Annotated in this window: 110 protein-coding genes, 1 rRNA gene, 1 other RNA gene and 1 pseudogene (1 of these 113 running past the window's edge); 57 read left to right on the forward strand and 56 right to left on the reverse strand. The window is 52.4% G+C overall.

Features of this window, described 5'->3' with window-relative positions:
* The first annotated feature begins 24 nt into the window (after positions 1-24).
* Positions 25-140 (forward strand): 5S ribosomal RNA (gene rrf / locus EDI29_RS08675).
* Between the two features lie 276 nt (positions 141-416).
* Here rrf and EDI29_RS08680 read toward each other — a convergent pair.
* From EDI29_RS08680 to EDI29_RS08705, 6 genes are all read right to left on the reverse strand, one after another.
* Complete coding sequence (locus tag EDI29_RS08680) at positions 417-1,178, reverse strand: amino acid ABC transporter ATP-binding protein (protein WP_137740583.1); 762 nt, start codon at positions 1,176-1,178, stop codon at positions 417-419.
* An 8-nt stretch (positions 1,179-1,186) separates the two neighbouring features.
* Positions 1,187-2,281, reverse strand: a complete 1,095-nt coding sequence (locus EDI29_RS08685) for an amino acid ABC transporter permease (protein ID WP_137740584.1) — start codon at positions 2,279-2,281, stop codon at positions 1,187-1,189.
* 9 nt (positions 2,282-2,290) lie between these two features.
* Positions 2,291-3,469, reverse strand: a complete 1,179-nt coding sequence (locus EDI29_RS08690; protein WP_137740710.1) for an amino acid ABC transporter permease — start codon at positions 3,467-3,469, stop codon at positions 2,291-2,293.
* Between the two features lie 65 nt (positions 3,470-3,534).
* Entirely contained in the window at positions 3,535-4,560 is a 1,026-nt protein-coding gene (locus tag EDI29_RS08695; protein ID WP_029368234.1) for an amino acid ABC transporter substrate-binding protein, read from the reverse strand.
* A 366-nt stretch (positions 4,561-4,926) separates the two neighbouring features.
* A complete protein-coding gene (locus tag EDI29_RS08700) occupies positions 4,927-5,592 on the reverse strand; it encodes an amino acid ABC transporter permease (protein WP_137740585.1) in 666 nt (221 codons plus the stop codon).
* A gap of 213 nt (positions 5,593-5,805) precedes the next feature.
* The gene (locus tag EDI29_RS08705) at positions 5,806-6,573 is read right to left on the reverse strand and encodes an amino acid ABC transporter substrate-binding protein (protein WP_010300242.1); all 768 of its coding nucleotides are present in this window, start codon (positions 6,571-6,573) and stop codon (positions 5,806-5,808) included.
* Positions 6,574-6,859: 286 nt separating this feature from the next.
* Here EDI29_RS08705 and EDI29_RS08710 point away from each other — a divergent pair, with 286 nt between their 5' ends.
* Positions 6,860-8,005, forward strand: coding sequence for an endonuclease/exonuclease/phosphatase family protein (locus EDI29_RS08710; RefSeq protein WP_137740586.1), 1,146 nt, complete (start codon positions 6,860-6,862; stop codon positions 8,003-8,005).
* A 68-nt stretch (positions 8,006-8,073) separates the two neighbouring features.
* Positions 8,074-8,475 (forward strand): ASCH domain-containing protein, encoded by a 402-nt coding sequence (locus EDI29_RS08715; protein WP_137740711.1) that lies wholly within the window; start codon positions 8,074-8,076, stop codon positions 8,473-8,475.
* 254 nt (positions 8,476-8,729) lie between these two features.
* Here the strand turns inward: EDI29_RS08715 and EDI29_RS08720 are convergent, their stop codons facing one another.
* Together EDI29_RS08720 and EDI29_RS08725 are read right to left on the reverse strand one after the other, a co-directional pair.
* Positions 8,730-9,497, reverse strand: a complete 768-nt coding sequence (locus EDI29_RS08720) for an RES family NAD+ phosphorylase (protein ID WP_137740587.1) — start codon at positions 9,495-9,497, stop codon at positions 8,730-8,732.
* A 329-nt stretch (positions 9,498-9,826) separates the two neighbouring features.
* Complete coding sequence (locus EDI29_RS08725) at positions 9,827-10,012, reverse strand: YlcI/YnfO family protein (protein WP_137740588.1); 186 nt, start codon at positions 10,010-10,012, stop codon at positions 9,827-9,829.
* A gap of 188 nt (positions 10,013-10,200) precedes the next feature.
* On the opposite strand from EDI29_RS08725, the gene EDI29_RS08730 reads away from it, so the two are divergent.
* Positions 10,201-10,389: a host cell division inhibitor Icd-like protein gene (locus EDI29_RS08730; RefSeq protein WP_137740589.1), complete on the forward strand. Its 189-nt coding sequence runs from the start codon at positions 10,201-10,203 to the stop codon at positions 10,387-10,389.
* Positions 10,382-10,573 (forward strand): hypothetical protein, encoded by a 192-nt coding sequence (locus EDI29_RS08735; protein ID WP_024104211.1) that lies wholly within the window; start codon positions 10,382-10,384, stop codon positions 10,571-10,573. Before EDI29_RS08730 ends, EDI29_RS08735 begins: the two co-directional genes overlap by 8 nt.
* 137 nt (positions 10,574-10,710) lie before the next feature.
* Here the strand turns inward: EDI29_RS08735 and fis are convergent, their stop codons facing one another.
* The 6 genes from fis to EDI29_RS08765 form a co-directional block, all read right to left on the reverse strand.
* Positions 10,711-11,007 (reverse strand): DNA-binding transcriptional regulator Fis, encoded by a 297-nt coding sequence (gene fis, locus EDI29_RS08740; protein WP_005975342.1) that lies wholly within the window; start codon positions 11,005-11,007, stop codon positions 10,711-10,713.
* 23 nt (positions 11,008-11,030) lie between these two features.
* Positions 11,031-11,996 (reverse strand): tRNA dihydrouridine synthase DusB, encoded by a 966-nt coding sequence (gene dusB / locus EDI29_RS08745; RefSeq protein ID WP_010300275.1) that lies wholly within the window; start codon positions 11,994-11,996, stop codon positions 11,031-11,033.
* A gap of 357 nt (positions 11,997-12,353) precedes the next feature.
* Positions 12,354-13,088: a carbonic anhydrase gene (locus EDI29_RS08750; protein WP_137740590.1), complete on the reverse strand. Its 735-nt coding sequence runs from the start codon at positions 13,086-13,088 to the stop codon at positions 12,354-12,356.
* Positions 13,089-13,263: 175 nt separating this feature from the next.
* Positions 13,264-14,151, reverse strand: coding sequence for a 50S ribosomal protein L11 methyltransferase (gene prmA / locus EDI29_RS08755; protein WP_137740591.1), 888 nt, complete (start codon positions 14,149-14,151; stop codon positions 13,264-13,266).
* Between the two features lie 17 nt (positions 14,152-14,168).
* Positions 14,169-15,620, reverse strand: a complete 1,452-nt coding sequence (gene panF, locus EDI29_RS08760) for a sodium/pantothenate symporter (RefSeq protein ID WP_039507251.1) — start codon at positions 15,618-15,620, stop codon at positions 14,169-14,171.
* On the reverse strand, positions 15,610-15,852 hold the full coding sequence (locus EDI29_RS08765; protein WP_010681541.1) for a YhdT family protein: 243 nt from the start codon (positions 15,850-15,852) through the stop codon (positions 15,610-15,612). Before EDI29_RS08765 ends, panF begins: the two co-directional genes overlap by 11 nt.
* Before the next feature lie 575 nt (positions 15,853-16,427).
* Here EDI29_RS08765 and EDI29_RS08770 point away from each other — a divergent pair.
* From EDI29_RS08770 to EDI29_RS08800, 7 genes are all read left to right on the forward strand, one after another.
* Complete coding sequence (locus tag EDI29_RS08770) at positions 16,428-16,856, forward strand: TOBE domain-containing protein (protein WP_137740592.1); 429 nt, start codon at positions 16,428-16,430, stop codon at positions 16,854-16,856.
* A gap of 260 nt (positions 16,857-17,116) precedes the next feature.
* Entirely contained in the window at positions 17,117-18,154 is a 1,038-nt protein-coding gene (locus EDI29_RS08775; RefSeq protein WP_137740593.1) for an ABC transporter substrate-binding protein, read from the forward strand.
* Positions 18,151-19,146: a FecCD family ABC transporter permease gene (locus EDI29_RS08780; protein ID WP_137740594.1), complete on the forward strand. Its 996-nt coding sequence runs from the start codon at positions 18,151-18,153 to the stop codon at positions 19,144-19,146. The genes EDI29_RS08775 and EDI29_RS08780 overlap by 4 nt, the downstream gene beginning before the upstream one ends.
* A complete protein-coding gene (locus EDI29_RS08785; RefSeq protein ID WP_137740595.1) occupies positions 19,143-19,901 on the forward strand; it encodes an ABC transporter ATP-binding protein in 759 nt (252 codons plus the stop codon). The genes EDI29_RS08780 and EDI29_RS08785 overlap by 4 nt, the downstream gene beginning before the upstream one ends.
* Before the next feature lie 47 nt (positions 19,902-19,948).
* A complete protein-coding gene (locus tag EDI29_RS08790; protein WP_137740596.1) occupies positions 19,949-20,770 on the forward strand; it encodes a class I SAM-dependent methyltransferase in 822 nt (273 codons plus the stop codon).
* Positions 20,767-21,615 (forward strand): ModD protein, encoded by an 849-nt coding sequence (gene modD, locus EDI29_RS08795; RefSeq protein WP_137740597.1) that lies wholly within the window; start codon positions 20,767-20,769, stop codon positions 21,613-21,615. The genes EDI29_RS08790 and modD overlap by 4 nt, the downstream gene beginning before the upstream one ends.
* Before the next feature lie 97 nt (positions 21,616-21,712).
* The gene (locus EDI29_RS08800; RefSeq protein WP_137740598.1) at positions 21,713-23,704 is read left to right on the forward strand and encodes a TonB-dependent receptor plug domain-containing protein; all 1,992 of its coding nucleotides are present in this window, start codon (positions 21,713-21,715) and stop codon (positions 23,702-23,704) included.
* Between the two features lie 64 nt (positions 23,705-23,768).
* Here EDI29_RS08800 and accC read toward each other — a convergent pair whose 3' ends face one another.
* The 6 genes from accC to acuI form a co-directional block, all read right to left on the reverse strand.
* Complete coding sequence (gene accC, locus EDI29_RS08805; RefSeq protein ID WP_103861671.1) at positions 23,769-25,112, reverse strand: acetyl-CoA carboxylase biotin carboxylase subunit; 1,344 nt, start codon at positions 25,110-25,112, stop codon at positions 23,769-23,771.
* An 11-nt stretch (positions 25,113-25,123) separates the two neighbouring features.
* On the reverse strand, positions 25,124-25,591 hold the full coding sequence (gene accB / locus EDI29_RS08810; protein ID WP_137740599.1) for an acetyl-CoA carboxylase biotin carboxyl carrier protein: 468 nt from the start codon (positions 25,589-25,591) through the stop codon (positions 25,124-25,126).
* A gap of 24 nt (positions 25,592-25,615) precedes the next feature.
* Positions 25,616-26,068 carry a type II 3-dehydroquinate dehydratase gene (gene aroQ, locus EDI29_RS08815; RefSeq protein ID WP_137740600.1) on the reverse strand — a complete coding sequence of 151 codons (453 nt, stop codon included), beginning with the start codon at positions 26,066-26,068 and terminating at the stop codon, positions 25,616-25,618.
* Between the two features lie 254 nt (positions 26,069-26,322).
* Positions 26,323-26,922 (reverse strand): protein-methionine-sulfoxide reductase heme-binding subunit MsrQ, encoded by a 600-nt coding sequence (gene msrQ, locus EDI29_RS08820; protein WP_137740601.1) that lies wholly within the window; start codon positions 26,920-26,922, stop codon positions 26,323-26,325.
* 78 nt (positions 26,923-27,000) lie between these two features.
* Positions 27,001-28,002 (reverse strand): protein-methionine-sulfoxide reductase catalytic subunit MsrP, encoded by a 1,002-nt coding sequence (gene msrP / locus EDI29_RS08825; protein ID WP_137740602.1) that lies wholly within the window; start codon positions 28,000-28,002, stop codon positions 27,001-27,003.
* A gap of 171 nt (positions 28,003-28,173) precedes the next feature.
* Entirely contained in the window at positions 28,174-29,151 is a 978-nt protein-coding gene (acuI, locus tag EDI29_RS08830; RefSeq protein WP_137740603.1) for an acrylyl-CoA reductase (NADPH), read from the reverse strand.
* Positions 29,152-29,444: 293 nt separating this feature from the next.
* On the opposite strand from acuI, the gene csrD reads away from it, so the two are divergent.
* The 8 genes from csrD to tldD all read left to right on the forward strand — a co-directional run bounded on the left by csrD (position 29,445) and on the right by tldD (position 41,809).
* Entirely contained in the window at positions 29,445-31,382 is a 1,938-nt protein-coding gene (gene csrD, locus EDI29_RS08835) for an RNase E specificity factor CsrD (protein WP_137740604.1), read from the forward strand.
* 316 nt (positions 31,383-31,698) lie between these two features.
* Complete coding sequence (gene mreB / locus EDI29_RS08840; RefSeq protein WP_107170717.1) at positions 31,699-32,742, forward strand: rod shape-determining protein MreB; 1,044 nt, start codon at positions 31,699-31,701, stop codon at positions 32,740-32,742.
* A 163-nt stretch (positions 32,743-32,905) separates the two neighbouring features.
* Entirely contained in the window at positions 32,906-33,889 is a 984-nt protein-coding gene (gene mreC, locus EDI29_RS08845) for a rod shape-determining protein MreC (RefSeq protein ID WP_137740605.1), read from the forward strand.
* Positions 33,886-34,374, forward strand: coding sequence for a rod shape-determining protein MreD (mreD, locus tag EDI29_RS08850; RefSeq protein ID WP_137740606.1), 489 nt, complete (start codon positions 33,886-33,888; stop codon positions 34,372-34,374). The genes mreC and mreD overlap by 4 nt, the downstream gene beginning before the upstream one ends.
* Positions 34,375-34,382: 8 nt before the next feature.
* Complete coding sequence (locus tag EDI29_RS08855) at positions 34,383-34,976, forward strand: Maf family protein (RefSeq protein ID WP_137740607.1); 594 nt, start codon at positions 34,383-34,385, stop codon at positions 34,974-34,976.
* Entirely contained in the window at positions 34,966-36,435 is a 1,470-nt protein-coding gene (gene rng, locus EDI29_RS08860) for a ribonuclease G (protein WP_005975412.1), read from the forward strand. The genes EDI29_RS08855 and rng overlap by 11 nt, the downstream gene beginning before the upstream one ends.
* Before the next feature lie 41 nt (positions 36,436-36,476).
* Entirely contained in the window at positions 36,477-40,307 is a 3,831-nt protein-coding gene (yhdP, locus tag EDI29_RS08865; RefSeq protein WP_137740608.1) for an AsmA2 domain-containing protein YhdP, read from the forward strand.
* A 56-nt stretch (positions 40,308-40,363) separates the two neighbouring features.
* On the forward strand, positions 40,364-41,809 hold the full coding sequence (gene tldD, locus EDI29_RS08870) for a metalloprotease TldD (RefSeq protein ID WP_137740609.1): 1,446 nt from the start codon (positions 40,364-40,366) through the stop codon (positions 41,807-41,809).
* Between the two features lie 37 nt (positions 41,810-41,846).
* Here the strand turns inward: tldD and aaeR are convergent, their stop codons facing one another.
* Entirely contained in the window at positions 41,847-42,791 is a 945-nt protein-coding gene (gene aaeR, locus EDI29_RS08875; RefSeq protein ID WP_137740610.1) for an HTH-type transcriptional activator AaeR, read from the reverse strand.
* Positions 42,792-43,124: 333 nt separating this feature from the next.
* Between aaeR and aaeX the strand changes: the two genes are divergently transcribed.
* The 3 genes from aaeX to aaeB are packed head-to-tail and all read left to right on the forward strand — an operon-like array spanning position 43,125 to position 46,301.
* The gene (aaeX, locus tag EDI29_RS08880) at positions 43,125-43,328 is read left to right on the forward strand and encodes a p-hydroxybenzoic acid efflux pump operon protein AaeX (protein ID WP_005975424.1); all 204 of its coding nucleotides are present in this window, start codon (positions 43,125-43,127) and stop codon (positions 43,326-43,328) included.
* A 7-nt stretch (positions 43,329-43,335) separates the two neighbouring features.
* Positions 43,336-44,301 carry a p-hydroxybenzoic acid efflux pump subunit AaeA gene (gene aaeA / locus EDI29_RS08885; protein ID WP_137740611.1) on the forward strand — a complete coding sequence of 322 codons (966 nt, stop codon included), beginning with the start codon at positions 43,336-43,338 and terminating at the stop codon, positions 44,299-44,301.
* 11 nt (positions 44,302-44,312) lie between these two features.
* The gene (aaeB, locus tag EDI29_RS08890) at positions 44,313-46,301 is read left to right on the forward strand and encodes a p-hydroxybenzoic acid efflux pump subunit AaeB (RefSeq protein WP_137740712.1); all 1,989 of its coding nucleotides are present in this window, start codon (positions 44,313-44,315) and stop codon (positions 46,299-46,301) included.
* Between the two features lie 52 nt (positions 46,302-46,353).
* Here aaeB and yjgA read toward each other — a convergent pair whose 3' ends face one another.
* Entirely contained in the window at positions 46,354-46,905 is a 552-nt protein-coding gene (gene yjgA / locus EDI29_RS08895) for a ribosome biogenesis factor YjgA (protein WP_137740612.1), read from the reverse strand.
* Between the two features lie 283 nt (positions 46,906-47,188).
* Between yjgA and pmbA the strand changes: the two genes are divergently transcribed.
* Positions 47,189-48,529 carry a metalloprotease PmbA gene (gene pmbA, locus EDI29_RS08900; RefSeq protein WP_107170731.1) on the forward strand — a complete coding sequence of 447 codons (1,341 nt, stop codon included), beginning with the start codon at positions 47,189-47,191 and terminating at the stop codon, positions 48,527-48,529.
* 64 nt (positions 48,530-48,593) lie between these two features.
* On the opposite strand, the gene rnk is transcribed toward pmbA, so the two are convergent.
* The 12 genes from rnk to EDI29_RS08960 all read right to left on the reverse strand — a co-directional run bounded on the left by rnk (position 48,594) and on the right by EDI29_RS08960 (position 57,350).
* Complete coding sequence (gene rnk, locus EDI29_RS08905; RefSeq protein ID WP_039507264.1) at positions 48,594-49,004, reverse strand: nucleoside diphosphate kinase regulator; 411 nt, start codon at positions 49,002-49,004, stop codon at positions 48,594-48,596.
* A 155-nt stretch (positions 49,005-49,159) separates the two neighbouring features.
* The gene (gene npr, locus EDI29_RS08910; protein ID WP_039547824.1) at positions 49,160-49,432 is read right to left on the reverse strand and encodes a PTS phosphocarrier protein NPr; all 273 of its coding nucleotides are present in this window, start codon (positions 49,430-49,432) and stop codon (positions 49,160-49,162) included.
* Between the two features lie 31 nt (positions 49,433-49,463).
* Positions 49,464-50,321, reverse strand: coding sequence for an RNase adapter RapZ (gene rapZ, locus EDI29_RS08915; RefSeq protein WP_012822088.1), 858 nt, complete (start codon positions 50,319-50,321; stop codon positions 49,464-49,466).
* Between the two features lie 154 nt (positions 50,322-50,475).
* Entirely contained in the window at positions 50,476-50,949 is a 474-nt protein-coding gene (gene ptsN / locus EDI29_RS08920; RefSeq protein WP_107170762.1) for a PTS IIA-like nitrogen regulatory protein PtsN, read from the reverse strand.
* Positions 50,950-51,045: 96 nt separating this feature from the next.
* The gene (hpf, locus tag EDI29_RS08925) at positions 51,046-51,333 is read right to left on the reverse strand and encodes a ribosome hibernation promoting factor (RefSeq protein ID WP_005975449.1); all 288 of its coding nucleotides are present in this window, start codon (positions 51,331-51,333) and stop codon (positions 51,046-51,048) included.
* 23 nt (positions 51,334-51,356) lie between these two features.
* A complete protein-coding gene (gene rpoN, locus EDI29_RS08930; protein ID WP_137740613.1) occupies positions 51,357-52,790 on the reverse strand; it encodes an RNA polymerase factor sigma-54 in 1,434 nt (477 codons plus the stop codon).
* A 49-nt stretch (positions 52,791-52,839) separates the two neighbouring features.
* A complete protein-coding gene (lptB, locus tag EDI29_RS08935) occupies positions 52,840-53,565 on the reverse strand; it encodes an LPS export ABC transporter ATP-binding protein (protein ID WP_010296638.1) in 726 nt (241 codons plus the stop codon).
* Between the two features lie 3 nt (positions 53,566-53,568).
* Positions 53,569-54,141, reverse strand: coding sequence for a lipopolysaccharide ABC transporter substrate-binding protein LptA (gene lptA / locus EDI29_RS08940; RefSeq protein ID WP_039535302.1), 573 nt, complete (start codon positions 54,139-54,141; stop codon positions 53,569-53,571).
* Positions 54,122-54,688, reverse strand: a complete 567-nt coding sequence (lptC, locus tag EDI29_RS08945) for an LPS export ABC transporter periplasmic protein LptC (protein WP_137740614.1) — start codon at positions 54,686-54,688, stop codon at positions 54,122-54,124. The genes lptA and lptC overlap by 20 nt, the downstream gene beginning before the upstream one ends.
* Positions 54,685-55,251, reverse strand: a complete 567-nt coding sequence (gene kdsC, locus EDI29_RS08950; protein WP_107170738.1) for a 3-deoxy-manno-octulosonate-8-phosphatase KdsC — start codon at positions 55,249-55,251, stop codon at positions 54,685-54,687. The genes lptC and kdsC overlap by 4 nt, the downstream gene beginning before the upstream one ends.
* 19 nt (positions 55,252-55,270) lie before the next feature.
* Positions 55,271-56,344, reverse strand: coding sequence for an arabinose-5-phosphate isomerase KdsD (gene kdsD, locus EDI29_RS08955; protein ID WP_137740615.1), 1,074 nt, complete (start codon positions 56,342-56,344; stop codon positions 55,271-55,273).
* 40 nt (positions 56,345-56,384) lie between these two features.
* Positions 56,385-57,350 (reverse strand): calcium/sodium antiporter, encoded by a 966-nt coding sequence (locus tag EDI29_RS08960; protein WP_137740616.1) that lies wholly within the window; start codon positions 57,348-57,350, stop codon positions 56,385-56,387.
* A 289-nt stretch (positions 57,351-57,639) separates the two neighbouring features.
* Here EDI29_RS08960 and mlaF point away from each other — a divergent pair, with 289 nt between their 5' ends.
* The 7 genes from mlaF (at position 57,640) to murA (ending at position 62,491) form a co-directional block, all read left to right on the forward strand.
* On the forward strand, positions 57,640-58,452 hold the full coding sequence (gene mlaF / locus EDI29_RS08965) for a phospholipid ABC transporter ATP-binding protein MlaF (RefSeq protein WP_137740617.1): 813 nt from the start codon (positions 57,640-57,642) through the stop codon (positions 58,450-58,452).
* A gap of 7 nt (positions 58,453-58,459) precedes the next feature.
* Entirely contained in the window at positions 58,460-59,242 is a 783-nt protein-coding gene (gene mlaE, locus EDI29_RS08970; RefSeq protein ID WP_137740618.1) for a lipid asymmetry maintenance ABC transporter permease subunit MlaE, read from the forward strand.
* Positions 59,243-59,246: 4 nt separating this feature from the next.
* Complete coding sequence (gene mlaD, locus EDI29_RS08975; protein ID WP_137740619.1) at positions 59,247-59,813, forward strand: outer membrane lipid asymmetry maintenance protein MlaD; 567 nt, start codon at positions 59,247-59,249, stop codon at positions 59,811-59,813.
* 12 nt (positions 59,814-59,825) lie between these two features.
* Positions 59,826-60,455 carry a phospholipid-binding protein MlaC gene (mlaC, locus tag EDI29_RS08980; protein ID WP_137740620.1) on the forward strand — a complete coding sequence of 210 codons (630 nt, stop codon included), beginning with the start codon at positions 59,826-59,828 and terminating at the stop codon, positions 60,453-60,455.
* 13 nt (positions 60,456-60,468) lie between these two features.
* Positions 60,469-60,759, forward strand: a complete 291-nt coding sequence (gene mlaB / locus EDI29_RS08985; RefSeq protein ID WP_137740621.1) for a lipid asymmetry maintenance protein MlaB — start codon at positions 60,469-60,471, stop codon at positions 60,757-60,759.
* A gap of 134 nt (positions 60,760-60,893) precedes the next feature.
* Entirely contained in the window at positions 60,894-61,148 is a 255-nt protein-coding gene (ibaG, locus tag EDI29_RS08990) for a BolA family iron metabolism protein IbaG (protein WP_039304057.1), read from the forward strand.
* Positions 61,149-61,228: 80 nt separating this feature from the next.
* Positions 61,229-62,491, forward strand: a complete 1,263-nt coding sequence (gene murA, locus EDI29_RS08995; RefSeq protein WP_137740622.1) for a UDP-N-acetylglucosamine 1-carboxyvinyltransferase — start codon at positions 61,229-61,231, stop codon at positions 62,489-62,491.
* Positions 62,492-62,597: 106 nt separating this feature from the next.
* Here murA and degS read toward each other — a convergent pair whose 3' ends face one another.
* The 3 genes from degS to zapG all read right to left on the reverse strand — a co-directional run bounded on the left by degS (position 62,598) and on the right by zapG (position 66,143).
* Complete coding sequence (degS, locus tag EDI29_RS09000) at positions 62,598-63,695, reverse strand: outer membrane-stress sensor serine endopeptidase DegS (protein ID WP_137740623.1); 1,098 nt, start codon at positions 63,693-63,695, stop codon at positions 62,598-62,600.
* Positions 63,696-63,907: 212 nt separating this feature from the next.
* Complete coding sequence (gene degQ, locus EDI29_RS09005) at positions 63,908-65,278, reverse strand: serine endoprotease DegQ (protein WP_137740624.1); 1,371 nt, start codon at positions 65,276-65,278, stop codon at positions 63,908-63,910.
* Between the two features lie 460 nt (positions 65,279-65,738).
* On the reverse strand, positions 65,739-66,143 hold the full coding sequence (gene zapG, locus EDI29_RS09015) for a Z-ring associated protein ZapG (RefSeq protein WP_005975485.1): 405 nt from the start codon (positions 66,141-66,143) through the stop codon (positions 65,739-65,741).
* Positions 66,144-66,358: 215 nt separating this feature from the next.
* On the opposite strand from zapG, the gene zapE reads away from it, so the two are divergent.
* From zapE to sspB, 5 genes are all read left to right on the forward strand, one after another.
* Entirely contained in the window at positions 66,359-67,510 is a 1,152-nt protein-coding gene (gene zapE, locus EDI29_RS09020; protein WP_137740626.1) for a cell division protein ZapE, read from the forward strand.
* Between the two features lie 236 nt (positions 67,511-67,746).
* A complete protein-coding gene (rplM, locus tag EDI29_RS09025; protein WP_005975488.1) occupies positions 67,747-68,175 on the forward strand; it encodes a 50S ribosomal protein L13 in 429 nt (142 codons plus the stop codon).
* Between the two features lie 15 nt (positions 68,176-68,190).
* Positions 68,191-68,583, forward strand: coding sequence for a 30S ribosomal protein S9 (gene rpsI / locus EDI29_RS09030; RefSeq protein WP_107170748.1), 393 nt, complete (start codon positions 68,191-68,193; stop codon positions 68,581-68,583).
* Between the two features lie 327 nt (positions 68,584-68,910).
* A complete protein-coding gene (gene sspA, locus EDI29_RS09035; RefSeq protein WP_005975503.1) occupies positions 68,911-69,552 on the forward strand; it encodes a stringent starvation protein SspA in 642 nt (213 codons plus the stop codon).
* 5 nt (positions 69,553-69,557) lie between these two features.
* A complete protein-coding gene (gene sspB / locus EDI29_RS09040; RefSeq protein WP_137740627.1) occupies positions 69,558-70,061 on the forward strand; it encodes a ClpXP protease specificity-enhancing factor in 504 nt (167 codons plus the stop codon).
* Between the two features lie 74 nt (positions 70,062-70,135).
* On the opposite strand, the gene EDI29_RS09045 is transcribed toward sspB, so the two are convergent.
* The 3 genes from EDI29_RS09045 to gltB all read right to left on the reverse strand — a co-directional run bounded on the left by EDI29_RS09045 (position 70,136) and on the right by gltB (position 77,059).
* Positions 70,136-70,909 (reverse strand): (S)-acetoin forming diacetyl reductase, encoded by a 774-nt coding sequence (locus EDI29_RS09045; RefSeq protein WP_012822108.1) that lies wholly within the window; start codon positions 70,907-70,909, stop codon positions 70,136-70,138.
* 261 nt (positions 70,910-71,170) lie between these two features.
* The gene (locus EDI29_RS09050) at positions 71,171-72,589 is read right to left on the reverse strand and encodes a glutamate synthase small subunit (protein WP_137740628.1); all 1,419 of its coding nucleotides are present in this window, start codon (positions 72,587-72,589) and stop codon (positions 71,171-71,173) included.
* Positions 72,590-72,598: 9 nt separating this feature from the next.
* Positions 72,599-77,059, reverse strand: coding sequence for a glutamate synthase large subunit (gltB, locus tag EDI29_RS09055; RefSeq protein ID WP_137740629.1), 4,461 nt, complete (start codon positions 77,057-77,059; stop codon positions 72,599-72,601).
* Between the two features lie 651 nt (positions 77,060-77,710).
* On the opposite strand from gltB, the gene mnmL reads away from it, so the two are divergent.
* From mnmL to EDI29_RS09080, 5 genes are all read left to right on the forward strand, one after another.
* Positions 77,711-78,640, forward strand: coding sequence for a tRNA modification radical SAM protein MnmL/YtqA (gene mnmL, locus EDI29_RS09060; protein WP_012822111.1), 930 nt, complete (start codon positions 77,711-77,713; stop codon positions 78,638-78,640).
* 119 nt (positions 78,641-78,759) lie between these two features.
* Positions 78,760-81,129, forward strand: a complete 2,370-nt coding sequence (arcB, locus tag EDI29_RS09065; RefSeq protein ID WP_137740630.1) for an aerobic respiration two-component sensor histidine kinase ArcB — start codon at positions 78,760-78,762, stop codon at positions 81,127-81,129.
* Positions 81,130-81,623: 494 nt separating this feature from the next.
* On the forward strand, positions 81,624-82,277 hold the full coding sequence (elbB, locus tag EDI29_RS09070; protein ID WP_137740713.1) for an isoprenoid biosynthesis glyoxalase ElbB: 654 nt from the start codon (positions 81,624-81,626) through the stop codon (positions 82,275-82,277).
* Positions 82,274-83,008 carry a monofunctional biosynthetic peptidoglycan transglycosylase gene (gene mtgA, locus EDI29_RS09075; RefSeq protein ID WP_137740631.1) on the forward strand — a complete coding sequence of 245 codons (735 nt, stop codon included), beginning with the start codon at positions 82,274-82,276 and terminating at the stop codon, positions 83,006-83,008. The genes elbB and mtgA overlap by 4 nt, the downstream gene beginning before the upstream one ends.
* Positions 83,009-83,080: 72 nt before the next feature.
* Positions 83,081-84,376, forward strand: a complete 1,296-nt coding sequence (locus EDI29_RS09080) for an alginate lyase family protein (RefSeq protein ID WP_137740632.1) — start codon at positions 83,081-83,083, stop codon at positions 84,374-84,376.
* A gap of 104 nt (positions 84,377-84,480) precedes the next feature.
* Here the strand turns inward: EDI29_RS09080 and dolP are convergent, their stop codons facing one another.
* Genes dolP through EDI29_RS09100 form a run of 4 tightly spaced genes read right to left on the reverse strand, consistent with a single transcriptional unit; the run spans position 84,481 to position 88,068 of the window.
* Positions 84,481-85,053: a division/outer membrane stress-associated lipid-binding lipoprotein gene (gene dolP / locus EDI29_RS09085; RefSeq protein WP_137740633.1), complete on the reverse strand. Its 573-nt coding sequence runs from the start codon at positions 85,051-85,053 to the stop codon at positions 84,481-84,483.
* A gap of 11 nt (positions 85,054-85,064) precedes the next feature.
* Positions 85,065-85,655, reverse strand: coding sequence for a DnaA initiator-associating protein DiaA (gene diaA, locus EDI29_RS09090; RefSeq protein ID WP_005975525.1), 591 nt, complete (start codon positions 85,653-85,655; stop codon positions 85,065-85,067).
* Positions 85,656-85,696: 41 nt separating this feature from the next.
* Positions 85,697-86,053, reverse strand: coding sequence for a YraN family protein (locus tag EDI29_RS09095; RefSeq protein ID WP_193555653.1), 357 nt, complete (start codon positions 86,051-86,053; stop codon positions 85,697-85,699).
* The gene (locus tag EDI29_RS09100) at positions 86,050-88,068 is read right to left on the reverse strand and encodes a penicillin-binding protein activator (RefSeq protein WP_137740634.1); all 2,019 of its coding nucleotides are present in this window, start codon (positions 88,066-88,068) and stop codon (positions 86,050-86,052) included. Before EDI29_RS09100 ends, EDI29_RS09095 begins: the two co-directional genes overlap by 4 nt.
* Positions 88,069-88,129: 61 nt before the next feature.
* Between EDI29_RS09100 and rsmI the strand changes: the two genes are divergently transcribed.
* The 5 genes from rsmI (at position 88,130) to ygiD (ending at position 91,118) form a co-directional block, all read left to right on the forward strand.
* Positions 88,130-89,017 carry a 16S rRNA (cytidine(1402)-2'-O)-methyltransferase gene (rsmI, locus tag EDI29_RS09105; RefSeq protein WP_137740635.1) on the forward strand — a complete coding sequence of 296 codons (888 nt, stop codon included), beginning with the start codon at positions 88,130-88,132 and terminating at the stop codon, positions 89,015-89,017.
* A gap of 25 nt (positions 89,018-89,042) precedes the next feature.
* Positions 89,043-89,421, forward strand: an RNA gene (rnpB, locus tag EDI29_RS09110) — RNase P RNA component class A.
* Positions 89,422-89,624: 203 nt separating this feature from the next.
* Complete coding sequence (locus EDI29_RS09115) at positions 89,625-89,879, forward strand: type II toxin-antitoxin system Phd/YefM family antitoxin (RefSeq protein ID WP_137740636.1); 255 nt, start codon at positions 89,625-89,627, stop codon at positions 89,877-89,879.
* Positions 89,869-90,156 (forward strand): type II toxin-antitoxin system RelE family toxin, encoded by a 288-nt coding sequence (locus tag EDI29_RS09120; protein WP_137740637.1) that lies wholly within the window; start codon positions 89,869-89,871, stop codon positions 90,154-90,156. The genes EDI29_RS09115 and EDI29_RS09120 overlap by 11 nt, the downstream gene beginning before the upstream one ends.
* Positions 90,157-90,332: 176 nt before the next feature.
* Positions 90,333-91,118 carry a 4,5-DOPA-extradiol-dioxygenase gene (ygiD, locus tag EDI29_RS09125; protein ID WP_137740638.1) on the forward strand — a complete coding sequence of 262 codons (786 nt, stop codon included), beginning with the start codon at positions 90,333-90,335 and terminating at the stop codon, positions 91,116-91,118.
* A gap of 55 nt (positions 91,119-91,173) precedes the next feature.
* On the opposite strand, the gene EDI29_RS09130 is transcribed toward ygiD, so the two are convergent.
* From EDI29_RS09130 to tolC, 4 genes are all read right to left on the reverse strand, one after another.
* Entirely contained in the window at positions 91,174-91,737 is a 564-nt protein-coding gene (locus EDI29_RS09130) for a tetratricopeptide repeat protein (protein WP_137740639.1), read from the reverse strand.
* Between the two features lie 152 nt (positions 91,738-91,889).
* A complete protein-coding gene (locus EDI29_RS09135; RefSeq protein WP_137740640.1) occupies positions 91,890-93,050 on the reverse strand; it encodes a glutathionylspermidine synthase family protein in 1,161 nt (386 codons plus the stop codon).
* An 11-nt stretch (positions 93,051-93,061) separates the two neighbouring features.
* Positions 93,062-93,730, reverse strand: a complete 669-nt coding sequence (locus tag EDI29_RS09140) for a DUF1190 family protein (RefSeq protein ID WP_137740641.1) — start codon at positions 93,728-93,730, stop codon at positions 93,062-93,064.
* Positions 93,731-94,013: 283 nt separating this feature from the next.
* Positions 94,014-95,408 carry an outer membrane channel protein TolC gene (gene tolC / locus EDI29_RS09145; RefSeq protein ID WP_137740642.1) on the reverse strand — a complete coding sequence of 465 codons (1,395 nt, stop codon included), beginning with the start codon at positions 95,406-95,408 and terminating at the stop codon, positions 94,014-94,016.
* A 338-nt stretch (positions 95,409-95,746) separates the two neighbouring features.
* Between tolC and nudF the strand changes: the two genes are divergently transcribed.
* The 6 genes from nudF (at position 95,747) to EDI29_RS09175 (ending at position 101,250) form a co-directional block, all read left to right on the forward strand.
* Entirely contained in the window at positions 95,747-96,379 is a 633-nt protein-coding gene (gene nudF, locus EDI29_RS09150) for an ADP-ribose diphosphatase (RefSeq protein ID WP_137740643.1), read from the forward strand.
* A 1-nt stretch (position 96,380) separates the two neighbouring features.
* On the forward strand, positions 96,381-96,815 hold the full coding sequence (locus tag EDI29_RS09155; RefSeq protein ID WP_069704158.1) for a DUF1249 family protein: 435 nt from the start codon (positions 96,381-96,383) through the stop codon (positions 96,813-96,815).
* Between the two features lie 107 nt (positions 96,816-96,922).
* Positions 96,923-97,750 carry a 3',5'-cyclic-AMP phosphodiesterase gene (gene cpdA / locus EDI29_RS09160; RefSeq protein WP_137740644.1) on the forward strand — a complete coding sequence of 276 codons (828 nt, stop codon included), beginning with the start codon at positions 96,923-96,925 and terminating at the stop codon, positions 97,748-97,750.
* Positions 97,750-98,331 (forward strand): esterase YqiA, encoded by a 582-nt coding sequence (gene yqiA, locus EDI29_RS09165; RefSeq protein ID WP_010297435.1) that lies wholly within the window; start codon positions 97,750-97,752, stop codon positions 98,329-98,331. The genes cpdA and yqiA overlap by 1 nt, the downstream gene beginning before the upstream one ends.
* Positions 98,332-98,415: 84 nt before the next feature.
* Complete coding sequence (gene parE, locus EDI29_RS09170; protein ID WP_137740645.1) at positions 98,416-100,311, forward strand: DNA topoisomerase IV subunit B; 1,896 nt, start codon at positions 98,416-98,418, stop codon at positions 100,309-100,311.
* Between the two features lie 42 nt (positions 100,312-100,353).
* Entirely contained in the window at positions 100,354-101,250 is an 897-nt protein-coding gene (locus tag EDI29_RS09175) for a LysR family transcriptional regulator (RefSeq protein ID WP_137740646.1), read from the forward strand.
* Between the two features lie 40 nt (positions 101,251-101,290).
* On the opposite strand, the gene EDI29_RS09180 is transcribed toward EDI29_RS09175, so the two are convergent.
* From EDI29_RS09180 to EDI29_RS09215, 8 genes and pseudogenes are all read right to left on the reverse strand, one after another.
* On the reverse strand, positions 101,291-101,872 hold the full coding sequence (locus EDI29_RS09180; RefSeq protein WP_137740647.1) for an NAD(P)H-dependent oxidoreductase: 582 nt from the start codon (positions 101,870-101,872) through the stop codon (positions 101,291-101,293).
* A gap of 202 nt (positions 101,873-102,074) precedes the next feature.
* Positions 102,075-102,938 carry a ketose-bisphosphate aldolase gene (locus EDI29_RS09185; RefSeq protein WP_137740648.1) on the reverse strand — a complete coding sequence of 288 codons (864 nt, stop codon included), beginning with the start codon at positions 102,936-102,938 and terminating at the stop codon, positions 102,075-102,077.
* A gap of 88 nt (positions 102,939-103,026) precedes the next feature.
* Complete coding sequence (locus EDI29_RS09190) at positions 103,027-103,878, reverse strand: class II fructose-bisphosphate aldolase (RefSeq protein ID WP_137740649.1); 852 nt, start codon at positions 103,876-103,878, stop codon at positions 103,027-103,029.
* Positions 103,879-103,889: 11 nt separating this feature from the next.
* The gene (locus tag EDI29_RS09195) at positions 103,890-104,981 is read right to left on the reverse strand and encodes a PTS fructose transporter subunit IIC (RefSeq protein WP_010280227.1); all 1,092 of its coding nucleotides are present in this window, start codon (positions 104,979-104,981) and stop codon (positions 103,890-103,892) included.
* A gap of 25 nt (positions 104,982-105,006) precedes the next feature.
* Positions 105,007-105,321 carry a PTS fructose transporter subunit IIB gene (locus tag EDI29_RS09200; RefSeq protein WP_010297459.1) on the reverse strand — a complete coding sequence of 105 codons (315 nt, stop codon included), beginning with the start codon at positions 105,319-105,321 and terminating at the stop codon, positions 105,007-105,009.
* A 13-nt stretch (positions 105,322-105,334) separates the two neighbouring features.
* Positions 105,335-105,814 (reverse strand): PTS sugar transporter subunit IIA, encoded by a 480-nt coding sequence (locus tag EDI29_RS09205; RefSeq protein WP_137740650.1) that lies wholly within the window; start codon positions 105,812-105,814, stop codon positions 105,335-105,337.
* 47 nt (positions 105,815-105,861) lie between these two features.
* Positions 105,862-107,409 (reverse strand): annotated as a pseudogene (locus EDI29_RS09210) (BglG family transcription antiterminator).
* 436 nt (positions 107,410-107,845) lie between these two features.
* Positions 107,846-110,248 (reverse strand): TonB-dependent receptor domain-containing protein, encoded by a 2,403-nt coding sequence (locus EDI29_RS09215; RefSeq protein WP_137740651.1) that lies wholly within the window; start codon positions 110,246-110,248, stop codon positions 107,846-107,848.
* A 251-nt stretch (positions 110,249-110,499) separates the two neighbouring features.
* Here EDI29_RS09215 and EDI29_RS09220 point away from each other — a divergent pair, with 251 nt between their 5' ends.
* The 5 genes from EDI29_RS09220 to EDI29_RS09240 all read left to right on the forward strand — a co-directional run.
* A complete protein-coding gene (locus EDI29_RS09220) occupies positions 110,500-110,835 on the forward strand; it encodes a DUF2314 domain-containing protein (protein WP_137740652.1) in 336 nt (111 codons plus the stop codon).
* Positions 110,836-110,884: 49 nt separating this feature from the next.
* Complete coding sequence (locus EDI29_RS09225) at positions 110,885-111,535, forward strand: hypothetical protein (protein ID WP_137740653.1); 651 nt, start codon at positions 110,885-110,887, stop codon at positions 111,533-111,535.
* A 33-nt stretch (positions 111,536-111,568) separates the two neighbouring features.
* Complete coding sequence (locus tag EDI29_RS09230; protein ID WP_137740654.1) at positions 111,569-112,072, forward strand: SUKH-3 domain-containing protein; 504 nt, start codon at positions 111,569-111,571, stop codon at positions 112,070-112,072.
* A gap of 189 nt (positions 112,073-112,261) precedes the next feature.
* Positions 112,262-114,532: a DNA topoisomerase IV subunit A gene (parC, locus tag EDI29_RS09235; protein WP_137740655.1), complete on the forward strand. Its 2,271-nt coding sequence runs from the start codon at positions 112,262-112,264 to the stop codon at positions 114,530-114,532.
* A 148-nt stretch (positions 114,533-114,680) separates the two neighbouring features.
* Positions 114,681-115,343: the 5' portion of a 1-acylglycerol-3-phosphate O-acyltransferase gene (locus EDI29_RS09240; protein ID WP_137740656.1), read on the forward strand. Its footprint extends 75 nt past the window's final position; only the first 663 of its 738 coding nucleotides appear in the window; it begins with the start codon at positions 114,681-114,683; the stop codon falls past the right edge of the window.

A 115,343-nucleotide genomic window follows, 5' to 3' on the forward strand; every position in this document is an offset into this window, starting at 1 on the left:
ACGGTTGGAATGAAACAGAATTTGCCTGGCGGCGATAGCGCGGTGGTCCCACCTGACCCCATGCCGAACTCAGAAGTGAAACGCCGTAGCGCCGATGGTAGTGTGGGGCTTCCCCATGTGAGAGTAGGGAACTGCCAGGCATCAAATAAGTGGAAAGCCTCTGTCGCAAGACAGGGGCTTTTTGCTATGGGACATTTTTGTTTTTATCTGCAATAGATTTTCGGGCTGTGTATTTATTTAGGTGTATTAGGTAGATAGCCGTAGCAAATACGGGATAGAGGGGCAGTTTTAGTGTGCAGAAACCTTTCTACCTTATGCTGCTCGCGTTAGTTATGAATTAACGCGAGCAGTGAGATCCCTCATCATGGTGATGATGAGGGAAAGCCTGCATAAGCACGCAGGCAGGATGCTTAGGATTAGTGCAGGATTTGTGAAAGGAATGCCTGCGTGCGCTCTGAACGAGGGCTTGAGAAGAAGATGTCCGGCGGGGCTTGTTCCACGATCTCTCCTTGATCCATAAAGATCACCCGGTCAGCGACGGTTTTCGCGAACCCCATTTCGTGCGTTACACACAGCATCGTCATCCCATCCTGAGCCAGCCCCAGCATAGTATCTAACACTTCTTTCACCATCTCAGGGTCCAGAGCGGACGTCGGTTCGTCGAACAGCATAATCTTGGGCTTCATGCACAGCGAACGCGCGATGGCCACGCGCTGTTGCTGACCTCCAGATAGCTGTCCTGGAAATTTATGCGCATGTGCGGCAATACGCACACGTTCCAGATAGTGCATTGCCAGCTCTTCCGCTTCTTTTTTCGGTGTGTGGCGCACCCAGCATGGTGCCAGCGTGCAGTTCTGCAATACGGTTAAGTGCGGGAACAAATTGAAGTGCTGAAAAACCATGCCGACTTCAGTACGAATTTTTTCGATGTTGCGCAAATCATTATTTAATTCAATCCCATCAACAACAATTCGCCCTTGCTGATGCTCTTCGAGATGATTAATACAGCGTATGGTGGTTGATTTTCCTGAACCGGAAGGGCCGCACAGCACAATGCGCTCGCCTTGCCTGACCTGTAAATTGATGTCTTTGAGCACGTGAAATTGCCCGTACCACTTATTCACATTTTCTAAGGTAATCATGTGATCGGTTGATGGAGTGAATGCAGTCTGATTCATGGATGGCCTCAGTGTGACTTGTGTCCGGTGTTAAAACGATTTTCCAGATGTTGGCTATAGCGCGACATGCTGAAACAGAAAATCCAATAAACCATGGCGGCAAAAACATAACCTTCTGTCGACATACCCAGCCAGGTGGGGTCGACGGTTGCCTGCTGGATACTGCTGAAGAGATCGAAAAGGCCGATGATGATCACCAGACTGGTGTCTTTAAAGAGAGAAATAATGGTATTCACCAGACCTGGGATAACCATTTTTAGAGCTTGCGGGAGGATGACCAGCCCCTGCATGCGCCAATAGCCTAAGCCCAGGGATTCAGCGGCTTCATACTGTCCTTTAGGGAGCGCCTGCAAGCCACCTCGGACTACCTCGGCGACATAGGCTGACTGGAATAAGATAACACCGACTAGCGCCCTGAGCAGTTTGTCGATCGTGGTGCCTTCCGTTAAAAACAGCGGCAGCATCACGGATGACATAAAAAGCACGGTGATGAGCGGTACGCCACGCCAAAATTCGATGAACACGACGGAAAGCATACGGACGATCGGCAGGGTGGAACGGCGGCCTAACGCGAGCAAGATGCCAAGCGGCAACGCACCGGCGATACCCACAGCGGCGATGATCAGCGTCAACGTTAAGCCGCCCCACTGATAGGTTTCAACTCTACTGAGCCCGCCAAAACCACCGTAAAGTAACCACCAGGCGACGAGCGGATAAACCACCGTCCAGACGGCAATATAACGTCCGCGATAGGGGATACTTTTCAGGAACATCGGCAGGATACTCAGCAACCCGATAGCGAGTGCAAAGTTGATGCGCCAGACTTCCTCTGCCGGATACAGCCCATACATGAAATGACCAAATCTGGCATGAATGAAGACCCAACAAGCGCCATCACGCGTACAGTCATTACGGGTTGTGCCAATCCAGTTAGCCTGAAAGATCGCCCAATTAAGCAGCGGCGGTATGGCAACCCACAATAGCCAGAGGCAAAACAGCGTTAACAGGCTATTGCTGATACTTGAGAAGAGATTACGTCGTGCCCACTGTATCGTTCTGAAAAGAGGGGACTGACGCTCTTGCGTATAATGCTTCATCGTCATGACGTCCTCTTAGCGTTCGACTAACGCGATCTTGCGGTTATACAGATTCATCAGCAGCGAGATCAGCAGGCTGATAATGAGGTAGACCGACATGGTAATGGCGATTGTTTCAATGGCCTGGCCGGTCTGATTCAACACGGTTCCCGCGAATAGTGACACCATATCGGGGTAGCCAATTGCAGCCGCCAACGATGAGTTTTTCACGATGTTGAGATACTGGCTGGTCAGGGGCGGAATGATGACGCGCAGTGCTTGTGGAAGGATCACTTTGCGTAATGTAACGGGATTCGGTAAGCCGAGAGAACGTGCTGCCTCGTGCTGACCGTGTGAAACTGATTGGATACCTGAACGAATAATCTCGGCAATAAACGATGACGTGTAGACCGAAAGCGCAACGGTTAACGCCGCCAACTCGGGGATCAGCACCATACCGCCGCGGAAGTTAAACCCTTTTAATTCCGGCATATCCCAGTGAAAAGCGGGGCCGAAAATCAAATGACTGAGTGCGCACAGCACAAGAAACAGGCCTAACGTCAGCGGCCAGGTTCTACGTGGCTGGCCAGTTAACGCGTGATAGCGTCGGTTGCGCCGAAAGACGACCCATGCCACAACTGCTACGATCAACAGAGAAAGGAAAAATGCCGCCGCACCGGGCCCCAATTCAGGTGAGGGCAGATAAAAACCCCGATTACTGAGGAACGCGACATCAAACGCGCTGATTGACTGGCGCGGCCCCGGCAGATTCCGCAATACGGCAAAGTACCAGAAGAAAATCTGCAATAACGGCGGAATGTTACGGAATATCTCAATGTAAATGTTGGATATTTTCCGTAATAGCCAGTTGTCGGACAGCCGAGCGAGACCAACAGTGAAGCCGAGAATCGACGCAAACACGATACACAACGCCGAAACCAGCAGCGTGTTGAATAACCCAACAAGAAAAACGCGGGCGTAGGTGTCACCTTGTTGATAGTCAATCAGGTGCTGGACGATGCCAAAGCCAGCGCTTTTATTCAGGAAATCGAAGCCAGAGGTGATGCCTCTTTGCGACAGATTGGTCACGGTGTTGTGCAACAGGTAGGCTGCGACAGCCAATACCGCGATAACAACGACAATTTGATACAGCCAGGCGCGCACCGCTGGATTAGTCAGTGATAAATCACCTTTTACGGTTGGGCGTTGTAGCATGCTGGAACCTCGATACGGGGTACTGAGGGGCGCAGCCATACACTGCGCCCGGTTTTTTCTGATAATTAACGTACCGCTGGCGCGTACTGGATCCCGCCTTTGTTCCACAATTCGTTCAGGCCGCGCTTAATTTTCAGCTCGCTGCCCATACCGACATTACGTTCAAAGATTTCGCCGTAGTTGCCGACCTGTTTGATGATTTTGAATGCCCAATCGTTCGGTAATTTGAGATCTTTACCGTAGCTGCCTTCATGACCAAGCAGGTGAGACATATCTGGCGTGGTAGGTTTTGCCGCCAGTTGGTCGACGTTTTTCGAGGTCACACCCATCTCTTCGGCATTCAGCATGGCGAACAGCGTCCAGCGTACAATTGCGAACCACTCCTCATCACCACGGCGTACCACTGGACCCAGCGGCTCTTTGGAAATCACTTCTGGCAGGACAATAAATTCAGCAGGTTTGCTCAGCTTGATACGCAGTGCGTACAGCTGTGACTGGTCTGATGCCAGCGTATCGCAGCGGCCAGACTCCAGCGCTTTGGCGCTTTCATCAGAGCGGTCGAATGTGACGGGGGTGTACTGCATTTTATGGGTTTTGAAATAGTCAGCGACGTTCAGCTCGGTATCAGTACCTGCCTGAATACAGACGGTTGCACCGTCCAGCTCTTTGGCGCTGGTTAAGCCCGCTTTGTTATGCGTCAGGAAGCCAATGCCGTCGTAGTAGGTGACGCCGGTAAATAGCATTCCCATGCCGCCGTCGCGGGAAGACGTCCAGGTGGTGTTGCGTGACAGCACGTCAACTTCGCCGGATTGCAGCGCAGTGAAGCGCTCTTTCGCCGTCAGCGGCGTGTATTTGACTTTATTGGCATCGCCGAATACGGCCGCGGCAAGGCCGCGACACACGTCAACATCAATACCGGAGTATTTGCCACTGGCATCCGCATAGGAAAAGCCGGGCAAGCCATCGCTGATACCACACTGCACAAATCCTTTCTTCTGAATGGCGTCCAGCGTTGCACCTGCATGGGCTTGGTTGATGGCGGCAAAGAGTGACGCGCCAGCAACCAGAGTAGAAATCACTATTCTTTTCATAATCATCCTAGCGTCTAGAGTTATTTGCTGTTTTTGAAGTACACAATAAGGTGCACCATACCTGTCTGTCGGGATGCCGACGTGAGCAGAGCGAAGCAAATAAAATGCCAATTTTCTATTTGCTTGATAATGAAGACGAAAGGAAAGGCTTATTGATCTAAGTGGGTAATTCTAAATGGGTATGTGCGCACCGTGACAAATGCAAAGAGGGCAGTGCGCCCTTTTTTGGTGCGTCAGAATAGAGAGTGGGGCATCTTCAGCCCGTGCGCATATTTTCAGGTGTGGGATTAACAGTTAAGCAGGGAGAAATGAGGAGCGTGGTAGCGTCATCAGCCCAGCGGATTGCATGGGCTGATGCAGGAGGCGTTACTGTGTGATGTGGCGCTGATAATACTTTTCGAGCTTAACCTGTAGCTGGCTTAGCACCGTGCTGAACATCAGGTAAATCAGTGCAGCCTCAACATACAGAATCAAGGGTTCATAGGTAACCGAAACAATGCGCTGAGCGGATAAAAACATCTCTGGCACGGTGATGACGGCAGCCAGCGATGTATCCTTGATTAAGGAAATAAACGTATTGGAGAGCGGCGGCAGCGATACGAAAACGGATTGCGGGAAGATGACCCAACGAATCGCCTGCCTTCCGTTCATACCGAGAGAATAGGCGGCATTCCATTGGCCCTTCGGGACTGACAATATTGCTCCACGGACGATCTCCGAGCTATAGGCACCCACGCTGATAGTGAAACCAATAAGGGCAGCCGGAAAGGCATCCAGAGTAATCCCCGCGCTGGGCAGCCCATAAAAAATCAGGAAAAGCTGAACCAATAATGGCGTTCCACGAATAACCCAAACGTAGAAATCACCCAGCCATTTCAGCGGCTTTGGGCCATAAAGGCGAACCAGCGCGATGATAATGCCGAGAGCTAAGCCAAAGATGAAAGACAGGATAGCCAGAGGGACGGTAAATTTCAGTCCCGCAGACAGCAGGCTCCAGAAGGAGTCTGCCATGAGTTGTAGCCAAGGCGGCATGAAAACGAGCTCCGATAAGATATGCTCTAATTACAGCGCGCGCTGATACCCGTCATACTTCAAGCTGCTTGTGCGTTGGCTGCCCTTACTCACCTCAGTCACTTACTTGAGTAAGCTCCTGAGGACTCGCGCGGTTGCCGCCTGCACGCAACTCGAATTATTTAGGGTATATAACAACCCTGTTTATAACAACGCGCTCTGGTAACAGTGCGATTATTGAGAAACATCCTCCCCGAAGTATCGCACAGATATCGTTTTATAGGTGCCGTCTGCTTTGATTTCATCCAGAGCTTTATTCAATGCTTCCACCAGTGGAGCCTGATCTTTACGTACCAGAATCGCGGAAGGCTCACCGTCTTTTGAGGTTGCCGCAATCTTCACGTTGGCATCCGGCTTCTGCTTTTTGAAATCCAGGAATGACAGATTATCGTTCAACGTGGCATCGGCACGGCCGCTGAGAACCAGATCCAGCGACTGGTTAAAACCATCCGTTGGTACAATTTCCGCACCGTAGCTGGTGGCTTGCTTAGAGTAATTACTGGTCAGGCTCTGGGCAGATTTTTTGCCTTTCAGATCGCTGAAATCTTTGATGGTGGTGTTATCGCCACGGACAACCAGCACCGCTTTGGAATCAATATAAGGCTTTGAGAAATCATACTTAGCCTGACGCTCTTTGGTTACGCCAACCTGATTGATGACTGCATCGTAGCGCTTGGCATCAATACCGGCGATTAAACCGTCCCAACGTCCTTCAATGAACTGGGCTTTCACGCCAAGCTTTTCCGCCACTGCACGGCCAATATCCACATCGAAGCCAACCAACTGACCTGATTTATCATGATAGGTGTAAGGCGCGTAGGTGCCTTCTGTGCCGATCTTGATAACCCCTGCGGACTTGATGGCGCTAAGGTCATCGGCATGAGCGAATACGCTGGTAGCAAGCAGGGCGCTGGTCAGTAAAGCAAAACGTATTTTTTTCATTATGAATTCCTGTGAGTAGTGTGCAGTGATGCGCTTATAACTTTTGCTGATAACGAATCTACGCTACAAGACATCTGTTTATAAATCACGTTGTGTGATGATTTATATCAGAAGTGAATATAGTGCATGTGTTGAGAATATAGTGCGCTTGTCAGGTTTTAACCATCTTGAGCAAAAGAACGATAGAAAGAGTCTATTGCGCCGTAAATGTTACCCAACTGTCACAATGGGCTTCTATCCTCAAAAGGACATCATTGCTTTTGCCACTACCCAGCAGGAGACAACAATGAAGATTCGTATCGCCAGCTATAACGTTGAGAACCTGTTCCATCGTACCGCGATTCTCAACCTCCCCGATTCGCAGCAGATCGATGCCTTATTGGAACAGGTCAGGCAGCTTCAGCACCTTCTCGAGCAACCCCAATACGATGATGACCTGAAAGATCAGGTGTTCCGCCTTTCTATCGTGCTGCGCCCCTATATTGATATTCGCACCGATGCGGGCACGTTGGGGCGATGGAAAAAGGAGGACGCCGGTACCGGATTTAGGATCAATAAAAGCTGCCGCGGCTGTGGGGATTGGATCGGAGAAATCGTGTTCAAATCTCAGGAATTCAGTAGCCAACAGCGTAAGAATACGGGCAAGGTTATTACTCTGCTTAACGCCGATATCCTGTGCGCCGTTGAAGTTGAAAACATGGACGTCTTACGTGATTTCAACAGTCAGGTGCTGGGGAAAAAGAAGTTTAACCAGTTCGTGATGATCGACAGTCCGAATGATCCACGCGGTATTGATGTTGCCTGCCTGACGCGTTATCGGATTGCTCAGCTCCGCACGCATATTTTTGATGCCGGAAAACAGTTTGACCCCGTCTTTAGCCGCGATTGCCTTGAGGTCACGCTGGATGCTGGCCTCAAACAGCCGATTTATATCCTGTGTAACCATTTCAAAAGCCAGAGCGGTCAAACGGAAGAAGAGCGGCAGCGCGGGGCGCAGAAGCGACGTGACCAATCCGAACGTGTCGCAGATATTGTCCAACAGACTTACGATCTCAAGAAGGACTACGTGGTCATTCTCGGTGATTTGAACGAGGATTCGTCAAACCCCTGGCAAAGTCTGGCTCCGCTGTTTTCCCTGTCGGACTTACACCCGGTTATCGACCCTGAACGCCCAGAAAAAGAGCGTTATACCTACTATTTCTCCGGGGGAAAGAAGGGTGCACGGTTAAATCAGCTGGACTATATTTTCCTGTCTGCGCCTCTGCATCAGGCGGTGGTGACGTGGGGCGTCGAACGTCGGGGTATTTATAATATCGACAAGATTGCCGCCAAAGAGGGCGCTGAACCGGTGACGCCGCTACCCGAAGTAACATCATGGGACACCGCTGCATCCGACCATGCCGCACTCTGGGTGGAAGTGGACATTACCTGATGGCCTCTTTACGGCTATGATTGCGTAATAAAAGAGAGCAATTATAGCCGTATAAACCGAGGAAGATGATGAGCAAACAAGGATTGGCAAAGTACCCAGACGCGCTGCGCTGGTCGTTTGGCGACAGTCCGGAGCTGGCGGATGAGCTGCTGCAACTGGTGCGGGAAGGGCATAAAACGGCAACCTGTAGCTCGTATCACGCGTTCAAAAATGAGGAAACACCGCAGGTCGGTGATTACAACATCGTTCTGGACGGTGCTGGGCAGCCTTCCTGCGTAATTTGGACACGCTCGTTAACGCTGGTGCGCTACTGTGATGTTACCGCTGAGATGGCAGCCAAAGAAGGCGAAGGCGACAAAAGCCTGGCTTTCTGGCGGCAAGGCCATCAGACGTTTTTCGAACGAGAAGGTACGTTTGCCCCGGATATGCTGTTGGTGTTTGAAGAGTTCGAGCTGATTGAGGTGTTTTGATTCTGGATTAGCCGCTGATAAAACCCGGCTGTCAAATTTAGCAATGTGCAACTACATTTGGCAGTCGGCATGATTGAATTATTAGGAAGTCGGTTGCAAATGAATTGGCCGAGTCACCTAACGTACAGAACAAGGGCGGAAAAATTCTTCAGCGGCTTTGCGTCCTATATCTTTTAAAACCCGAAAGCACTTAACGCTTTAATAGTCGTCGTAGCTTTTCTGCATCTGGTTCTGAAGGTACAACGTTAATTCAATTAGTTATAATAATTTTCTATTTTTTTAAAATCAAAGTTGATTTTAATGGGTTCGTAGATAGAGCAATTGATTATATCTGCAGATTCCAAGTCAAAAAGACATATATTATGGCCTTCAGCCAAAGCACTCTTATAGGCAATGCCATCGTATCCTTTTGATTTTATGAACTCTGAGATTATCTGAGTGGGGGCATATTCTGATTTCAAATCAGAAGTTTTTGTTGGTTTAGAAAAAGCGTTGTCGATATCTGACCAAACAGCCTTAGTGATCTCTTCTTGCGTTGGTTCTTGAGAATAAATATGAAGATTAATTTTCCCCTGTTCGACTGAAAAATCGAGCACTCTTAGATCTCTTGTCAACCTTAGTTGAGCTACTGATAAAATTGCTCCGAGCCAAGGACGCACCTCAGACATTGCGGTTTCTTTATCTGTGGCAACATACAAGCACGGGATTCCTTTTGAGTTAGCTCGCCCTTCCGCAGCACTATCTACTAGAGGCTTCATTCGAGCTTTCGGGAACGGAATTGGAAGGTCATCAATATATATATCCTCGCCAGTATTAGGATCGTTTTGATAATAAGACCTCCAATCGTGCCCATTCTGGGCACGCCAAAAAATAGAGCCTTTTTTTAAAAACCTTTCACGATTTCCGCAGGTATCAACAATGGAATTGAGAAAGTCGTTAGATTCTTTGTCTAGTATGTAACGTTGCTTATTATCTACTGAGTATTTAAAATCCCAATAACTACGCCACGATTTAAAATTCATCTTTAACCTATTTAAATTCAAGGTAAATATCCATTTTTATTTTTCACTAAAAAAATAATGTAGATATCTCAGAGGTATTAATGTACAAATGTCATTGTAATCAATGAGCTACGCTAATGAACCGATATTTATAACAGGATATTGCTGAGGCTTATCAATAATTATAACTATGGAAAGCATACAATTATTGGCGATACTTGTCTGGAAAAATAACCCGACAATTAATATTTTGAGTTTGATCAACCGAGGTAAAATATTCGTTTCTAGCATGAACTGACCACCAGACCAAACAACAGTTAGTACACTTTAATCTACCCCTATAACAACGGTCAATCTGTGGATTCATCTTTAGGCTGTTTGCGCTGGCGGCGTTTGATCTCACCTTGCATGGCCGAAACGATAAATTGCCCCGTGCTTTCATCCGGCTCTTTTACTTTTTCCATTGCTTCAGCAACATCATGTGGAACTCTCGCCTCAAGCTTTCTTGATTTTGCGTTTACTGCTTTCGTTGCCATGACTATTCCTAATGCTGGTTGGTGGCAGACAGTATACACAATAAAGCACAAAAAATAGCGTTGACGTGGCTGACACTTAATTTTATAGTGGCTGACACCTTGAGTGATTCAAGGTTAAAAATAGCGAAGCCCGCAGGTGCTACCAACACCTACGAGCCTCTAACCACAATGTTATTGGAGCTAACACTATGGCTGATATCCAGTCTACCCAAACTCGCCCCGAATTTCAGTATCGCTTTCTTGCTTTGGGAACATCTTCCCAGCGTGTCGTTCATATTATCGCTACGACCGAACGTCAGGCGCGGGAACATTCCCCTGATGGTCATGTCATGGTCTTCGCAGGCCGCCTGCCCATTCAGGAGGTGCACCATGTTTGATAACACGCCGTTAGAACCCGAAGAAGCGCTCGATCAGTGTCGTGCGCTGGCTTACGCTATTGTTGAATTGGACAACCCAGAGTCGAAAGAGATTTTAACGTTCGTGTTAGCAGAGCGGTTAGACAACCTGCACCGACTCTTTCATGCGTCGGAAACGGATCAACAAGAGGGTATGAGTCATTAACAACGAATTCCCCATCTCTCAGATTCCACCGCTCAGCATGTCCACGCTAAAGCTGTTGCAGCCTAAATAAAAGGCAAAGAAAAAGGCGCTTAACCAAGAGGTAAAGCGCCTTTTTTCAAATGCTTAACTGATTAGTATCAGTTCATGCCGTATTTTTTCAATTTCTTACGCAGAGTACCGCGGTTGATGCCCATCATCAGGGCGGCGCGGGTTTGGTTACCGCGGGTGTATTGCATCACCATGTCCAACAGTGGCTGTTCAACTTCAGCCAATACCAGCTCATACAGGTCACTTACATCCTGACCGTTCAATTGAGCAAAATAGTTCTTCAGTGCCTGTTTAACCGAGTCGCGCAGGGGTTTTTGGGTTACCTGAGCCTGAGAGTTTACAGTGGAAACGGTCAGTACGTCAGAATTCACGCGTTGTTCGAACATAGTTCTGTCAGCTCTTTTTCTGTTTACGCAAGATTTTCAAAATATGCCTTCAACGCCTCCAGCTGCTCGCTGGCATCCTCAATGGCGTTGAATGTGCGCCTAAACTGGTCGTTTGGGGCATGCTCCTGGAGATACCAGGATACGTGCTTACGAGCGATACGAAATCCCTTGCCTGGACCATAAAAGTCGTGCAATTCCCGTATGTGCTCGATCAACAAGCGCTTAACCTCTGCCAATGGCATCGGTGCCAGCAACTCCCCTGTGTCCAGATAATGCTGGATTTCCCGAAAGATCCAGGGTCTTCCCTGAGCGGCTCGTCCTATCATCAGGGCGTCAGCCCCAGTGTAGTCAAGAACCGCTCTGGCTTTATGCGGGTCTGTAATGTCGCCATTCGCAATAATAGGAATGGAAACGGCCTGCTTAACTGCCCGAATGCTGTCGTATTCGGCGAAACCATTGAACAAGCACGCACGCGTGCGTCCGTGAATGGTTAACGCCTGAATCCCACAGTCTTCAGCCAATTTGGCAATTTCTACACAGTTGCGGTGCTCTGGTGCCCAACCGGTTCGGATTTTCAGTGTCACCGGTACGTCTACCGCTTTCACTACCGTAGAGAGGATTTGTTTGACCAAATCCGGATACTGCAACAATGCAGATCCTGCCATCTTGCGGTTCACCTTCTTCGCGGGGCAGCCCATATTGATGTCGATGATCTGTGCGCCGGAATCAGCGTTGATTCTCGCTGCCGCCGCCATCTCATCGGGGTCACAACCGGCAATCTGCACGGCTCTGATACCCGGTTCATCGCTATGTACCATTCGCAAACGCGACTTGTCTGAACGCCACACTTCCGGGTTGGAAGAAAGCATTTCAGACACGGTCATTCCAGCGCCCATCGCATGACAGAGTGCTCTAAATGGGCGATCGCTAATACCAGCCATTGGGGCTGCTATCAAGCGATTACTAAGCTGAAATTGTCCAATGTGCATAGACAAAAATTGACCATACTGTGCCTGCAAGGGCGCGTATATTACGCATTTTTTACGTCAGATGAAAGGCCAAACTTTGACCAATTTACGGCTATCGATCAATGAAAATGCACTTCATAAAGTTGTATAAAAATATTATTCATATTTAACAGTTAGTTATATTTTTGTGTCGATTTTTTGTTCTAGGAAATAATCATCTGTTTACAGAATTTTATCTGCAAGCGCGGTCATTTTTAGTGGAGATACAGCAGGCTATCAATGCTTTATCAGTGAAATACGTTGGTTAATGCGGCAAAAAAGGGTACCGATTTACCTGAGGCTGGCCGACAGACCGTCTGACCAGCCTTGCGAAGTGGCTTAATGGATGATGATTCGGCCATTAAGCGGCTGTGTAGGCCGGTTATTAGCGTGATGCATGACCGAGCGGAACTGGTTTATTTGTTCAGCAGAGGCGGTGACGGGGTGATCCAGCACGAGCCAGCGAATGCCTTCCGAACACGGTGGCGTGGTGAGCGACCCACTAAACCGATAGTAGTTTAATGACGTCGGTAACAGGCTCTGAATCGCGATTGGCGTGCGCACGTCCTCTGCCTGATTAACCTGAGCCGGAATCTGCTGCCATGTCGTGGCTAGCGGCAGATTGGCTTCTCCTTCCTGAAACATCAGCGCGATAACGGTAAGTGCGCCAGCCGCGTCTTTATAGACAAAATGGCCTTCTAGCGGAAACTGCTTACCATCGATTTCATTCTCGCTCGGTGCGTGAAAGTGAAACTGCTGTAAGGTGAATGTCTCGTTATCCAATACCAGCGTATTCCCCGGGCCAACGTTAACCTGGACGGTATGCCCGTTGTTGATAATTTGCTGTGTCCCGGGCAGGAAAGCCAGCTGTAAGGGGTCGTGTTGAGCGTTCAAAGCCTGGCGGATATTGATGGGAGATTGGTTTTTACCGGTTTCACATAGCGAGAAGTCTGGAGACAGCTTTCCCCAGTGTGCGGGATCGCCATTGCCTTCGTAGCCCCAGTGCACCGGATCGGCCGCCAAGGCGGAAGAGCAGGCGGATAGCATCAATACGATAGAGAGTTTACCTTTCATTTTTCATCCCTTGAAAATAATGATATGGCATCGTTGAGCGCCGGGCGCAGGTGACGTCCAGTCGCTTGCCGAGCGGCATCATACGCCAGTTTATTGGGATCAATCGTGAGATATAGCAAGAAGAAAGGTGCCCACCGTTGCACATACGGTGGGCGGGACTAGCGGGGTAATGTTATTACGATGCGCGGCGTTGACCGGTAATGCGGCACCACTCTTCGCGTTCAGCTACTGGATCGAGCGTGAACTTGTCTGCGTACGCTTCTGCGACGCCTTCAGCTTGCGTGGCCAGCACGCCGGACAGGCCGAGGTGACCGCCCGCTTTTGGCAGATCGCTAATCAGCGGTGCCAGTTCGCGCAGCGGGCCAGCAAGAATGTTGGCAACGACGACATCGGCAGACAGGTTAGCAGGTTGGTCTTTCGGCAGATAAAGCTCAAGACGCTCGGAAACACCGTTGCGCTGTGCGTTGTCGCGGCTGGCCTGAATCGCCTGCGGATCGATATCAATACCGATAGCGCGTGCTGCACCCAGTTTCAAGGCGGCAATCGCCAGAATGCCGGAACCGCAGCCAAAATCGATGATGGTTTTCCCTTCCAGATCCAGCCCATCGAGCCATTGCAGGCACAGTGCGGTTGTTGGATGGGTGCCAGTGCCGAACGCCAGACCGGGGTCGAGCATGACGTTGACGGCAGTCGGGTCAGGAATGTCACGCCAGCTTGGGCAAATCCACAGACGTTTGCCGAACTGCATCGGGTGGAAGTTATCCATCCACTCGCGTTCCCAGTCTTTGTCTTCCAACTGCTCGATCTTGTGTTTAAAACCCGCGCCCAGCAGCGGTTCTTGCTCCAGTATCGCGATAACCGCGTTCATATCGGTTTCGGCATCGTACAGCGCAATCGCGTCAGTATCGCCCCACAGGCGGGTCTCGCCCGGCAGCGGCTCAAAGACCGGGGTATCGTGCGTATCCTGAAACGTAACGGATACCGCACCGCTTTCCATCATGACGTCACCCAGTTGTTCTGCAACCTTTCCTGAGGTGTTTATTTTCAGTTGAATCCACGGCATAGCAGTCTCTATTACATTTAAAGTGAAGATGAAGCGGCAACCGGCGCTGGTGGATTATGACCAAAGCGGTTGCCAATAATAAACGCCATCAGGCTGAGTAACAGCGATGGCACAATCGGGTGATATCCAGCCAGCTGAAGATTGAAGCTAGCCAGTAAGGTATAGCAAATCGCCCCGGTGAACATGGCGCTAAGCGCGCCTGCGGCATTCGCGCGTTCCCAATACAGGCCCAGTACCAGCGGCCACAGGAACACCGCTTCCAGCCCGCCAAACGCCAGCAGATTCAGCCAGATGATCATATCCGGTGGCCGTAAGGAGGCCAGCAGCACCAGCAGACCCAGCAGCAGGGTGGTCATGCTGGACAGGATCTTGATGCGGCGTTCGTTATGGATCTGCTGCGGGCGCACGCTGAGATAGAGATCTTTGATGATCGTGGCGGAGGCCTGAAGTAAATGCGCATTAATGTTGGACATGATAGCGGCCATTGGTGCAGCGAGAAAGATCCCTGCGGCCAGCGGCGGTAATACGGTGACCATCAGCGCCGGTAACACTTGATCGGGGATCGTCAGATTTGGCATCACGGCGCGGCCAAGCGCACCAGCCAGATGCATGCCGAGCATCAGAATGCCGATGACGATGGTGCCGATGATAATTCCACGGTGCAGCGCTTTGCTGTCACGATAAGAGATACAGCGCACTGCGGTGTTCGGCAAGCCGATGACGCCGAAGCAGACCAGCACCCAGAATGAAGCCATAAACGGCATCGACAGAATACCGTTGCTGCCCTGCGGCGACACCAGCATCGGGTCAATCTGTTGCAGTTTATCCACCGCGCTGTGCAGGCCGCCTGCGGCATAGATCACGCCGACCAGCAGGATGACGGTGCCGATCAGCATCACGATGCCCTGCATCGCATCATTAAGCACGCTGGCGCGGAAGCCGCCAAACGTGGTGTACAGCGCGATAGTGACGCCGAAAATCAGTAGGCCGATGTCATAAGGGATGTTCGCTGCGGTTTCCAGCAGACGCGCGCCACCAATGAACTGCACGGCCATGGCGCCGATAAACGCGACCAGCAGGCTGATGCTGGCGAACCATACCAGTAGCGGGCTGTTGTAGCGCGCGTACAGCATGTCGTTCAACGTGATGGCGTTGTAACGCCGCGCCAGAATGGCGAACTTTTTCCCCAGAATCCCGAGCGACAGCAGCATGGTAGGGAGCTGAATCATCGAAAGCAGCACCCAGCCCAGCCCGTATTTATACGCCGCACCCGGCCCGCCGATAAAAGAGCTGGCGCTGACGTAAGTGCCGATGAGCGTCATCGCCAGGACAAACCCGCCCATTGAGCGGCCGCCGAGGAAATACTCGTTAAGAAAGTTACCCGCCTGACGGCGACGGTACGCATAGACCGACAGCCCGAAGACCAGCAGCAGGTAGCCAATCAGCGGCAATAAAATTTCAATTTGCATCGTCACTCTCCAGTGAGATATCGCGGAAAATAACGCGCACCATCAGCCAGCACAGCAGCGTAAACACTAGCGGCAGCAGCAGGCAGGCCATCTCAAACCAGTGTGGAAGGCCGGTGATCCCTTGTGTGTTGTCAGGCAAATAGGCGGCAAGCACCCAGGCCACTAAATAAACCAGCGTCAGGCCGAAAGCCCAGCGGGCCTCTTTGTGCGCCTGAGGAAAGCGTGTATCCATGTTCTTCTCCACCGTAAATGGGAGGATTGGCATCGTTATGAACGTCGTGATGACGAAAGCGGGAATTTTACGGCATGTGGGCCAATTGACTAGTAAGAATTGCGCTATCAGCGTAAAAGCCAGCCGTGGGGTTATCCCGATCGTGTAAGGAGCGAGATACCGGGGCTACCATTGGGGATAAAAAGAGGGGTTAGCAGCGTGTTGCCTTACCCATGTTATTTCGGTTTTTTGAGTAAAAGATCAGAGCGGAAATAGAAGATATTTCTCCAGGAAATAATACCAAGTGAGTATGTTTATTTATTGATATTGAGGTAATTGGCTAATGATGGAAGTAGCATCGCATAATTCTCTCAGAGGAAAGCCTACTATGAGGCTATTATTTACCGTCTGCTATTCCAGTGCGGAATAGTGGCGGTGCGGAAGGAAAGTAATAATAGCGGCAGACGGCTGATATTGCCGAGCGACTTATGTCTCGGCGGAGGTAAATGCCAGATCTTCATCGTGTCGTCATCTCCCGCTGCCAGTGTTATTTCGTGTCTATTGTCTGTATTAAAGATGAATCCAAAGGAGTCGTTATGTCAGTTTCAGCAAGAAATCAGCTTTCGGGTGTTGTGTCTTCCATTGTTGAGGGTGCGGTAAACAATGAAGTCGCATTGACTCTGGAAAGTGGGGATAAGTTAACGACAGTTATTACACGAACCAGCTGTGATTCAATGGAATTGGCTGTCGGCAAGCCGGCCATTGCGCTGGTGAAAGCCCCTTGGGTCATTCTGGCATCGGCGGAATGTGGTTTGAATTTTTCTGCCCGCAATCAGTTTCACGGCAAAGTGAGTACCGTGGCTAAAGGTGCCGTAAACTCGACGGTGCAACTGGTTACCGCGGGTGGGTTGACGCTGACCTCAACCGTGACCAATGAAAGCCTGGAAGAGATGAACATTGATGTGGGCAGCGAATTAATCGCTCTGCTTAAGGCTTCCAGTATTATTCTGGCTACCCGCAAATAATTGCCGATTGCTTTAGCAAATCATTGCGCTTTCAGCCGATAAACTACCAACAGGTACGGGTTTATCGGCTTATTATTGACCGTAAATAATTTCTCCCTTCTGATGTATCCCGCGTAAAACGTCTCTTATTTTGCCGTTCAAATGACCCACGTCAGGTATCGCTGGAAATGTGATCTGGATGATTGACCCTGAATTTTGTGTGTGGATAATATCATTATATAAAAATATATATAACGATATTATTTAACTCTGGGATCACCATGGGAATTAACAGGCGTACTTTTTTGTCGTATCTGGCGGCATTGTCTGCTTTACCTCTTTTTCCTGCTTCCTTTGCGCATGCGTTTGACCGCATTGCCGGGCGGTTTGGTCAAGTTCCCGCCCCTTCTGATATTCAGCGTGTCATCAGCGCGGGGCCACCTGCGGATTTGCTGTTGTTAGCGCTGGTTCCAGAAAAGCTGCTTGGGTTTTCATCGTTTGATTTATCGGGTGAATCGGGCGTGCTGTTTTCTGAAACTGTTCGCCGCTTGCCGCGTTTGGGACGTTTATCGGGCCGAGCCAGTACGTTATCACTGGAAAAACTGCTGACGCTGAACCCAGACATCATCATCGACTGCGGGAATGCTGATGAAACCTACCGCTCTCTGGCGCAGAGAACAGCACAGCAAACCGGTGTGCCTTACGTGCTGGTGGATGGCGGCCTTCAGGATACGCCTTCGCAGCTCCGGCAGGTGGGGCAGTTACTGAATGTCGCAGAGCGAGCGGAGCAGCAGGCGCAGTTTGCCGAGGTGATTTTGCAGCGTGCGAATGATTACCGCACCAATACACAAGCTGAGAAGCCGCGTTTTTATTTCGCTCGCGGGGCGATGGGGCTGGAAACCGGCTTGCGTGGTTCTCTCCACACCGAAGCGGTGGAGCTATTGGGTTTTGAGAACGTCGCTACCGCAGGGGAGCTAAAAACGCTGACTCAGGTGTCGATGGAGCACATTCTGAGGTGGAATCCGGAGCTTATCATCACGCAGGATGTGCAGAGCTATCAGCACATTACGCACTCTGAGCAATGGCAAGGCGTACACGCGGTTGCACAGCGGCGCGTTATCCTGATGTCCGGTCTGCCGTTCGGCTGGCTGGATGCGCCGCCCGGCCTTAATCGGCTGCTGGGGCTGTGCCGTTTACAAAGCCATTTTGATCCCGTCGTCGCGCAGCACCTTAAAAGCGATACCCGAACGTTTTTCCGCCTGTTTTACCATACCGATCTGAATGATGCGCAGCTTGAGTCGTTGCTGAGAGTGGTATGAAAAGCCATACCATTACTCTAGTGCTGGGGGTTTTGCTGATCGGCAGTGCGCTGCTGGCGTTAACGGTGGGACACTATTCCCTTTCTGTGCAGGAAATCCTGCAAATTATCACTGCCCCGCAGGGAGCGGCGTCGATCGAGCCACGTAAAGCGACCGTGTTCTGGAATATTCGCTTGCCGCGCATGCTGGCGGCGATGCTGATTGGTGCCGGGTTGGCCGCCGCTGGCGCGGCTTATCAGGGTATGTTCCGTAATCCTCTGGTTTCCCCGGATATTCTTGGCGTCTCTGCCGGTGCTGGCGTAGGGGCGACGCTCGGGATTTTCCTCGGTTTACCGATGCTGTTTATTCAGCTGCTGGCATTTGTCGGCGGGCTGGGGGCGGTGACGCTGGTTTGCCTGATTGCTCGTATGGCGAAGCGACACGATCCCGTCTTGGCGCTGGTGTTGGTGGGCATGGCGATCGGCGCATTAGGCGGTGCGGCGATCGCGCTGATCAAGATCCTGGCCGATCCCTATACTCAGTTACCGTCTATTACCTTCTGGTTATTGGGCGGGCTATCCGCCACCACGGTTCAGGACTTAAAAGTCGCAGCAATATTGATTGTGATTGGGCTGGCACCGCTCATTTTACTGCGTTGGCGCATGAACCTGTTGAGCCTGCCGGATGAAGAAGCCCGCACGCTGGGCGTGAATATTTTTTATACGCGGCTGTTATTCATCTTTGCGGCGACGTTAATTACCGCCAGCGCGGTGTCGATTGCGGGAATTATTGGGTGGATTGGGCTGGTGGTGCCACACATCTGCCGTTTGATCGTCGGAGACAATTTCAATCGGTTATTGCCTGTCTCTATTGCGGTCGGGGCACTGCTGCTGTTACTCACCGATACGCTAGCGCGTACGATCGCCGCGATTGAGCTACCGCTAGGCATTCTGACGTCATCCATTGGTGCGCCCTTCTTTCTGCTCCTGCTGTTAAGAGGGGAAAGAGCATGACGGATACCTGCATCGCCACGCTTCAGGCGGTGAGCGTCGGATATGGTCGAACCGTTGTGAACCGCGACATTTCGTTTTCGCTGCCATCCGGGCAGATTACCTGCTTGCTGGGCACCAATGGCAGCGGCAAAACGACCCTGATGCGCACGCTGCTGGGCTTGATTCCTGCCTTTTCCGGTCAGATACACATCGCTGAGAAACCCATTGCCGATTGGTCTGCCAGTGCGCTCGCACAGGTTGCTGCCTATGTGCCTCAGGCGCATGACTCGCCTTTTGCTTTCCGCGTGTTGGATATGGTGCTGATGGGATGCCATCCCCGTTTGTCGCTCTTTTCCACGCCGGGGAAACGTGAAGTCACGCATGCCGAAGCGGTGCTATCCCAGCTCGGGATTTTGTCGCTGAGTCAGCGCTCATACGCGATGCTGAGCGGAGGCGAGCGGCAGCGTGTACTGATTGCTCGTGCGCTAATACAGCAGCCTTTGCTGATGGTGATGGATGAACCCGCCGCTAGTCTGGATTTTGGCAACCAGATTCGATTACTGGCACACATAAGGCAGCTCAAAGAAAGCGGGATGGCGGTGCTGATGTCCACACACCACCCCCAGCATGCGCGAGCCGTGGCGGATAACGTGGTCTTGCTGCATCCAGATGCGGGAACGGAGCAGGGAAGCCCAGACGTTCTGTTGACGCCGACGAGGCTGGCGGCGCTGTACGGCGTAAAAGAAGCCGATATTCACGCCCATTTCCGCACCTGATGTGCAGACAAGCAGCATCTAATAAAAAGAGAAGTCAGGAAGAGAATATGATTATCGATGAGATTGATTTTTCCGCGCTTTATCAAGCGCATATGGCGCTGGCGGCCAGAACCGCCAAGACACCTGACCACTGGGATAAGCGCGCAGAAAGCATGGCTGTAGGGTGCGCGGGGCCACGCGATCCGTATCTGGATCGGTTTATCGCCAACATGGATTTTTCGGGGGCTAAAACGCTGCTGGACGTTGGGTGCGGACCGGGATCGGTATGTCTGAATGTGGCGTCGCGGCTTGAACAGGTTTACGGCATTGATTACAGCGAGGGCATGCTGGACGTGGCACGCCGTCGGGCCGATGCGATGGGGGTAGCGAATGCGACGTTTACTCACCGTGCTTGGGAAGACGACTGGGCGGATTTACCCGATTGCGACATTGTGGTGGCATCGCGATCGACGCTAGTCACGGATCTGGCCGCGGCGCTCTACAAGCTGAATCAGAAAGCTCGCCTTCGGGTGTACACCACCCACACGGTTTCCCCTACGTTTGTTGATCCACGGATATCGGCGGCGATTGGGCGAACCTCGACATCGTTACCGAACTATATCTATGCCGTAAATATCCTCTATCGCATGGGAATTCACGCCAACGTGAGCTTTATTCGCGGGCAGAATTGCCAAAGGCATGCCGAAACCTTCGAACGTTTTGCGGACGGTGTGTCCTGGTCGTTAGGCAAGCTGAATGAGGAGGAGAAACAGCGCCTGAAAATCTATTACGAGACACATCAGGATGATGATATTCCGCTCGTTTCTCCGACGCGAGATTGGGCGTTTGTCTACTGGAATGTGGTTCCGCATGCGGAGTTCGTACGATGATTTATATCCCAGATGCGTACCTTGATCAGATCTTGCTGGAAGATATTCAGTACGGTGATGTCACCACCCGAGCGCTGAGAATCGGGCAAGGGGAAGGTGAAATCACGTTTTTCCATCGTCAGGGCGGATGCGTGAGCGGGATGCCGGTGGCGGAACGACTGCTACAGCGGCTGGGGCTGCGGGTGACGCATTGCGTTCAGGATGGCGACTGCGTGCAGCCCGGCGAGGCAATGCTTGCCGCAACAGGAAAGGTTGCCGCGTTACATCAAGGGTGGAAGGTTACGCAGAACGTTCTGGAGTGGTGCTGCGGCGTCAGTGAATATCTGCATCAAATGAAGGCCATTTATACCCGCGAGGTTCCATACGGGCAGATTGCCTGTACGCGCAAAATTATTCCGGGTACGAAGCTGCTCTCGATCCTGGCCGTACTGGCTGGGGGCGGAATTGTGCACCGTTTGGGGTGTGCAGAAACGGTGCTGTTATTCACGAATCACCGCCGTTTTTTGCCGGATCAGGATGACTGGGTCGCCCATGTTGCCCAATTGCGCCATGCGGCACCGGAGAAAACCATCATCGTGGAAGTGGATCGTCCCGATGAGGCGATGCTCGCGCTCAGCGCCGGGCCCGATATTCTACAGCTTGATAAGTTTACACCTGAACAGGTGATCGCCACGCTGTCTTACGCAGCTCGCCATGCGCCTGCGTGTAAGGTGTCTGCCGCGGGGGGAATCAACCTGCAAACGGTTCAACGTTATGCCGAAACCGGCGTTTCTTTGCTGGTCACGTCTGCACCTTACCATGCGCCCTCTGCCGATATTCGTGTCGTTTTAACGCCAACACGCTAACGCCGCCTTCCTGAACGCCCGGATTACAGGAAGTCGCGACATCTATCGTTATATAAAAATTTATACAGCAATGCGTTTTTTTAAAGGGAACAATGTCATGCAAATAAAGAAATTGAGTTGGTTGTTGTCCGCCAGTTTATTACCTGTCTCTGGTGCGTACGCCGCCTCTGGTGACGCGGTTGAGGCCGCGAAGGATAAAGACGTGATGACGGTGTGGAGCAGCCCAGTCGCGGCGACCAACGATATTGTGAATCAGGAGCAGATTAACCAGCTAAACCGACGCAACGTGGCTGAAGCGCTGAATACCGTGCCGGGCGTGACGTTACAAAAATCAGGCGGGCGTAGCGAACAACAGGTAAAAGTTCGCGGCTTTGATAGTCGACAGGTGCCAGTTTTTCTCGACGGCGTGCCGATTTATGTTCCCTATGATGGGAATCTGGATCTTGGCCGTTTTCAGGCTTCCGATCTGGCGGCGGTTGAGGTGTCTAAAGGGTATACCTCGCTGCTGCAAGGCCCGAATCAAATGGGGGGCGCGATTAACCTCACGACCCTGCGGCCAAAAAAAGAGCTGGAAGCGAACGTGCGTTTGAATCAGGGCTGGGCACGCGGGCGTGACAATGCACATAACATGGATGCGTCATTTGGTGGGAAAGGCGATCTGGGGTTCTTCCAGATTAGCGGCAGCCGTCAGAAACAGCGTTTTACCGGGCTGCCTCATGGGGTTGATAACCCGACAGCCGGTAGCGAAGGCCAGCGGATGAATTCCGCGAATGATGATAAGCGCGGCATGCTCAAGGTCGGGTTCACACCGCGGGAATCCGATGAATATACGTTCACCTACATCAATCAGGAGGGGGAAAAGAATACGCCACCTTATGCGGGCAACAGCGGTCAGTCGGCACGCTATTGGCAATGGCCGGACTACAACAAAGAAAGTTATTACTATCAGGGTACCACCAAGCTCAGTGACAGAATGACGCTGAAAAGCCGCTTCTATCATGATGAATTTGAAAATACCTTGCTGATGTATAAAACGCTGGCGGATTTCAAAAATAAGAACGGTAACTATAGCCACTATGCGGATTTCAGTAACGGTGCGGGGCTGCAATTAGGGATTGATATGCGCGAACTGGATTTGCTGTCGTTCGCCGTACACTGGAAAGATGACGTGCATCGCGAGAAAGGGGCACTGAACGCGCCGTACGATCGCTATAAGGACCGTACCTGGTCTATGGCAAGCGAATACCAGTGGAATGTGTCCGAGAAGCTGGATGCGGTATTTGGCGTGAGCTACGACTGGCGCGACAGCAAGCAGGGCATGAAGCATGAAAAGAATGGGGCGCTAACGAATTATGACCAAAACAATCAGGATGCGTTTAACTGGCAGATGATGACGAAGTATCGTTTCGATAATCGTGATGAGCTGCAATTATCGCTGTCTGAACGCAGCCGTTTCCCTACGCTAAAAGAGCGTTACACCACCTCTAAGCCGGCCAAAAATCAGGATGCGCTGGTGAATCCGAACTTAAAACCCGAGCGTGCGCAAAACCTTGAGTTGAACTATCGCGGCGGTCTGACCGAAGGCTGGGGTTACGATGCCAGCGTGTACTACAACCGGGTATCAAATGCGATTCTGTCACATAACATTACGCCGAGTTTGATCCAAAACCGTAACAGCGGTCGGGTGGATTACTACGGCCTGGATCTGGGCATTCACGGTGATGTCAAAGACTGGTTAACCGTCGGGGTTAACTATGGGCTGATTCATAGCGATGTGAAGCGCAAGGATATCGGCAATATTGTCGATTTACCGAAGCATAAGGTGTTTGCCTGGGCAACGATGACGCCTTTCGAACCGGTCAGCATTACGGTGATGGAAGAAGCACGTAGCTGGGGATTCAATAATTCAGATAATAACGATAAAACGCGCGGATTTGCGATGACCAATGTGCGGTTGGATTATCGTCTGGGGGCTGGCTTTAGCGTGAATGCGTCGGTCAACAACCTGTTTGATACGGCTTACGCTTATCAGGAAGGCTATGTTGAGGAAGGGCGTAACTACTGGTTAGGTGTTGCTTACCAATACTGATACGCGAAGGAATAAAATAACAAAGGCCAGCGTAAGCTGGCCTTTTGACTCGATTGCGAAGCGTTTACTGCAAGCCGAGTTTCTTCTCCAGATAGTGGATGTTAGTGCCACCTCTCTGGAAGTTCTCATCGCTCATGATCTTCATCTGAAGTTCGATGTTGGTTTTGATGCCATCGATGATCAGTTCAGCCAGCGCGTTCTTCATACGGGAAATCGCGATTTCGCGGGTTTCGCCGTAGGTGATCAGCTTGCCGATCATGGAATCGTAATACGGCGGTACGGTATAACCGGCGTAAATATGCGATTCCCAACGGACACCAAAGCCGCCCGGCGCGTGGAAACGCGTGATTTTACCCGGGCTTGGCAGGAAGGAGTTCGGGTCTTCCGCGTTGATACGGCATTCTACCGCATGGCCGCGAACCTTGACGTCTTTCTGCTTGATGGACAGTGGCAGACCGGCAGCGATGCGCAGCTGCTCTTTGATCAGATCCACGCCGGTAATCATTTCGGTTACCGGATGTTCCACCTGAATACGGGTGTTCATTTCAATGAAGTAGAACTCACCGTTTTCGTACAGGAACTCGAACGTACCCGCACCACGATAGTTGATATCAATACAGGCTTTGGCGCAGCGCTCGCCGATATTACGACGCAGTTCGTCCGTAATGCCCGGTGCTGGTGCTTCTTCCACCACTTTCTGGTGGCGACGCTGCATGGAGCAGTCACGCTCGGCCAGATAGACGGCGTGGCCCTGACCATCAGCCAGAATCTGAATTTCCACGTGACGTGGGTTTTCCAGATATTTTTCCATGTAGACCATGTCGTTGTTGAAAGCCGCTTTGGCTTCCGCACGGGTCATGTTGATGGATTGTTCCAGCTCTTTGTCGCTGCGCACGACACGCATACCACGACCACCGCCGCCGCCAGAGGCTTTGATGATGACCGGATAGCCGATGCGTTTTGCATGAGCACGGTTAGCGTCCATGTCACCGTCTAACGGGCCATCAGAGCCTGGTACGGTCGGAACACCCGCTTTTTTCATTGCGGTGATGGCAGACACTTTGTCGCCCATCAGGCGAATGGTTTCTGCGCGTGGGCCGATGAAGATAAAGCCGGAGCGTTCAACCTGCTCGGCAAAATCCGCATTTTCGGACAGGAAACCGTAGCCAGGGTGAATCGCGACGGCACCGGTGATTTCCGCAGCGGAAATAATCGCTGGGATGTTCAGATAGCTTTTTGTTGACGGCGCCGGGCCGATACACACGGTTTCGTCCGCCAGCAATACGTGTTTCAAATCGCGATCCGCACTGGAGTGAACGGCGACGGTTTTGATGCCCAGCTCTTTACAGGCACGCAAAATACGCAGTGCGATCTCTCCGCGGTTAGCGATAACGATTTTATCTAGCATGATAAGCCTCGTTATTCGATGACAACCAGTGGCTCGTCAAATTCGACCGGCTGACCGCTTTCGAGCAGAATGGCTTTAACCACGCCCGCTTTGTCGGCTTCGATCTGGTTCATCATTTTCATGGCTTCGACGATGCACAGGGTATCGCCAACGTTGACGCGCTGACCCACTTCCACGAAAGCTTTAGCATCCGGGCTTGGGGTGCGATAGAAGGTTCCAACCATTGGAGAACGAACGATGTGTCCACTGATGGCAGCCGGTGCGGCAGGCGCTTCCACTGGCGCTGGTGCAACGGCGGCAGCCAGAGCAGGCTGTGGCTGCATCATTGGCGTAGCGTAAGCCTGTTGCATCATCGGGTAGTTAACCGCTGCTGGGGCACGACTGATACGTACTGATTCTTCACCTTCAGAAATTTCCAGTTCGGCGATGCCGGACTCTTCAACCAGTTCGATCAGTTTTTTGATTTTACGAATATCCATGGATGTGGTTCCGTACTCTTTTGTTTAATTGGAAGTTGACAGGCGTTTTACCGCCGTCTGTAAAGCATACTGATAACCATCTGCCCCCAGGCCACATATCACGCCTACCGCAACATCAGAAAGATAGGAATGATGACGAAAAGGCTCACGTGCGTGCACGTTGGACAGATGAATTTCGATAAACGGAATCGCGACCGCCAGCAAGGCATCACGCAGCGCAACGCTGGTGTGGGTAAATGCCGCCGGGTTAATCAGAATGAAGTCTGTGTTTTCTCTGGCCTGATGGATGGTATCGATCAGGACATGTTCCGCATTGGATTGCAGATGGGAAAACTCCACGTTCAATGCCTGCGCCTGAGTTTCCAGCTCGCTGACAATGTCTGCTAACGTCGTGTTACCGTATTTGTCGGGCTCTCGGGTTCCTAGCAGATTCAGATTTGGACCGTTCAAGAGCAAAATGTGAAAATTTTCTGCCATTGTGCTGCTATCTCCCGCGATTGACCAAGATTGCCAAAACCGTGTCGCACAAAATAGCGCGAAGCTATTCGTTTGTCACCTTTCGTGACGCAAATTGTCCGGCCCGAGAAAGTAAAGTCGTGCATTATAACCATATCGTGGCAATTCGCAGCTAAATACTGGTCTTATCTGCGGAGATATTCCTGCACCAGACCGTGAGAAGGCGTGAATTTCACTGCGGTCCGTCACCGGCTTTTCCTGTATTGCTGCGGCGTTTAGCGCCACCATTGGCGAAATTTCTTATAACGTAACAGCAGCAAGATCAGCGCCGCGAGCGCATATAAAATAGGCTGCGGGGAGAGCGTTTTAACTGACCAAAGATAGTGGATAGGCGCAAGGATGGCGACTAAATAGACGAAATTATGCAGTTTTTGCCATTGCGATCCCAACTTGCGCATCATTATCTGTGGTGATGTCACCGCCAGCGCCAGCAAAATCAGCCAGCTTATGATTCCCAACGTTAGATACGGCCGGGATATCAGTTCTTTTCCCAGCAGCGCCAGATGATCCAGACCCAGCTCCAGCAGTGCATAGCTCACCAGATGTAACGTCGCCCAGAAAAAGCACCACAGCCCGAGGAGGCGTCGGCAGCGAATCAGCAGCGGCTGTTTACCGTAGCGCGCCAGTGGCGTGACCAACAGCGTCGCCAGCAGCAATTTCAGCGCCATTCGGCCGGTAAAATGCTGGATATCTTTGGCGGGGTCCGCGCTGAACCACCCTTGGTCAACTGACAATATCAGCCACAGCAGCGGCAGAAAACCAGCCAGATGGAGTAGCACTTTTAACCGGGTAATGTGTTGTAACGTCAGTCTCATGCTGATGTAAATTCCTATCCTGACAGGATGCTGTAGCGAGAAGTTTTGTGTTATTAGCTAGATGTTTTGTGTTGTTAACTAAAAATTGTCGCGCAGATTCAGGCCGCGATACAGCGAGGCGACCTGATCGGCATAGCCGTTGAACAACAGCGTGGGTTGACGTTCAACGTTAAGTAACCCACCTGAGCCAATGACGCGCTCTGTCGCCTGCGACCAGCGTGGGTGATCCACATGCGGGTTAACGTTGGCATAGAAGCCATACTCGTCTGGCGCCGCCAGATTCCATGTGCAGGGCGGCTTCTCACGAGTGAACCGGATATGTACGATGGATTTGATGTTCTTGAAGCCATATTTCCACGGCGTAACTAACCGGATGGGCGCACCGTTCTGCGGCGGCAACGTCTTGCCGTAGACGCCGACGGCCAGCAGTGCCAGAGGATTCATGGCTTCATCCATCCGCAGCCCTTCTACATAGGGATAATCCAGCCCGCCGCCCATGAAGCGATCTTTTTGCCCCGGCATCTGTTCCGGGTCGTAAAGCGTCTGAAACGCCACGTAGCGGGCGTTGCTGGTGGGTTCGGCGAATTTAATCAGCTTAGCCAGCTCAAAGCCGACCCACGGAATCACCATCGACCACGCCTCGACGCAGCGAAAACGGTAGATCCGTTCTTCCAGCGGAAAGCGTTTGAGCAAATCGTCGATATCCAGCGTGAGAGGCTTGGCGACGTCACCATCTATCTTAACGGTCCAGCCTTCGGTTTTTAACCCGCCCGCATTGGCCGCCGGATCGGCTTTGTCCAATCCGAATTCATAGAAGTTGTTATAGCCCGTAACTTTATCTTCCGGCGTGAGCGGCAGATCGAGCTTCCAGTCGGCGGGTTGGCTAAACGTGAGTGGTTTACCCGGTGGCGCTTTGGGTTTATCGCCGCCTTTAAACCAGGCCAGCAGGTCAGCCTGTGCTGAAAACGGCAGTGAGAGCGCCGCAGCGGAAATACCCAGCGCTTTTAATACGCGTCGACGCTGATAAAAGAGGGATTCCGGGGTAACGTCGGCTTCCGTGAATTTGCGATGTTTGTGCATGTGAACTCCCGCCAGTCATTATTATTGTTGACGCAAAGTGGCGTTTTTAATGCTTACCGTTCACTTAGTTATAGATGACTTGCGGTAGAAACTGCGACAGGAGAGAGGAAATACTTTTTTGCAGGGTGTAACAGCCACCATAAAGGTGGCTGGGGACATCAACGAACGGTGTTAGCTGATTTTCACCAGCGTACGGCCAGTGACTTTGTTTTCCAGCAGGGCAGCGGCAACGGCAGGGACGTCTTCCAACCCGATTTCCTGCGTCACCTGTTGATAGAACGACTCAGGCAGGATGGCAGCCAGACGCTCCCACGCTTGCTGACGGCGCGCCAGCGGTGCCATCACGGAATCTACGCCTTGCAGGCGAACATTACGTAAAATAAATGGCATCACGGTCGTTGGCAGCGCGATACCGCCAGCCAGACCGCATGCGGCGACTGTCGCGTTGTAATCCATCTGTGCCAGCAACGTCGCCAGCACGTTATCGCCGACGGTATCCACCGCGCCAGCCCAATGTTGTTTTTCCAACGGGCGAGGCGTTCCGCTGAATTCGCTGCGATCCAGCACCTGTTTGGCACCCAGTTTTTTCAGATAATCGGTATTATCAGCACGGCCGCTGACGGCGGTAACCTGATAGCCTAGCTCTGCAAGCAGGGCGACTGCTGTGCTGCCGACGCCGCCGCTGGCGCCCGTCACAATGATGTCGCCGCTTTCCGGGGTGATGCCGCCATCTTCCAGCGCCATCACGCACAGCATCGCAGTAAAGCCTGCGGTGCCAAGAATCATAGCCTTACGCGCATCCAGCGACGCGGGCAGAGGGACCAACCAATCGCTCTTCACTCGCGCCTGTTGTGCCAGGCCGCCCCAATGGTTTTCACCTACACCCCAACCGGTCAGGATAACGGGCTGGCCGACGGCAAACCGATCGCTGTCACTGTGACGCACGGTTCCGACAAAATCGATCCCTGGAACCATCGGGAAGTTACGAATAATTTTGCCTTTGCCCGTAATGGCAAGCGCATCTTTATAATTAATGCTGGACCAACTGATATCGACCGTCACGTCCCCGGCGGGAAGCTGCTCTGCGTCAATCTCGCGAATCTGAGCGTGGGTCAGTCCGTCTGACTGTTCAAGAACTAAAGCCTGCATGGGCTATCTCCTGTGGCAGGATTAAAATGGGGAAGTCATTAACGACTATCATACCCGTCATTCTTCAAGCTGCTGTATGTTAGCGTTTCTCACCGAAGGCCAGCCGTTGGCTGGTCAAATTCGTTCCAGACGAATTTGTCCCTCGCTCGCTGCCTTCCTGCAACTCGAATTATTTAGGGTATAGTTATTACAGGTACTATTTGTTAATAAAGGTACTATGTTGCTTGCCTATGCGAACTGATAAAAAACAACAAACTCGCAGAAATAACAATTATTTGGAATAGGACGCAGGGATGGGATTTACGACCAGATTCTCGATACTCGTGGTATTGCTGACAGCGCTCGCCATTTTTCTTATGCTTTTCAGTAGCATATTTAGCCTCTGTTACTATAGCCAGTCGCGAACGGAACAACAGCTGCGTGAGGTCACGGCCAGCATCGATCAGGCGTTGTTAGTGCAATCGCCTGAAAATATCCAGTATTGGCTGCCGGGAATGATGAAGACGGCAGGCATTGTGGCGTTGGATATTCAGGATAACGATTCGACGCTCTATTCAATACAGCTGCCTGAGGCCAGTTGGGAACGCACGCATCTCTATCATGAGGTCGAATTCCCGCTGATGCATCATTTGAACATGACGATCGCCTTAAAATATGTCGACCCACTGATTGGTTTACCGCGCTTTGTGGTGTCTACGCTGTCGGTTTTGCTGGCAGCTGGCGTGATGCTCCTGATGCTGTACTTCTCTCTTCGCTGGCTGCGCCGTCAGGCTGCCGGACAGGAAGAGTTGGAAAAGCGTGCACAGCGTATTCTCAAAGGCGAACGTGAATCAGTGATGCAAGGGTCGGTGCGTGAATGGCCCGTCAATACCAGCGGGGCACTCGATCAACTGTTGTCCGATTTAGTGGAAGCGCGTGAGGAACGCGGGCGGGTCGATACCTTAATCCGTGCCTTTGCCGCACAGGATGCCGAAACCGGACTGAATAATCGTCTGTTTTTTGACAACCAACTGACCACGCAGTTGGAAGATGGTGAAGAAGTGGGGACACACGGTATTGTGATGATGATCCGTGTGCCAGATTTTGAAACGTTGCAGGAAACGCATGGTGATAACAATCTCCTTCAGGAATACCGTTTCACGCTGGTCAACCTGCTGTCGACGTTTGTCATGCGTTATCCTTCGGCACTGCTGGCGCGTTATTTCAGCAGCGATTTCACCGTATTACTCCCTCACAGTACGTTAAAGGAAGCCAATGCGATTGCCACGCAACTGGTGAAAGCCATCGATATTCTCCCTGCTTGTCCACTTATCGATCGGGAGGAGGTTCTTCACATTGGTATTTGTGCCTATCGCGGCGGGCAAAGCGCTGAGCAGGTCATGGAAAGCGTGGAGGACGCGACGCGTAATGCGGTATTGCAGGGCGGTAACAGCTGGTGCGTGTTTGACAGGCAGGTGCCGGATAAAGGGCGTGGCAGCGTGAAATGGCGAACCTTGCTGGAACAGACGTTGGCGCGTGGCGGGCCGCGGCTGTATCAGAAGCCTGCGGTCACCAAAGAAGGGGTTGTGCATCATCGTGAAATGATGAGCCGGATTTATGACGGAGAACAGGAACTGCTCGCCGCAGAGTACATGCCTTTGGTTCAACAGTTGGGGTTGGCGACCAGCTATGATCGGCAACTTGTGGCTCGTCTTGTTGATTTGTCGGCGAATTGGCCCGGAGAAACGCTGGCTTTACCGGTAAGTGTGGACTCACTTTTGCAAAAACCTTTCTTGCGCTGGCTGAAAGAAGTCTTACTGCAATGTCCGAAAACGCAGCGGCAGCGCATTTTATTTGAACTTGCTGAGGCTGATGTTTGTCAATATATCGGTCGCCTGCGCCCGGTTCTCACTGTGATTCTGGGATTAGGCTGTCGCCTGGCGGTCACGCAGGCGGGTTTGACGCTGGTTAGCACGACGTATATTAAGTCGCTCCCCGTGGAGGTTATCAAGCTTCATCCTGGTTTGGTACGCAGCCTTGAGCGTCGCCCGGAAAATCAGCTTTTTGTGCAAAGTTTGACCGAGGCCTGTAAAGGCACGCAAACCCGGGTATTTGCCGCTGGTGTGCGTACCAAAGAGGAGTGGCGGATGCTGTTGGGCAAGGGGGTTTATGGCGGGCAAGGCGATTTTTTTGCCGCATCAGTCCCCGTAACGGATGAGCTGAAAAAATATTCACCGCAGCATCGTGTTTAGTATAAACGTCCTGTTCAAATTGACGTAGAATGAGGCGTTTGTTAAATCGGTTAGTGTGTGCTTACGTTAGCGCCAATCCGATTAAATGTTAGATTTTATGTCCTGTGTTAGTGCAATTCTGTCGGGTGGGCAGGGGTAAAATGCCTTGCTGCCTGAGGAGACGGCATTCTGTGTCTTCTCCCTGATGCCGACATGCGCAACGCAGACTTATTTTTCACCGAAGCAGAGCCTTTTCGTGCCTTGTCGCTGCTTCGTGTGGTTGGTAAAGTAGGCGGATTTATTTTTCGCCCCCAGCTTGCAGGATTATCCTTTAGTTATGTTTAAGAAATTTCGTGGCATGTTTTCCAACGACTTGTCCATCGACCTGGGTACCGCCAATACCCTAATTTATGTTAAAGGGCAGGGCATCATACTGAATGAACCCTCTGTGGTTGCGATCCGTCAGGATCGTGCTGGTTCCCAAAAAAGCGTGGCAGCAGTCGGCCATGATGCCAAGCAGATGCTGGGCAGAACACCTGGGAATATCGTGGCGATTCGCCCGATGAAAGACGGCGTTATTGCCGATTTCCAGGTCACGGAAAAAATGTTGCAGCACTTCATCAAGCAAGTGCATAACGACAGCTTTATGCGTCCAAGCCCTCGTGTATTGGTGTGTGTGCCGGTCGGTGCGACACAGGTTGAGCGCCGCGCCATTCGCGAATCTGCGCTGGGTGCCGGTGCCCGTGAAGTGTTCCTGATCGAAGAGCCGATGGCGGCTGCGATCGGTGCTGGTATGCCAGTATCTGAAGCGACGGGCTCCATGGTGGTGGATATTGGTGGTGGTACGACGGAAGTGGCGGTGATCTCGCTGAACGGCGTGGTGTACTCCTCTTCAGTGCGTATTGGCGGTGACCGCTTTGATGAAGCGATCATCAACTACGTTCGTCGTAACTATGGTTCACTGATCGGTGAAGCGACGGCAGAACGTATCAAGCATGAAATCGGCTCCGCTTATCCGGGCGACGAAGTGCTGGAGATTGAAGTACGCGGCCGTAACCTTGCTGAAGGTGTTCCACGTGGGTTCACGCTGAACTCCAATGAAATTCTGGAAGCGCTGCAAGAGCCGTTGACGGGTATCGTCAGCGCAGTCATGGCCGCGTTGGAACAGTGCCCGCCAGAACTGGCCTCCGACATTTCCGAACGCGGTATGGTGTTAACCGGCGGCGGCGCGCTGCTGCGTAACCTGGATCGTTTGCTGATGGAAGAAACCGGTATTCCGGTTGTGGTGGCTGAAGATCCACTGACCTGTGTTGCCCGTGGCGGCGGCAAGGCGCTGGAAATGATCGACATGCACGGTGGCGATTTGTTCAGCGAGGAGTAATCCTGTCTGGAAAAAGGGGGGACCGGATGGATGAACGCCTGCGTTTTTCATCTCTCGTGGTTACCCCTTTTTTATTTGCCTGTAGCCCTATGGGGCGCTGCTTTGTGACGTTAAAAATCGCCAGGAGCGATTTGAGGTTGCTGTCGAGGAATACGCAAACTTTATGAAGCCGCTTTTTAGCAGGGGACCTTCCCTGCAATTACGACTTTTTCTTACTGTCGTTACCGCGATTGTCGTGATCGTTGCGGACAGTCGGCTCGGTTCGTTCGCTAAAATCAGAACGTACATGGATACTGCCGTCAGCCCATTCTATTTTCTGGCAAATGGACCGCGTCAGGCTCTGGACAACATGTCTGCCTCATTGGCAACTCGTGAGCAATTAGGCCTTGAAAATACCGCGCTGCGTCAGGAACTGTTGATGAAAAACAGTGACCTGTTGCTGCTAGGTCAGCTCAAGCAGGAAAATGCACGGCTACGAGAACTGCTGGGCTCGCCGCTGCGTCAGGATGAGCAGAAGATGGTGACGCAGGTGATGTCTGCTGGAACTGACCCTTACAGCGATCAGGTCGTGATTGATAAAGGTCAGGCGAACGGCGTGTATGAAGGGCAACCGGTCATTAGCGATAAAGGCGTGGTGGGTCAAGTTGTGGCGGTTGGCCAGTTTACCAGCCGGGTTTTATTGATTTGTGATGTTTCCCACGCGTTGCCGATTCAGGTGCTACGCAATGATATCCGCGTGATTGCCGCTGGTAATGGTTGTACCGACGATCTGCAACTGGAGCACTTGCCTAATAATACCGATATCCGAGTAGGTGACGTGTTAGTCACATCGGGTCTGGGCGGGCGTTTCCCTGAAGGGTATCCGGTTGCGGTGGTGTCATCGGTCAAAGCCGATACACAGCGAGCTTATACGATTATTCAGGCTCGCCCGACGGCAGGGTTACAGCGCCTACGCTATCTATTACTGCTGTGGGGCGTGGAAAATAACGCCAATACGTCGCTGCCGCCAGCGGAAGTGCATCGGGTTGCCAATGAGCGCCTGATGCAGATGATGCCGCAGGTGTTACCTTCACCTGATGAAATGGGGCCGCCGCTTCCACCTGATATCGCTGCGCCCACTGCCGAGTCGCAGAGAGGTCGCCAATGAACCGTTATCGCAGGCATGGCAACTGGATTATCTGGCTTTCTTTTCTGATCGCCATGGTGTTGCAGATTATGCCGTGGCCGGATGAAATCTACATGTTTCGCCCCTCTTGGCTGACGCTGTTTCTTATTTACTGGGTGATGGCATTGCCGCATCGGGTCAATGTCGGCACCGGATTTATATTGGGTCTGATTATGGACCTGATTCTTGGGTCTACACTGGGAGTACGGGCGCTGGCGTTGAGCATTATTGCTTATCTGGTGGCCTTTAAATTCCAGCTGTTCCGTAATATGGCGTTATGGCAGCAGGCATTAATTGTCATGCTACTGTCGCTGTTGATGGATCTCACGGTGTTCTGGGCGGAATTTTTAGTTATTAATGTCTCTTTCCGACCGGAAACGCTCTGGAACAGCGTCGTGGATGGGGTACTCTGGCCGTGGCTGTTCCTGCTGATGCGTAAAATTCGTCGTCAGTTTACTGTGCAATAAGGTGATTCATGACCCAGCTTTATCTGGCTTCCGCTTCTCCCCGTCGCCGCGAACTGCTTGCGCAGCTCGACATCCCTTTTTCTGTGCTGAATGCGGCGGTGAAAGAACAGCGTTTACCGGAGGAAGGGGCGGACGTTTACGTCCGGCGTCTGGCGCATGAGAAAGCGGCCGCAGGCGTCGCGATTGCACCGTTAGATTTGCCGGTGCTGGGGGCAGATACCATCGTGGTGCTGAACGGTCAGGTATTGGAAAAACCGCACGACGAAACCCATGCGGCAGAGATGCTGAGTCAGCTGTCTGGGAAACAACATCAGGTGATGACTGCCGTCGCGCTGGCAGATAAAGACGATATCTTGAGTTGTCTGGTGATAACCGATGTCACCTTCCGTCCGCTTTCGCCGCAGGATATCGAGCGATACATTGCCAGCGGTGAGCCGATGGATAAAGCAGGGGCTTACGGTATTCAGGGCAAAGGTGGGTGCTTTGTCCGGTCGCTTAACGGGAGCTATTACGCAGTGGTTGGACTGCCGCTGGTAGAAACTCACGAACTATTCAGTAATTTTGCTGCGTTGCGGAGTGCAAGAGGAAAACATGACTGCTGAGTTACTGGTAAACGTTACACCGTCAGAAACGCGCGTTGCCTATATCGACGGCGGCATTCTGCAAGAAATTCATATTGAGCGTGATGCGAAGCGCGGCATTGTCGGCAACATTTATAAGGGTCGCGTGAGCCGCGTTCTGCCGGGCATGCAGGCGGCGTTTGTGGATATCGGTCTGGATAAAGCGGCATTCCTGCACGCGTCCGATATTATGCCGCACACCGAATGTGTTGCCGGTGACGAACAGAAGAATTTTCACGTCCGTGATATCGCTGAACTGGTGCGTCAGGGACAGGATCTTATGGTGCAAGTGGTCAAAGATCCGCTGGGAACCAAAGGTGCGCGTCTGACGACCGATATCACGCTGCCGTCGCGCTATCTGGTGTTTATGCCCGGTGCCTCGCACGTTGGCGTGTCACAGCGGATTGAGAGCGAAGCGGAACGTGAGCGCTTAAAGAAAACGGTCGCTGAGTATTGCGATGATGATGGTGGTTTCATCATTCGTACCGCAGCGGAAGGCATCGGTGAAGAAGAGCTGTCACAGGATGCGGCGTTCCTGAAGCGTCTGTGGGGCAAGGTCATGGAGCGCAAAAAACGCAACCAGACCAAATGTAAACTTTACGGCGAGGTGGCGCTCGCGCAGCGAATTTTGCGTGATTTCGCCGGTGCGGCGTTGGATCGTATTCGGATTGACTCCCGACTGACGTATGAAGCGCTGCTGGAATTTACCTCCGAATATATCCCGGAGATGACCCGCAAACTTGAACACTATGCAGGTAAACAGCCGATTTTTGACCTGTTTGATGTGGAAAATGAGATTCAGCGTTCGCTGGACAGAAAGGTTGAATTGAAGTCCGGTGGCTATTTGATCATCGACCAGACGGAAGCGATGACGACCGTTGACATCAACACGGGAGCATTCGTTGGCCACCGCAATCTGGATGAAACCATTTTCAATACCAATACGGAAGCGACGCAGGCGATCGCACGACAGCTGCGACTGCGTAACCTCGGCGGTATCATCATTATCGATTTCATCGATATGAATAACGAAGATCACCGTCGGCGGGTGCTGCATTCACTGGAGCAGGCGCTGAGTAAAGATCGGGTCAAAACCAGTATTAACGGCTTCTCTCAACTAGGATTAGTGGAGATGACGCGCAAACGCACGCGTGAGAGTATCGAACACGTGTTGTGTCATGAATGCCCGACGTGTCATGGTCGCGGCACGGTGAAGACGGTCGAAAGCGTCTGCTATGAAATCATGCGTGAAATTGTGCGCGTCCACCACGCTTATGATACCGATCGTTTCCTGGTCTATGCCTCACCGGCTGTCGGGGAAGCGCTAAGAAGCGAAGAATCGCACGCGCTAGCTGAGGTTGAAATTTTCGTCGGCAAACAGGTCAAAGTACAAATCGAACCCCTGTATAGCCAGGAGCAGTTTGACGTCGTAATGATGTAAATTCGTGCGCTCGTCGTCGGCGACGAAAGAAGGAGAAATTAGTGAGGCGACTGCCCGGAATACTCATCATCACGGGTGCCACGCTTGTCGTGATGGTTGCGCTGTTAGTTAGCGGCTTAAGACTGGTGCTGCCACAGCTCGATCATTTTCGGCCACAGCTGGTGGCCTGGGCGCAGTCCGCTGCTGGCGTCCCGCTAGAAATCGGCTCAATGACGGGGCGTTGGGAGTCCTTTGGCCCCACGTTGGAAATTGAAAAATTTCGCACGTCTCTGCCGGAATCAGACTGGCAGGTTGACCGTATTACGCTGGCACTGGATGTGTGGCAGTCGCTGTTGCACGGGCGCTGGCAGTTTCGCGATCTCACATTTCATCAATTAAAGCTCGATCTTAATAGCCAATTTAACGGGCAAAAGCAGGATAGCAAACTGATGGAGTCGGGGAAGGTCAGCGATCTTTTCCTGCGCCAGTTTGACCACTTTGACCTGCGTGATAGCCAGATTACCTTTCTTACCCCTTCCGGTTCCCGAGCGGAACTGAGTATTCCGCAACTGACCTGGTTGAACTCCGAGAAGCGCCACCGTGCGGAAGGTTTGATCAGCCTGTCGAGCTTTAATGGCCAGCATGGCGTAGTGCAGATGCGCATGGATTTGCATGATGAACGGGGGTTGCTTGGCAACGGCACGTTCTATCTGCAAGCGGACAATATCGATATGAAGCCCTGGCTCAGCCGCTGGATGAAAAGCAATACCGGGCTGGAAAGCGCTGATTTTAGTCTGGCGGCGTGGCTCAACGTCCGTGATGGTGGCATCCACAGTGGTGATGTGCTCCTCAATCAGGGGACGGCAAGCTGGGGAGAAGGTAGCGATGCACATCGCCTGAATGTCGATGATATGGCGCTACATATCAGCCGTCAGGAAAACGGCTGGCAGGTGGAGGTTCCTGAATTGAATCTGGCAACGGATGGTATCGCCTGGCCGAAAGGCCGGCTCTCCGCGCTCTGGCTGCCAAAAAATGAACACATGCTGGGACCTGACCGACAAGAAGAGCTACGTATTCGAGCCAGTAATCTGGCGCTGGAGCGGGTAAGCACGCTGCTCCCACTGTTGTCCGGTACGACGCCAGCCTTGAAAGCACATTGGGATGAACTGCAACCGAAAGGCACATTGAATGCCGTTGCCGTCGATATCCCTCTGCAACAGCCGGAGCGAAGCCGCTTTCACGCCAATTGGCAGGATGTGAGCTGGAAGCAGTGGAAACTGCTGCCGGGCGTCGATCATTTCTCCGGCTCTGCCCGCGGTAGCGCCGAGCGTGGTCAGGTCAGCATAGCGCTAAAGCAGAGCACGCTGCCCTATGTGGATATGTTCCGCGCGCCGCTGGAAATCAAGCAGGCCAGCGGCACGATAGACTGGCGTGACGACGATCAGGGTCTGGCGCTCTGGAGCCATGGGCTGGATGTGCAGGCGAAATCACTGTGGGCTAACGGTGATTTCCGTTATGAACAGCCTACCAAGCACGAACCGAAGCTGGATATTCTGGCAGGCATCCGGCTGACCGATGCGGCGGATGCCTGGCGCTATTATCCCGAGCTGTTTATGGGCACTGAGCTGGTGGATTATCTGAGCGGCGCGCTGAAGGGCGGCCGTGTCGATAACGCGACGCTGATCTTTGCTGGCAATCCGCAGCATTTCCCGTTTACGCACAACGAAGGCCAGTTTGAAGTCTGGGTGCCGGTGAAAGAGGCCACCTTTGAGTTTCAGCCTGGCTGGCCTGCGCTGACGCCGCTGGATATCAACCTGGATTTTGCTAACAACGGCCTGTGGATGTTTGCGCCGCAAACCTGGCTGGGTAAGGTGGCAGGAAAAAATATTAGCGCGGTCATTCCCGATTATGAAAAAGAGATGCTGCTCATTGATGGCGAACTGGACGGTCCGGGGCCTGAGGTGGGGAATTATTTTCATCAAACGCCGCTGAAATCCTCGCTGGGTACGGCGCTGGATGAGCTGAAAATTGGCGGGGCGGTGAAAGGCACGCTGCATCTGGATATTCCACTTGTTGGTGATGATGTCCGCGCCAGTGGCGACATCACGCTAAACAATAACAGTCTGTACATCAAACCGCTGGATACCACGATTAAGAATCTCACGGGTAAGTTCCGCTATGAAAACGGCAACTTACGCAGTGAAACGCTACAGGCGAATTGGCTGAATCAGCCGATGGCAGTCAACTTCACAACAGAAGAACAAGCGAAGGCTTTTCTGGTGAATGTTGGCTTGCAGGGTGACTGGCAGCCTGCGCTCTTGCCCGGTTTACCGGCATCGGCAAGCAAAGCCCTGTCCGGCACGGCAGGCTGGAAGAGTACGGTGGCCGTCAACCTGCCGCATTCTGGTAAAACGACTTATGATGTTGATGTACAGGCTGATTTAAACAAAGTAAGCAGTCACTTACCTAACCCGCTAAATAAGCCAACTGGCGAGAGTTTGCCACTGGAAGTTAAAGCCAGCGGCGACCTGAATGGTTTTGCCATGCAAGGGCGAGTGGGCAAAGATAACCGTTTCAATAGCCAATGGCTGCTAAAAGGCGACACCGTGACGCTGGCACGGGCAAGCTGGCAAAATGCGGCAACGGCAGCGCCTGCATTGCCAGAAGATGCTGCGCTGGTGCTCGATCTTCCGCCATTGGATGCTGAAAGCTGGCTGGGGCTTTTGCCATCTCTGCGTACCTCGACGTCAGTGGAAGGAAAAAAAGCGCGTAGTTCTCTTCGTTTTCCTGAAGCCGTGACGCTACGAACCCCTGAGCTACAGTTGCTGGGGCAACAGTGGCACGATCTGGAAATTACGCGCAAAAATACGCTTGGCGGCAGTGAAGTGCAGGCGAAAGGACGCGAAATTGACGGAACGGTTGCGATACCTAATCGCGGTATGTGGCGCAGCGACATCAATTATCTCTACTACAATCCTCAATGGAAAGGGAATGAAGCGACCAATCCGGTGGCTCTGGCGGAGAAAAAATCGCCGCTGAACGATCCGAGCATCAGCTTTGAAGACTGGCCGTCGCTGGCGGTGAACTGCCGCCAGTGCTGGATTATCGGGCAGAATATGGGACGTATTCAGGGAACGCTGCTGCCAGAAAAGGAAAAATTAACGCTGACTGACGGTATCATTGATACAGGTAAGGCTCGCCTGACGGTCAACGGCACCTGGCAGGAAAACGCAGAAGGGGTACGGACCGCGCTAAAAGGCCGTCTGACGGGGGAGAGTCTGGAGCAGAATGCTAACTGGTTTGGTGTCGATTCGCCGCTGAAGGCCGGTTCTTTCGATGTGGATTACGATCTGTATTGGCGTGGTACGCCTTGGGCGCCGGATGTTGCCAGCCTGAGTGGGATATTGCACACACGCATTGGCAAAGGTGAAATTGCCGAAGTCGGTGCCGGTCAGGCAGGACAACTGCTGCGTTTATTGAGCTTCGATGCGCTGATGCGTAAGCTGCGGTTTGATTTTAGCGATACGTTTGGCCGGGGGTTTTATTTCGACTCGATTCGTAGCACCGCGTGGATTAAAGACGGCGTGCTGCATACTGATGATATGCTGATCGACGGGCTGGAGGCGGATATCGCGATGAAAGGCGATCTCGACCTCGCTAAGCGACAGGTCAATATGGAAGCGGTTATTGCCCCGGAAATTTCTGCGACGGTGGGTGTGGCGACCGCATTTGCCGTCAATCCGGTTATAGGGGCCGCGGTGTTTGCTGCCAGCAAAGTGCTGGCACCTCTATGGAACAAGATTTCGCTGATTCGCTACCAGATTTCCGGTAGCCTCGATCAGCCAAAGATTCAGGAAGTGCTGCGTGAGCCGAACAAGAAGAAAGGCGAATAATGCCGTTAGGGCAGCGCAGCGTACTCAGCCGATTATCTGATAAAGAGTGAAAAACTATGAGCCTTTCGTTTGTCAGTGAGCAGTTACTCACCGCCAACAAATTGAATCTTGACGATCTCGCCGCTGTGCTGGGGTCGCTTAATGAGCGTCGACTGGACTATGCCGATCTCTATTTTCAGTCCAGTTACCATGAGTCTTGGGTTCTGGAAGATCGCATCATTAAAGACGGTTCTTACAATATCGATCAGGGCGTGGGTATCCGTGCGATTGACGGTGAAAAGACCGGGTTTGCTTATGCCGATCAGATTACGCTGAACGCATTGCACCAGAGCGCGCAGGCAGCACGCAGCATTGTGCGCGAACAGGGTACAGGCACGGCGCACACGTTGGGAGCGGTATCGCATCATGCGCTCTATCCAACGTTGAACCCGCTGGATAGCCTGACGCGTGAGGATAAAATTGCGCTGTTGCAGCGTGCCGACACGGTTGCGCGTGCCGCAGATGCGCGCGTGCAGGAAGTGTCAGCCAGCCTGACCGGCGTGTATGAGCTGGTGCTGGTGGCGGCGACGGACGGTACGCTGGCGGCGGATGTGCGTCCACTGGTACGTCTATCAATCAGCGTGCTGGTCGAAGCTGAAGGTAAACGTGAGCGCGGTAGCAGCGGCGGCGGCCTGCGTGGCGGTTATGACTATTTCTGGGAAGTGGCTGACGGCGAAGCGCGCGTCGATGCCTGGGCAAAAGAAGCCGTGCGTATGGCGCTGGTTAACCTGTCGGCGGTGGCGGCACCTGCGGGACCAATGCCTGTGGTGCTGGGTGCTGGCTGGCCGGGCGTGCTGTTGCATGAAGCGGTAGGACACGGTCTGGAAGGCGATTTTAACCGTCGCGGTACGTCAGTGTTCAGCGGACAGATGGGGAAACTCGTTGCGTCAGAGCTGTGTACGGTGGTAGACGATGGCACGTTGAGCGGACGTCGCGGTTCGGTTTCGATGGACGATGAAGGTGTTCCGGGGCAATACAATGTCCTGATCGAAAACGGTATTCTGAAAGGCTATATGCAGGACAAGATGAATGCTCGTCTGATGGGTGTTGCGCCAACGGGCAACGGTCGCCGCGAATCTTATGCGCATCTGCCGATGCCACGTATGACCAACACCTACATGCTGGCTGGGAAATCTACGCCGGAGGAGATTATCTCCAGCGTTGAATACGGTCTATATGCGCCAAACTTTGGCGGCGGTCAGGTTGATATCACTTCTGGCAAGTTCGTCTTCTCGACGTCTGAAGCATACCTGATCGAAAAAGGCCGTATCACTACGCCAGTCAAAGGCGCAACGCTGATTGGTTCCGGCATTGAAGCGATGCAGCAGATCTCGATGGTCGGCAACGATCTGGCGCTGGATAAAGGCGTCGGCGTGTGCGGTAAAGAAGGGCAAAGCCTACCTGTCGGCGTGGGTCAGCCTACGCTAAAGCTGGAAAGCCTGACTGTCGGCGGCACCGCGTAATTTGTTTTGATATCTGAGAGTCTTATAGAACCGCGCTTTATAGGCGCGGTTTTTTTTCCTCGCTATGATTCTGCCGATAGCCCTGATACGTCAGGGCGACGTTTTTGAAGTATTCCGTCATGTAGTTAATGCAGACCTGTACTTTTAGCGGCAGGTTGTCTTTGCGGGTGTAGAGCGCGTAGACCGGACGCGGGTCGGAGTGGTAGCGGTTGAACAGAATCTCGATTTCACCGCGATTGATTTCGTCCACGATCCACATGAGCGGCACGTACGCGATGCCCGCTCCGGCCTTGAGCCAGCGCACCAGCGTTTGTGGGTCGTTAGTGACAAAGCGTCCTTGTGGTGTGACGCGGGTCGAAATGCCTTCCGGGGCGATCAGCTCAAATTCGCTGTCGGGCCGCACACTGTATTCCAGCCAGGAAAAATTCACCATATCTGCCGGCTTATCCGGCGTACCGTGCTGTGCCAGATAGCGTTTCGCGGCACAGACCACCATCGGCATCGAGCCTAAGCGTTTTGAGAACAGGCTGGAATCCTGTAGTGCACCGACGCGGATAACGATATCCAGCCCGTCGGCAATCAGGTCGGGAGCGGGAATGCCGGTGACCAGATTGACGGATAGACCGGGATATTCCTTCAGCATCGCGGCAGTCATGGTGGACAACACATTCTGCGCCATCGTGGAAGAGCTACCGATGCGCAGCGTGCCGATCGGCGTGTTGTTGAAAGCATAAAGCTGCTCATGGACCTCATGCGCTTCATGCAGCATGCGGCGACAGCCGTGGTAGTAAATTTTCCCCGCTTCCGTCAGCCCAATGCTGCGCGTACTGCGATTAAGCAGCTTAATCTGTAGCTCATCTTCAAGTTTGGTTACGGTTTGGCTGACGGCGGATACGCTCATCTGCAACTGGCGGGCGGCGGCGGTAAAAGAACCAAATTCCACCACGCGGGCAAACACCGACATACTCTTTAGTCTTTCCATTGTTCACTCTGGCTTAAAAGTGATTTAGATCACACTATGTAGATAAGGTGATAATAAGCATCCATAATATAGCCTATCCGGTGGTTCTGGGCAGAACAGAGCCATTCAATGATTGTGTTTATTTACCCAATTAGAGTAATACGCTGATTTCCCATCGTTAGTCAGCCCCTGCTGACATCGCTATTCATCAGTTTAACGCTATCCCATCCGTTGGCTGCTCGCCTGCGGGATGAGGCTCTGTTGTCGGTGCTGAAAGGCCGCGCCAGACGACATAATTTACCACCCGGTAGCAACCTGCTCGCTACCGTTATCGACTAGAAAAAGGAAAAGAGGATGAGTTCACTCCCGGTTATGGTGCTGTTCGGGCTGTCATTTCCCCCCGTATTTTTTGTCTTGCTGGTGTCGTTGACCCTGTTCTTTGTCGTGAACCGCCTGCTGCAACCGACGGGTATCTATGACTTCGTCTGGCACCCTGCGCTGTTTAACAGCGCGCTGTTCTGCTGTCTGTTTTATTTACTGTTCCGTTACGGTCTGTGAGGTGTCTGTGAAAGCGTTCTTTTTACCCTTGTTTAGACAACAGGCCGTGCTGATCAAAAAACTGAGCCGGGTGGTCATCACGCTGGTGATTGTGCTGTGTGCGATTGTGGCAATCTTCCGTGTCTGGGCGTTCTATACCGAATCGCCCTGGACGCGTGATGCCAAATTTACGGCGGATGTGGTGGCGATCGCGCCAGATGTCAGCGGATTATTGACCGATGTTCGCGTCACGGACAATCAGCTGGTAAACAAAGGTGATGTGCTGTTTGTCATCGACCAGCCGCGCTACCACCAGGCTGTGGCGCAGGCGGAAGCGGATGTTGCCTACTATCAGGCGCTGGTGACGGAAAAACGTCGGGAATCAGGACGCCGGGCGCGCCTGGGCATCAGTGCGATGTCACAGGAAAATATCGATCAGTCCAGTAATGCATTGGAAACCGCAACGCACCAGCTTGCTAAAGCACTGGCGGTATTGTCACTGGCGAAACTGGAGCTGGAGCGCACCGTGGTACGCGCCCCTGCCGACGGCTGGGTCACTAACCTGCATGTGCAAAGCGGTGAGTTTATCGAACGCGGTAATACGGCGGTGGCGCTGGTGAAAAAGGATTCGTTTTACCTGCTGGCGTACATGGAAGAGACCAAACTTGAAGGCGTTCGCCGTGGCTATCGTGCGGAAATTACTCCGCTGGGTAGCGAGAAGATATTTTACGGTACGGTGGATAGCGTGGCGGCTGGGGTCAATAACAGCAGCAACAGTGCGAACACGAAAGGCCTGGCTAACGTGGATTCCAATCTGGAGTGGGTGCGTTTGGCGCAGCGTGTGCCGGTAAAAATCCGTCTCGATCGACAAATGGGCGATCTCTATCCGGCTGGCACCACGGCGACCGTGGTGATTACCGGCGAGCAGGTCAACAACGACAAAAAACCGTCGCCGCTCATTCGCCTGCTTTATCGCCTGCGTGAGTTTGGCTAAGTGAGGCGATGATGAAAACCCCGTCGTTGACAGTATCCAGATTCTATACCACACCGAAGTTTGCGCGTTTTCGCTTTGCCTTCAAGCTGAGCTTCGCGATTGTGCTGTCCCTGTTTCTGGGCTTCCACCTCCAGTTGGAAACGCCGCGCTGGTCGGTGCTGACGGCAGCGATTGTCGCCGCTGGCCCGGCGTTCGCTGCGGGCGGTGAACCGTTTTCTGGTGCGATCCGTCATCGTGGTATTCTGCGCATTATTGGTACGTTTATCGGCTGTATCGGTGCACTTATCATCATTATCGCCACCGTTCGCGCGCCCGTCGTGATGTTGATGCTGTGCTGTATTTGGGCAGGGCTCTGCACCTGGGTTTCCTCGCTGGTTAAAGTCGAAAACGCCTATATCTTCGGGCTGGCGGGTTATACCGCGCTGATTATTATTGTATCGACGCAGGGAACGCCGCTTCTGACGCCGCAGTTTGCCGTGGAGCGCTGTAGCGAGATTGTGCTGGGCATCGTCTGTGCCATTCTGGCGGATTTACTGTTTTCGCCACGCTCGATCAAGCAGGATGTTGACCGCAGCATCGGTGAACTGCTGGTGGATCAGTATCGGCTACTGCAACTCAGTATGAGCGGGGCGGAAAAAGAAGCGATAGACGCGGCATGGCACGCGCTGGTGCGTAAAACGACCGCGCTAAACGGTATGCACAGCAGCCTGATGCTGGAGTCTTCACGCTGGCAGAACAGCCATCGCCGCTTAACGTCGCTGCATACGCAATCGCTCACGATGATCACACAGGCGTGTGAAACCTATCTGATGTTGCAGGACGTCCCGGCTCCTGTAAAAAGTAGCCTGAAACTGGTGTTGGAGCAGCCTGTTGAGTCGCTCCGTGATGTGCATGGCCGTGTGAAAGCATTACGCCACGTGATTGCGGCGGATAGCCGCGATGTGCCGCCTACGTTGGTCAGTTGGGTTGGCGCGGCGACACGTTACCTGCTGCTGGCGAAGGGCGTACAGACCAACGGACGCATTAGTACGATAGAAGCTGACGTGCTGAACAGCGATGTGGAAATTAAAGCGCCTTCGGCTGAAACCCATCATGCCATGATCAACGGTTTACGCACCGGAGTGGCGACGGCGCTGGGCTGCCTGTTCTGGCTCAGTACCGGCTGGACTTCCGGCAGTGTGTGTATGGTGATGATTGCGGTGGTGACGTCGCTTGCCATGCGCTTGCCGAATCCACAGATGATGGCGAAGGATTTTCTGTTTGGAACCATCTACGCGCTGCCGCTGGGTGCGCTGATGTTCATGTTTATCATGCCATCAACGCAGCAAAGTATGCTGCTGCTGTGTCTGAGTCTGGGGGCGATGGCTTTCTTCCTCGGGCTTGAGGTACAAAAGCGTCGGCTGGGTTCGCTGGGCGCATTAGCCAGTACGATCAACATTCTGGTGCTGGATAACCCGATGACGTTCCACATCAGTCAGTTTCTGGACAGCGCGATCGGCCAGATCATCGGCTGTTTTCTGGCGCTGATGGTGATCCTGCTGATCCGGGATAACACCAAGGCGCATACGGGGAGAACGCTGTTGAACCGCTTTGTGTATGGTGCGGTTTCGGCGCTGACGACCAACACCGTGCGGAGAAAAGAAAATCACCTGCCCGCGCTGTATCAACAGCTGTTCCTGCTGCTGAGCCGTTTCCCTGACGATATTGCCAAGTATCGCCTTGCGCTGTGGCTGATCATCATGCACCAACGTTTGAGAACGCTGAATATTCCGCAAAACGCGGCGCTGTCTGCTTTTCATCGTCAGATTCGTGCAACCGCAGAGCAGGTGATTTTGGCTCGACGCGATACTACGCGTAGCCGCTATTTTACGCAGCTGTTGGAGGAACTTGAGCGTTATCAACAGATGCTGGCAGAACAGCAGCTTCCCACGAGTGTGACTGCGCCAGTGGGGCGATTGACTGGGATTTTACGTGATTATCAGCATGCGCTGAGCAACTAATTTTGATAAAGCACGGGACGAGTGAGCCATGCTCCTCATCCCGCGATGATCGTTAGTCTTTGGTTTCAGCCAGTTCACGCAGGTACTGAAAGATCTGGCGGGTGGCTTTTGGCGGTTTGTTTGCCGCTTTCTCTTTCTGCGCATTGCGCACCAGAGAGCGCAACTGCTGCCGGTCGGCATGTGGATATAGCGCCAGAATCTCTGGAACCACATCGTCCCCTTCGGTAATCAGGCGGTCGCGCAGCTGTTCCAGTTTATGGAACAAGGCCACCTGCTGATTATGACGGTTGTTTAGCTTATCCAATGCGGTTTGGATCGGTTCTGGATCGCGGGCGCGCAGCATTTTGCCAATGAGCTGTAGCTGGCGGCGACGGCCCTCTTTCTTGATCCGCTGTGCCAGCTCTACTGCTGCACGCAGATCGTCGTCCAATGGGATCTTCTCCAGAGCATTTTTGCCCAGATCAACCAGTTCCGCACCGAGATCTTTCAGCACTTCGGCATCACGCTTTATTTCGCTTTTACTGACCCAGATAATTTCATCATCTTCGTCGTCTTCTTGATTATCCGGGACGTCATTCAGCCAGTCTTCGGGTTTTTGTTTCATGGTTGGCTCCTAAAAAGTGTCCAGGAGCAATACTTAACGGCTCCGGGATGGTGAACAGCGCGCCCACCAGAAAAAAGAGGCTGATACTAACAGGTTTGGGCTTTGTGCGAAATTGTCCGTAGATCCTGTTAGACTAGAAAGCATTATGCTACACCATTTTATGCTCCTCATACTTCACGTTACCTACGTGTTGGCTGCGCGAAGTATATAGAGTATACGCCCCTTTTGTGCTCGTTGCGGGGATGATGATGGTGAGCTTTCTTCCACTCATTATGGCAGAACAATGACGATAACTACTCAGGTTGCAGAGCAGCGTAAAGCGCTGGAGCTCGCGGTTGCTCAGGCGCTGGAACTGGCGCGTGCCGGTTCTGATGCGGCAGAGGTCGCGGTGTCAAAAACGACGGGCATTAGCGTCAGTACCCGTTATGGTGACGTTGAAAATGTTGAATTCAACAGCGATGGTGCGTTGGGCATTACGGTTTATCACCAACAGCGTAAAGGCAGCGCATCGTCTACCGATCTTAGCCCGGATGCGATAGCCCGTACTGTGCAGGCCGCGCTGGATATCGCGCGTTATACCTCAGTCGATCCTTTTGCTGGCCCGGCGGATCGCGATCTTCTGGCATTTGACGCGCCGGATCTGGATCTGTTCCATCCAACTGAGTTGGATGCGGATCGCGGCATTGAATTAGCCGCCCGCGCAGAGCAGGCCGCATTACAGGCTGACAAGCGTATCACTAACACTGAAGGCGGCAGCTTTAACAGTCACTACGGCGTTAAGGTATTTGGCAATAGCCATGGCTTGCTAAAAAGCTACTGCTCTAGCCGTCATTCCATGTCCAGTTGCGTGATTGCCGAAGTGAATGGCGATATGGAGCGGGATTATGCCTATACCGTTGGCCGTGCGCTGGATGATTTGCTTAGCCCGGAATGGGTGGGCGAAGAGTGCGCACGCCGGACGTTATCCCGACTGTCACCGCGTAAACTGCCCACCATGCAGGCACCGGTGATGTTTTCTGCGGAAGTGGCGACAGGCCTGTTTGGTCACTTAGTCGGCGCCATCAGCGGCGGCAGCGTTTATCGTAAATCTACCTTTCTGCTGGATAAGCTGGGTCAGCAGATTCTGCCGGAGTGGCTGACGATTGAGGAGCTGCCGCACTTGCTAAAAGGGCTGGCTTCTACGCCGTTCGACAGCGAAGGTGTGCGGACGCAGGCGCGTGAAATTGTGAAAGCAGGCGTGTTGCAGACGTGGCTGATGACGAGCTACTCCGCACGTAAGTTGGGAATGCAGAGCACCGGCCACGCGGGTGGTATCCACAATTGGCGGATTGCCGGACAAGGTTTAGATTTCAACGGCATGTTGAAACAGATGGGCAAAGGCCTGCTGGTGACCGAACTGATGGGGCAAGGTGTGAGCGGTGTGACGGGGGATTATTCTCGTGGGGCATCTGGCTTCTGGGTCGAAAACGGTGAAATTCAGTATCCGGTCAGCGAGATAACGATTGCGGGCAACCTGAAAGACATGCTGCGTAATATTGTGACGGTGGGGAACGATATCGAAACCCGAAGCAATATCCAGTGTGGTTCCGTGTTGCTGCCTGAAATGAAGATCGCAGGGGAATAAGCCTGCTCTGTATGAGTAACCGTCGCCGTCGGCAGTGTCCGACGGCTGTTACTCTATCTCTGGCTTAGCGGTGGTACTCGCCCGCGGCTTCTGGCTGATAGAGTAGTTCTAGTACTTCAATTCGCGTTTCTTCACCGTTTGGCAGCTGCCAGGTGATAGAATTTCCCACATGCATTCCCAATAGTGCTGCGCCCAGCGGAGCCATCACCGACAGCGGTTCTTTGCTGTCCTTCACTGCGGCTGGATAAACCAGCGTGCGGATGTGCTCTTCGTTGGTATTCAGATCGCGGAAACGCACCCGACTATTCATGGTGACGACATGTGAGGGAATCGATGCCGAAGGCAGAATTTCTGCCCGATCCAGTTCCTCATTCAACGCCTGTGCGATATCGCTGTCCGCAAAGGCGGGCTGCTCCAATAACATATCCAGACGTTCTGCATCCAATTCACTGATTGTCAGGTTAGGTTTCGTCATACTCCTCTCCAGTTGGTATTTTCAGATGATATAAAAATAACCCCCCGCGCCCAAAGGAGCAGGGGGTATAAGAAAATATGATATATGTGGATAGTAGGAGGTTCGGAAGGGAAAGTGAAGCACTAAGGTGTACAGATAGCCAGCTAAGGAAATCGCTAGTCTTCGTCGAACCCAGCTTCAAATAGCTTGATGACGGCGGCAAGCGCCTGTTCTTCATCTGGGCCAGTGGCTTCCACCTCAATGAGACGCCCTTTGGCCGAGTCCAGCATCAGCATGGCAATCACGCTGCTGGCTTCGGCTTCGGTGCCGCTGTCATTACGCAGTATCACTTCTGCATCAAAGCTCTGCACCAGCTCGAACAACTTCATCGCTGGGCGAGCGTGCATGCCCAGCTTATTTTTGATTTCAACCGTTTGCCGGACTGTCATGGGTTACCTGGCTGTGCTGGTTTGCCGACTATCACGAGGGTTTACGTTTTTCCAGCGTACGGTGGCGTGACTGTACGTTCTTACCGCGTGAGCGGAAGTAGTCTGCCAACTGTTCAGCGACGTAGACGGAACGGTGCTTACCGCCAGTACAGCCAATGGCGACGGTCAGGTAGCTACGGTTATTGGTTTCCAGCATCGGCAGCCACAGTTCGAGATAGCTACGAGTCTGGTAGATGAAGTTGTGAACTTCGGTATGCCTGTCGAGGAAGGACGCAACGGGCTTGTCCAGACCGGTCATCGGACGCAGTTTCGGGTCCCAGTGCGGGTTCGGCAGGAAACGTACGTCAAAGACGTAATCCGCATCGATAGGAATACCGTGCTTAAAGCCGAACGATTCGAACACCATCGTAAGCTCGCGTTCCCGCTTGCCGAGCAGCCGTGTACGCAGCATTTCGGCCAGTTCGTGCACCGACATCTCTGAGGTGTCGATAATCAGATCGGCGCGCGAACGCAGCGGTTCCAGCAGGTCACTTTCTTCATCAATCGCGCTTTCCAACGACAGATTCTTGCTGGACAGTGGGTGCAGGCGGCGGGTGTCACTATAGCGACGGATCAGCGTGTTGCGATCGGCATCCAGAAACAGCAACTGAGGTGAGAAGCTTGATGGCAGTTGCTCCATGGCATGCTCGAAGATCTCTGGAGATTCCGGCATATTGCGCACGTCAATGCTGACTGCGGCAGAAATATTACGAGCCGCAAGCGTATTTGCCAGTTCTGGCAGCAGAACCACTGGTAGATTATCTACGCAGTAGAACCCCATATCTTCCAATGCGCGCAGGGCGACAGATTTTCCTGAACCTGAGCGACCGCTGACAATCATCAGTACCATCTGACGACTCCCCTCTGGCAACGTGATGGCGAATTTTCATTGCCATGATTTTTATGATGTATCGCTAAAAAATGACGGCTTAGCGCACGGATTGCAAGTATTCTCTCGTTCTACTGCGAATAGCCCGTCATCGTGAGTATGACGATCGTCTGGTTTAACCCGCTTCCGTCATAATCTGGTACAGCTCTTCATCGCTTTGCGCCGCGCGTAGGCGTCGGCAAACCGTTTTATCCGCCAGTCGCTTGGCAACAAGCGATAGGGTATGCAAATGGGTTTTACATTGTTCCGCCGGAACCAGCAAGGCAAAAAGCAGATCAACGGCCTGATTATCAATAGCATCGAAAGCGATCGGTTGCTCTAACTGGATGAAAACACCGATGGCACCCAGTGCATTATCGTCTTCCAGCTTACCGTGAGGAATGGCAATGCCGCCGCCGATTCCCGTGCTGCCCATCCGCTCCCGGGTCAGGATGGCATCAAAGATAATTTGCGAGGGAATGTTAAGCTGCCTGGCGGCCAGCTCGCTGATAATTTCCAATGCCCGTTTTTTACTCTGGCAATGGACGGTGCTTCGGGTGCACTCAGGGCGTAAGACGGTGCTGAGTTGCAATACGGGATCGTGGCTCATTTTATTTTCACTTAACGACGCTTTCACTTCTGGTGATCCCGCGCCATCCGTCGGATAGCGCGGGTTTGTTCCTTTACCAAATGGCAAAGGAGAAAGTTAGTGCTGCTTGAGTTTATCTTTATGCTTATTGAGCTGTCTTGCCAGCTTATCAATCAATAAGTCTATCGCGGCGTACATATCTGCCGCCTCGGAGGTTGCATGCAGCTCCCCACCATTAACATGGAGCGTGGCCTCGGCAATTTGCTGAACTTTTTCCACTCTCAATACCACATTGACCTGATTAATCCGGTCAAAATACTGCTCTAATTTGGCAAATTTGCCATTGACAAAATCACGCAGTGGTTCAGTGATCTCGATGTGGTGTCCGGTAATGTTGAGCTGCATAGTGTCTTCCTTCTCTGTTGAGATCAAATCAGTTGTTTACGCTGATTTGATGGTGGGATAGATAAAGACTCTCGGTATTTTGCGACGGTACGGCGTGCCACAATGATGCCCTGATCGGAAAGCAGCGTGGTGAGCTTGCTGTCGCTCAATGGCTTCGCAGGGTTTTCCGCCGCAATAAGCTTTTTCACTAGCGCGCGGATTGCCGTTGACGAGGCTTCTCCGCCGCTATCGGTATTAACGTGGCTGGAGAAGAAATATTTTAGCTCAAAAATGCCGCGTGGGCTGTGCAGGAACTTCTGTGTCGTCACGCGTGAGATGGTGGATTCATGCATATCCACCGCCTGGGCGATGTCTGCCAATACCATAGGCTTCATGAATTCTTCACCCTGCTCGAAGAAATCCTGCTGCTGCTCGACGATGCAGCGGGTCACCTTCAGCAGCGTATCGTTGCGACTTTCCAGACTTTTGATGAGCCAGCGCGCTTCTTGCAGATTGCTGCGGATAAACTGCCCATCGCTGTCGTTGCGCGCGCTGTTACCCAGCGCCGCATATTGCTGGTTAATCTGCAAGCGGGGAACGCTGTCGGTGTTCAGTTCAACGGACCAGACTCCCTGAATTTTACGCACCAGTACATCAGGGATCACATATTCAGATTCACCCGTGTTAATCGACTGCCCAGGACGGGGATCGAGCGACTGGATCAACGCCAGTGCTTCTTTCAGCACCTCTTCTTTCAGGCGAGTCACGCGGATCAGGCTGCGGAAATCATGATTGGCTAACAGATCGAGATGATCGCTGACGATCAGGCGCGCTTCGGTCAGGCGTGGCGTGTCGTCGGCGAATTGGGAAAGCTGCACCAGCAGACAATCACGCAGGTCGCGGGCGGCGACGCCAACGGGATCGAAGCGCTGCACGCGTTTGAGTACGGCTTCAACTTCTTCCAGCGTCACGTCATCGTCACCGATGCTGTCGAGGATGTCTTCCAGCGGTACAGTCAGGTAGCCAGTGTTGTCCACTGCATCGACAATTGAGGTCGCGATGGCGGCGTCGGTATCTGAAAACGGCGTCAGTTCAACCTGCCACATCAGGTAATCCTGAAGCGTTTGCGTGGTTTCACCTTGATAAATCGGCAGTTCTTCGTCGCGATAATCGGTGCCGGTGCCCGATGGCGTGCCCGCGGAATAAATCTCATCCCAGGTGGCATCGAGCGGTAATTCTTCCGGCATGTCCCGTTGTTCAAGGGCTTCACCGGTATCCAGTGAATCGCTGTCTGCCTTTTCGAATGACTCGATTTCGTCGTGCTGATCCGTTTGTTCGAGCAACGGATTGCTTTCCAGCGCCAGTTGAATCTCCTGTTGCAATTCAAGCGTGGACAGCTGCAACAGCCGAATTGCCTGTTGGAGCTGTGGAGTCATGGCCAGTTGCTGGCTAAGCCTGAGTTGCAAACCTTGCTTCATAAATCGCGCTAACGTCCCATAAGTACTGCAAAAAGAAAATATTACCCTATCAGAGTCGGAAGCCTTCGCCCAGATAGACGCGTTTCACCTGTTCATCGGCCAGAATATCGGTCGGTGAACCGTGGGCGATCAGGTTGCCCTGACTCACGATGTAGGCTCGTTCACAGACATCCAGCGTTTCGCGGACGTTATGATCGGTAATCAACACGCCCAGTCCGCTGTCACGCAGATGCTCAATAATTTTTTTAATATCCAGCACGGAGATCGGGTCTACGCCCGCAAACGGTTCATCCAGCAGGATAAATTTTGGGTTTGCCGCTAGCGCACGCGCAATCTCTACGCGGCGTCTTTCCCCACCGGACAGCGATTGTCCCAGACTATCGCGCAAATGAATAATATGGAATTCTTCCATTAGCTCATTGGCTCGATCTTCCTGCTGCTCTGTCGTCAGATCTTTACGGATCTGTAACACTGCCATCAGGTTGTCATAGACGCTTAAGCGGCGAAAAATCGAGGCTTCCTGTGGCAAATAGCCGATGCCGCGCAGCGCACGTTCGTGCAAAGGAAGCAGGCTGATGTCGTCGTCGTCAATGACGATGCGCCCTTCATCACGCGGAACGATGCCCACCACCATGTAGAATGTTGTCGTTTTGCCAGCACCGTTCGGCCCGAGCAGGCCGACGATTTCACCAGAGTTGACGGTGAGACTGACGTTTTCCACGACCTTACGGCCTTTGTACGCCTTAGCCAGATTTTCTGCGGTTAATGTTGCCATAACTTATTCAGTGACCCGTGGTTGCGGTTGTTGAGAACGAGAAGGCTGGCTTTTGTTCTCTTTCTCCTGAAGCTGAGAGGGGACTAACACCGTCGTCACGCGTTTTCCTTTATCGCTGGTCGCTTCCATCTGCTGCTGTTTCACCAGATAGGTGATGCGATCGCCTTTGACATTGCTGTCCTGCTGTTCCAGGTAGGCATTGCCTGTGAGTACCAGAAAGTCTTTGGCCAGCTCGTAGCGGATTTTCTGTGCGTGACCTTTTACCGGTTTGCCGTTGTCCTGCATCTGGTAGAACGTCACAGGGTTGCCGTAACCTTCCACCACTTCACTGCCTTGCGTGCCCTGTGGACGCGTCACGACGACCTTGTCGGCTTTCACTTCAATCGTGCCTTGCTTCACGACAACATTACCGGTGAACGTCACCGTGTTGCCCTGCATGTCCAGAGATTGCTGTGCTGAATCAATGTGAATAGGTTGGTTGCTATCGCCTGTAACGGCAAAGGCGGAAACGCTGACGGCGAACAGCGAGCTGGCGATCAGGGTGTTACGCATCAGGTTATTGGTTTTGGATTTCATAAGAGGTTTTTACCTTTTCGATCAACTCGGCCGTTTTATTACGCAGATTTCCGCGCATTTTCATTCCGCTTGAGGTAAAGCTGGCGCCGTACAGGGTGACTTCATCATCGGAAGCGACGTCCTGCGTGACCAGGTTCACCTGGGCATTATTCGTTGTGATGCGCTGAAGCTGAGTGTCCTTTGTCAGGCTATTCACCTCGACGTGGCCATACAGATAGAGCATCCTGTCTTTTGTCAGCTTGGCGCGATCGGCGCGTACTGACCAGGTTGCAATGCCTTGTTCATTGAACAGCGTGGCAACGGGGGTGGTAAACCAACTCAATTGCTCATCGTTGAAATATTCCGCTTTTTCCGAAATCAGTCTGTAGCTTAGTTTACCCGCAGGGCTGTATACCTGCGTGTTGGTCTTTTCACTGGTATAGACTGGCACAGTCGGGTCATTTGCATCCGGTGTCGATACGGTGTCGTCATCCGCAATATTCCAGCCGATGAGGATCAATACCAATAGGGCGAGAAAAGCGGTCAGCCAACGCTTGGTCTTACTCATATCGACAACCCTTTGGCATGCTCCAGCTTGTCCTGCGAGAACAGAATCAAATCACACAGCTCACGCACTGCGCCACGACCACCCGCAATGCGAGTGACATAATCCGCGCGCGGTAACAGCAACGGGTGGGCGTCCGCTACGGCAACGCTCAGACCAACCTGTGCCATCACTGGCCAGTCGATCATATCGTCGCCGATATAGGCCACCTGATTTGCTGTGACCGACAGTTTATCCAACAGATCGTTGAAGGCCAAAACCTTATCCGATTGCCCTTGATAAAGGTGGTTAATGCCCAGTGTTTTACAGCGGTCTTCCAGCAATTTTGCGGAGCGCCCGGTAATGATGGCAACCTCAAGGCCAGACGTCAGCAAGCAGCGAATACCATAGCCATCACGGACGTTAAACGCTTTCAGCTCTTCGCCGTGGTTACCCATGTAAATCAGACCATCGGACATTACGCCGTCAACGTCGCAGATTAACAGGCGAACTTCACGGGCTTTATCCAGTACCTGTTGATCGACAGGCCCATAACAGGTATCGGTTTGCGCCCTGGTTTCACTCATTCACAATTATCCTTTCTTTTTAAACCACGCCAGCCCGCAGCATATCGTGCATATGGACAATACCGACCAGACGATCGTTCTCTGCCACCAGCACTGAGGTGATGTGGCGCGACTGCATCAGGTTAAGTGCATCCACCGCCAGCGTTTGCGGTGCGACCCGGATGCCGCCCGCGGTCATCACATCAGCAATGCGCGCGCTGTTCAAGTCAATATTCATGTCGAAGATGCGGCGCAGGTCACCATCGGTAAAGATACCCTGAATTTTCATATCCGCTTCGCAGATTACCGTCATACCCAGATTTTTGCGCGTAATTTCCACCAGTGCATCACGCAGCGAGGCATCGTGTGGGACATGGGGAATCTCGTCGCCAGAATGCATGATATCGCTGATACGCAGTAAAAGTTTGCGGCCAAGTGCGCCACCGGGGTGAGATAGGGCGAAATCTTCGGCCGTAAAACCGCGCGCCTGTAGCAAAGCCACGGCGAGCGCATCGCCCATAACCAGTGTCGCGGTCGTACTGGTGGTGGGGGCCAAACCGAGCGGGCAGGCTTCCTGCGGAACGTGGACGCACAGATGTATATCCGCCGCTTTACCCATCGTACTTTCTGGTGCGCTGGTCATACAGATCAAGAACACTTTCTGTCGTTTCAGAACAGGGATCAGCGACAGAATTTCATGGGATTCGCCAGAGTTGGAAATCGCGATCACGATATCGTGCGGCGTTACCATGCCGAGGTCACCGTGGCTGGCTTCGCCTGGATGGACAAAAAAAGCGGGCGTACCGGTGCTGGCGAAGGTTGCGGCAATCTTGCAGCCGATGTGGCCGGACTTGCCCATTCCCATCACCACCACTTTGCCCTGACAGTGAAAGATCTTTTTACAGGCGAGCGTAAAATTGTCATCAATATACTGATCTAATTGCGCAAGCCCATCGCGCTCGATGCTCAGTACCTGTTTGCCTGCCTGCTGGAAATCGAAGTTTGCTGGTAGTTCATGCCGCTTCTGTGGCGTGTGATCGGCTTGTGGTGCGTGATCGGATAGTGCACGGTCAGACGGCTGTTTTAGATGAGCATCTTGTTCAAACTGTGACATACCAATAGTCCTGATTATGGTGAAAAACGAAACCGCGTAATTATGAAAAACAGAACAACACCGTAAGGTAGGCGATAAACGTGCAGCATAATAATGCGCCTGCGCCCTGTCCTATATGGCGTTTTTTGCTGAGGCACAGCGCGGTTAACAACACGCTCGCCGCCAGCATGACCCAATAGTCGCGCTGAAAAACCTGAGGGTTCAGTGCGCCCGGCGAGAGCAGTGCGGGCACGCCCAGCACAATCGCAATATTAAAGATGTTCGAGCCAATCAGGTTACCCAGTGCAATATCATCTTCTTTCTTCAACGTCCCGACGATGGCGGTAGCGAGCTCAGGCAGGCTGGTGCCGATCGCCAATATGGTCAGTCCGATGGTCAATTCGCTGACATCGAAGTAGCGCGCAATGACGGTCGCATTATCCACCACCATCCGGGCGGCCATGGGTAAAATAATCATACCGAGAATCAGCCACAGGACGGCAGCCATCTGATTGCTGTCGTCCTGCGGCAGTTCTGCCAACTGTTCACGGGTCAGGCTGTCGCCGCCTTCCCGCTGTGCCTGTTGTGCCATACGCAGTATCAACACCAGGCACAGAATCGCGGCGAAGAGTAGCATCATGCCGTCGGCGCGACTCAGGTAGCTATCATGCAGTAAAACGCCACACAATAAAGTGACGGACAACATGAGCGGCAATTCTCGGCGCAGCAGAGTCGAATGTACCGTGAGCGGGCGAATGAGTGCCGCGCTGCCGAGGATGAGTAAAATATTGGTGATATTGGAGCCGATAACATTGCCGACGGCCATATCGTTTTGATCGTTTAAGGCCGCAGTAACCGAAACGATCAGCTCAGGTAGTGAGGTGCCGAAGCCGACAATAGTGATGCCGATAACGAAAGGAGGTAAGCCAAGAGAACGCGCAAGCACGGCGGCACCATAGACAAGACGATCGGCACCGTAAACCAGTAATAGCAAACCAACGAACAAGAGTAGTGTTGCAAACAGCATGCAGCGTCCTTTAATAGGATATAATCACCAGCTTGTTGTCGAATAAGTCAGTATTTCTGGACGAGTTTCGCACAAAAAGCTCTTTTCTGTGATGAGTGCTAATTCTGACGGTGCTTGGCGAAAAAGTAAAACCTGTCGCGATAAGTAAAATCAGGTAACGGTTTACGCCGCCATTTTGGACAAGAACTTACGGTAAGTTTTTGTAAAACTCTCACTCTAATGAAAGTCAGCCGTTAGGCTGGAGTGAAAGATGTTCTATAAGCGTACTGATTGGTAAGGAATGGAAATAATGAACCATGAGGCAACTAATCTGGTCGAGATCCGTGGTCTTAGCTTTCGGCGCGGAGAGCGAGAGATTTTCACAGATATCACGCTGAATGTTCCTAAAGGCAAGGTCACTGCGATCATGGGGCCTTCCGGTATCGGTAAAACCACATTGCTGCGTTTGATCGGCGGGCAGCTACAGCCGGACAGCGGCGAGATCTGGTTTGATGGTGAGAATATCCCGGCGCTGTCGCGCAGGGAACTGTACAGCGCGCGCAAGAAAATGAGCATGCTGTTTCAGTCCGGCGCGTTATTCACCGATTTGAACGTGTTTGATAATGTCGCCTGGCCGTTGCGCGAACATACCCAACTGCCAGAATCGTTACTGCGTAGCATCGTCATGATGAAGCTGGAAGCCGTGGGGTTGCGTGGAGCCGCCGAGCTGATGCCTGCTGAACTTTCCGGCGGTATGGCGAGGCGCACGGCGTTAGCGAGAGCCATTGCGCTTGACCCGCAACTCATTATGTTCGACGAACCTTTTGTCGGGCAGGACCCGATCACGTTAGGAACGCTGGTGAAGTTGATCGACGAGCTGAACCATGCGTTGGGCGTGACCTGCATTGTGGTTTCTCACGATGTACCGGAGGTGATGAGCATCGCCGATTACGCCTATATCGTGGCCGACAAGCGAGTGGTGGCGGAAGGAACGGCAGATCAACTGAGGGCGAATGATGACCCGCAGGTTCGTCAGTTCCTGGATGGCATCGCCGATGGGCCAGTGCCTTTCCGTTTTCCTGCGGGTGACTATAAAGCGTCGCTGCTAGGTTCAGAGGGGTAACGCAGCCATGTTATTACGGATGTTGGCGTCGCTAGGACGCCAGGGAATCTCTACCAGTGCCACGTTTGGGCGCGCTGGGCTGATGCTGTTTAATGCATTGGTGGGTAAACCCGAATTTAAAAAACAGTGGCCGCTGTTGGTGAAACAACTTTACAGCGTTGGCGTGCAGTCTCTGCTGATCATCATGGTTTCTGGCCTATTTATCGGCATGGTGCTGGGGTTACAGGGCTATATCATCCTGACGACGTACAGCGCCGAGGCTAGCTTGGGCATGATGGTGGCGCTGTCGCTGCTGCGTGAACTGGGTCCGGTGGTAACCGCGCTGCTGTTCGCCGGGCGTGCGGGTTCTGCGCTGACGGCTGAGATTGGGCTGATGAAGGCAACTGAGCAACTCTCCAGCATGGAGATGATGGCGGTTGATCCGCTGCGCCGCGTTGTCGCGCCGCGCTTCTGGGCGGGGTTAATCAGCATGCCGCTACTGGCGGTGATTTTTGTCGCGGTGGGGATCTGGGGGGGCGCGTTGGTCGGTGTGGACTGGAAAGGTATCGACAGCGGGTTCTTTTGGTCTGCCATGCAGGGCGCGGTTGACTGGCGTCAGGATGTGTTGAACTGCGTGGTTAAAAGTATCGTATTTGCGATTACCGTGACCTGGATTGCACTGTTTAACGGCTATGACGCGATCCCGACGTCTGAGGGGATCAGCCGTGCAACGACACGAACCGTCGTGCACTCGTCGTTAGCAGTACTGGGATTGGATTTTGTGCTGACAGCACTGATGTTTGGGAACTGAGTCGATGCAAACAAAGAAAACTGAAGTCTGGGTTGGTGTGTTTATGTTGATCGCGCTGGCTGCCATTCTTTTTTTATGCCTAAAAGTGGCCGATCTAAAATCTATCGGCAGTGAGCCAACGTACCGCTTGTACGCGACGTTTGACAACATTGGCGGGCTAAAAGCGCGTTCCCCGATCAGAATTGGCGGTGTGGTCATCGGTCGCGTAGCGGATATCTCTCTGGATGAGAAAACGTATCTGCCACGCGTGGCGATGGATATTCAGCAGCGTTACGATCATATTCCCGATACCAGCTCTCTGGCTATTCGTACCTCTGGTTTGCTGGGTGAGCAGTATCTGGCATTGAACATGGGCTTTGAAGATGAAGAGATGGGCACGGCGATTCTGAAGGACGGTGGTGTGATTCAGGACACCAAGTCCGCCATGGTGCTTGAAGATCTCATCGGTCAATTCCTATATAAGAGCGGCAGCAATAGCGAGGATAATGCTAGTCAATCGGGTACGGCGACGGGTGCTGATCCTACGGCAACGCCTGAGCACAGCAACGAACCTGTTCCTTCACATCCATAAGAGGATATCTGCATGTTTAAACGTTTACTGATGGTGGCTTTACTGGTGGTCGCGCCATTAGCCAACGCGGCGGATCAAACGAACCCTTATCGTTTAATGAATGAAGCGGCGGAAAAAACCTTTGATCGTTTAAAGAATGAGCAACCTAAAATCAAGCAAAACCCTGACTATTTACGTACTGTCGTGCGTGAAGAGCTGTTGCCGTATGTACAGGTGAGGTACGCCGGTGCGCTGGTTCTTGGCCGTTACTACAAAGACGCGACACCTGTACAGCGTGATGCCTATTTCAAAGCGTTTGAAGCCTATCTGGAGCAGGCTTACGGCCAGGCTCTGGCGATGTATAACGGGCAGAGCTATCAAATCGCCCCTGAACAGCCGCTGGGCAATGCTGATATCGTTTCCATTCGCGTCACGATTGTTGATAACGGTGGTCGTCCGCCGATACGCCTGGATTTCCAATGGCGTAAGAACAGTAAAACCGGTAACTGGCAGGCGTATGACATGATTGCTGAAGGTGTCAGCATGATCACCACTAAGCAGAATGAATGGGCGTCAATACTGCGTCAGAAAGGCGTTGATGGTCTGACTCAACAGCTGGAATCCTCGGCGAAGCAGACAATTACGTTGGATCAGAAAAAGTAATTTGGGTACGAACATGGCGAACGCATTGAACTGGCAGGCGCAGGACTCCACGCTGGCATTAACGGGCGATCTCGATCGTGAAACGCTGCTACCGTTCTGGCAGCAGCGTGAATCGCTGCTAGCGGGTAAAACCACGCTGGATGTGTCAGGATTAAACCGTGTTGATTCTGCCGGGTTGGCATTGCTGATGCACGTTTATCAACAGCCGTCGTTGAGCGGAGAGATAGCGATTGTTGGTGCCAGCGATCGGTTAAAAACGCTCATTGCGCTCTATAACCTGAATGAAATCATTCCTGTGTCTTAAACGGTAACGCTGACTACCGGATTCGCCCCTTTAGGCATCGTCTGAAGGGGCGTATTCTTTGTTTAAGATAGCGTCATATTCATCTAAGATACCCCCCTGTAAATCATCTCCCCCTGACATAGAAATCGAGAGCGATGGAAAATAACGAAATTAAAGACGTGCTGATGAACGCATTAGCACTGGAAGAAGCCCATGTTTCTGGTGATGGTAGCCATTTTCAGGTCATCGCGGTGGGCGGACTTTTTGCTGGAATGAGCCGAGTCAAAAAACAGCAGGCTGTTTATGCGCCGCTGATGGAGTACATCGCGGATAACCGTATTCATGCATTGTCGATCAAGGCTTATACGCCGGAAGAGTGGCAGCGCGACCGTAAACTGAACGGTTTCTAAGCATTCCCTGTACTCGTGGGGATAAACTGCCGGTATCAGTGTGACGAAATATTGAATTAAGACATCGAGATAGAAAGACTATGGATAAATTTCGTGTTCAGGGGCCAACTCGCTTAGCGGGGGAAGTGACCATTTCCGGTGCCAAGAACGCTGCGTTGCCAATCCTATTCGCTGCGTTACTTGCAGAAGAACCGGTCGAAATTCAGAACGTACCGAAACTGCGTGACATCGACACGACTATGAAGTTACTCGGTCAGTTGGGGGCGCGTGTTACACGCAATGGTTCCGTTCATGTGGATGCCAGCGAGGTGAACGTGTTCTGCGCGCCGTACGATCTGGTGAAAACCATGCGTGCCTCTATCTGGGCGTTGGGGCCGCTGGTGGCGCGTTTCGGGCAGGGGCAGGTATCGCTACCCGGCGGCTGTGCAATTGGCGCACGCCCGGTAGATTTGCATATTTACGGCCTTGAACAGCTTGGGGCGCAGATCGTTCTGGAAGAAGGCTATGTGAAAGCCACGGTTGATGGTCGCCTGAAAGGCGCGCACATCGTGATGGACAAAGTGAGCGTCGGCGCCACGGTAACCATCATGAGTGCAGCAACGCTGGCCGAAGGCACCACGATTATTGAAAACGCGGCGCGTGAGCCGGAGATTGTCGATACGGCAAACTTCCTGAACACGCTGGGTGCGAAAATTAGCGGTGCAGGCAGCGATAAAATCACTATTGAAGGTGTTGCGCGTCTGGGCGGCGGTGTGTATCGCGTTGTGCCCGACCGTATTGAAACCGGGACATTTCTGGTCGCGGCTGCGGTATCTCGCGGTCAGATTATCTGCCGTAATACCCGTCCTGATACGCTGGATGCGGTATTGGCGAAGCTGCGTGAAGCGGGCGCGGAGATTGAAATCGGCGAAGACTGGATCAGTCTGGATATGCACGGTAAGCGTCCAAAAGCGGTTACCGTTCGCACGTCGCCGCATCCTGGGTTCCCGACCGATATGCAGGCGCAGTTCAGCCTACTGAACCTGGTCGCAGAAGGGACCGGTGTGATTACCGAAACTATCTTTGAAAACCGCTTCATGCATGTACCTGAGCTTATCCGTATGGGCGCACAGGCGGAGATCGAGAGTAATACCGTGATTTGTCACGGCGTTGATAAGCTGTCTGGTGCACAGGTGATGGCGACCGACTTACGTGCCTCAGCCAGTCTGGTCTTAGCAGGCTGTATCGCGGAAGGTGTGACGATAGTGGATCGTATTTATCACATCGATCGTGGCTATGACCGCATCGAAGATAAGCTGCGTGGCTTAGGTGCGAACATCGAGCGTGTTAAAGAACACGAATAAGCGCCTCCCCGTTTTCTCCTCAAATGATCTTCGCCAGCCGGGTGGGTTCCCACCCGGTTTCTTGTTTACCTGCTGATACTGTTTTATCAAGTAGCCTTGGATGCCGCTATTGGGTAGGGAATTCCTGAATCGTCATTTGTAGCGTGATTTGTTTGTTATCGCGCTCAATCGTGACGGGAATGACGGTGCCGGGAGGTATTTCCGAAACCTGTTCCATGGTTTCGATAATCGAGCGTGCGGGCTTATTGTTGACGCTAACAATCACGTCTTCAATGCGGATACCCGCTTTATCCGCCGGGCCACCGGGATCGATAGTCTGGACGAGAATGCCGGTCAATCGACCCTGCGTTCCGCGATTGTTGGTTAACGTGCTGTTCTCAATATTTTCGAGCTGTACACCGTTGATGCCAATATAGCCGCGAACCACACGACCATCGCGAATCAGTTTACCCATCACTTTGGTCGCCAATGCGACGGGGATCGCGAAGCTAATGCCTTCCGGCGTTTCGCCATTGCTGCTTTTATCAAAAGAAAGGGTATTAATACCAACCAGTTCACCGAGCGTGTTGACCAACGCACCGCCAGAGTTTCCGTGGTTAATTGACGCATCGGTTTGCAGCAGGTTTTGGCGTCCTACCTGACTTCTTTGTTGGCCGTAAGTGCTGAGGCTGACGCGGCCAGTGGCGCTAATAACGCCCTGCGTGACGGTTTGCCCTAGGTTATAAGGGTTACCGATCGCCATGACGACATCGCCGACGTGCGGGATACGGTCTGGATTCATGGGAATGACGGGGAGATTGACGCCATCGATTTGCAACACAGCCAGGTCTGTCAGGGTATCGGAGCCGATCACGCGGGCTTCGTACAACCGGCCATCTGACAGCTCGATCTGGATTTGTTGCACGTTATTAATCACATGCTTATTGGTTAAAATGTATCCTTTTTCGTTCATGATAACGCCAGAACCCAGAGGATGAATGGCGACTTCATTGGGTTTTTCCGTATTGGCAACCCGATTATAAATATTAACCACAGCAGGAGCCGCACGGTTGACGCCCTGATGGTAGCTTACGGGCGAGCCATTAGTGTTTCTGTCATTGCTTTTCAGAAACGACGTGCCAGATCCGATAAACGGCAGTACGACCAGAATAATTCCGGCGACAAGGGCACCAAATAGTGCTGAACGTAATAATTTAGCAAGCATGGCCGTGAGTTACTGTGGAAAGGGAGATAAAAGGAGGATATCACGAGAAGTTCGGACACCGCATGACTCGGTGTCCGATTTTTTATGGCGTGCCATCCTTGGCCACCACCCTTACGGGCCGTTGCTGATACAACGTTAAAAATTTCTCCCGGAAATTTTTTAACATCAGCGCTGTTCTGGCCAGTTAGGCTGTCGTAAAAAACGACGAACGATTAACGTAGCAGCAGATAGATTGTTTCTTCGCCTCGGACGATATTCAGCGCCAGAACGGAAGGTTTCGCTTCCAGCAGCTTACGCAGTTGCGTGATGTTTTCAATACGTTCGCGGTTTACACCGATGATGATATCGCCTTTTTGCAGACCGACCTGTGCGGCAGGTGTGTCTTTGGCGACGTTATCAATCTGCACGCCCTTGCTGCCGTCTTTCAATTGGCCATTGGTCAGAGAAGCCCCCTGCAATGACGGTGAAAGCGTTTCGGCGCTGGTTGATGCCGATGAGCTGTTATCCAACACGACGGAAACTTCCTGCGGTTTGCCATCACGCAGCAGACCGATTTTCACGGTCTTGCCCGGCGCGGTGGTGCCAACTTTGGCACGCAATTCGGCAAAGCTGCTGATCGGTTTACCATCCAGCGTCGTCAATACGTCGCCCGCCTTGATTCCGGCTTTCGCGGCGGCGGATTTCGGTAAGACTTCGCTGACGAAAGCACCGCGCTGCGCGTCGACGTTGAAGGCTTTCGCCATTTCGGACGTCATCTCGCTGCCTTTAATACCCAGCAGCCCGCGTTTGACTTCGCCAAATTCAACCAACTGCTGTGCCAGATTCTGAGCCATATTGCTGGGGATAGCGAAACCGATGCCGATATTCCCGCCGCCCGGCGCCAGAATCGCCGTGTTAATACCGATCAGCTCACCGTTGAGGTTCACCAGCGCGCCGCCGGAGTTGCCGCGGTTGATGGAAGCATCGGTCTGGATGAAGTTTTCCAACCCTTCCAGATTCAGGCCGCTACGCCCCAGTGCGGAGATAATGCCGGAGGTCGCCGTCTGCCCGAGGCCGAACGGGTTACCCACGGCAACGGCGAAATCACCGACGCGCAGTTGATCGGAATCGGCCATTTTTACAGAGACCAGATTCTTGGCGTCATTCAACTGTAGCAAGGCGATATCGGTCTGCTCATCACGCCCAATCAATTTCGCTTCATATTCACGTCCGTCATTAAGCTGGACGCGGATCTTGTCGGCGTTATTGATCACGTGATTGTTGGTGAGCACGTAACCTTTTGCAGCATCAATAATCACGCCAGAGCCCAGTCCTTCAAACGGACGCGAATTTTGTTTGTCCGTTGGGAAGTTAGGGCCAAAGAAGAACTTGAACTCTTCCGGTACGCGCTGACGCTGTACCTGTGTACCTTCAACGTGCACGCTGACGACGGCTGGCAAGACTTTCTCCAGCATCGGGGCCAGACTTGGCGTCTGTTGACCTTGAACCACGGCAGGCAGCGCAGCATTTGCAGCGGGAAGCGTGGACAGGGTCAAACCTATACTCATTGCCAGTGCACTAAATAGTAATGATGTTTTTTTCATTGTTATTAACTCTCTCACGGCCTGCGGATGAATAAAACGATGATATATAAACTTAAAGACACGGTGAAGAGTCAGACTGGCGATCAATGTGTAAAGTTCACTGCTGTTTCGTCAGCAGATTGTAACTATCGCTGTTTATGGAGCGTGATCGGACGATGGCAGCCTGTGGTACGCGTCTTAAACGTACAAGCGTTTTAAGCGTAGAACAAGAGAGGGGAAAGCGTGAGGCCAGAAAGCCTCACGTCTATATACCCGTCATACTTCAAGCTGTAGGTGTGTTGGCTGCGTCCGTTACTCGGCTCATCCATGAGCCTCGCCCCGTTGGGGCCGCTGCAAGCAGCGTTCAAATCTGCTCCAGGCAGATTTGTCACCCGAATCACTTACTTAAGTAAGCTCATCGGGATTCCTTCGCTTGCCGCCGTCCTACAGCCCGAATTATTTAGGGTATAATTAGTTGATATTATTTGCGAATCGGACGTTCGCCGCGCAGCAGGCCTGACGCACCATCGGAATAATCGCGTGGTGGCATGTTCACTGGTGCCTGATCGTTATCCGCTTCTGACTCGGTCAGACGGTATTTAAACGGATTATCCTGGCCAGGAACGTTAGGTAACAGGTTATTGGAGCTTTTCGCCATGTGCTGATAAAGCTGACGATAGTCATCCGCCATGTTGTCCAACAACTCCGCGCTGCGGGCGAAGTGTCCAACCAATTCCTGGCGATAGTCTTCCAGTTCGGTTTTGCTTTTCTCCAACTCATTTTGCAATACCTGCTGTTGCCGCAGCTTACGGTTACCAAAGCGCATGGCGACAGCACCAATAATAATACCGACAACTAAACCTATCAGCGCATACTCCCAAGTCATAATCGCTCCTATTTTGACGTCGTTGTCCCGTAGGGTTTTTCACTTAATAATAGTCACTATAACCGTTAACCTTGTCCGAGTGGAATCCTGATACTCGATGACTAAGGGGAATGTTGACCTATCGCAGACATCAAGGTTGTTAACTGCGACGATTACGGCTTAAATCGACGGCAACACACAGCAAAACACGACTAACTTTTTTCTCAGGGATTGCGATGGCTACTCCACAGACAACACGGCAGCAAACAACCCCCTTGGCGCTTTACCAGCAGGCGCTTTCTGCCGGTGAATATCAACCGGATGAGGTGCAGCGGCAAACCGTTGTGCGTCTGGAAGCGATACATCAGGCGCTGTGCGAGCGTGCGGTGGATGACGGTGCGGGGACATCTGGTCGCGCAGGGAAATGGCGTCGCTGGCTGGGGCTGAGTGATAAACGTGAGTCTGCCCCAGTTCAAGGACTGTACATGTGGGGCGGTGTTGGGCGTGGTAAAACCTGGCTAATGGATATGTTTTTTCATAGTTTGCCTGCCGAGCGCAAGATGCGTCTGCATTTCCATCGCTTTATGCTACGTGTACATGAAGAACTGAACCAGTTTCAGGGGCAGGAGAATCCGTTGGAGAAAGTGGCCGACGGCTTCAAAGCTGAAACGGATGTGCTGTGCTTCGATGAATTCTTCGTTTCTGATATCACCGATGCGATGCTGTTGGCTGAACTGCTGCGTGCGCTGTTTGCTCGCGGCATTGCGCTGGTGGCGACGTCGAATATTCCGCCAGACGATCTCTACCGCAATGGATTACAACGCGCCCGTTTTCTGCCTGCTATTGCGCTGATTAAACAGCACTGTGAAGTGCGTAATGTCGATGCGGGTATCGATTATCGTCTGCGCACGCTGACACAGGCGCACCTTTACCTCTCGCCGCTGAATGAGGAAACGAGTGCGGCAATGCAGCAGATGTTTACGCGGCTGACCGGGAAGCAATGGCAGACGCCGGGGCCAGTGCTGGAGATCAATCATCGTCCGTTAACGACACTTGGCGTGAGCGACGGTGTGCTGGCGGTCGATTTCCACACGCTGTGTACAGAGGCGAGGAGCCAGAATGATTACATCGCACTGTCACGCCTCTACCACACGGTGCTGTTGCACAATGTGACGGTGATGGAAACAAAGGAAGAGAACACCGCCCGCCGCTTTTTGGCACTGGTGGATGAATGCTACGATCGTCGCATTAAGCTCATTATCTCTGCGCAGGCACCGATGTTTGATCTCTATCAGGGAGAGCACCTGAAATTCGAATATCAGCGCTGTTTATCCCGTTTGCAGGAAATGCAAAGCGAAGAGTACCTACGGCAGCCGCATTTGGCGTAACACAGGCTGCGGTTTTTCGTCATTTGCGTGTGAAAAAAGGTCGATTTTTGAGAATCACTTCTCTATAATCTTGCGACCCCACGTTACAACAAAGTTTTTTTCCCAAAAACTTTATAGTGCCGGCAATGGCTATTCGAAGGGGTAGGTTTGCTGGACTTGATGGTCGTGTGAGCCTCAACTGTTTTCGAGCGTTTGGGTGTTCACCAACGTGTAACTAATTATTGGGTAAGCTTTTAATGAAAACTTTTACAGCTAAACCAGAGACCGTAAAACGTGACTGGTACGTTGTTGATGCGAACGGTAAAACTTTAGGCCGTCTCGCTACTGAACTGGCTCGTCGTCTGCGCGGCAAGCATAAAGCGGAATACACCCCGCACGTTGATACGGGTGATTACATCATCGTTCTGAACGCTGACAAAGTTGCTGTAACTGGCAACAAGCGTACTGACAAGATTTATTATCATCACACCGGTCACATCGGTGGTATTAAACAAGCGACCTTTGAAGAGATGATTGCCCGCCGTCCTGAGCGTGTGATTGAAATCGCGGTTAAAGGCATGCTGCCGAAGGGCCCGTTGGGTCGTGCTATGTTCCGTAAACTGAAAGTTTACGCGGGCACCGAGCACAATCACGCGGCACAGCAACCGCAAGTTCTGGACATTTAATCGGGATTATAGGCAATGGCTGAAAATCAATACTACGGCACTGGTCGCCGCAAAAGCTCCGCCGCTCGCGTGTTCATCAAACCGGGCAACGGTAACATCGTTATCAACCAGCGTAGTCTGGAACAGTACTTCGGTCGCGAAACTGCCCGCATGGTAGTTCGTCAGCCGCTTGAACTGGTCGACATGGTTGGGAAATTGGATCTGTACATCACCGTTAAAGGTGGTGGTATCTCTGGTCAGGCTGGTGCGATCCGTCACGGTATCACCCGCGCTCTGATGGAGTATGATGAGTCTCTGCGTGGCGAACTGCGTAAAGCAGGTTTCGTTACTCGTGATGCTCGTCAGGTTGAACGTAAGAAAGTCGGCCTGCGTAAAGCACGTCGTCGTCCTCAGTTCTCCAAGCGTTAATTTCTGGCTGCTTTGCAGCGAAATCAATGCGAAAAACCCGGTGCTTGTCACCGGGTTTTTTATGCCTAAAAATAAATTTCCTCGAAATATACGCTTTACTTTCCGTATGTTAACGATGAAATTGTGCTTATACCCCCACAAAACGAACAAAATCTGATAAGCTATTCGCCGATTTTATGCCCGTGTGCCAACTGTCGTCGCTGTTTGAAACGACGTATTTTTTCAGGTGATGTTTACACATTGGCGAGCAAAATTTCGAATAGCGGTTTGCAGATTCCCCATTGCACGGCTATTCGCCGTATTTTCTCGATAAACTTGGAGGTTTTCATGGCTGTCGCTGCCAACAAACGTTCGGTAATGACGCTGTTTTCTGGTCCATCCGACATTTTTAGCCATCAGGTCCGCATTGTATTGGCGGAAAAGGGTGTGAGTGTCGAGATTGAACAGGTGGACATGGATAATCTGCCTCAGGATCTTATTGACCTCAATCCTTATGGTTCTGTGCCGACATTGGTCGATCGCGAACTGACGCTCTATGAATCACGTATTATCATGGAGTATCTGGATGAACGTTTCCCTCATCCACCGTTAATGCCTGTCTATCCGGTTGCGCGCGGTAATAGCCGCCTGATGATGCATCGCATTGAGAGCGACTGGTATTCTTTATTGAAGAAAATTACGCATGGCAGCGCTCAGGAAGCGGATGCGGCACGTAAGCAATTGCGTGAAGAGCTGCTGGCTATTGCCCCGGTGTTTAATGAAGCGCCTTATTTCATGAGCGAAGAGTTTAGCCTGGTGGATTGCTATCTGGCTCCGCTGCTGTGGCGTCTGCCGCAGTTAGGTATTGAACTGAGTGGTTCGGGCGCGAAAGAGCTGAAAGGCTACATGACACGCGTCTTTGAGCGTGATGCGTTCCTGGCTTCCCTGACGGAAGTGGAACGTGAAATGCGTTTGCAAACCCGAGGTTAAACTGTATGGCGTTGTCTCAACTGTCTCCGCGTCGTCCGTATTTATTACGGGCCTTTTATGATTGGTTGCTGGATAACCAATTAACGCCTCATCTGGTAGTCGATGTCACTCTGCCAGATGTTATGGTGCCGATGGAGTTCGCCCGTGACGGCCAGATCGTGCTGAATATCGCACCGCGCGCTGTTGGCGGCCTTGAGTTAGCTGATGACAGCGTTCGTTTCAATGCGCGTTTTGGCGGTGTACCGCGCCAGGTTTATGTGCCGATGGCGGCAGTAATGGCGATTTACGCACGCGAGAACGGGGCTGGAACGATGTTTGAGTCCGAACCTGCTTACGAAGCCGCAGGTGAGTATGAAGACTTTCAGGAAAGCGGGCCCTCTTCAGGGACAGTCATGTCGATTGTCGATAGCTCGCCTGATTCTGAAGCACCTGAGGATGGCTCGGGTTCTGATGACGAACCGCCGCAGCCGCCTAAAGGTGGCAGACCCTCGCTACGGGTCGTGAAGTAGTCTGTTTCTAAGGGCACCTCTGCGGTGCCCTTTTCTATACTTGTCCTACTGTACGCTACGGTTAGTCAGTTGTGTTAATTGAACACCATTCCGCCATCAATGAGTAACGACTGTCCTGTCATATAGTCGGAATCGTGGCTGGCCAGATAGGAGACGCAAGCAGCGACATCTTCCGGCTCGGACAGGCGTCCCAGCGTGATGCGTTTGGCGAACTCTTCCGTTGCATACCCACGTGGTTTCCCTGCTGACTCAGAGATCTTCCTATCGATTTCATCCCACATCGGCGTTTTTACGATACCCGGGCAGTAGCCATTGACCGTGATGCCTAGCGGTGCTAAATCGCGTGCGGCCGTTTGTGTCAATCCACGAACCGCAAATTTACTTGAACTGTAGACGGCGAGTTCAGGATTGCCCACATGTCCAGCCTGTGAGCAGGCGTTGATGATTTTGCCACCGTGCCCCAGCGATTTGAAGGCATCGAGAGCCGCCTGAATACCCCAGATAACGCCTTTGACGTTGATGTTGTATACGCGATCGATGACTTCTGGCGTGATATCTTCAATCAAGGTTGAGGGGGCAACACCAGCGTTATTGACGATGACGTTAAAGTCACCAAAGCGTTTTTTGGTTTCTGCGACGGCAGTGAACACCGCCTCACGATCTGCGACATCGGCCTGTAATGCGATGGCCTGTCCGCCGGATTTTTCGATTTCCTGCGCCACACTGCGCGCAGTTTCTTGGTTATAGTCCACAATGGCGACGGCAAACCCGTCCTTCGCCAATCTGAGCGCAATAGCGCGGCCAATCCCCTGACCAGCCCCTGTTACAAGTGCCACTTCGGTTGTCATATTTACTCCTTAATGAAATCCAATCTCAATAAAGACAAATAAATGCCGGAGACAAGTGTACGCTTTTATCGTGATGCTGAAGGATTTATTACGAAAAGTTCTTTAAATCGAAGTGGAAAGATGAAGAATTTATTAGCTTATCTAGTGTGAAATTCTAAAGAAAGAGAGTGGGTTGTTGCTATCAGTTGCTAACAGGCGCTTCAGGTTAAACTGAAAAAGAAAAGGGCAGCCAGCGCTGCCCTTAAGAGAAGTGGGACGTTCTTACACTTCCAGATAGTTCATGATGCCGTCAGCAGCTTTACGGCCTTCTGCGATAGCCGTAACCACCAGATCGGAACCACGTACTGCATCGCCGCCCGCAAAAATTTTCGGGTTGCTGGTCTGGAACGCGTTATCGCAACTTTCTGGCGCGACAATGCGGCCTTGATCGTCGAGTTTGACGTCATGTTCTGCCAGCCACGCCATTTTGTGTGGACGGAAGCCGAACGCCATGATGACCGCATCGGCTTCCAGAACGTGCTCGGAGCCCTCTACGATTTCAGGACGACGACGGCCGTTGGCATCCGGTGCGCCCAGCGCGGTACGCGCCATTTTCACGCCGCATACTTTGCCTGCGCCATTGATCTCGACGCTCAACGGTTGCAGGTTGAATTTGAACTCGACGCCTTCTTCACGCGCGTTTTTCACTTCGCGTTTAGAACCCGGCATGTTCTCTTCATCACGACGATAGGCACAGGTAACGTGCGTTGAACCCTGACGAATCGAGGTACGCACGCAGTCCATCGCGGTGTCACCACCACCCAGCACCACAACGCGTTTACCCTGCATGCTGATGTAAGGCTCGTCAACGGCGGCTTCAAAGCCCATCAGCTGCTTGGTGTTGGCAATCAGGAATGGCAGAGCATCGTAGACACCCTGAGCATCTTCATTGTCCAATCCGCCACGCATAGACTGATAGGTGCCGACACCGAGGAACACCGCATCGTATTCGTCCAGCAGCGCTTTCATCTGCACGTCTTTGCCGACTTCGGTATTCAGACGGAATTCGATGCCCATCTCGGTGAAGATCTCACGACGTTTCACCATCACTTCTTTTTCGAGCTTGAAAGAGGGGATACCGAAGGTCAGCAGGCCACCGATCTCAGGGTGACGATCGAAAACCACAGCCTGTACGCCACTGCGTGCCAGCACGTCGGCACACGCTAGCCCAGCTGGGCCTGCGCCGATGATGGCGACGCGTTTGCCGGTTGGTTTAACGTTGGCAACGCTTGGCTTCCAACCCATCTCTATCGCTTTATCATTGATATAGCGCTCGATGTTGCCGATGGTAACCGCGCCGAACTCATCATTCAGCGTACAAGACCCTTCACACAGACGATCCTGTGGGCATACGCGGCCGCAGACTTCCGGCAGGCTGTTGGTCTGGTGCGATAACTCAGCCGCTTCGATAATACGGCCTTCATTCGCCAGCTTCAGCCAGTTCGGGATGTAGTTATGTACCGGACATTTCCATTCACAGTAAGGGTTACCGCATGACAGGCAGCGATCTGCCTGTGCTTTGGACTGGCTTTCTGAGAACGGCTCGTAGATCTCAACAAATTCAATTTTACGAATCTTCAGCGGTTTCTTGGGCGGATCAACGCGCTGTAAGTCGATAAACTGGTAAACATTCTGACTCATGATGACCTCTTACTGCGCCTGAACCCGCAGCTCGGCTGCGGAACGACTACGGTGACCCAACAATGCCTTCACATCACTTGACTTCGGTTTCACCAGAGCAAATTTCGGTGCCCAGGTCGGCCAGTTAGCGAGGATCTCTTCTCCGCGGTGTGAACCGGTATTCTGTACATGCTCGGTGATCAGGCCACGCAGATGTTCTTCATGAATAGCCAGTTCTTCGACATCCAGCACTTCCACCAGTTCCGGGTTAACGCGTTTACGGAATTCACCGTCTTCATCCAGCACGTAGGCAAATCCACCCGTCATACCTGCGCCAAAGTTCACGCCGGTACGACCCAGCACGCAGACGATACCGCCCGTCATGTATTCACAGCCGTTATCGCCGATGCCTTCTACCACGGTAATACAGCCGGAGTTACGCACGGCGAAACGCTCACCTGCGCGGCCTGCGGCAAACAGCTTACCGCCGGTAGCGCCGTACAGGCAGGTGTTACCGATGATACTGGCTTCGTGGCTGCGGAAGGCGGAACCCACCGGAGGACGCACGGAGATGCTGCCGCCCGCCATGCCTTTGCCCACGTAATCGTTGGCATCGCCAGTTAATTTCAGCTCAAGACCGCCAGCGTTCCAGACGCCAAAGCTCTGTCCTGCTGTACCGGAGAAGTAAGCTTTAATCGGATCGCCAGCCAGTCCTTGATCGCCATGTTTCTCGGCAATCGCACCAGACAGCGTCGCGCCGACGGAGCGATCGGTGTTGCGGATATCGAAATAGAGCGCTTTACCCTGTTTCGCATCAATGTGCGGTTGTGCCTGAGCCAGCAGCTCTTTGTTCAACAAGCCTTTATCGAACGACAGATTGCTTTCAGTGCAGTACAGCGCTTTGCCCGGCTGAGGCTGTGCAGCGTGCAGCAGCGGCGACAGATCCAGTTTGTTCTGCTTAGCGCTGAAACCGTCCAGCTCAACCAGCAAATCAGTACGACCAATCAGATCCACCAGACGGCTGACGCCCAGTTCTGCCATCAGCACGCGAGTTTCATGCGCGATGAAGTGGAAGTAGTTGGTAACACGCTCAGGCAGGCCGTGGTAGTGATCGCGGCGCAGCTTCTCATCCTGCGTTGCAACGCCTGTCGCACAGTTATTCAGGTGACAGATACGCAGGTATTTACAGCCCAACGCCACCATTGGCCCAGTGCCGAAGCCGAAGCTTTCCGCACCCAGAATCGCCGCTTTGACGATATCCAGACCGGTTTTCAGGCCACCGTCCACCTGAAGGCGGATTTTGTGGCGCAGGCCGTTGGAGACCAAAGCCTGCTGCGTTTCCACCAGTCCCAGTTCCCACGGGCAACCCGCGTATTTCACGGAGGACAGCGGGCTAGCACCCGTACCACCGTCGTAACCGGCGATGGTGATCAGGTCGGCATACGCTTTGGCAACGCCCGTAGCGATAGTCCCGACGCCCGGTTCGGACACCAGTTTTACCGAAATCATCGCTTTCGGGTTGACCTGTTTCAGATCGAAAATCAGCTGAGCCAGATCTTCGATAGAGTAAATATCGTGGTGCGGCGGGGGTGAAATCAGCGTCACGCCCGGCACGGAATAGCGCAGACGAGCAATGTACGGCGTGACTTTATCACCCGGTAACTGACCCCCTTCGCCCGGTTTCGCGCCCTGTGCCACTTTAATCTGAATCACATCGGCGTTAACCAGATAGGCTGGCGTCACACCAAAGCGACCAGAAGCAACCTGCTTGATACGAGACACCTTATTGGTGCCGTAACGCGCTGGATCTTCGCCGCCTTCACCGGAGTTGGAGAAACCGCCCAGTCCGTTCATCGCTTCAGCCAGCGATTCATGCGCTTCGGGGCTAAGTGCACCGATGGACATGGCCGCGGTATCGAAGCGTTTGAACATTTCAGAGGCCGGCTCAACGCTGTCGATCGCGATAGCCGCGCCTTCTTGCGGTTTCAGTGCCAGCAGGTCGCGTAAGGTTGCTGCTGGGCGCTCGTTAACCAGTTTGGCGTATTGCTCATAATCGCTGTACTCACCGGATTTCACTGCGGTTTGCAGCGTGGTGACAACATCCGGGTTGTAGGCATGGTATTCGCCGCCGTGAACAAATTTCAGCAGGCCACCTTGTTCCAGCGTTTTACGTTTCAGCCAGGCACGCTTGGACAGGTTCAACAGATCCTGTTCGAAGTCGCTATAGCTTGCCCCGCCGATGCGGCTGACGACGCCCAGGAAGCATTGCGTCGACACGTCTTTGTGCAGGCCCACCGCTTCAAACAGCTTGGAACAGCGATAAGACGCAATCGTCGAGATGCCCATTTTGGACATAATCTTGTACAGGCCTTTATTGATGCCGTTACGGTAGTTCAGCATCACAGCGCGATAAGGTTTGTCGATGGTGTGGTTATCCACCATCCGCGCCAGCGTTTCGTAAGCGAGGTAAGGATAGATAGCCGTCGCACCAAAGCCTAACAGCACGGCAAAGTGGTGCGGGTCGCGCGCACTGGCGGTTTCAACAATGATGTTGGCATCACAGCGCAGGCTCTTTTCTACCAGACGACGCTGAACGGCACCCACGGCCATCGGCGCAGGGACAGGCAGGCGTGATTCGCTAATGCCACGGTCAGACAGCACCAGCAGAACGGCACCGTCTCTGACTTTGCTTTCTGCTTCGTCACACAGTTTCTCGATGGTCTGTTGCAGCGTTTGCTGCGACGGATCAAACGTCAAATCCAGCGTGTCGGCGCGATAGTGCAGTTCATCCTGCGACGTCAACTGTGTGAAGTCGGAGTAAAGCAGGATCGGCGATTTAAAGCTCAGACGGTGAGCCTGGCCTTCCGCTTCACAGAAGACGTTCATTTCACGACCAATGCTGGTCGCCAGCGACATCACATGGGCTTCGCGTAGCGGATCGATCGGCGGGTTAGTGACCTGCGCGAACTGCTGACGGAAGTAGTCATAAATGATGCGTGGACGGCTCGACAGTACGGCGAACGGCGTGTCGTCACCCATGGAGCCGGTCGCTTCCTGACCATTTTCACCCAGCACGCGGATAACCTGATCCAGCTCTTCGCTGCTGTAGCCGTACTGTTTCTGGTAGGTTTCCAGCAGTTCGTTGTCGAATTCACGGCTACCGACCTGATCGTCTGGCAACTCTTCAAACGGCACCAGGCGCTTAACGTTTTTCTCCATCCACTCTTTGTAAGGATGGCGGCTTTTCAGATCGTTATCGGTTTCGGCAGAGTGCAGAATGCGGCCGCTGCGGGTGTCGATCACCATCAGCTCGCCCGGACCAACACGTCCTTTTTCAACCACTTCATCCGGCTGATAATCCCAGATACCCACTTCAGACGCGCAGGTGATCAGCTTGTCTTTAGTGATGACATAGCGCGCGGGACGCAGGCCATTACGATCCAGGTTACAGGCGGCATAGCGCCCGTCGGACATCACGATACCGGCTGGGCCATCCCACGGCTCCATGTGCATGGAGTTAAAGTCGAAGAATGAGCGCAGCTCAGGGTCCATATCCGGGTTATTCTGCCAGGCTGGCGGAACCAGCAGGCGCATAGCGCGGATGATATCCATCCCGCCGCTCAGGAACAGTTCCAGCATGTTGTCCAGCGAGCTGGAGTCGGAGCCGGTTTCGTTGACGAACGGCGCGGCATCCTGCAAATCTGGAATCAGCGGGGTTTTGAATTTGTAAGCACGTGCGCGCGCCCATTGACGGTTACCGGCGATGGTGTTGATCTCACCGTTGTGCGCCAGATAGCGGAATGGCTGCGCCAGCGGCCAGCGTGGCACGGTGTTGGTTGAGAAGCGCTGGTGGAACAGGCAAATTGCTGATTCCATACGCAGATCGGCCAGATCGAGGTAGAAGCGTGGCAGATCTGCTGGCATGCACAGACCTTTATAGATCGTCACCAGATTGGAGAAACTACAAACGTAGAACTCTTTGTCTTCGATACGTTTTTCGATACGACGACGCGCCATGAACAGGCGGCGTTCCATATCACGTTGACGCCAGCCTGCCGGGGCGTTAACGAAAATTTGCTCAATACGTGGCATGGATGACAGGGCTATTTCACCCAGGACATCCGGGTTGGTCGGCACTTCACGCCAGCCCAGTACCGACAGCGTTTCGTTCTGCAACTCTTCTTCTACAATCCGACGCGTCGCGCGAGCCAGATCTTCGTCCTGATTGAGAAACATCATGCCAACGGCGTAGTTTTTGGCTAAACGCCAGCCGTGCTCTTCTGCCACCAGGCGAAAGAAACGATCGGGCTTCTGAAGTAACAAACCGCAGCCGTCGCCAGTCTTGCCGTCAGCAAGGATTGCGCCACGGTGCTGCATGCGTGCAAGTGCGTGAATCGCGGTACGCACTACTTTATGGCTCGGCTCACCTTCTATATGGGCGATTAGTCCGAAACCACAGTTATCTCTCTCTTGGGATGCATCGTACAACATATTAGTGAACCTCCCCAGGCTCTGTGTGACTCTCACAACCTACTGCGAGAAAGCACCGTGGCGTTGAGCGGCTAGTATTACGCTCTCTTCTTCGGCCTCTCGTGACGGTCTCACAAGTGGTAAATGACTTGTTTTTAGAGGGAGTCTTCATTTACTGCATAAATATGACGAATCATGGACCCGTCAGGAAAGCTTCCAGCGGATTCCCAAATTAGCGAGAAACCCTGTTCAGGTCAAATACCAGTGCAAAATGTGCTGATAAGCGATAATTTTTAGTTATACGTATGAAACATAATGATTTTTTTAGAAAAACTATCGCGGGAAATGAATATGGGATTTAATTGAAGTGTGAGCTGTATCACTATACAAAAGCGTAAGAACCCTTATCCATGCTACGTTATTTCTGCGTTGTAGAATATTCTGCTGTATATGGCTACTTTTAGATTTAATGAAACTATTTTTAAGTATTGCTTCATCTTTTCATCAGGCATGCCTACGAGATAAGAAAAATTAATTGGCACAGACGTGAGTTTATTTTCACTAAAAGCGAATAAAAATGCATTTCATTGGCATGTGTGTGATTGATCGCGGTCATCGCGAAGGGGGCAAGAGAAAGGTAGTCTGCTGTTCCTCAAGGGAGCAGGCTAGAATATGCAATTGCAAAAATTAATCAATATGTTTGGCGGAAATCTTCAACGCCGCTATGGCGAGAAGATCCACAAGCTGACACTGCACGGCGGGTTTAATTGCCCCAACCGTGATGGCACGCTGGGGCGGGGCGGTTGTACGTTCTGTAATGTCGCCTCGTTTGCCGATGAGCAGATGCAACAACGCAGTATTGCGCAGCAGTTGGAAGCACAGGCGGGAAAGGTGAATCGGGCCAAGCGCTATCTGGCCTATTTTCAGGCGTATACCAGTACCTATGCCGAAGTTCAGGTACTGGAAAGTATGTATCAGGAAGCGTTGAAGCAGGCCGAGATGGTGGGGCTTTGCGTGGGGACGCGCCCCGACTGCGTGCCAGATGCCGTACTGGATTTATTGTCCCGCTATCATGACCGGGGTTATGAAGTTTGGCTGGAACTCGGTTTGCAAAGTGCCTGTGACAAAACGCTGCACCGGATTAATCGCGGCCATGATTTCGCCTGCTATCAGGAAACCACCCGCCGTGCGCGTGAACGCGGGCTGAAAGTGTGTAGCCATCTGATTGTGGGTTTGCCGGGAGAAGACGCACAGCGCTGCTTATCGACGTTGGAGCAGGTTGTTGAGACCGGAGTTGAAGGCATTAAGCTCCATCCTCTCCATATCGTGGAGGGCAGCACGATGGCGAAGGCCTGGCGTGCCGGAAGGCTGCCCGAATTAGCCTTGGATCGCTACGTGGAGACGGCAGGAGAGATGATTCGCCATACGCCGCCAGACGTGATCTATCACCGCATTTCCGCCAGCGCCCGACGTCCGACCCTGCTGGCTCCGCTCTGGTGTGAAAATCGCTGGACGGGCATGGTCGAGCTGGATCGCTATCTGCAAACACACGGCGTACAGGGTTCCGCACTGGGCACACCTTACCGATACGATGGCGTCTGATGTGTCAAAAGAGGCTGGCAGCAGAAGCCGGTATTTCATGTTGTGAATCTACGAGGCCGCGCCGTATAAACCGCTATTTTACGTTATGATGCGCGGGTGGGTGTCTAAGGGAAATCGCTATGAAGCAAATTCGTCTGTTGGCTCAGTACTATGTTGATTTAATGGTAAAACTGGGGCTTGTCCGTTTTTCACTGCTGCTGGCCTCGGTGTTGGTGCTGCTGGCGATGGTGGTGCAAATGGCGGTCACTCTGTTGCTCAGTGGGGAAGTCGAAAATATCGACGTTGTCCGCTCTATTTTCTTCGGGCTGCTGATTACGCCCTGGGCCGTTTATTTTCTCTCTGTGGTGGTGGAGCAGCTTGAAGAGTCGCGTCAGCGGCTGGCGAAGCTGGTCGCGAAGCTGGAAGAGATGCGCCATCGCGATCTGGAACTGAATGTGCAGCTTCAGGAGAACATCGCGCAGCTCAATCAGGAAATCGCCGATCGTATCAAAGCGGAAGAAGCTCGTGTGCTGGTAATGAGCCGCCTCAAAGAAGAGATGTCTCGCCGCGAACAGGCACAAATTGAGCTGGAGCAGCAATCTGCGCTGCTGCGTTCATTCCTCGATGCTTCGCCAGATCTGGTTTACTACCGTAACGAAGAAAAAGAATTTTCCGGCTGCAACCGCGCGATGGAGCTGCTGGTGGGCAAAAGCCAGAAGCAGCTCATTGGCCTGACGCCGCAAGATGTTTACGCTCCCGATATTGCCGAGAAAGTGATGGAGACGGACGAAAAAGTGTTCCGCCACAACGTTTCTCTGACCTATGAACAATGGCTGGTTTATCCCGATGGGCGTAAAGCCTGTTTTGAGCTGCGCAAGGTGCCGTTTTATGACCGAATGGGCAAACGTCACGGGCTAATGGGATTTGGACGCGATATAACGGAGCGTAAGCGTTACCAGGACGCGTTAGAGAACGCCAGTAGGGAGAAGACTACCTTTATCTCAACTATCAGCCACGAGCTTCGTACGCCGCTTAATGGCATTGTCGGGTTAAGTCGTATCCTGCTGGATACGCAACTTGACCCTGAGCAGCAAAAATACCTGAAAACTATCCACGTCAGCGCGATTACGCTGGGCAATATCTTTAACGACGTGATTGAGATGGATAAACAGGAGCGCCGCAAGGTGCAACTGGATAATCAACCGATCGATTTCACTGGCTTTTTGGTGGATCTGGAAAACCTCGGCGGCCTGTTAGCGGAGCCGAAAGGCCTGAAGCTGATTATGGATCAGCATCAGCCTCTGCCGCAGAAAGTGATTACTGACGGCACGCGCCTGCGGCAGATTTTGTGGAACCTGCTCAGTAACGCGGTGAAATTTACGCCGAAGGGTGAGAAAGGCGAAAAGGGCGAAATTGTGGTGCGCGTCTGGCATGAAAAGGGCGATCGCCTGCGCTTCGAGGTTGAAGATTCAGGGATGGGCATCCCGGCCGATGAATTGGAAAAAATCTTCGCCATGTATTATCAGGTCAAAGACCAGCACGGCGGGAAACCCGCAACGGGGTCGGGAATCGGTCTGGCGGTGTCGAAGCGCCTGGCACAGAACATGGGGGGCGATATCCAGGTTTCCAGTACGCAAGGTAAGGGCTCCTGCTTTACTCTGACCGTCATTGCGCCGAGCGTTGATGAAGCGGGAAGCCACCTTGAAGACGATGATGACATGCCGCTACCTGCGCTGCACGTTCTGCTGGTGGAGGATATCGAGCTGAACGTGGTAGTTGCGCGCTCAGTGCTGGAGAAACTGGGTAATAGCGTGGATGTCGCCATGACCGGGCAAGACGCGCTAGATATGTTCGATCCCGATGAGTTCGATCTGGTGTTGCTTGATATTCAACTGCCGGACATGACCGGGTTGGACGTGGCGCGTCAGCTACGTTCACGTTATGCCAACCGCAACATGCCGCCGCTGGTGGCGCTGACGGCGAATGTGCTGAAAGATAAACGTGAATATCTGGATGCGGGTATGGATGACGTGCTCAGCAAACCGCTGTCGGTGCCTGCGCTGACGGCTGTCATCAAACAATTTTGGGATAACCACACGGTGTGGACGGAAAACCCCGTCGCTGAGGAAGGTGATGAAATGGAAAAAGCAAAAGAAGACCTGCTGGATATTCCGATGCTGGAACAGTATCTGGATTTGGTGGGGCCGAAATTAATTCATCAGAGTCTGGAGATGTTTGAACAGATGATGCCGGGCTATCTGGCGATTCTGGATTCCAATATGACGGCGCGCGACCAGAAAGGGATTACGGAAGAAGGGCATAAAATTAAAGGGGCGGCGGGTTCTGTTGGGTTACGGCATCTACAGCAAGTTGCCCAGCAGATTCAGACTTCATCGCTACCGGCATGGTGGGATAACGTGCAGGAATGGGTCGATGAGCTTAAGCATGACTGGCGTCATGACGTTCAGGTACTGCGTGATTGGGTAGCCAAAGCAGAAAAAGAGTCCTGATTCAGTTTTACGGCCACAAGGATGTGGCGAGTAACGCGGTTAGAAATTTTTTCGTATCGCGCGATATCATGCGAAAAATGCAGGGCGACGTTAGATTGAGTGGTGTTTACGATTGAAGAGGGATGGAGAATGCGAGGCTTTGCACGTTTTCATTCGGTAGAAAAAAATGACCCCGACCGAAGCCGGGGTGCGCGAATTATGCGCCAACACCAGGGAAAACATGCACCTGCATTTAGATCTCAGGGTTTGTAAACTCGCAAGTGCGGATATTCGTGTCTTTAACGTGTCTTAACCATAACAACTTAAACAACTTACAACAGTAACTGAAGAACTTACAACAACAAGTAAAGCCCAAGTACTGTACATCTTCATCAAGCAACAAAATAGCAAATGTGGAAATCTTTGTTACAAGAATCATTAAAATGTGTGATGTAGATTAGTGTTTGTCAATTAAAAAATCAATTAGTTGATGTAATGAAATGAAGGAAAAGATGATGAAACGAGTCGGCATTGTCCTTAGTGGCTGTGGTGTTTATGACGGTTCCGAGATTCATGAAGCCGTGTTGACGTTACTTGCGCTGGATCGCGCAGGCGCACAAGCAGTTTGCTTTGCGCCAGATAAGCCGCAATTACAGGTGGTTAATCATCTGACGGGTGACGTAACTGGTGAGAATCGCAACGTTTTAGCAGAATCAGCACGGATCGCCAGAGGAAAAATCCAGCCGCTTTCTACCGCGAATGCACAAGATTTAGATGCGTTGATTGTGCCGGGGGGTTTTGGCGCTGCAAAAAATTTAAGCGACTTTGCCACGCAGGGATCGGCCTGTCAGATCGATGAAATGCTGCAACTGCTCACACGGGAAATTTATAAGCAAAGTAAACCAATTGGTTTTATTTGCATCTCGCCTGCGTTGTTGCCGACGATCTTGGGTGTACCCGTTCGTGTAACTGTTGGTAACGATATCGATACCGCTGAGGCTGTCGAAGAAATGGGCGGTATCCACGTTGTTTGTCCGGTCGATGATATCGTGGTGGATGAGGAACATAAAATCGTAACGACACCAGCCTATATGCTGGCTAACTCCATCAGCGAAGCGGCGCAAGGCATTGATAAGCTCGTTGCTCGCGTATTGGCTCTCACCGAATGAGGTGGAGCAGGAGGCGTGGAGGCTTACTCATGTGGCTTAAGCGTCTGATTATTCGGAGTGTATTGGTTGTCATCGGGGCGTGGCTCGCAGGTATCCTGCTGTTCTCTTTCCTGCCGGTGCCGTTTTCAGCGGTGATGGTTGATAGGCAGCTCAGCGCATGGCTGAAAGGCGAATTCTCCTATGTTGCTCATTCGGATTGGGTTTCCATGGACGATATCGCACCGGAAATGGCGCTGGCGGTGATGGCGGCAGAAGACCAAAAATTTCCTCAGCATTGGGGTTTCGATGTTGATGCGATTGGTCAGGCATTGAAACACAACGAACGCAACACGCAGCGGATTCGCGGGGCGTCTACGCTATCGCAGCAGATGGTGAAGAATCTGTTTTTGTGGGATGGACGTAGCTGGGTGCGTAAAGGGCTTGAGGCGGGGATTACGACCGGGGTGGAGCTGATGTGGACAAAACGGCGGATTCTTACCGTGTATCTGAATATCGCCGAATTTGGCCCCGGGATTTTTGGCGTGGAAGCGGCTGCCAGACGTTATTTCAACAAATCTGCCAGCAGGCTGACGGCAAGCGAATCTGCGTTGCTGGCGGCGGTATTGCCGAACCCTATCCGCTTTCGTGCGAATGCGCCCTCTAGCTATGTCATTCAACGTCAGCAGTGGATTTTGCGCCAGATGCGACAGATGGGCGGCGATGCGTTTTTGCGAGATAACAATCTGAATTAAGTCGCTTTGTTCGTTTACTATACCGAGAATTTTTTTGCGCTAACGTTCGTGTTTTCGACATCAGGAGAAAGTATGCGGTTACGTTATTGGTCAGGTTTACTGGTTGCATTGTGTTGTGTGGCTTCTGTTGCCCATGCGGACGCGGAGCTTAAAGCGTCATCCCCCGATAATCCCTACGCCTTCTTGCAGCAGCCCCAGCTATCCGTAGTAAAACAGCAGCTACAGCAGAAAACGGAAAAACCGCAGACGCGAATGGCGTATGAGCAGCTTATTTCGGAAGCCGAACGCGCACTGAAAATTGACAACCCTAGCGTGACGGAAAAAAAATCCACGCCACCTAGTGGTTCAAAGCATGATTATTTGAGCCTCAGCACCTACTGGTGGCCCGATCCCGACAAAGCTGATGGTTTGCCTTGGATTCGTCGTGATGGGCAGGTAAACCCTGCCAGCAAGGATGAAGAGACGGATGGGGTGCGGTTGGCTACATTCACGGCTCAAACGCAGGCATTGACGCTGGCGTGGTATTTCTCGGGCAAACAGGCGTATGCCGATAAGGCAACGTCAATGATCCGTAGCTGGTTTATCGACCCTGCAACGCGCATGAACCCTAATCTCGATTTTGCGCAGGGCGTGCCGGGCATCGCGCCGGGCAGGGGCTCAGGCGTGCTGGACGGGCGCTATTTTTCCACCCGTATCGTCGATTCGCTGATTATGCTGCGTCAGGCACCGGGCTGGACGACGCAGGATGAGCAGCAGATGCAGAAATGGATGAGCGATTACCTGCACTGGTTGCAAACCAGTAAACTGGGGAAAAAAGAGGCAACGGCCAAGAATAATCACGGTAGCTGGTATACCGTACAAGTCGCGGGCATCGCCTGGTATCTGGGGAAAATTGACGTGGTGAAATCCATGTCGCAATTACAGCGAGAGAAATTGGATCATCAACTGCAACCAGATGGTGCTCAGCCGGAAGAATTGGCGCGTACCCGTTCCTTCCATTACAGCTACTTCAACCTTCAGGCGATAACGGATATGGCTACTCTGGCTTCTCGTGTCGGGGAGAATGTCTGGCAATATCAAACGCCGAAAGGGAGCAGTGTGATAAAGGCACTGGATTTTATGGCACCGTATTTGGATGAAAACAAAGCGTGGCCGCGCAAGACGATGGACAGGCAAAGCAGCCGCCTTATCCCACTGCTTTTGCAGGCTGAGCGTGTATTGAAAACGCCGCGTTATCAGACGCAAATCAGGCAGGCGGGCTTTGCGGAATTACTCACGGGCAAGGCTGGCAAGCAGGATAAAGAACCGAGCCATATCAGCGTTGAAACCCGCCGTGCGCTCTGGCTGCTGAATCCAGCTACGCCCTGATCTCAGCGGGTAAAGAAACGCTTCCTCTGGCTGGGATAAAAAGCGCAGAGATAAAAAAACCGCTGATGAGTGCATCAGCGGTTTTTGTTCGTAAACGCGTCGTGTTATTGCAGGTAGGTAAAGGCGGTCGTTACGTGTTTAACACCACTAACCTTACTGGCAATTTCTGCGGCGGAGGTGCCTTCACGCGGTGTCACCAAACCTAACAGGAAGACTTCGCTGTTTTCCGTAGTGACTTTTACGTTAGAGGATTTAACCGTATCACTAGCCAAAATTTGTGAGCGAACTTTGGTGGTGATCCAGGTATCCAGGGAGGCGGTTCCCATTGAAACCGGGGTGCCTTGACGTATTTCGTTATAGACTTCGGCTGCACCTTCCACGCCGAGGGCGATTTGCTTAGCCCGACTTGCCATCTCTGTGCTCGGAGCCTGCCCTGTTAACAGTACTTTCCCCTGATAAGCCGTCGCAACGATACGGGCATCTTTTTTCAACTGCTCGTCTTTGCTGATTGCATTCGTCACGCGGACTTCCAGTGTGCCATCGTCAACCTGCGTGCCGACGGTACGTGGGTCAGTGGCCGTCTTGGTCGCTACGGCACTGCCAACTGCGACAACCCCGACACAGCCTTGTAGCAGCAGGGCGATAGACAGCACGGCAAATGCAGAACTTATCCTCATGTAGTGCTCCTTCAATCGTTCTGGTGTGGAAAAAGTGTGTTATCAATCAAATCGCACAGGCAATTTACTGTCAACATGTGCATTTCCTGAATACGGGCGCTGCGGTGTGACGGGATGCGAATCTCCACATCCTGTGGCCCAAGCAACCCGGCCAGTTCTCCGCCATCGTACCCGGTCAAGGCGACAATCGTCATGTCGCGGGTAACGGCAGACTCTACGGCTTTCACAATATCGCGACTGTTGCCACGGGTTGAAATTGCCAGTAGTACGTCGCCCGCCTGACCTAACGCTCTGACTTGTTTGGCATAGACTTCTTCATGCAAGCGGTCATTGGCTATTGCAGTTAAGACCACATTATCTGCATTTAGTGCGATGGCGGGTAAGCTGGGGCGCTCTGCTTCAAAGCGGTTAATCATGCTGGCGGCAAAATGTTGCGAATTGGCTGCCGATGTTCCGTTACCGCAGCACAGAATTTTGTTACCGTTTAGCAGAGATTGCACCATCGCAATCGCACCGCGGGAAATGGCGTCAGGCAAGGCTTCTGCCGCTGCAATCTGCGTTTGAATACTCTCAGTAAAACAAACTTTTATTCTATCCAGCACGTTGAGTTAACCTACGTAAATTGAAATCCATCAAGGATGTATTATCCCTGTGCAGCAAAGGCATTGGGGAGCCAATTGAACTCTTTGCCCGTAATGGCCAGCACGTCAAAACGGCAATCCACCGTGTCAAAGCTGGCTCCTTGCTGCGCCAACCACACGGCGGCGGCATGCAGTAACCGCTGCTGTTTGCGGCGAGTGACGCTGGCAGCGGCATCGCCAAAATGCGCGTTACGCCGATAGCGTACTTCGACAAACACCCAGATATGGCGATCGCGCATGATCAAATCCAGCTCGCCGCCGCGTAGCGTAACATTTGCGGCGGTGAAGGTTAGGCCCGCGCGTTCAAGATAGCGCCGAGCCTGTTGTTCGTAAACTGCGCCAGCCGCTCGTTGATTCAGAGAACAGGCACTAACTGACCCTGACGGTATTGCTGCCAGGTGAGTTGCCGGTTGATGGTGCAATCCGGTCCTGCGCTTAACATCCCCGTTGCGCCAGGAATCTGGTGACCCGGAATCTGGCGCATTTCACCAAAGTGGCTGGCGAGCGTCCAGGCATCCATCCCCATGGCATACAGGCGGACTAACGAGTAATCGTTTTTAAACTGGCTGCTGACCTGTTGCATCAATGCCGGGTTCGCGCCTGCGAGCAGTGGGATATCGCTGAACTGCAAACCTTCCATTTCGAGGCGGAAATCAGGGCCTAACCCAGCCTGGAAGCTACGTGAGCTGGCATAGAGCGCAGGGCGAGCGCGTGATGTGGTGCGCATGTCGATCATTGGCTTAATCAGCGCCAGCTCGTCTGGCGTGGCGATAATATAGACCGCATCAATATTACCACTGACGGCGGAACTAGCCGTTGGTTGAACCTGTGATGGGATGGTTAGGCCGCCGATGGTCGTACCCGTTTGTGCCTGTTGCGGCGAAACGTTAACGGGTTGGCCGCTCAGGCTTAAGCCCGCACCGTTATTGATAGCCTGTTTTAACTCCGCCGTGTTGCCAAAGCGCTGTTGCAAAGAACTGGTACCGCTTTGCTGGTTCCAGGCCTGAGCGAAGGCGTTGACGATACGGTCGCCCAGCGCGCCGCGAGGGGCTAAGACCAGAGGCTGCTGTTTACCCTGCTGATGGATAAACTTAGCTGCGTCTCTGGCTTCATCTTCTGGGGAGAGCGCGAAATAGCAAATGTTAGGGCTATTTTCGACGTGTTCTGGCTGGTTCAACGCCAAAATATTCAGCGGCGACTGGCTGCTCGCCAACTGATCCACTTCATTTTTCAGCAGTGGGCCGATAACCAGTGATGCACCATCCTGCTTTGCCTGAGTGAGAATATTAGCCAGCGGTTGTGAAGAGGTGTCATACACTTTGACCGGGAGCGAGCTGGACAACCCCGCGCTTGTCGGTTGTGCTTCGGGCGCTGGTGCCGTGGATGCGGCCGCCTGATCGCTGTATGGCGCAGACGATTGAGCACCCTGTCCATCAGATGATGGTGTTACCTGCCCGTCTTGCGTGGTGCCTGTTGTCGGTGCGGCAGGCGCAGATACGGGGGCGGTGGCTATCTGGCCGTTCTTTGCTGCGTTAAAACCTTGCTGGATCGCATTGGCAAAAACCTGCGCCTGACCGTTAAGCGGTAACAGCAGCGCGATGCTATTGACAGACGATGGCTGATAATTGATGACCTGATTTAACTGCGTAGGCAGCGTTTTCGCGGCAGGGTGATGCGGATAACGCGTCTGCCAATCCTGAATGGCGCTCTGTAACTGGTCAGGGGACTCGCGGTTGTTCTGATAATTACTTAGCAAATCCACCCAGCCCTGAAGCACGTTTTCATTCGCGTTAATCAGCAGCGCCCCAGACTCCTGCGGTGACATTTGCGTCAATGTCAGCCAGGTTTGATCGAGATTCATCTGGTGCTCATCGCCTTTCAGCAATGGCTCCTGCGCGATATAGGCCCGCAGTAGCTCAATGGAAGGACGCCCTTGCGCTGTTTTGATTTGTATCTGGTAATAACGTTGTTTCTGCTGATCGGAAAGTGCACCGATATCAAGCTGGCTCAGCGCTGCCTTGGCCGCATCCATATTGTTCTGGGTGACGGACAGTTCCGCACCGAGTAGCTGCTGTTCTTGTTTTTGCGCTGCACTCAGTTTTTCTGGTAGCGCGTTGAACTGCTGGCTTGCCTGAGGGGCTTTCCCTTCCTGTAGCAGAGAACGAATAGCAAGTAATTGCCAGTCAGCCTTGTTATTATCGCTACTTTGCTGCATCTGTTGCAGATAATAATCAGATGATGCGTCGGCTTTGCCCTGAACCTCGGGTGGTGGGCTCTGCGGTGCGTGACTTGGACAGCCTGCGAGAAACAGTGCCGCTAACAAAACAGGGATAACACGCCCTGCCTGGGTACGGACGAAATGAAAAGGAAGCATACTGTATCCAGTGATTTTTTTTGAAGATGCTCAATATTAAATCGGCAACCCGGATGAAACAATGAATCAAGACCAACAAGCAGATATTTCTGCATCTACCCTCTACATTGTCCCCACGCCAATCGGCAATCTGGGCGATATCACGCAGCGTGCGCTGGCGGTATTGGCGAGCGTTGATCTGATCGCCGCAGAGGATACCCGCCATACCGGTCTGCTGTTACAACATTTTGCGATTAATGCGCGGCTGTTCGCATTACACGATCACAACGAACAACAAAAAGCGGATGTGCTACTGGCTAAATTGCAGTCAGGGCAAAGCATCGCGCTGGTTTCAGATGCAGGCACACCGCTGATTAACGATCCCGGTTACCATTTGGTTCGACGCTGCCGCGAAGCGGGCGTGCGTGTGGTGCCGCTGCCGGGTGCCTGCGCGGCGATAACGGCGCTCTCTGCGTCCGGTCTGGCGTCTGATCGCTTTTGCTATGAAGGTTTTCTGCCTGCCAAAACGAAAGGGCGCAAAGATAAGCTGCGTGAGCTAGAGGAAGAAACCCGCACGCTGATTTTCTACGAATCCACACATCGTCTTTTGGACAGCTTGCAGGATATCAGCGAGGTGCTGGGAGCTGAGCGTTATGTGGTGCTCGCACGTGAAATCACCAAAACCTGGGAGTCGATTCACGGCGCACCTGTAGGTGAATTGCTGGCCTGGGTGAAAGAAGATGAGAACCGCCGCAAAGGGGAAATGGTACTGATTGTGGAAGGGCATCAGGTTGATGACAGTGCGCTCTCTTCTGAAGCACTGCGCACACTAGCGCTATTGCGTGCTGAATTGCCGCTGAAGAAAGCGGCGGCGCTGGCGGCTGAAATTCACGGCGTGAAGAAAAACGCACTTTACCGCTATGGGCTGGAGCAAGAAGGCAATAGTGGTGAATCGGGGGATGACAAATAGGGCAATTTACCCTATTATCCGCGCCGGAGTTGACCAGACAGTCGCCGCTTCACTGCCGTCCCTTTCGGGGGAGACAGGTGGAGGGGAGGAAAGTCCGGGCTCCACAGGGCAGGGTGCCAGGTAACGCCTGGGAGGCGCAAGCCTACGACTAGTGCAACAGAGAGCAAACCGCCGATGGCCCATGTAAGTGGGATCAGGTAAGGGTGAAAGGGTGCGGTAAGAGCGCACCGCGCGACTGGCAACAGTTCGTGGCACGGTAAACTCCACCCGGAGCAAGGCCAAATAGGGGTTCACATGGTACGGCCCGTACTGAACCCGGGTAGGCTGCTTGAGCCAGTGAGTGATTGCTGGCCTAGATGAATGACTGTCCACGACAGAACCCGGCTTAACGGTCAACTCCCTTCATCATAAAACCCCGCTTCGGCGGGGTTTTGCTTTATGGGGGCAGGCAAGATGAATGACTGTCCACGACGCTTTTTATGAAAGAAAGCGGCTTAACGGTTAGTGTGAAACGATGTTTAGGAAATATGATAATGAGTGCTTTTAAAAGTGCTATTATTAGGGTGTTTAAGTTATCTTTGACTAACCGAATTGAGTGATTGAGATTATGGCTTTTAATATCCTAACTAACACCGCTGCCAGCATCACTGAGTTGAAACGTGACCCAATGGGTACAGTACGGGCTGCTGAAGGTGAAACTATCGCTATACTGAACCGGAATGAACCGGCCTTCTACTGTGTGCCCCCCGCCGTATTCGCTTATTTAATGGAACTGGCTGAAGACGCAGAACTGGGGAAAACCGTTGATGATCGGATGTCAGAATTAGCTGACGCGAAAGAGATTTCGCTCGATGACCTATAAGTTAAAATTTGTGCCTTCTGCAATGAAGGAATGGAAAAAGTTAGGGCATCCTGTCCGAGAGCAGTTCAAGAAAAAATTGGCTGAGCGTTTGGAAAATCCTCGAGTTCCTTCAGCCCAACTTCATGGCCGTAAAGACCAGTATAAAATTAAACTGAAGTCTGCTGGTTACAGGCTGGTGTATTTGGTTCAGGATGAGGTCATTACTGTGATGGTTATGGGGGGTGGAAAGCGGGAAGGTAGCCAGATTTATTCTGATACTAAAGGTCGTTCTGCTTAATCTGATCTTTTGCGAGTCCTGCCCCTTGTCGATATCTTCTCATGCCGCGTAATTCCTTTCAAATTAATTGATGTACTTCATCACATAACTCTGACTTTTTCTGTGTCATAAAGCGCGTAAAGTAACGTCATCGCGTGCGGTTGCACGTTCGCTGACATCTTTCAGAGGATATGACTATGAACAACACTTCCCGGATGCCTGCACTGTTCCTCGGCCACGGTAGCCCGATGAACGTGTTGGAAAGCAATGCGTATACTCAGGCATGGCAAACGCTGGGTGAGACGCTACCACGTCCGAAGGCGATTATTGCGGTTTCTGCCCACTGGTATACCCGGGGTACGGCGGTGACGGCGATGGAAAATCCACGCACCATTCATGACTTTGGTGGCTTCCCGAAGGCGCTGTTTGATACACAGTATCCAGCCCCCGGCTCACCTGAGTTAGCCGCGAGAATCCAGCAGGTGCTGGCGCCGTATCCTGTTACTGCCGATCACAGCCAATGGGGATTGGATCACGGTTCTTGGGGCGTGCTGATAAAGATGTACCCGAATGCAGATATCCCCGTTGTGCAACTGAGCGTGGACGGTACACAACCTGCTGCGTATCACTATGAATTAGGGCGCAAGCTGGCGGTACTGCGCGATGAAGGCATTATGATTGTCGCGAGCGGCAACGTGGTGCATAACCTGCGGATGGCGAAATGGGATGGCGACGCGGAGGCGTATCCGTGGGCTATATCATTCAATCAATTTGTGCGTGATAACCTGACTTATCAGGGTAATGGCCATCCGTTGGTTAATTTTATGCAGCACGAAGGGGCTGTGTTATCCAACCCGACTCCTGAACATTACCTTCCACTGCTCTATGTACTGGGAAGCTGGGACGGCAAAGAGGCAATTAGCATTCCGGTCGATGGGTTCGAGATGGGATCGCTGAGTATGCTGTCGGTGCAGGTGGGGTAAGATCGAGTTTGAAAGGGGATCGGTTTAGATCCCCTTTGCGTATTATCAAACGCGACTATTTTTTCTTTTGCTCATCTTCGATGAACGCCAGCATTTTGTTTGCGCCGCTTGTTAATTTTTCATCTGCCTGAGGGTTGTTGAGCACTTTTTTCGCCCATTCTGCGGATTGTACATAGTCTCTTGGAAGCTCGGTGTGTTTGGCTAGCACGACAGATAATAAGAGTTGTGCCGGTGCGAAACCCGATTCCGCTGATTTTTTCAGGTAAGCCACACCAGACTTAGGATCATAGTGATCGCCGTTACGTTGGTTTAGGTAGGCTTTAGCGAGTAAAAACTGAGCGGGGGCATCGTTAGCATCAGCCTCGATTTTCAACCGTTCGATACCTTCTGTGCGATAAAGCGGCCAGCTGCTGCGCAGAAGTGTTCGGGTAAGCTGTTTTTGCGCTTCTTTATCACCTTGTTCCGCTTTGTCCCTGAGCGCCTTGAGCGCGGCTTCTTCATTCGAAATTTCTTGCGCCAGAGAGGTATTAGATGATTTTCCCGATGCGGGTTCCGCGGCATAGACAGGCAGATGAGAAGCAAAACAAAAGAGTAATGCTGTTAAGAGTGTTTTTTTCATGATGTCCCTTTATTGGTTCTTCCTATTTAAAACAAGCCGAGTAATTCAGGAAAACGTAATTAACATGTTAGGCGGAATTGATTCTTTTTAAACGAAAGAACACATAGAAGAATACGCAGGTAGCATAGGAGATACGCCACCTGCGGAAGTGCTTAATCCAAAATGGTGTGCGGATAGAAGCGCGAGAGATCCTGAGTGATCAGGGCGCGATCTTCACGTACGCCGATACCGCAGGGCTGATCGTTCACCAACCAGCTACCAATCAGCGTGTAGCTGTCGCCAAATTTCGGCAGTTGATGGTACTGCTGGATAATCATGCCTTCTTCGCCATAAGGGCCGTCGGCTGATGCTATCTCTTTTCCGTTTTCAATGATTTGGATGTTCGCCCCTTCGCGTGAAAACAGCGGCTTGATGACGTAGCTGTCTAGCTCGGGGTGTTCATCTTCCGCAAAGTAGGCGGGAAGCAGATTGGGGTGATTGGGGAACATTTCCCACAGCATCGGCAGCAGCGCTTTATTGGAAATGATGCTTTTCCAGGCGGGCTCTAGCCAGCGTACGCCCGCATCTTCCAGCTTGGTGGAAAACATCTCGCGCAGCATGAACTCCCACGGATATAGCTTGAACAGATTACTAATCACCTGATTTTCAGGATCGGTAAACTGGCCTTTCTCACCGAGGCCAATTTCCTCAATGTACAGAAACTCGCTTGGCAGACCCGCTTCCAGCGCACAGTCCTGAAGATATTGCACCGTACCGCGATCTTCTTCCGTATCCTGACAGCAAGCGAAGTGCAGCAAGCCAAAGCCGTGATTCAGCTTCAGCTCCTCAAAGCGTTCAATCAGCTTTTCCTGAATGCTGTTGTACTGGTCAGAATTCTGCGGCAACTTCCCGGCGTTGATTTGATCTTCCAGCCAGAGCCATTGGAAAAAAGCCGCTTCGTACAGCGACGTCGGCGTATCCGCATTGTTCTCCAGCAGCTTGGCTGGGGATTTACCGTCATAGGCCAGATCGAGACGTGAATACAGCGAAGGCTGATGGGTACGCCATGAGTGTCTGACGAATTCCCAGGTGTGTTTGGGAATGCGGAATTTGGTGAGCAGCGTGTCGCTGCTGACGACTTTTTCCACCACTTGCAGACACATTTGGTGCAGTTCTGCTGTCGTTTCTTCCAGCTCTTCGATCTGAGCCAGCGTGAACTGGTAGTAAGCCTCTTCGCTCCAGTAGGGCTCGCCGTACATGGTGTGAAAACGAAAACCAAACTCGGTCGCTTTTTCCTGCCAGTCAGGACGCGCAGTAATATCTATCCGCTTCATTCGATACGTCCTCAGCCGCCCATACTGCGGGAAGAGCTGGAGTTGGAACTAGCGCTGCTACGCTGCATGCTGGTTTGCTTGGCGACGGTTTCACCAAAGCCACCGCGCGTAATGGTGGATGTCGTTGCAGGCTTCGGTGCAAGTGCGGTTTTAGGCACCGTCATGGTACGGCCTGTCGTCGCGTTGCCGTAGTTTTTGCCAGCAGCATCAACGAATTTGCCGTTAGCCGGGCTGGTGGGGGATTTTGAACTGAACAACGGCTGCTGTGTGAAACCAGCTCCACCACTCATCATTCGGCCCATCATATAACCAGCCATCAGCGGCATCCAGGACATCCCACCACCCTGTTGCGATTCTGCTGCCATACCTGCCTGTGCAGGGGCTTGGGTACACTGTGCTTCACCAAATTCCGCTACGCAATCTTCTTTTGTCGCGTATTTTGGTGCCGTTTTTTCCGCTTCTTTTAATGCATTATTGTATGCGGTGGTGCATTGGGCAGCCATCGACGGGTTAGCTGACGAACAGTCATCCGCATTCTGGTAGAGGGAGACGGTTTCATCGGTTTGTTCGCAGCCCGCGAGGAGAAATACAGCGCTGACGGCTAAGGCAACAGGTGCCAGACGGTACGTTCGCCATTCCTTGCGGAACGTTTCCTGATTAATGTTTTTTGTACGTTTCATTGTGTTTATCCCAGAGCAAAGTGTCACGATTAATGACAAATATGTGTCGCTAAGAATAGGGGAACGCTGCCTGAATTTAAAGCATCAATGGTACGAATGGCCGCAACGAGCGGACTCTTTACGTTGTTATACACTCTGCTGTGCGATGTTTCGCTTTATAGCGTACGTGACAACTTCAGCATTCTGGTGCAGTCACATTCTTCTGTGGGGAAAGCGTAGGCATGAAAAAGGGGGAACTGTGGTTCCCCCCTTTGTATCGGATATTGCTTAACGCCGCTACGGATTAACGCTGCGCTGAGGCAGTCGTCGTCTGCGGGGCACTGTTGTCCGTTACGGTAGGCGTGGTTGATACCGGTTGACCCAGTGACGCATTCAACGCTTGCAGATCGTTTTCATTCAGCGTGCCCTGCGCGGATTTAATGTTTAACTGGTTGATCAGATAATCATAACGTGCGCTGGAGAGTTGCTGTTTGGCGTTATACAACGTGGTGGTGGCATCCAGTACGTCAACGATGGTACGTGTTCCTACCTGATAACCCGCTTCCATTGCATCCAGAGAGCTTTGTGCAGACACTTCAGCCTGTTTGTAAGCGTTGATGCTGCTAATGGAAGCAGAGATGTTGTTGAACGATGAACGAACAACTTGGATCACAGAACGGTGCGCGCTTTCCAGCAGTTCACTGGAACTGACATAGCGGTGCTGTGCCTGTTTCACCTGAGAATTGGTGATACCGCCGTTGTACAGCGGAAGCGTAAAGTTGATGCCCACTCTGTGCTGGCCAGCGTCTGAATCGTTAAATGAGTTACTGTTTTGCGTTCTTGAACCCGAATAGCGAGTGTCGCTCACTCCAGTCGATGCCGTGAGATCCAGTGTCGGCATATAACCCGTTTCGGATGAGCGAATTTGCTCACGAGCCAAATCCTGGCTTAAACGTGCGGACAACAGGTTCAAGTTGCGGTTTTCCGCTTCTTTCAACAGATTGTTGACGGCTTCAGGTTTCTGAGTCGAAAAACGCTCGATGTTCAGGCCCGCTAACTGCGGGTAGAAATTGCCAGTAATCTGGCGCAGTGATTCCAGTGCGTTGTCCAGCGTATTACGTGTCAGAACCTCATTGGCCAGCACGCTGTCATACTGTGCACGGGCGTTCTGGACGTCGGTAATCGCGACCAGACCCACGTTGAAGCGCTGCGTCGTCTGGTCTAACTGACGATAAATTGCCTGTTTCTGAGCGCTGATATAGGATAAAGAGTCAATCGCGCGCAGCACATTGAAATAGGCTGTCGCCGTGTTCAGCATCAGATTTTGTTGCGCTGTCTGGTACACGACGTCTTCGATACCGGCTTGTTTTTCTTGCAGTGTCAGCGCACGCCATCTGGACATGTCGAACAGCGTCTGGGTCAGTTGTAATGACGCGCTTTTCTCATTGCTGTTGACGCCATTACTGTCACGGTAACCCTTGTTATAGGTATAACCCGTGTTGATCCCCAACTGCGGCAGTAACGGGCTGCGAGCTTCGTTGATTCTTTCAAACGCGGCGTCACGTGTTGCCGCAGAGCTGCGTAAATCTGGGTTGGTGCTTTTTGCCTGCTGGTAGACCTGTAGCAGGTTTTCCGCCTGACTCATGGCGCTAAAACCACCCAGGCTCAGACCAATAAGAAGAGGGAGCAATTTCTTCATTTGCATTCCTTGTTGTGCAGCAATCTCGCTATGGTAGCGCTGTCTGTAGACGAATAATTGTCGATTCTATCAGAATCTGCCAATAGGATAAGGTAGCTGAACGTGCCATCTTTCAGCGCAATACGTCCGAAAGGTCAGATAAATTGACCCTTTGGGTGATTCAGTGCGACGTTTTGTTGTTCAGTAAGATACCGAAAAGCGATGCGGTGTGCGGGTATAACCCTCGGTTTCGCTGACGTCACGCCTAATAAATGCTCAAAAACAATGATGAGTATAATGACAGTGGGTTCCGCCCTACAATACCGGATTCCATGAATACTTGTTACAGGAGTGCAGCTATGGTGTCTTCCGTGTCCGGCCCCGTTACTTTCACCAAAGATGATGTAGAAATTATTGCACGTGAAAAACTGTACGACGGTTTTTTTTCGCTGGAGCGTTACCGTTTCCGCCATCGCCTGTTTAATGGCGGGATGAGCGGTGAAGTCAGCCGTGAGATCTTAGAGCGTGGTCACGCCGTCGTGCTGCTGCCTTACGATCCGGTGCGGGATGAAGTCGTACTGATAGAACAGATACGTATTGCTGCCTATGACACCAGCGCGTCTCCCTGGCTGTTTGAGCTGGTGGCTGGCATGATTGAACCAGGAGAAAGTCACGAAGAGGTGGCACGACGTGAAGCGGAAGAAGAAGCAGGATTAAGGGTTGGCCGCTGCCGACCGATAATCAACTATCTTGCCAGCCCTGGCGGCACCAGTGAACGTCTGGCCGTAATGGTGGGCGAAGTGGATGCACGTACGGCGAAAGGGATTCACGGTCTGGCGGAAGAAAACGAAGATATCCGCGTGCATGTGGTGAGCCGAGAACAAAGTTATCAATGGGTTGAGGACGGTATCGTTGATAACGCTGCATCTGTCATTGCCTTGCAATGGTTAGCGTTGCACCATGAAGAACTGAAACGTACGTGGGTGGATTGAATTGATGAAACGTTATACCCCGGATTTCCCAGCCATGATGAGGCTATGTGAAACTAACTTCATGCAATTACGGCGTTTGCTGCCAAAAATTGATGAAGTTGGTGAAATCGCGGTTTATCACGTCAATAATGCGGTCTATCAACTGACGATTCTTGAATCTACTCGCTATACGTCATTGGTTGAGATTAAGCAGACGGCACCCGCTGTCAGCTATTGGAGTCTGCCAATGATGAGCGTTAGGCTGTATCATGATGCGTTGGTTGCGGAAGTGTGTGCCAGCCAGCAGATCTTTCGCTTCAAAGCACGTTATGATTATCCTAATAAGAAGTTACACCAACGTGACGAAAAGCATCAAATTAATCAGTTTCTTGCTGATTGGCTAAAATATTGTTTGGCGTATGGTTCGATGTCGATACCGGTTTTTGATACCCAATAGATTTCAACGCGCAGGAAAGTGGTCGTCGAGCCACCAAGGGAAACCAACGTGCTCTGCGATTTGAAAGATGACGGGTAGAGACAGATTTACGTAACCAAGGACACCATTTGGAAAGCCTGTTGACACTGCCTGTGGCGAGTGGCGCCAGAGTCAGGATTTTACAAATAACAGATACCCATCTTTTTGCGGGCGAGCATGAAACCTTGCTGGGTATCAACACCTATCGTAGCTATCACGCCGTGCTGAATGCCATCAAGGTTCAGCAGGATGCGTTTGATTTGATTGTGGCGACGGGCGATTTGGCGCAGGATCATACGCTGCAAGCCTATCACCATTTCTCGCGCGGGATTGCACAGATCCCAGCCCCTTGCGTGTGGCTTCCGGGTAACCACGATTTCCAACCCGCGATGGTCGATGCGCTGGCTGACGCCGGTATCGCGCCGTCCAAGCATGTACTGCTGGGCGACAAATGGCAGATCATCCTATTGGACAGCCAAGTGTTCGGCGTACCGCACGGTGAGTTGAGTGAATACCAGCTTGAATGGCTGGAGCGTAGCCTGAAAAATCAGCCCGACCGCTTTACGCTACTGCTGCTGCACCACCATCCGCATCCTTCCGGCTGTACCTGGCTCGATCAACACAGCCTGCGCAACGCCCATAATCTGTCTGCGGTACTGGATCGCTATCCGAAGGTGAACACCGTGCTGTGTGGGCATATTCATCAGGAGATGGATTGTGACTGGCATGGCCGACGTTTGCTGGCCACGCCATCGACCTGCGTGCAGTTCAAACCGCACTGTACCAATTTCACTATTGATGATGTGGCACCGGGATGGCGCTATTTGGATCTGCTGCCGGATGGTCGTCTGGAAACTGAAGTCTATCGCCTGTCGGGCAGCGAATTCCTGCCTGATATGGATTCGGACGGTTACTAATGCCTACGCTTCTTTATCTTCATGGCTTCAACAGTACGCCACAGTCGGCGAAAGCCACTGCGTTGAAAACGTGGCTGGCAGAGCAGCATCCTGAAATTGACATGGTGATTCCACAGCTTCCGCCTTATCCGGCGGAAGCCGCCGAGATGATGGAATCGTTGATTATGGAGCGGGCGGGTCGTCCGGTGGGCATTGTTGGTTCTTCCCTCGGTGGTTACTATGCCACTTGGCTATCCCAGTGTTTTATGCTGCCTGCCGTGGTGGTGAACCCTGCGGTGAAGCCGTTTGAACTGTTGCTGGACCATCTGGGGGAATACCAGAACCCCTACACCGGCGAACAATATGTGCTAGAGTCTCGGCACGTGTACGATCTGAAGGTCATGCAGGTTGACCGACTGGAATCGCCAGATTTGCTCTGGCTGCTGTTGCAGACGGGGGATGAGGTTCTGGACTATCGTCAGGCAGTCGCGTATTACACGGCCTGCCGTCAAACTGTGGAGTCAGGGGGCAATCATGCCTTTGTTGGATTTGAGCACTTTTTCACACCGATTGTGAATTTTTTAGGGCTCACGACAGACTGAACCGCCGCATATGCATTGAAAAACGAATCGCCGAAAGCGGTTCGTTAAACACCATTCACTGAACTCAAAGAATTAACGCAAACTATGGCTCAATCAAGTTATAACGCTGATGCGATTGAAGTACTCAGCGGACTGGAACCGGTGCGCCGTCGTCCGGGAATGTACACCGATACCACGCGTCCTAACCATCTGGGACAAGAGGTCATAGATAACAGCGTTGATGAAGCGCTGGCGGGCCATGCGCGCCGTATTGATGTGATTCTGCACGCCGATCAGTCGTTGGAAGTCATTGATGATGGCCGTGGGATGCCGGTGGATATCCACCCGGAAGAGGGCGTGCCCGCCGTTGAGCTGATCCTGTGTCGTCTGCATGCGGGCGGCAAATTTTCTGGTAAAAACTATCAGTTTTCGGGCGGTTTGCACGGCGTAGGGATTTCCGTGGTGAACGCCCTGTCTACCCGTGTTGAAGTCACCGTGCGTCGTGACGGCCAGGTGTATGACATCGCGTTTGAAAACGGCGATAAAGTGCAGGAACTCACCGTAACGGGTACTTGTGGACGTCGTAACACCGGTACGCGTGTGCATTTCTGGCCGGATGAAAAATTCTTCGACAGCCCCCGTTTTTCCGTCTCCCGTTTGACGCACCTGCTGAAGGCCAAAGCGGTCTTATGCCCCGGTGTGGAAATCATCTTCAAAGATAAAGTTAATAATACCGAACAGCGTTGGTGCTATCAGGATGGTCTGAACGACTACCTGTGCGAGGCGGTGAATGGCCTGATCACGCTGCCAGAAAAACCGTTTCTGGGCTCGATTACCGGTGAGACTGAAGCCGTAGACTGGGCGCTGCTTTGGCTGCCGGAAGGCGGTGAACTGCTGACGGAAAGCTACGTCAACCTTATTCCAACGCCAATGGGCGGGACGCACGTGAACGGCTTGCGTCAGGGGCTGTTGGATGCGATGCGTGAATTCTGCGAATTCCGCAATATTCTGCCCCGTGGCGTGAAGCTGAGCGCAGATGATATCTGGGAACGCTGCGCTTACGTGCTGTCGGTAAAAATGCAGGAGCCGCAGTTTGCCGGGCAGACCAAAGAGCGTCTCTCTTCTCGTCAGTGTGCTGCGTTCGTGTCTGGCGTCGTGAAAGACGCATTCAGCCTGTGGCTGAATCAGAACGTGCAGGCTGCGGAACAGCTGGCTGAGCTAGCAATTTCCAGCGCTCAGCGCCGTATGCGTGCTGCCAAAAAAGTGGTGCGTAAAAAGCTGACTAGCGGGCCGGCGTTACCTGGCAAGCTGGCAGATTGTACCTCGCAGGATCTCAACCGGACGGAACTGTTCCTGGTGGAAGGGGATTCGGCAGGCGGATCGGCGAAACAGGCGCGCGAACGTGAATTCCAGGCGATCATGCCGCTGAAAGGTAAGATCCTGAATACCTGGGAAGTCTCCTCCGATGAAGTGCTGGCTTCGCAGGAAGTGCATGATATCTCAGTCGCGATCGGTATCGATCCCGATAGCACCGATCTCAGCCAACTGCGTTACGGTAAGATCTGTATTTTGGCGGATGCGGACTCCGATGGTTTGCACATCGCGACGCTGCTGTGCGCGCTGTTTGTCCGTCATTTCCGTGCGCTGGTTCAGGGCGGACACGTTTATGTTGCGATGCCGCCGTTGTACCGTATCGATCTGGGTAAAGAAGTTTACTACGCGCTGGACGAAGAAGAAAAAGCGGGCGTGCTGGAACAGCTTAAGCGCAAGAGAGGCAAGCCTAACGTACAGCGCTTTAAAGGTCTGGGTGAAATGAATCCGTTGCAGCTGCGTGAAACTACGCTGGACCCGAACACTCGCCGTCTGGTGCAGTTGACCATCAACGACGAGGATATGGATCAGACGATGGCGATGATGGATATGCTGCTGGCGAAAAAACGCTCGGAAGATCGTCGTAACTGGCTGCAAGAGAAAGGCGACAAGGCGGAGATCGAAGTATAACGCCTTGCTCAGATACCTCATCGACGGCAGGTATATTCGCTTATGAAAGTCACGCTTGAGGAACTTCAGGCTTTTGTCGTTGTGATCGAAACTGGCTCGATCACGGCGGCAGCGGAACAGCTTGGGCAAACCACATCGGGGATCAGCCGGGCGTTGCGGCGTCTGGAGGACAAACTGGGTACGACCTTGCTGCATCGTACTACGCGACGTCTCTCGCTTTCCGAGGAAGGCGTGATGTTCCTTGAGCACGCTCGTGGCGTTATTCACGCGGTGGAACATGCTGAAGAGCAGGTGTTGCTGCGTCACGAGCAGCCGAGCGGGCGGTTGCGGATCAACTCGGCTTCAGCGTTTATACAGCATGTGATTGTACCTCTGGTGCCGGAATTTCGCCGCCGCTATCCAAAAATCATTCTTGAACTCAACACTGACGATTTCATTATCGATCTGCTGGAACAGCATATCGATATCGCCATTCGCATTGGTACACTTAAAGACTCCACTATTCATGCGCGGCCGCTCGGCTCAAGCAAACTGCGTATTGTCGCCAGCCCTGAATATCTACAACAGCACGGTACACCCACGACGGTCGAGTCACTCGCTGACCATCTTTGCCTGGGGTTTACTCAGGTAGAGTCGCTGAACCACTGGCCGCTGCGGCATGGGGTGCAGGACTTTTATCCCATTACGCCAGCGCTGTTGGCATCAAATGGTGAGATATTGCGCCAGCTTGCGCTACGAGGCGAAGGGATTGTGCGTATGTCTAACTTCCTGATTCGGGATGATTTGGCGGCGGGGCGACTGGTGCCGATCCTTATCGAAGAAACGGTGGAAGCCAGTTTGCCGGTTTATGCGGTGTATTATCGCAATAGCCAACTGGCGGCACGCATTAGCTGTTTTCTCGATTTTATGAGCGAGAAGCTCACGGAAAACCCGCTGTGAAGCGTGATTCACAGCGGTACAGAAGCGCGTAAATCACCGATTAGGCAAAGAGTTTGTCCAGATGCTGGCGGTAGTTTGCAAGATAAGCAGGGACGTCCGGTGCTTTTATTACATCATTGCAGATGAAGGTTGGCAGCGGGGATAGCCCGATAAACTGGTTCGCTTTGTGGAACGGCAGATAAACCCCGTCCACCCCGACACCGTGGAAGAACTGATCGGGATCGTCAAAGGCTTCCAGCGGCGCATTCCACGTCAGAGAGAGCATGTATTTCCGCCCCTGTAAAAGTCCACCTGAACCGTATTTCTTGCTGGCATCCGAACGGCTGCGGCCATCGCTGGCGTACAGTGAACCGTGACCGGCGGTAAACACGTCATCGATGTATTTCTTCAAGATCCACGGTGTATCCATCCACCAACCCGGCATCTGATAAATGATGGTATCGGCCCACAGGTAGTTCTGAATTTCCTGCTCAATATCATAGCCGTTGTCCACGACCGTCACGCGGACGTCGTGACCTTTATCACGCAGAAAACTGGCCGCGACATCGGTAAGGGTATGGTTCAATTCGCCTTTGGAATGGGCGAACGATTTGCCCGCGTTAATCAGCAATATGTTCTGCATAGGTCTGTTCTCGAATAGGTTATCAACGAAGAGGTTGGGCGTAGTCTAGGGGAGGGATCGGGGAAGAAAAATGGGCGGTCGTGCATAACACTGTTGACGGAATATCAACAATCGGGAACGGAAGGGTGTTTTATTGAAATAATGTAGTCTGAGGAAAAGGCAAGAGAATCCTCCCTTGCCTTGTTCAGATCGTGTGGCGTATCTATCGATATAAACGGGCTTTTCCCGTTGAGCCGAAGAGCGCCATTTTATAGCGAATCACCTCTTTTGCCGCCTTAATCGGTTCTGGGTAGATGGCATTAGGGTCCCACCAGGTTTCACGACTGAGGATTTCTCGCGCTTTCTGGAAATAGGCGAATTTCATGTCGCTGGAGATGTTGATTTTGCCCACGCCAAGCGTCACCGCTTCGGCAATTTCGGCGTCCGGGTTGGCGGAACCGCCATGCAGGACGAGCGGAATCGACACCCGCTGCGAAATATCCCGCAGGATATGCATTTGCAGCTCTGGCTTCAGGTCTTTGGGGTAAATACCGTGTGCCGTGCCGATAGCGACGGCTAACGTATCAACGCCCGTCCGGTTGACGAAATCTTCCGCCTGTTCGGGGTCGGTGTAGATCACTTTGCTGACGCCGCCTTCTATCGTGGTGCCAGTGTCACCAATCGTGCCTAATTCCCCCTCTACGGAAACGCCCACGGCATGTGCCAGTTTTACCACTTCAGTGGTGAGCGCCACATTCTCCTCATAGGGCAGCAGCGAACCGTCGATCATCACGGAGGTAAATCCGCACTGAATGGCTCGCAGAACGTGTGCGATCGAGGCGCCATGATCGAGGTGGATGACAAACGGCACCGGACTACGCAGCGTTCTTTCTCGCACATAGGCGAAGAACGCATCGGTAACGAATTCCAGCTCACTCGGATGAATAGAGATAATGGCGGGGGTATTCGTGGCTTCGGCTTCTTCTACTACGGCGCGGATAAAGCAGCTATCGGCCACGTTAAACGCGCCAATAGCGAAACGGTGTTCACGCGTGGGCTTAAGGATATCAGTCATTGAAATCAACATGATGTGTCTCTCCTGTGTCGGATAAAGGGCAAAGCATTCCTGTACCAGTGGAAAACCACTGATGCGAAAGTGGGTAAAGGACGAACGGTCAGGCTTTGTGGGCTGAACCTGACCAACCAAGATAATCGACGACCACGTCGCGGCAGGCGGATTCCATCGTCGCCAGCAGGTCGGACAGTTCCATCGTTGGGTGCTCATGCAGTGCCTGCTGCAACGCGGTTTTTCCTGCTTCAAAGACGGCCGCGCCGACATTGATTTTGGCGACGCCGTGACGGCTGACGCGGCGAATGTCGTCGGCCTTGGTGCCGCTGCCGCCATGTAATGCCAGTGGCACCGTTGATTCCTGATTCAGGGCTTCAAGACGCTCAAAATCAATCCGTGGCGTCACCCCGGCAGGGTAAATACCGTGGGCGGTGCCGACCGACACGGCAAGCAGGTCGATGCCGGTTTGGCGGATGAAAGGAATGACGTCTTCCACCTGCGTCATTTTCACCGTGGCATCCTCAATGTCGTAGACGGGCGCATCGGCGATATGCCCAAGCTCACCTTCCACGCAGACGCCTGCGGTCGCAGCGATGGTCACCACCTGCTGGGTGCGCTGGATGTTTTCCGCCAGCGGGTGGCTGGAGGCATCAATCATCAGTCCGGTAAAACCGGCGCGGAACGCCTGCCCAATCAGGCTGAATGCCGTACCGTGATCCAGACTGAGCGCCACAGGAACGGTGGCCTGCTCAGCTAGCGCCTTGACCAGCGGCAGCGCGAGATGCGGTGGAAAGTGTGCACTGTGTCCTTGGTACACATTCAGGATCAGCGGTGCACGCTGTTGCTCGGCGGCGGCAATAGCCGCACGAGCGGTCTCCAGGTTGAAACAGTTGATGGCGAGCACGGCATACTGCTGTTGATACGCGTCATCAATGAGGGTTTTCATGGCGGCATACATGGAGGCTCCTGTTATTCGAGAGTGAATTTAATGTCTTCGTCACGCACGCTGCTGTCGTCAACGTCGTCGAACTCTTCATCAGCCTGCGTGACGCGTTTCTTAATCAGCGACAGCATCACGCCACAGATGACCGTGCCGATACCGAGTGCCAGACAGAACATCAGCGGCTTGGTAAACAGCGGGACCACAAACATGCCGCCGTGTGGCACGGGGGCCTCCACACCCCAGACCATGATGAGTCCGCCCGCGATAGCGGAGGCGACGACGCAGCTGGCAACGACTCTGAACAAATCGCGCGCGGCAATCGGGATCACCCCTTCGGTAATCATGCAGATCCCCATCGGGAAGGCGGCTTTCAGCGCCTCTTTTTCAGCGCGGGTGTATTTGTAGCGGGTCAGCAGGAAGGACAGCGTGATGCCGAAGGGCGGAATCATTGAACCAACAAATTTGACGGCCTCCGGCCCGTAAATCCCATCGACCAGCATGCCGTCTGCGAAGAGAGACATTGTCTTGTTTACCGGTCCGCCGAAATCGAAGGTTGCCATCGCCCCCAAAATCGCCCCCATCAGGAATTTCGAGCCGCCCTGCATGGATTCCAGCAGATGAATCAGCGCTTTTTGCAGCCAGACGATGGGCTGGCCGATAAACGTCATCATCAGCAGCCCGGCGATAATGGTGCTGAGCAGCGGCAGGATCATGACGGGCATCAGCCCCTGCATCGAGGTGGGCAGCTTGATGTAGCGACGCAGCAGCAGCACGGTGTAGCCGACTAAAAAGCCGCCGAGAATACCGCCGATAAACCCGGTTTGAATCTGGCCGCAGATGAATCCCACAATCAGGCCGGGTGCGAAGCCGGGGCGGTCGGCAATGGAGTAAGCAATAGCGGCGCTGATGAGCGGAACAATTAGCCCCATCCCCCAACCGCCGATCTGATTAAGCATCCACGCAATACTGCCAGTTTGCTTGCCGACATCCGGGCCGCCGATAACCTGACCGAGGGCAATACAGATCCCGGCGGCGACAATCAGTGGGATCATCCAGGAAATACCGGTAAGAAGATGCCGTTTTATTTCCTGTCCAACGGTGATTTTTCTGGTGTTCATAATGATTACCCCGAAATGGATATATTCAGGCACCCGCTAAAGAACTAGCGACTTTTTCCAGAAACTTGATGGGAGATTTAATAACGACCTCCGTTTTTACCCGAACAATAGGCTTACCTTTAAACCGCTCTTCGCCTGTTATTTTGATATCGATAGCCAGAATAACGACATCGGCTGCGGCTATTTCATCAGGCGTTAATTCATTCTCTGTACCAATGGTGCCTTGGGTTTCCACTTTGATGGCGTAATTTAAGGCATTGGCGCCTTTAATGAGTTTCTCGCGTGCGATATAGGTATGCGCAATGCCTGCCGTGCAGGCGGCAACACAAACAATATTCATTTTGAGCCTCGTCTTATGTCGGAGTGACGGGAGCTGTTTCTGCATACTGACTAAACAGCCGAATAATTTTATGGGGATCGGATTCGTCCAGCAGTTGAGCAATCACCTCATCATCGGCCAGCGCACTGGCAACCTGAGACAGCAGGCGAATGTGTGTCGTGTTCTGATCTTCCAGACGCACGGCAAAAAGAATAATGCAGCGGACCTGACTGCCGTCCAGCGTTTCCCACGGAATATCCTGATGGGTGCGGCCAATCGCGAGCGTGGTCTGTTTTACGGCGGAGGATTTCCCATGAGGGATCGCAATATGGTTTTCAAAACCGGTCGATCCTTCCGCTTCGCGTAACCAGACATCGTGAATAAAATCCTGTTTATTAGTAATAGCGCCATCGGCATACAGCAGATCGGTTAATTCATTAATGGCTTCACCTTTATTGGTCGCAGACATCGTTAGCTTTACGCGATTAGCATTCAGTATTTTATTGATATCCATTGATCACACCTCATCTATAAATGTTAAAAGTAACGTTCGGCCAATAATCAGTGGGGGACGGCCTGATGTAGTTGACTCGCTATAACTTTTTCGGTAACGCGTTTAATGTCATCGTCATTAAAAAAGGCGGAAACATAGACGACAGGAATGTGTTGTTCTTCCAGATGAATCGTGGAAATAATCAGTTCAATATCTTCCTGTTGGCAAAATATCTGCATATTACTGGCCGAGATAACGCCAACAATAATCCAGTCAGGGAACGCGCGCAGAATACGGTTTTTCAACAGGTGTGACGTTCCTACGCCGCTGGAACACACCACCAGAATACGTTTATGGGCAATTTGGCGTTCCAGCGCGGCTTGAAAATGAATGGTCAGATAGCCGATTTCATCCTCAGCGACCGGTTTTAATTGGAACCGCTGACAGACTTCGCTTATTGCCTGCTGAGTCATTTCATAAATATCGATAAATTCGCTTTTAATATCGTCTAATAACGGATTGCGAATGTGTATTTGATACTTGAGTCGGTTAAGCAACGGCTTGATATGAATAAGCAACCCTTCCTGTAATAACTTATCCGTTCGCAGGTCGATATTGATTAAATCAGAAAATATCTGCGTCAATGCTCGCGTAATTTTACGTGATTAACCGTTAGAGAATTGATAGCGAAGCCGTTGGTTATCCGCACGTTCCTCCATCACGATGCCTGAGGAAATAATATATTGGTAAATAAACCAGACTTCATCAGAAGGTAGCGTGCTCTCGACGCGTTGTTCTATTTGGCTCACCATATTTTTAGCGATGGAGAATATGCGATTATCCACCTGCTGATGAACCGATTCTTCTGCCATCATTAACGCTTTTCCCTGCGCAATGCGATGCATCATAATTAAGGTATGCGTGAAAATATTGATGTAATAAGGTTCGCCGAGCGGATAAGAAAGCTGTCTTTCCATGCCCTGTAACAGCGATTCGACGAAGGACACGTCTGCTTCACCGAAATAGGTAATCAGCGCTTTATAGCTGCCGGGGTCGAGACGAGAGTGGTTAAGCGGGCCGGGTTCTTTATGGTGCATGACATCATTAATGAGCGAGGCCATTGCCTGACGTACCTGATTTTCACTGCCTTCAATGTGCGTGCCGCTCTGGCTGCGTACCAGCGTCAGCCCCAGTGGATGTAGCCAGCTTTCGATGATTTTCAGGTCGTTAACGATAGAGGCGCTGCTGATAAAATAGCGTTCTGACAGCTTGCTGATAGAGGTCTCATGGGGCGTGTCGCTTAACAGCTGCGAGGCAATTTTGACGCGACGTGCATTGTTGATCAGCGCATCGGTATCCCCGTCGTCCACAACAATTTGCTGTTCCAGCAATGTGAGGTGCCGTTCGTCATCCGTGGTTAACATGATTCCCGCACCGACCTTTTTGTCTGGATAAATATTCCAGACAGAAAGGAAGGCTTCGACAAATTGCATATCACGATAGACGGTTTTTTCCGACACATCGAGGTACTGTGCAATATCTTTAACCGTTACATATCCCTGGTGTTGTAACAGATATTTCAATAAACGGTTCTGGCGGGAGGTGAGTGGCTGCATCATATTACCCTCATTCGTATTTAGATTTTCTGATGCTTATCGAATTGATGATTTTTTCTAAATAATTCCCTGTTTTATTTTCTCTATTGGTTTATTTAAATAGGATGCTGTAGTGATTAATCTAGTCGCGATAGCCGATAGGGACAATACTAAATGCTGTCCGCTGAATAGGACAAAATTAAAACGTAGCGCGGAATGAATATTAATTGAGACCGCGATCACGTTATAGCGTGAGTTCAGTCAGGCATGATTATCGGCATAGTCATTATTTAATGCTGTGAAAATAACGATGTTGGCGTAATTAAACGTAATGCGGCGGGATAAGCGTGTCGAGGAAAATAAAAAGGCAAGAAAGTCGTGGTGTGCATTCTTGCCTGAGTGGTGGCGATGCCTGAATGAGGCATCGCCTTTTTTATTGAATCGTGAGTGATGCGGATTAGAAATCTACATTCACACCCAGTTGGAAGGAACGGCCAGGCTGCACGGAGAGTGCGCGGTCATACTGTCCCTGCCGATCGTTGGTTTCAATCTGGCGACTGCTGAGATAATCCCAATATTTACGGTCAGTCAGGTTATACACGCCACCGTTAACTTTCACATTCTTGCTGATGCGATAGTAGGCCGTCAGGTCAACCATGCCATAGCCGGGAATCCGCATATACTCTGTGTTAGACGTGGGGATCGCATTACCCGCATTGGTATAGCTTTCACGGCTGGTATCTTTCGCCTGTTTCCCTTTCTGGAAGGTGGAGGTCAGCGCGGCACCGTAGCGTTGGGAAGGATCGTCATAGGCGATACCTACCACGGCTTTCATCGGGGCAACGCTGTCGAGGTCGACATAGCGGTCGCCGAGGTAGCGGGATTGCGATTGGCCTTTAGTGTAGCCAAAGGCCAGCGTGGTGCTGAGCCCATCAACCGCCGGGAACCAGGTGCCTAGCTGTATTTTGCTGCTGACTTCGCCGCCGTAGATATAAGCCTTATCGCGGTTTTCTGCTTGGAATATCGTATGGATATTACTTGGCACATTGGTAAATTTATCGGGGTTAGCGCTACGACGGTAGCGGGTATTGGCGATAAAATTCTTATACGTGTTGTAGAACAGCGCGGTACGGAAGGTGACTCCCTCCGTCGCTTCACCTTTTAAGCCCCATTCGACGTTGTTGCTGGTTTCCGTTTTGAGGTCGCTATTACCGATAAAGGCATATTGGAACGGTCCGGCATAGTTGGCGTCAAGGTTGGTGCTGCCATAAAGCTGGCTGGCATCCGGGAACTGCGCGCCGCGACGGTACTGCAAATAGGTTGTCAGCGTCGGGGTGATGTCATAGAGGAAGCTTAGAGACGGCAGGACTTGCGTATCGCTGTTGGCTTTGCCGTACAGTCTGTTGACATCGGATTCACTGATGACACTGCCGTCACCACTCAGGCGAACCGTATTGGTCGGTTTGGTACGCTGATGAATGGCACGCACGGCAGGAACAACCGAGAAGGCGTGTCCCGCCAGATCCCACGTAACGGTATCCTGCACAAAGCCGCCAACGGTATAGCTGTTGCTATCGGCTTCCGGCTGCATGATGTTATTCGCACCCGTTTGGTTAGGCGATTGCCTGAACGGACGCTCCGTTTTGCTTTGGCTGGCGTTTAGACCCCAACTGAATTCGTGGCGATCCCAGTTTTTCACCATATGGGTATCAAAGCCGTAGGTGGTGACGTTGTAGTCAGAATAGACCCGGTGGCTATCTGCCGCCGCCATCCCGGTGGTTGCTGGTAGCCAGGTGTTGTCGTGTGATTCGCTGTTTTGGAAGTAAATGCGGCTATCAACCAAATCAACCAGCGTGTTGTTGACGGGCGTCCAGCGATCTTTCAGGCTGGCGGTCCAGCGGCGTGTCTCGCTGCTCTGTTGCGCCGTGCCGTAAATGGTGTTGTTGCCGCTTGGCAGACTACCCCAGTAGTCATAATGGGTATGATTGGTTTTATGGTAATAATCCAGCGTACCAGTGAGCTGATGTTCGTCGTTGGCCTGCCAAATACCGGACGCCAAAATGGCGTTAGAGTGCCAGTTGGCAGGGTAAGCGGCGATCTCGTCGCTGTTATTACGCGTTTGCTGGCCGTCGCGGCGGCTGAGCACGACAATGCCGCGCAGTTCGTCATCACCGCCTGCGGCGGTGATGCCATTATGCCAACCATGGTTGGCGGAATCGTAGTCACTCTGGAAACCAAAGTAGTCCTGCTTGCCCGCTTTCAGGTAATTATCGGCAGATTTTGGTCGAAAGGAGACGCTGCCTCCGAGTGCGTTGACAGTATTTTCTGCTGAAGTGACGCCTGACTCAATATCGACGCGGCTGTACAGGTAAGGATCGATATAGTCGCGCCCCATACCGAACGTATTGAATCCGGCACGGCTGGCGTAGCTACGGCCTGTGGCATTGGGCAGGGCGATACCATCGGTATCGATCGCCACACGGTTGCTTTCAATGCCGCGAATGTTGTAGCCCGTGTAACCGCCGCGGTCAAAGCCGCTTTTCCCTGTATTGCTGCCGCCGCTGGAACCTGTTGCGCTCACCAGAGGTTGATAACGCATGATGGTGCCAAAATTGTTGCCGCCTTCTTTTTGCATGTCTGCGGCTGTTAGCGTCGTACTTGAACCCGCTTTTTTCTCGATTTTCGGCGAGTTGACTACCATCACGTCGTCGGTCTGTCCCGTTTTTGCCGCCGAACTGTCTGGATTCTTCCCGCTGAGTGCGTTGTAGCCCGTGGTGCTATCCGCTGCCATGCTGTTCAGCGCGACGCCAGTCAAGATGCCGGTGAGAAGAATTTTATTTAAATTCTTGTTAATTAACATAATGATACTCTGCTATAAGGGTTGTTCTGGCCAGCGGCGTTGGGGAAACATGGCGTGCTGGTAGCTAACGTCTGCAAAGGAAATGCAAGACGTCGAATAACATTAATTATCATGTGGAAATGATAATTATTATCAATATGCTAAGCATTATCATTTGTTGTTGCAATGATGATGAATAATTCTTAATGAAACGGTATGTGTGTTATCAATACTGACGCGACGGTATATGCGTGATGTATCAATGAGGTGTAATGAAACTGCCGACGTATGAAACCGATCGCTACGAGCTGGACGATGGCGAAGCGCTTAACCGCGAGTACCCGGACTCATTCTGGATTCCAGACAACGCGGTGCGTGAATCATTAGCACCCGGCGATTTTGTTAAGTTGATCTTCCGTATGGAAAAAACCGCAGGCGCGGATGAGCTGGCGGTGGAAAGGATGTGGGTCAGAGTGACGAAAAAGCATCACGCGTTTTACGAAGGTGTTTTAGATAATGACCCGAAGGGAAGTGACTGCGTGCGGTGCGGCCAGCGTGTGATGTTTCAGGCTCGTCACGTGATTGGCATTTATGGAAAAGATGGCTAGCCGCGTTGCTATCCGTGCGCTGTTCTGATGGTTGATAGGGTATTTGTCGATGAAGATTGCTGCACTTAGGTCGAAGGCTCGGCGTAACACGCTGGAAGTAGAGCATATTCTTGCGGCGGCGAAAGCGCGCTTGCCGGGGTTACGCGATGAGCTTAATCGGCTATCCGCTGAGTTTAACTGGTCTCACTCACCGTACTTGCCCGACGGCACACACGTTGTTCCGTTAGCGAAATGGGCTGAAATTGCAGGCGCTTATGCTGAGGAAGGGATTGAAGCACTCGGCGTGTTGGCGGCTGAACCAGACAGTGCCGCGTATGTGATTGGCCTACTGGAAGAGCTTCGGTCTCATGCCGCAGTGGATGCGCTGATCGCTTTCTTTCCCGCAGTCATGCAGGCTCCTGAACAGGCACCCGACACGGCGTGGCGCCTTACCACGGCCTATAACTTACTCCTGAGCATCAAAGGCGGCGTTGTGGCGACCAATGAGCAGGCAACCGCCGTTCGCACTTTCCTGATGCGGCTGTTACCGCTGGCGACGACGGAACATCACACCTTACTGATATTCTGTGCGCTGCGTGGCGTGGGCGATGCTTCCTCTCTGGATCTGCTGGTAAACCAGAACGATCTGACTCCGCCCAATGACACGATAAGGATGAGCGCAATACGCGCTATCCGTCAGCGGTTGCGAAATACATGCTGACCTTTTTTAGCTGCCACCGCGAGATGACTAACGATGCCGATTGAAATACCCGAATCCGTTCTTCCGCTTTTTCTGGCGGCAGGCTGGCCGCGTGCTGAAGCACAATCAATTCCGCCGTTTGTGCCGGAGAATCACCCGGCCTTCGCTATCCTGCACGCGTTCAGTGGGCTGACGGTCGGGCAGTGCGGTGCAGGGGAAGCGTGTGCCAGCGGCGACATCGTTTTTGGCGGCAGCGAAGATTTGCAGGAAGATGAAACGCTGCTCGAGTGGCAAGGTATTCTGAACTCGACGTTGATTCTCGTTGGTGAAACCCATCATTCTCACGCTGCCTTGCTGATGGATAGCGCAGGTGCCTGCTACGGGATGAGCTTTATCCATGAGGCATTCTGGTTTGAAGGGGCGTCTTTTGGTGCCGCCGTTGAACGCATTCTGTTGGGCCGCAAGGGGCAACCGATGCTGCGACCTGATCAGTCGTCGATATCCGTATATGGCGAGACGATTACCGCCGATCATCCGAGTGTTCATCGCTACCGCTAGCCGCCTGCTCCGGTAGCCGTCGGATTCACATCAGTCATTATCGGCGTGGAGCCGCGACACGGTTCTCTGCGAGATTGTTCCCTGTGACATCACCTCATCAGATAAGGTACTATTCCCGCCAAACATACCGCCGCTATGGCGTGCCGGAAAGCGTAACCATCGCGCCGCGATGTGAGGGAAGTGAGATAAATGAGTGAAATGGCTCATGACGGCGCAGAAAGCCTTGCGCTGCGCACGTTTACCGAAAATGCATATCTGAATTATTCCATGTACGTCATCATGGACAGGGCATTGCCGTTCATTGGCGATGGCCTGAAACCTGTGCAGCGTCGCATTGTGTATGCGATGTCCGAGCTGGGACTGAATTCCAGCGCCAAATTTAAAAAATCCGCCCGTACCGTGGGTGACGTGCTGGGTAAATACCACCCGCACGGCGACAGCGCCTGTTATGAAGCGATGGTGCTGATGGCGCAGCCGTTCTCTTACCGCTATCCGCTGGTGGATGGTCAGGGAAACTGGGGGGCACCGGACGATCCGAAATCGTTCGCCGCCATGCGTTATACCGAATCGCGGTTGTCCAAATACGCGGAAGTGCTGCTGTCAGAGTTAGGGCAGGGCACGGTCGATTACACCCCGAATTTTGATGGCACGATGCAAGAGCCGAAGATGCTGCCTGCGCGTCTGCCTAATATTCTGCTGAACGGCACCACCGGGATCGCCGTCGGGATGGCAACGGATATTCCGCCGCACAACGTGCGTGAAGTCGCTGCGGCAGCCGTCATGCTGCTGGAAAACCCGAAGGCTTCGCTGGACGATTTGCTCCAGCATGTTCAGGGGCCAGATTTCCCGACGGAAGCCGAAATCATTACGCCACGCGATGAAGTGCGCAAACTCTACCAGAATGGCCGTGGTTCAGTGCGTATGCGTGCGGTCTGGAAGAAAGAAGACGGCGATGTCGTCATTACCGCACTGCCACATCAGGTTTCCGGCGCCAAAGTGCTGGAGCAGATCGCCAGCCAGATGCGTGCGAAGAAGCTGCCGATGGTGGAAGACCTGCGCGATGAATCCGATCACGAGAATCCAACTCGTTTGGTGCTGGTGCCACGCTCGAACCGTATCGATATGGACCAGGTGATGAACCACCTGTTCGCCACGACCGATCTGGAAAAGAGTTATCGCGTTAACATGAACATGATCGGTCTGGATGGTCGTCCTAGCGTGAAAGGGCTGGTCGAGATCCTGAGCGAATGGCTGGTCTTCCGTCGTGACACCGTGTGCCGCCGTCTGAACTACCGTCTGGAAAAAGTGCTCAAGCGCCTGCATATCCTTGAAGGCTTGCTGATTGCGTTCCTGAACATTGATGAAGTGATTCATATCATCCGCACGGAAGACGAGCCGAAGCCCGTTCTGATGCGCCAGTTCAGCCTGAGTGAAACACAGGCTGAAGCGATCCTGGAGCTGAAATTACGTCACTTGGCCAAGCTGGAAGAGATGAAAATCCGCGGTGAGCAGGATGATTTGGCAAAAGAGCGCGATCAGCTTCAAGCGCTGCTGGCATCCGATCGTAAGCTCAGCAATCTGATTAAGAAAGAGATTCAGGCGGATGCGCAAGCCTACGGTGACGATCGTCGTTCGCCGCTGCATGAGCGCAGTGAATCAAAAGCGATGAGCGAGCACGACTTTGTGCCGTCAGAACCCGTTACCATTGTGCTATCGGAAATGGGCTGGGTGCGCAGTGCCAAAGGACATGACATCGATCCTACTGGGCTGAGCTATAAAGCGGGCGACAGCTTCCGCGCCGTGGCGAAAGGCAAGAGCAATCAACCCGTGGTGTTTATTGACTCCACTGGCCGTAGCTACGCGCTGGACCCGATCACGCTGCCTTCTGCACGCGGTCAGGGCGAGCCGCTAACGGGCAAACTTACGCCGCCGCCGGGCGCGACGATTGAACAGGTGCTGATGGCCGCAGACGATCAGCCGTTGCTGATGGCGTCGGACGCGGGCTATGGATTTGTCTGTACCTTCAACGATCTGGTCGCACGTAACCGCGCAGGTAAAGCGATTATTACGCTGCCGGATAATGCGAAGGCGCTGACACCGATCGAGATCAAAGGCGACGATAACCTGCTGATGGCGATCACCGCCGCAGGCAGAATGCTGCTGTTCCCTGTCTCTGATTTGCCACAGTTGTCGAAAGGGAAGGGCAACAAGATTGTGTCCATCTCTTCTGCTGATTTTGCGGAAGGCAAAGACCGCCTGACCTGGCTGTATCTGCTGCCACCACAGGCTTCCGTCACGCTGTATTTCGGTAAGCGTAAGCTGTTGCTGCGTCCAAACGAGCTTCAGAAGTATCAGGGCGAGCGTGGACGGAAAGGTACGTTACTGCGTGGGCTGCAACGCATCGATCGGATTGAGGTGGATGCGCCGCCGCAGGCTGATACTGGCAGCAGCGAAGAATAACGCCTCCCTATTGTCATTGTGCATGTAGAAAGGCGGTGTTTACCGCCTTTCTTTGGTTTCCGGTTGCTATCCCGCAGCAAATTGAATCACCGTGTGTTTTCGCGCGGAATCGCTATACTAGCGGCGGCTGTTGGCTAATGAGGTTGCTATGTTATCCATTTTGCGTTTTTTTGTTGTTGTCATATTTTCGATCTTGATCTGTATTTTTGGCTTGTTTTACTGTCTGTTCAGCCCTCGAAATCCCCGTCATGTGGCAACTTTCGGTCGTCTTTTTGGCCGTTTGTCCGTCGTGTTTGGCCTGAAAGTAGAAATGCGGATACCGGAAGAAGCGGCGCATTATGGCAATTGCATCTATATCGCGAATCATCAGAATAATTACGATATGGTGACGGTTTCCAGCGCGGTTCAGCCTCGTACCGTTACCGTCGGTAAAAAAAGTCTGCTGTGGATTCCGTTCTTCGGACCGCTGTACTGGTTGACGGGTAATTTGCTGATTGATCGTGAAAATCGCGCCAAAGCGCATGGCACCATCGCTCAGGTCGTGAAGCATATTAAAGAGCGTAATACCTCTATCTGGATGTTCCCTGAAGGGACACGCAGCCGTGGACGTGGCTTGATGCCATTCAAGACCGGTGCCTTTCATGCCGCGATTAGCGCAGAAGTGCCGATTGTGCCGATTTGTGTTTCTACCACCAGCAATAAGGTGAAACTGAACCGCTGGAATAACGGCCTCGTTATCGTAGAAATGTTGCCACCGATTGATACCCGTGCGTACACCAAAGATCAGGTCCGTGAACTGGCGACACATTGC

This window comes from Pectobacterium polonicum (genome assembly GCF_005497185.1).
Classification (GTDB): Bacteria; Pseudomonadota; Gammaproteobacteria; order Enterobacterales; family Enterobacteriaceae; genus Pectobacterium; species Pectobacterium polonicum.

Excerpts from the sequence above, each read along its gene's own strand:
- lptC (WP_137740614.1), bottom strand. The coding sequence starts at position 54,688 with ATGAGTAAGACCAAGCGTTGGCTGACCGCTTTTCTCGCCCTATTGGTA.
- EDI29_RS09140 (WP_137740641.1), bottom strand. The coding sequence starts at position 93,730 with ATGAAACGTACAAAAAACATTAATCAGGAAACGTTCCGCAAGGAATGG.
- tldD (WP_137740609.1), top strand. The coding sequence starts at position 40,364 with ATGAGCCTTTCGTTTGTCAGTGAGCAGTTACTCACCGCCAACAAATTG.
- EDI29_RS09050 (WP_137740628.1), bottom strand. The coding sequence starts at position 72,589 with ATGAGTCAGAATGTTTACCAGTTTATCGACTTACAGCGCGTTGATCCG.
- EDI29_RS09135 (WP_137740640.1), bottom strand. The coding sequence starts at position 93,050 with ATGAAGCGGATAGATATTACTGCGCGTCCTGACTGGCAGGAAAAAGCG.
- aroQ (WP_137740600.1), bottom strand. The coding sequence starts at position 26,068 with ATGGCAGAAAATTTTCACATTTTGCTCTTGAACGGTCCAAATCTGAAT.
- EDI29_RS08770 (WP_137740592.1), top strand. The coding sequence starts at position 16,428 with ATGTCAGTTTCAGCAAGAAATCAGCTTTCGGGTGTTGTGTCTTCCATT.
- parC (WP_137740655.1), top strand. The coding sequence starts at position 112,262 with ATGAGTGAAATGGCTCATGACGGCGCAGAAAGCCTTGCGCTGCGCACG.
- EDI29_RS08685 (WP_137740584.1), bottom strand. The coding sequence starts at position 2,281 with ATGACGATGAAGCATTATACGCAAGAGCGTCAGTCCCCTCTTTTCAGA.
- rpoN (WP_137740613.1), bottom strand. The coding sequence starts at position 52,790 with ATGAAGCAAGGTTTGCAACTCAGGCTTAGCCAGCAACTGGCCATGACT.
- EDI29_RS08765 (WP_010681541.1), bottom strand. The coding sequence starts at position 15,852 with ATGGATACACGCTTTCCTCAGGCGCACAAAGAGGCCCGCTGGGCTTTC.
- EDI29_RS08790 (WP_137740596.1), top strand. The coding sequence starts at position 19,949 with ATGATTATCGATGAGATTGATTTTTCCGCGCTTTATCAAGCGCATATG.
- mlaB (WP_137740621.1), top strand. The coding sequence starts at position 60,469 with ATGGCGAACGCATTGAACTGGCAGGCGCAGGACTCCACGCTGGCATTA.
- EDI29_RS08725 (WP_137740588.1), bottom strand. The coding sequence starts at position 10,012 with ATGGCAACGAAAGCAGTAAACGCAAAATCAAGAAAGCTTGAGGCGAGA.
- EDI29_RS09195 (WP_010280227.1), bottom strand. The coding sequence starts at position 104,981 with ATGAACACCAGAAAAATCACCGTTGGACAGGAAATAAAACGGCATCTT.
- EDI29_RS09190 (WP_137740649.1), bottom strand. The coding sequence starts at position 103,878 with ATGTATGCCGCCATGAAAACCCTCATTGATGACGCGTATCAACAGCAG.
- EDI29_RS08785 (WP_137740595.1), top strand. The coding sequence starts at position 19,143 with ATGACGGATACCTGCATCGCCACGCTTCAGGCGGTGAGCGTCGGATAT.
- EDI29_RS09080 (WP_137740632.1), top strand. The coding sequence starts at position 83,081 with ATGCGGTTACGTTATTGGTCAGGTTTACTGGTTGCATTGTGTTGTGTG.
- nudF (WP_137740643.1), top strand. The coding sequence starts at position 95,747 with ATGGTGTCTTCCGTGTCCGGCCCCGTTACTTTCACCAAAGATGATGTA.
- EDI29_RS09045 (WP_012822108.1), bottom strand. The coding sequence starts at position 70,909 with ATGACAACCGAAGTGGCACTTGTAACAGGGGCTGGTCAGGGGATTGGC.
- EDI29_RS09130 (WP_137740639.1), bottom strand. The coding sequence starts at position 91,737 with ATGAAAAAAACACTCTTAACAGCATTACTCTTTTGTTTTGCTTCTCAT.
- sspA (WP_005975503.1), top strand. The coding sequence starts at position 68,911 with ATGGCTGTCGCTGCCAACAAACGTTCGGTAATGACGCTGTTTTCTGGT.
- EDI29_RS08705 (WP_010300242.1), bottom strand. The coding sequence starts at position 6,573 with ATGAAAAAAATACGTTTTGCTTTACTGACCAGCGCCCTGCTTGCTACC.
- degS (WP_137740623.1), bottom strand. The coding sequence starts at position 63,695 with ATGCTTGCTAAATTATTACGTTCAGCACTATTTGGTGCCCTTGTCGCC.
- mlaE (WP_137740618.1), top strand. The coding sequence starts at position 58,460 with ATGTTATTACGGATGTTGGCGTCGCTAGGACGCCAGGGAATCTCTACC.
- EDI29_RS08750 (WP_137740590.1), bottom strand. The coding sequence starts at position 13,088 with ATGAAAGGTAAACTCTCTATCGTATTGATGCTATCCGCCTGCTCTTCC.
- EDI29_RS08710 (WP_137740586.1), top strand. The coding sequence starts at position 6,860 with ATGAAGATTCGTATCGCCAGCTATAACGTTGAGAACCTGTTCCATCGT.
- fis (WP_005975342.1), bottom strand. The coding sequence starts at position 11,007 with ATGTTCGAACAACGCGTGAATTCTGACGTACTGACCGTTTCCACTGTA.
- EDI29_RS08715 (WP_137740711.1), top strand. The coding sequence starts at position 8,074 with ATGAGCAAACAAGGATTGGCAAAGTACCCAGACGCGCTGCGCTGGTCG.
- aaeX (WP_005975424.1), top strand. The coding sequence starts at position 43,125 with ATGAGTTCACTCCCGGTTATGGTGCTGTTCGGGCTGTCATTTCCCCCC.
- ibaG (WP_039304057.1), top strand. The coding sequence starts at position 60,894 with ATGGAAAATAACGAAATTAAAGACGTGCTGATGAACGCATTAGCACTG.
- mreB (WP_107170717.1), top strand. The coding sequence starts at position 31,699 with ATGTTTAAGAAATTTCGTGGCATGTTTTCCAACGACTTGTCCATCGAC.
- zapG (WP_005975485.1), bottom strand. The coding sequence starts at position 66,143 with ATGACTTGGGAGTATGCGCTGATAGGTTTAGTTGTCGGTATTATTATT.
- EDI29_RS08960 (WP_137740616.1), bottom strand. The coding sequence starts at position 57,350 with ATGCTGTTTGCAACACTACTCTTGTTCGTTGGTTTGCTATTACTGGTT.
- murA (WP_137740622.1), top strand. The coding sequence starts at position 61,229 with ATGGATAAATTTCGTGTTCAGGGGCCAACTCGCTTAGCGGGGGAAGTG.
- modD (WP_137740597.1), top strand. The coding sequence starts at position 20,767 with ATGATTTATATCCCAGATGCGTACCTTGATCAGATCTTGCTGGAAGAT.
- acuI (WP_137740603.1), bottom strand. The coding sequence starts at position 29,151 with ATGCAGGCTTTAGTTCTTGAACAGTCAGACGGACTGACCCACGCTCAG.
- EDI29_RS09205 (WP_137740650.1), bottom strand. The coding sequence starts at position 105,814 with ATGGATATCAATAAAATACTGAATGCTAATCGCGTAAAGCTAACGATG.
- mnmL (WP_012822111.1), top strand. The coding sequence starts at position 77,711 with ATGCAATTGCAAAAATTAATCAATATGTTTGGCGGAAATCTTCAACGC.
- yjgA (WP_137740612.1), bottom strand. The coding sequence starts at position 46,905 with ATGAAACAAAAACCCGAAGACTGGCTGAATGACGTCCCGGATAATCAA.
- EDI29_RS08800 (WP_137740598.1), top strand. The coding sequence starts at position 21,713 with ATGCAAATAAAGAAATTGAGTTGGTTGTTGTCCGCCAGTTTATTACCT.
- tolC (WP_137740642.1), bottom strand. The coding sequence starts at position 95,408 with ATGAAGAAATTGCTCCCTCTTCTTATTGGTCTGAGCCTGGGTGGTTTT.
- EDI29_RS08680 (WP_137740583.1), bottom strand. The coding sequence starts at position 1,178 with ATGAATCAGACTGCATTCACTCCATCAACCGATCACATGATTACCTTA.
- rsmI (WP_137740635.1), top strand. The coding sequence starts at position 88,130 with ATGAATCAAGACCAACAAGCAGATATTTCTGCATCTACCCTCTACATT.
- msrP (WP_137740602.1), bottom strand. The coding sequence starts at position 28,002 with ATGCACAAACATCGCAAATTCACGGAAGCCGACGTTACCCCGGAATCC.
- pmbA (WP_107170731.1), top strand. The coding sequence starts at position 47,189 with ATGACGATAACTACTCAGGTTGCAGAGCAGCGTAAAGCGCTGGAGCTC.
- EDI29_RS08700 (WP_137740585.1), bottom strand. The coding sequence starts at position 5,592 with ATGCCGCCTTGGCTACAACTCATGGCAGACTCCTTCTGGAGCCTGCTG.
- dolP (WP_137740633.1), bottom strand. The coding sequence starts at position 85,053 with ATGAGGATAAGTTCTGCATTTGCCGTGCTGTCTATCGCCCTGCTGCTA.
- mtgA (WP_137740631.1), top strand. The coding sequence starts at position 82,274 with ATGAGGTGGAGCAGGAGGCGTGGAGGCTTACTCATGTGGCTTAAGCGT.
- EDI29_RS09100 (WP_137740634.1), bottom strand. The coding sequence starts at position 88,068 with ATGCTTCCTTTTCATTTCGTCCGTACCCAGGCAGGGCGTGTTATCCCT.
- EDI29_RS09180 (WP_137740647.1), bottom strand. The coding sequence starts at position 101,872 with ATGCAGAACATATTGCTGATTAACGCGGGCAAATCGTTCGCCCATTCC.
- hpf (WP_005975449.1), bottom strand. The coding sequence starts at position 51,333 with ATGCAGCTCAACATTACCGGACACCACATCGAGATCACTGAACCACTG.
- mreC (WP_137740605.1), top strand. The coding sequence starts at position 32,906 with ATGAAGCCGCTTTTTAGCAGGGGACCTTCCCTGCAATTACGACTTTTT.
- lptB (WP_010296638.1), bottom strand. The coding sequence starts at position 53,565 with ATGGCAACATTAACCGCAGAAAATCTGGCTAAGGCGTACAAAGGCCGT.
- msrQ (WP_137740601.1), bottom strand. The coding sequence starts at position 26,922 with ATGAGACTGACGTTACAACACATTACCCGGTTAAAAGTGCTACTCCAT.
- EDI29_RS08690 (WP_137740710.1), bottom strand. The coding sequence starts at position 3,469 with ATGCTACAACGCCCAACCGTAAAAGGTGATTTATCACTGACTAATCCA.
- dusB (WP_010300275.1), bottom strand. The coding sequence starts at position 11,996 with ATGCACATTGGACAATTTCAGCTTAGTAATCGCTTGATAGCAGCCCCA.
- accC (WP_103861671.1), bottom strand. The coding sequence starts at position 25,112 with ATGCTAGATAAAATCGTTATCGCTAACCGCGGAGAGATCGCACTGCGT.
- mlaC (WP_137740620.1), top strand. The coding sequence starts at position 59,826 with ATGTTTAAACGTTTACTGATGGTGGCTTTACTGGTGGTCGCGCCATTA.
- EDI29_RS09220 (WP_137740652.1), top strand. The coding sequence starts at position 110,500 with ATGAAACTGCCGACGTATGAAACCGATCGCTACGAGCTGGACGATGGC.
- EDI29_RS08775 (WP_137740593.1), top strand. The coding sequence starts at position 17,117 with ATGGGAATTAACAGGCGTACTTTTTTGTCGTATCTGGCGGCATTGTCT.
- rng (WP_005975412.1), top strand. The coding sequence starts at position 34,966 with ATGACTGCTGAGTTACTGGTAAACGTTACACCGTCAGAAACGCGCGTT.
- ptsN (WP_107170762.1), bottom strand. The coding sequence starts at position 50,949 with ATGAGCCACGATCCCGTATTGCAACTCAGCACCGTCTTACGCCCTGAG.
- EDI29_RS08730 (WP_137740589.1), top strand. The coding sequence starts at position 10,201 with ATGGCTGATATCCAGTCTACCCAAACTCGCCCCGAATTTCAGTATCGC.
- panF (WP_039507251.1), bottom strand. The coding sequence starts at position 15,620 with ATGCAAATTGAAATTTTATTGCCGCTGATTGGCTACCTGCTGCTGGTC.
- zapE (WP_137740626.1), top strand. The coding sequence starts at position 66,359 with ATGGCTACTCCACAGACAACACGGCAGCAAACAACCCCCTTGGCGCTT.
- EDI29_RS08695 (WP_029368234.1), bottom strand. The coding sequence starts at position 4,560 with ATGAAAAGAATAGTGATTTCTACTCTGGTTGCTGGCGCGTCACTCTTT.
- sspB (WP_137740627.1), top strand. The coding sequence starts at position 69,558 with ATGGCGTTGTCTCAACTGTCTCCGCGTCGTCCGTATTTATTACGGGCC.
- aaeR (WP_137740610.1), bottom strand. The coding sequence starts at position 42,791 with ATGGAAAGACTAAAGAGTATGTCGGTGTTTGCCCGCGTGGTGGAATTT.
- EDI29_RS09175 (WP_137740646.1), top strand. The coding sequence starts at position 100,354 with ATGAAAGTCACGCTTGAGGAACTTCAGGCTTTTGTCGTTGTGATCGAA.
- aaeB (WP_137740712.1), top strand. The coding sequence starts at position 44,313 with ATGAAAACCCCGTCGTTGACAGTATCCAGATTCTATACCACACCGAAG.
- EDI29_RS08735 (WP_024104211.1), top strand. The coding sequence starts at position 10,382 with ATGTTTGATAACACGCCGTTAGAACCCGAAGAAGCGCTCGATCAGTGT.
- EDI29_RS08855 (WP_137740607.1), top strand. The coding sequence starts at position 34,383 with ATGACCCAGCTTTATCTGGCTTCCGCTTCTCCCCGTCGCCGCGAACTG.
- EDI29_RS09115 (WP_137740636.1), top strand. The coding sequence starts at position 89,625 with ATGGCTTTTAATATCCTAACTAACACCGCTGCCAGCATCACTGAGTTG.
- EDI29_RS08720 (WP_137740587.1), bottom strand. The coding sequence starts at position 9,497 with ATGAATTTTAAATCGTGGCGTAGTTATTGGGATTTTAAATACTCAGTA.
- yqiA (WP_010297435.1), top strand. The coding sequence starts at position 97,750 with ATGCCTACGCTTCTTTATCTTCATGGCTTCAACAGTACGCCACAGTCG.
- rapZ (WP_012822088.1), bottom strand. The coding sequence starts at position 50,321 with ATGGTACTGATGATTGTCAGCGGTCGCTCAGGTTCAGGAAAATCTGTC.
- EDI29_RS09200 (WP_010297459.1), bottom strand. The coding sequence starts at position 105,321 with ATGAATATTGTTTGTGTTGCCGCCTGCACGGCAGGCATTGCGCATACC.
- lptA (WP_039535302.1), bottom strand. The coding sequence starts at position 54,141 with ATGAAATCCAAAACCAATAACCTGATGCGTAACACCCTGATCGCCAGC.
- accB (WP_137740599.1), bottom strand. The coding sequence starts at position 25,591 with ATGGATATTCGTAAAATCAAAAAACTGATCGAACTGGTTGAAGAGTCC.
- prmA (WP_137740591.1), bottom strand. The coding sequence starts at position 14,151 with ATGCCGTGGATTCAACTGAAAATAAACACCTCAGGAAAGGTTGCAGAA.
- EDI29_RS09230 (WP_137740654.1), top strand. The coding sequence starts at position 111,569 with ATGCCGATTGAAATACCCGAATCCGTTCTTCCGCTTTTTCTGGCGGCA.
- npr (WP_039547824.1), bottom strand. The coding sequence starts at position 49,432 with ATGACAGTCCGGCAAACGGTTGAAATCAAAAATAAGCTGGGCATGCAC.
- csrD (WP_137740604.1), top strand. The coding sequence starts at position 29,445 with ATGGGATTTACGACCAGATTCTCGATACTCGTGGTATTGCTGACAGCG.
- ygiD (WP_137740638.1), top strand. The coding sequence starts at position 90,333 with ATGAACAACACTTCCCGGATGCCTGCACTGTTCCTCGGCCACGGTAGC.
- EDI29_RS09225 (WP_137740653.1), top strand. The coding sequence starts at position 110,885 with ATGAAGATTGCTGCACTTAGGTCGAAGGCTCGGCGTAACACGCTGGAA.
- EDI29_RS08780 (WP_137740594.1), top strand. The coding sequence starts at position 18,151 with ATGAAAAGCCATACCATTACTCTAGTGCTGGGGGTTTTGCTGATCGGC.
- gltB (WP_137740629.1), bottom strand. The coding sequence starts at position 77,059 with ATGTTGTACGATGCATCCCAAGAGAGAGATAACTGTGGTTTCGGACTA.
- rnk (WP_039507264.1), bottom strand. The coding sequence starts at position 49,004 with ATGACGAAACCTAACCTGACAATCAGTGAATTGGATGCAGAACGTCTG.
- mlaF (WP_137740617.1), top strand. The coding sequence starts at position 57,640 with ATGAACCATGAGGCAACTAATCTGGTCGAGATCCGTGGTCTTAGCTTT.
- arcB (WP_137740630.1), top strand. The coding sequence starts at position 78,760 with ATGAAGCAAATTCGTCTGTTGGCTCAGTACTATGTTGATTTAATGGTA.
- parE (WP_137740645.1), top strand. The coding sequence starts at position 98,416 with ATGGCTCAATCAAGTTATAACGCTGATGCGATTGAAGTACTCAGCGGA.
- degQ (WP_137740624.1), bottom strand. The coding sequence starts at position 65,278 with ATGAAAAAAACATCATTACTATTTAGTGCACTGGCAATGAGTATAGGT.
- mlaD (WP_137740619.1), top strand. The coding sequence starts at position 59,247 with ATGCAAACAAAGAAAACTGAAGTCTGGGTTGGTGTGTTTATGTTGATC.
- rpsI (WP_107170748.1), top strand. The coding sequence starts at position 68,191 with ATGGCTGAAAATCAATACTACGGCACTGGTCGCCGCAAAAGCTCCGCC.
- EDI29_RS09120 (WP_137740637.1), top strand. The coding sequence starts at position 89,869 with ATGACCTATAAGTTAAAATTTGTGCCTTCTGCAATGAAGGAATGGAAA.
- mreD (WP_137740606.1), top strand. The coding sequence starts at position 33,886 with ATGAACCGTTATCGCAGGCATGGCAACTGGATTATCTGGCTTTCTTTT.
- kdsD (WP_137740615.1), bottom strand. The coding sequence starts at position 56,344 with ATGTCACAGTTTGAACAAGATGCTCATCTAAAACAGCCGTCTGACCGT.
- EDI29_RS09185 (WP_137740648.1), bottom strand. The coding sequence starts at position 102,938 with ATGTTGATTTCAATGACTGATATCCTTAAGCCCACGCGTGAACACCGT.
- kdsC (WP_107170738.1), bottom strand. The coding sequence starts at position 55,251 with ATGAGTGAAACCAGGGCGCAAACCGATACCTGTTATGGGCCTGTCGAT.
- EDI29_RS09215 (WP_137740651.1), bottom strand. The coding sequence starts at position 110,248 with ATGTTAATTAACAAGAATTTAAATAAAATTCTTCTCACCGGCATCTTG.
- elbB (WP_137740713.1), top strand. The coding sequence starts at position 81,624 with ATGAAACGAGTCGGCATTGTCCTTAGTGGCTGTGGTGTTTATGACGGT.
- rplM (WP_005975488.1), top strand. The coding sequence starts at position 67,747 with ATGAAAACTTTTACAGCTAAACCAGAGACCGTAAAACGTGACTGGTAC.